This window comes from Dyella caseinilytica, from assembly GCF_016865235.1.
In the GTDB taxonomy this organism is placed as follows: domain Bacteria; phylum Pseudomonadota; class Gammaproteobacteria; order Xanthomonadales; family Rhodanobacteraceae; genus Dyella_B; species Dyella_B caseinilytica.
Window position 1 is genome coordinate 3,893,514 of the sequence record NZ_CP064030.1, and the last position, 115,343, is coordinate 4,008,856.

Genomic DNA, 115,343 nt, shown 5'->3' on the forward strand with positions numbered 1-115,343 from the left:
CCCAGTTCGCGCGATGTCATCGGTGATTTCGAATCGCGCGCGCAGGCGGTGATCGTCGCGTCCGGCGGCATCGGCGGCAATCACGAACTGGTACGCAAGAATTGGCCCGAACGGCTTGGCGCGCCACCGGCACACATGTTGTGCGGCGTACCGGCCCATGTGGATGGACGCATGCTCGGCATTACCGAATCCGCGGGCGCACGCCTGATCAATCGCGACCGCATGTGGCATTACGTTGAAGGGATCGAGAACTGGAATCCGATCTGGCCGATGCACGCGATCCGCATTCTGCCTGGGCCTTCATCGCTATGGCTGGATGCGCGTGGACAACGCCTGCCCGGACCGCTATGGCCCGGCTTCGATACCATGGGCACATTGGAATACCTGCGTCGCACGGGCTTCGATTACAGCTGGTTCGTATTGGATCAGCAGATTATCCGACGCGAATTTGCGCTGTCCGGGTCCGAGCAGAATCCTGATCTCACCGGCAAAAGCTGGCGGCAAGTCGCCAAGCGCGCGGTTGGCAAACAAGCGCCTGCACCGGTGGAAGCGTTCAAGCAATATGGCCGCGATTTCATCGTGCGCGACAATCTCGATGATCTGGTGCAAGGCATGAATGCACTCGCCGGCAACCAAGTGATCGATGTGACACGATTGCGCGAGGACATCGAGGCGCGTGATCGACAGTTCGACAATCCGTATGCGAAGGACAGCCAGATCATGGCCATCCACAACGCGCGCCGTTACCGTGGCGATCGATTAGTGCGCGTCGCCAAGCCGCACCGCATGCTCGATCCGGCCAACGGTCCACTCATTGCGGTGCGCTTGAATATCCTCACGCGCAAGACGCTGGGCGGACTGGAAACGGATCTACAAGCACGCGTGCTCGGACACGACGGTCATCCCATGCCAGGTTTGTATGCCGTGGGCGAAGCGGCGGGTTTTGGTGGTGGTGGATTGCACGGTTACCGTGCATTGGAAGGCAGTTTTCTGGGCGGGTGCCTGTTTTCCGGACGCACCGCAGGACGCGCTGCCGCGGCAGCTGTTGCATGACACCACCACGTATCGCCATTTACGGCGCCGGCATGATCGGCAATTACCTGGGGGGACGCCTGCACAAGCAGGCACGCATCCGCTTCATCGCTCGTCCGCATGTCGCCACGATGCTTCGCACGCATGGGCTGGGCGTCAGCGATCTGCATGGTTATAAGCAACACATCACGCCGGATATGCTCGACCTGCGCATCCATCCCGATGCCGTGCGCGATGCTGATCTGGTGTTGGTCACGGTGAAATCCGCGGCGACCATGGACGTGGCGCACGAATTGGCCGAAGTGCTGCCGACGGAAACGCCAGTCATCAGCTTCCAGAACGGCGTGCGCAATACCGCGGAGTTGCGTGCGGCCTTGCCGAAACACTGCGTGCTGGCGGGCATGGTTCCGTTCAACGTGTCCCAGCCCGACACGGCGCATTTTCACCAGGGTTCGTCTGGCGAACTGATCGTTGAGCGCTCGGAGGCGTTGAAACCGTTCGCGGATATCTTCGCCGCCAGCGGCATGCCGTTGCAGCAGCAGGAAGACATGCAAGCGGTGCTGTGGGCAAAGTTACTGATCAATCTCAACAACCCGCTGAATGCGTTGAGCGGCTTGCCGCTGCGCGAACAACTGGCGCAGCGACCGTGGCGGCAATGCCTGGCGCTTCTGCAGCGCGAAGGATTGCGCGTGCTCGATGTCGCAGGCATTCGTCCTGCCCAGATCACCACCTTGCCTGCGCGTTGGCTGCCGAAAGTGCTGTCGCTGCCAGATGCGTTGTTCCAGCGCATCGCTGCACGCATGTTGGCCATCGATCCCTTGGCAAGATCATCCACCTGGGACGATCTGCAGGCAGCACGAAGGACGGAAGTCGATTACATCAATGGCGAGATCGTGGCGCTCGCCGCTTCAAAGAAAATGCAGGCACCTGCGAATGCACGCATCGTGGCTTTGATACGTGAGGCCGAACAGTCCTATGCACCGTGGCATGGACAGGCTTTGCTCAGGGAATTGATGGACGCGCGCTGATCGTACCCTCACCCCAACCCCTCTCCCGAAGGGAGAGGGGCTTAAGTCGATGCGATTCAGCCCTGACTCGTTATTGTCAACGCGCCGAATCCTCGATGTGCGCGATCTTGCCATTGGCAATCGTAAAGATCGTCGTGTGACCGTCACGGCGGTACTGCCACTTCTCGCCTTTTTCCTTCGCGGTGGCGCGCTTGCTCTTGCCTACGGATTTTGACGCATTCTTGCGCGCACTCTTGTCCGAACCAGCTTTGGTGCGCACGGCAGGATTGCCCATCAGCGCCTTGACACGCGCAGCACTGTCACCGACCGACAGCACCTGACTACCGACGCGCAAACTCTCCAGCGCATGCGCGCCAGCACTGCAAACCAGTAGAACCATGAAAAGTATATAGCGATGCATGACATGCTCCCTGTCGTACTGCGGCCTGCGTCCATGGCCGATTCGTTGATGCGATCAGAATCCCGCGCCGGGCTCGGCGAGATACCTCTGCTCTTCTGACGTGCTGACACGACCGAGCACGCCATTGCGATGCGGGAAGCGGCCAAAGCGCGCGATCACCGCCTCGTGCCGCCGAGCATAGTCCAGAAAACCGTCATAACGATCGCGCTCATCCGGCGGAACATCGTTGCACAAGGCTTCGAATAACGTGACGGCGCGCCGCTGTAACTCAATATCTTCAGCATGTTCCAGCGGCATGTAGGCAAACACGCGCTGGATAGCCGGAAGCTGGCGGTCAAAACCTTCCTCGATGCCCGACAGTGCGAGTTGTTGCGCACGCAGGTCCTGCGCCCACGCGCGTGAATCGCGACGATAGAGATTGCGTGGAAACTGATCCAACACGATCAGCAAAGCCAGCCAGCCTTCCAGCGTGGCTGCCCAATCCATCAGTTTGCCCGCCGCAGCCAGTTCGACCTGATGTGCGAATCGCTCACGGATCAAGGCATCGAATGCCGGGTGGCTGGCATACCACTCGTCGTGATGGGCAGGGTCGAACCAGAACGCCAGTACTGCCGAAGCATCACGCGGCGTATTTGCCATCAACTTCCCACAGCCTTGGCCAGGCTGTGCATATCCAGATCGATCGATTGCAGGCGCGGAAGCTGGCGATGCAGAGCGGTATTCATCTCACCGGCGGCCAGCCTTGCCAGCGCACGTTCGAAGGCTTTCAGCAGGCGCTGTTCTTTGCGGGCCAGCAGACGTATCCAGGCGTCGTCGCTACGCGGAATCCCGCGCACCAGCAGTTCATCGAGCCGTTGGCGCGCGGCGCCGAGTACGCGGCTACGGGTTGCCGGCGACACCTCATGCCGGCGCATCTGCGCTTGCAACTCGGCAATCACCTGGTCCAGCGACTCGGCCTCTTCGCTCAGCACCGTGCGCAAGCCCGGTTCGCTGACCTGCACGGAGGCATGGCGATACAACGCCCGCAGCTCAATGCTGTGGCGAATCAGCCTGTTGCACAGGTACTGGGGTGCGAGCGACACGGTGGCCGTCCTGACTCATCTCTTCATGAAGATGGGACCATGTTGCGGCATCGGGACTTAGCGGCGCATTAACCTGCGACACGCCGCGAGAGCTCACTCAGCCGCCATTTCACTGACCGATCTGCACCAGGTGCAAGGGTCGCCCATTGCTGGCCTGAATGCCCTCCTGCAGCTCCGCGAGGCGCTGGATATCCGGGCAAAGTGCCTGAATCTCCGGCCGCAGCACCTGCAAACGGCGTTGCAGGCGAGGTTGAAAACCCGCAGCAAGATTGCTGGCGCGGTCGCGCAGCGCCGCGGCCTGCTGCAGATCGCCGCTTATCGCGGCGCTTACCGCCTGCTGGCCCAGCGCGGAGGCCAGCAGCGGGCCGATATCGCTGATCACCTGGTTGGCGTACTGATTAGCGACATCGCCGTGCCAGTCATGCGTGCTCTGGCTGGCGGCGATGCGCTGGTGCAGCTCCGTGGCATGGGTGGCCAGACGGTTCTGCAGCTCCGCCCGGGTATCGGCGTCCAGATTCAGGCTACCTGACTCCTGCTGCACAGCCTGCATGGTCACATCCACGCCATGCTGTGCAACGGCTTTGACGCGCGGCACCAGCGCGAGCAGATCGCGCTGAAACACGGCCAGGCGATCCTGATCTTCGTCGCTCAAGGCCACGGCGTGGCCGTCGGTGGTCAAGCTGCCATCGCTCAGCACCACCTGTGTTGGCGCGGGTGCGGGACGATCGAAGATCAGCTGGCCAGGTCGGATGGTGAGGTCGTAGCTGCTGGTGGCACGGCAGACGGTGGCCAGGTCCTGCGCATGCAGGCCAACGCTGACAGCAGCAAGCAGCGCGGCGGCAAACAGTCGATGGATGCGCATGAAATATCCGGTGGGTTCGATCAGCACAGGTCGACAGCGATAAGGCCCATCAGGCGAACAGGCGCTGAATCGCGCGGATCAAGCCCGCCGTGCGCGGAACTGCAAACGGACTGCCGGATGCCCCAGTTGCCAGGCAAGCCACAGCAGCACCGGCACTGCCAGCACGCGCAGCCCCAGGCCAGCGAGCAGAATTCGGCGCAGATCCGCCAATTGACTTGGCACGGGCTGCCCGCCCGCCAGTATCGACGCATTGGCGGCATCGAAAACCTGCCATTGCTGCCACAGCAACACGCCGCGATACGCGCTCCACACGCACAGCACCAGGGCGGCCACGCGCAACACCGGCCGCGCCCACTCCTGCCGCAGGATGCAGCCGGCACACGCCACGATCATCACGAACGCGGCGACCAGATAACCGATATCCCAGGCCAGCATGTTGTGCAGTTCACCGGCATGCTGCTCGCCGCCGGCGGGTAGCGCCTGCAGGGCACCCCATACCTGCTGCGCATGCTGGATGTATTGCACGCCACCGAACGCTGCCAGCAACAACAACACCCACACAAGCATGCGCCACCACGCAAACCCGGGTCTGCGCCGGCCAAAGTTGGATCGCGAAATCAGCATCAGTGGAAAGCCTTCTTCAACGTGTCGAGATCGCTCAGTACCTGAGCGGAATTTTTCTCCGGATCCACGTCACGGTAGATCTTGGCGATCTTGCCGTTCGGATCGATCAGGAAGGTGGTGCGCTTGGCGAAATGTATGCCCACGGCCGACGTCAACACGCCGTAGTTGATGGCGACCTGGCGGTTGGCATCGGACAGCAAGGGGAACGGCACATGGTATTTCGCCGCAAATTCGGTGTGCGATTTCACATCGTCCAGACTGATGCCCACCACGTCGGCGCCGGCCTGGCGCAGCTTGACGATGGAATCCCTGAAGGCACATACCTCGGTCGTGCATCCCGGAGTGAAATCTTTCGGATAGAAGTACAGCACCAGCCAGCGTCCATGGTAATCGACCGGCGTACGCCAATGCCCGTTCTGATCTTGCAGGTGGAAGCCCGGGGCTGCCTGGCCGACTTGCGGATTGCCCAGTTTCACCCCGGCAAGCGCGGGGACCGACGCGAACACCACCAGGCTGATCATCGCAAGCACGGTCAAAAAACGACGCATGAACGTAACTCCCCAAAGAAAAGAAGCCGATCTGAAACAGCGTTTGTGTAACGAGTATACGGGCGATCTGCACAAGCAGTGCGCCGAAACACCCAGGCTTTGCGCTTCAGGAAAACGAAAGGCGCCACCAGGGCGCCTTCCGTCATGACTCCACCAGCGTGAGCTCAGTGAGCGCGTTCGATATCGAACTTGTCGACCGCCACACCAAGGTTGACGCCTTGGCCCGTACCCGTCAGCGCGATCGAAACCGTGCCTTTGCTCAACACCTGGGCCGTACCGCTCTGCACCACGCCCGCCGAGGCGCCCGCTTGAGCATAGCTGCCGAACACCTGGTCGATGCCATAGACATTGCTGATCTCGCCGTGGCCGCTGACGCGGAACTTGCCGGCCGTCAGGCCGCCACCATGCACGCTGATCGTCACGGCAGCACTGCGCCCGTCATCGCACCTCACATGGCCGCTGCCGGTGGCATGTTGATAAATCGCCGACCAACCCGCCAGTTCGTAAGTCAAATGGCACTTGATGGGCGCCGTGGCCGCGAATGCCGAACTTGCCGGCATAGCAGCCAGTCCACTGGCAGCAAGCACCAACGCTGCAGTCAGTCCAAGAGTACGGTTCTTCATCGTGGTCTCCTTACATTGCGTTTACGGTCATCAATGCCGTGACGGGAAGTGTCACGTTTAGAAACTGAACGGCTTAACAAGCATGCTCCCTGGCATTCAGGATCGGCAAGCTCCCGTGACGGCTGTGTGCATAGGCGCCTATTGTTTCCCTCTGCTTGATGCTTAACTAACAGCGCCCCGCGCACACTGGAAGGCGCGTGGCGCCCGCATTTGCCACGGAGGAAACATGGTCAAGTATTCGCTGGTTGGCTACGACAGTTCCGATACCTCGCAGCGAGCCTTCCGCTTTGCCATGGGGTTGGCGCGCTGCAGTGGTGGCCGTGTGCGCGTGGTGTATGTGCTTCAGGTGGTCCAGGGCGGCGCGGACGCCTGCTCCCTGATGATGACTGACGAATCCCGCAACCGCTCTGACGAGTTGCTCGAAGAATTGCGCACCATCGACCCCGATACCAGCCAGCGTGTGGATCTGGAGATCACCCACGGCAGCCCGGGCGACGTGCTGGTCAACCAGGTCCGGCAACATCCGGAAATCGACCATATCGTCATCGGCCATACCTCGCGGGGTACCTTGGGCCGCTGGCTGCTCGGCTCGGTTTCGGAGGATGTACTGGCCGGCGCCCACGTACCGGTGACCGTCGTCCGCTAAAATGGCTGCCAAGGCAGCTTTCAGGTCGGCTGGCATTAATCCGTCCCAGCGTTCACCCTTTATGCTGTTGTCCCCGATCTGTCATGGATCGGATGGCCTTTTCTGCACAGGAAACACCACGTGGACTACAGCTCCGCCTTGCCTTGGACCCTGGAAAGTCTGAATTTCGCCGATATCGACCTCGCGCGCGTGCGACATAACCAGGATCTTTTCTTGCTGCTTTGCAGCGCTTCGTTCGTCGAAAGCGGCTCGGACCTGTATACGCATAACCTGATCGAACACTTCGATGGTGACCTGGAACTGCAGGCCTGGCTGCGCGAGCACTGGGAGCAAGAAGAACTGCAGCATGGCCGCGCCCTGGCAACCTATGTCCGCCATGTGTGGCCCGAGTTCGACTGGGAGGCCGGCTTCCAGGCGTTCTGGAAGGATTACGGCGCGCTGTGTACGAACGACCAGTTGGAACCCTCGCGCGGCCTGGAACTGGCTGCGCGCTGCGTAGTGGAAACCGGCACGGCAAGTCTGTATCGCGCGTTGAACGACATCGTCGACGAGCCGGTACTCAAGCAGTTGACCAACAACATCAAGAGCGACGAAGTTCGCCATTACAAGCACTTCTACCAGGCCTTCCAGCGCTATCGCGAAAGCGAACGACTGGGACGCTACAAGGTGTTCCGCGCGATCCTGCGGCGCGTCAACGAAATCCGCAACGAAGACAGCGACATCGCGCTGCGCCACGTGTTCAACCAGTGCTATCCGCAGCACAAGGACAACCAGGCGGAATTCCTGAAGGTGGCCGGCCCGGCCCAGGCGCTGCTGCGCCGACATATCCCGGCGGAGATGACGGTGAAGATGCTGCTCAAGCCGCTGGACCTGCCACCACGTCTGCAGCAGACGCTGGAAAAGCCGCTGGCGAAGATCAGCGAGAAGCTGTTTTTGCAGAATTGAAAAAGACAGCGCTACGCACTTACTTGCCAAAAGGCTAATCGTTCCTCACCGTCATCCCGGCCTTCGCCGGGATGACGGTGAGGTAAAAACGGCTCTTCTCGTAAAATCGGCGAGCTTCGAAGCGCAACACGCCAGCGAGCAGCGTATAAATTTACTGATTGCCGCTCGTCCCATTCGCCGGTGCTGCCACACCATTGCCGTTATCACGCGCCTGCACATCCACCTCGCGCTGCGCCGCCTGCTCGATCTTCAGCTGTGCCAGATTGATCGGCCGGATCTTCGTGATGGTGCACGGCACATAGTTTCGTCCGGTCAGCACTTTGTCGAAATTCACCGACACTGAGCGGAGCGTGGAAGTCAGACCAATAGCCTGAGTCCAAGGCAGGTTCGGGCAGGTCCATACATCCAGCAAATACGCTGTATTGGGCACGGTGTAGACCACCAATTGCGAGTCCGACAGCGGCTCCCATGACCAGATACGGGTCATGAAACGGAAGCTGCGGATCGGCGCACCCGCCGCGGCGTTATAGGCTTGCTGGCGTTGCTGATCGCGCTGCGCAACAGGCACGTTGGAGCAGGCCGTCATCCATACCGCAAGCAGCGCGGCTCCCACCATTCGTATCGTCGACATGACGCAAACTCCGGGTTCATCTGCCCCGCTAAACGCACCAGCATCCCGGTAGTGGACAACTAGCCGCGTTCTCCTTCAGCGCACGGACGGCTGTTCGGTCTCGCGTCGATGTTCCGATTCATGCGCATCCTGTTCGGGCCAGTGATACCAGTCCTTGTGCGACGCAAATTGCTTGCAGGCATGACAGGCGGTGATCTCCCAGCGATAACTACACCCCGGGCAAATGCCGCCAGTCCAGAACGTATTCCACGACGTCCCACAGCCGGCCATCTGCGGTGCGCAAATCCACCGGCTCGTGCCCAAGGGACGCCAGGCACAGTTGGGGCAATAGATCTCCGGCTCGCTCATGGCTTCACGGGTTGCTGGTATCTGCGGGTTGTTTTGACGAGGTGTCAGCTTCGCGCTGCAGGCTGTCGATGTGGCGCTGCGATTCTTTCTCGAGCTTGAATTGCGCCAGATCCACTGGCCGGATCTGCTTGATCCTGCAGGGTATATAGCCACGGCCGGTAAACACTTTATCGAACCCTACCTGTACTTGGTTGGCAAAGGAGGTCAGCCCGATGCCGTTGGTGAAGGTGAGGTTGCTGCAAGGCCACAGGTCCAGCAGATAAGCACGCGTCGGCTGCGTGTAGACCACCAATTCGGTATCACTCAGCGGTTCCCACGAATAGATGTCGTTGAGAACCAGCCGAAAGCTCTGCACCGGTGCACCAGCCGCGGCTGTATAGGCCTGCTGGCGCTGCTGCAAGCGTTGTGCGTACGGCACGCTGGCACAGGCCGCCAGCGCGCCCACCCACATCATTGTCGTCAGAACGCGCATCGTCGACATAAGGCTTTCCTCCATGCATCGAATACGTCATCGCTCATGTTTGGACAGCATCGTCATGCGACTTGTTTCACTTTTTGCCTAATTCGGTCCATTTGGAAGGATCGTAGCCGCCGGTTTCGAATACCAACTCTTGCTTGCCACCATCCTGCAATTCGGCATCGATGACGATGCGCTTGGTCTTTTCCATCGCATCAAGAAAGGGCTTGTCGTCGCGAATGAAAATAGCCGGCTCGCCGGTCGTGGGCAGGAAGGCGCGCAACGGATGCGCCTTGCCGTCGAACTGCGCTTGCAGCACGCAATTGCCCTTGCATACAAAACCGTGCCCATTACCGAACAGGAAGATGCTCTCACCCCATTTGGTGTGGCGGCGCAGCACCAGCCGCACGGCGCGGTCGCCCGAAGGCCGCGTGCTGTAGAGACTGGCCGTGGATTGCGTACCGCCTTCCATCGGGGCGACCTGATACGTCCACAGCGCAGCCAGCCGGCGCTTTTCACTGGTTTCCTTCCAGCGCTGCTCGATCTGCGGCAAGGTCTGCTGCACTTCCTTGGCGGCATCGGAGCTGGGGAAATGCTGGACGATGTCCTCACCCAGTTGGGCCGCTGCCTCGTCGTTCTTCGTCTGCAGCGCCTGACGATAGGTCTGCAGCTCATTGTTGGCCTGTTCGACTTCCGCCTGCGCCTGGGCTTTGGCGGCATCGGCCTGGGATTGCGCGTTCTGGTCCTGCCCCTGCTGCGAGCAGGCGGCCAGAGCAAGAAAACCACATGCAGCGGCTACGGTGATGGAGCGGCGGAAAATCAAGCGCGTCATTGGCAATGCACCGGCGGTGGACATATCACTAGCTTGAAACGAGCCCCGTTTCGACGCAACCTTTCAGCCGCCGCTAGGCGGCAGTGGATTGCCCGAAACGATCACGCAAGGCCGCACGATAGCGCCGGCTGCAGGGAATCTTCACGCCATCGCGCATCAATAGCCGCGCGTCGCCGGTCTCCAGCGGCTCGATCTCGACCAGGAAATCCAGGTTGATCACGTAACTGCGATGCACCCGCACGAAGTACTGCGCATCGAGCCGCGCCTCAATGCCGGCCATGGTGGCGCGCAGCGGATAATCGCGGCTACGCACATGCAGATTGACGTAATTGCCCGAAGCCTGCAGCCATTCGATTTCGCGTGCGGCGAGCAGGAATTCCTTGCCGAGCTTGCGCACGAGGAAGCGTTCGGGTTGTTCGACTGGTTCCACCGGAGGCCCCACCTCCGGTTCATCCAGCAATCGCGCCTCGCCCTGAAAACGCATCACCCATAGCCGATACAGGCCAATGCCGGCCATGATCCAGAAATAGCTGCGGATGTCCTTGAGGTATTCGTAGTCGAAATCCTTCCACCACCTGTCGAAATCGTAGTGAGACCCGGCGATGGCATAGGCAACGTAGCGCAGCGCCATCATGCCGACGACATGAATCAAGCTATACGGCAGGGTAAAAAACAGATGTAGCGGCAGGTTCTGTTGCCAGGTCTCGAAACGTATGGGCCAGCGCCGCGAAACATAGATCAAGGCAGGCATGAGGGCCAAACTCACGATGGCACTGCTCGATTCCCATACCCAGGGTTCCCACCGTGGAACGTCCGGATGGTCCATGACGGAGACCATCCCGTTGAAAACGGTGTTGATGGCAAAGAACGCCGGCCATGCACCCAGCTCAAACGAGCGGCGCCAGCGTTGAAAGCTTTCGAAGGTGAAGCCTTGATATTTCCCCATGGAGAGATTCTAGAAGGAAGTTCTGCGCGTCGCTTGTCTGTTGAATGTCCAACGAGTCACTCGTGCTTCATTTATGCCGTGAGTTGTTCGTCGTCCCGGCGAAGGCCGGGACCTAGTGACGTTGATGCCGTGCAGGTCGCTGGATGATTCCGCTTTGCTCACCCCTTCGGGGCCGTCCTCCGGATACTAATGCCCACGACGGCACAGATCACTTTGCGCAACACCCTTGCGCATTGATAATGTCCCCACAAATCAGGACCCCTCATGCCCCCATCCTCCGCGCCCTGCCCGCCGGATTCGCTACTTCAACATCGCGCTTACGTTGCCTTCTGGTGCGCCCGCACCGCTTCCAGCTTCGGCTTCCAGATGCTGGCCGTGGCGGTCGGCTGGCAGATCTATGCGATCACTGGCCGCGCCTTCGACCTGGGCCTGATCGGCCTGGTGCAGTTTCTTCCATCCGTGCTACTGCTTTTGCCGGCTGGCCACATGGCCGATCAGTTCGACCGGCGGCGGATCGTGCTGTTCGGGCAAATCGTGGAGTGGGTCGCGATCGTGCTGCTGGCGACGCTCACGCTGCTGCACGCTGTCAATGAAGTCGGCATTCTGCTGCTGATTTTCACGATCGCGGTCGCCAAGGCATTCGAATCACCATCGATGCAATCGATGGTACCGGCGCTGGTTCCGCCGTCGCTGCTGCCACGCGCGATGGCGGTGAACGGATCGGCCATGCAGGCCGCGTCGATTGTCGGACCGGCGCTGGGTGGCTTGCTTTATGTGGCAGGCCCGGGCGTGGTGTATGCCGTATCGGCCGTGTTGTATCTGATTGCGGCGACGCTGGTGTCACGGTTGCGTTACGAGCAGACGCCGCCGAAGCGCGAGCCCGCGACGCTGAAGACGCTATTCGCTGGCGTGCATTTCATCCGCGAGCGCAAGGACGTGCTGGGCGTGATCTCGCTGGATCTATTTGCCGTTTTGCTCGGCGGCGCCACGGCCCTGCTGCCGATCTTCGCCAAAGATGTGCTGCACACCGGCCCATGGGGACTGGGCCTGTTGCGTGCAGCACCTGCGGTGGGCGCTTTGTTGATGTCTGTCTGGCTTGCACGGCACAGCATGGAGCGGAACGTCGGCAAGATCATGTTCGCCGCGGTTGCCGGCTTTGGTGTTGCGACGCTGATTTTCGCGTTGTCAAAGGTGATCTGGTTGTCGCTGCTTGCGCTGTTCGCGCTCGGTGCGTTCGACATGGTCAGCATGGTGATCCGCGGTTCGCTGGTGCAGTTGGATACACCTGATGCCATGCGCGGCCGGGTCAGCGCCGTGAATGCCATCTTCATCAACACCTCCAACCAGCTTGGCGAATTCGAATCCGGCATGGTCGCCGCCTGGCTGGGCGCTGTCGGTTCCGCCGTGCTTGGTGGCATCGGCACGTTGGCCGTGGTTGGCTTGTGGATGTGGATGTTCCCTACTCTGCGCCGCCGCCAACGTTTGCATGTGGCACCGTCGACGCAGGAAGGCGAAGCACAGGCACAGACAGTCTGAGGTTCTCATGATTACGGTGCATCACCTCAACAACTCGCGCTCGCAGCGCATCCTGTGGCTGCTGGAGGAACTTGGACTTCCCTACGAGATCAAGCGCTACCAGCGCGATCCAAAGACCATGCTTGCACCGCCGGAACTGCGTGCGGTGCATCCGCTGGGCAAGGCGCCGATCGTCACCGACGGCGATCTCACGCTGGCCGAATCGGGTGCGATCATCGAATATCTGGTCGACCGCTATGGCACCGGCAACCTGATACCACCGCATGGCACGACAGAACGCTTGCGCTGCAATTATTGGTTGCACTACGCCGAAGGCTCGGCCATGCCGCCGTTGCTGTTGAAGCTGGTATTTCGTCGTGTTGAAACGGCTCCAGCACCGTTCTTCGTGCGCCCCATTGCCAAAGCCATCGCGGGCAAAGTGCAGCAGGGTTTTGTGGATCCACAGATCGCCCTGCACCTTGCCTACCTGGAGGGCGAATTGGGCAAGAAGGCATGGTTCGGCGGGGCCGATTTCAGCGTCGCCGACATCATGCTGAGCTTTCCGCTGGAAGCGGCCGCTGCACGCGGCGGATTGGCCGAAAGCTATCCGCGGCTGCAGACTTTCCTGCAGCGTATTCACGCCCGGCCGGCTTATCAGCGCGCCCTGGAGCGCGGTGGTGAATACAGCCTGTTGAGCGGCTGAATGCGCGTATCATCGGTTAACGCCACGCTCACGTCAGCGCTGGCAATTTGAACCATCCAGATAGTGTGGAGAATCCCATGAGCAGGCAAGCCGATATCGAACGTCGCCTCGACAACCTCAGCAACCGGGTACGGCAGTACACCGATGGCGCCTCTGAAACGGCCGATGGCCTGCTGACACGCGGACGCCGTGCCGTGGGTCGCCTTAATCGTCGCGATACCGGCAAGCGCATTGCGCAGGCAGCTGAGGATTTCGCGGATGAAGCCAATTACCAGTATCGGCGCCTGCGCCGGCAAGTGAATCGCCATCCGGTGGCGACGGCGGCCATCGTGGCTGGCACCATCGGCGCATTCCTGCTGCTGCGTCGCGCGTTCCGCAGTGACGATGAGGATTGATCGATTCATCTGGCGAGCGAACCTATCGATCAAAAAGAACCCGCCTTTCGGCGGGTTCTTTTTTGGTAACACGTATTACACCGTCAGCGGATTCGGCTTGTCCGGATCAAGCTTGTACTCGCGAATGGCACGCGCCACGTCCTTGGCGTTGACCTTGCCGTCCTTAGCCAATGCCGCCAGTGCAGCATGTGCAATCCAGTAACGATCCACTTCGAAGAAGTTGCGCAGGTGTTCGCGCGTATCCGAGCGGCCGAAGCCGTCGGTGCCGAGCACGGTGTAGCGCATGCCATCCGGGATGAAGGCGCGGATCTGGTCGGCGTATTCGCGCACGTAGTCGGTGGCAGCAATCACAGGTCCCTGGCGACCTTGCAGCAGACCGGTGACATATGGCACGCGCTGTTCGGCTTCCGGATGCAGGCGGTTCCAGCGTTCGGCATCAAAACCATCGCGGCGCACTTCAATGAAGCTGGGTACGGACCAGATGTCGGCGCTGACACCGAAATCCTTCTCCAGCAATTCAGCCGCGGCGATCACTTCGCGCAGGATGGTGCCCGAGCCGAGCAATTGCACACGCGTCTCGCTCTTCTTCGCTTTGCCACCATCCTTGAACAGGTACATGCCCTTGACGATGCCTTCCTCGACGCCTTGCGGCAGATCGGGATGGGCATAGTTTTCGTTCATGACTGTAAGGTAGTAGTAGACGTCTTCCTGATCTTCCAGCATGCGGCGCGTGCCGTCCTGCAGGATCACAGCGACTTCATACGAGAAGGTCGGATCGTACGCACGCACGTTCGGGATCGAACCGGCGAGCAGATGCGAATGCCCGTCTTCATGCTGCAGGCCTTCGCCATTGAGCGTGGTGCGGCCGGAGGTGCCACCGATCAGGAAGCCGCGCGAGCGCATGTCGCCGGCAGCCCAAGCCAGGTCGCCAATGCGCTGGAAACCGAACATCGAGTAGTAGATGAAGAACGGCAGCATCGGCTGGTTGCTGATGCTGTAGCTGCTTGCCGCGGCCATCCAGGCGGCCATGCCGCCGGCCTCGGAAATGCCTTCCTGCAGCACCTGACCCTTCTGGTCTTCGCGGTAATAGAGCAGCTGATCAGCGTCCTGCGGACGGTATTTCTGGCCTTCCGGCGCGTAGATGCCGATCTGGCGGAACATGCCTTCCATACCGAAGGTGCGCGCTTCGTCGGCGACGATCGGCACCACACGCGGACCGATGGCCTTGTCGCGCAGCAGCAGGTTCATGCCGCGCACCAGCGCCATGGTGGTGGAGATTTCGCGGTCGCCGGTGCCCTTGGTGATCTGCTCGAACGCTGCCAATTCCGGTGCTTTGATCTTCACATCGGTGTGGCGACGACGCTGCGGCAGGAAACCGCCGAGCGCCTTGCGGCGTTCCAGCATGTACTGCACTTCCGGAGAATCTTTGCCGGGGTGGTAGTACGGCACGTCTTTGAGCTTGTCGTCCGGCACCGGAATGTTGAAGCGGTCGCGGAAGTGGCGCACGGCTTCGTCATCCAGCTTCTTCTGCTGGTGGGTCGGGTTCTGCGACTCACCTGCGGCGCCCATGCCGTAGCCCTTCACCGTCTTGGCGAGGATCACGGTCGGCATGCCCTTGGTGTTCACCGCAGAGTGATAGGCGGCGTACACCTTGTGCGGATCATGACCGCCACGGTTCAAACGCCAGATATCGTCGTCGCTGAGGTTGGCGACCATTTCGCGCGTCTCCGGATACTTGCCGAAGAAATGCTCGCGCGTGTACGCGCCGCCGAAGGCCTTGCATGCCTGGTATTCGCCGTCGATGGTTTCCATCATCAGCTTGCGCAGCACGCCATTCTTGTCGCGGGCCAGGAGCGGATCCCAGTAACTGCCCCACACCACCTTGATAGCATTCCAGCCAGCGCCGCGGAACACACCTTCCAGTTCCTGGATGATCTTGCCGTTGCCGCGCACCGGACCGTCGAGACGCTGCAGGTTGCAGTTAATCACGAAGATCAGGTTGTCCAGACCTTCACGGCCAGCCAGCGAGATGGCACCGAGCGATTCGGGCTCGTCGCACTCGCCGTCGCCCATGAAGCACCAGATCTTCCGGTCGGTCTTGGGCATCAGGCCGCGATGCTCCAGATACTTCCAGAACTGCGCCTGATAGATCGCCTGGATCGGACCCAGACCCATCGACACCGTCGGCACCTGCCAGTAATCAGGCATCAGCCACGGATGCGGATACGAGGAAAGGCCACGGCCATGGCCGGCGACTTCCATGCGGAACAGATCGAGCTGGTCCTCGCTGATGCGGCCTTCGAGGAAGGAACGTGCATAAACGCCCGGGCTGGAATGGCCCTGGTGGAACACCAGGTCGCCCGGATGGTCTTCGCTCGGCGCGCGCCAGAAGTGATTGAAGCCCACGTCATAAAGCGTGGCGGACGAAGCGAAGCTGGCGATATGGCCGCCCAGTTCGCCCGGCTTGCGGTTGGCGCGCACCACGGTCGCCATGGCGTTCCAGCGGATCAGGGTGCGGATACGCCATTCCATCGCACCGTCGCCGGGCATCTTGGCTTCCAGATGCGGCGGAATGGTGTTGACGTACTCGGTGGTGGGATCGAACGGCAAATAGCCGCCGGAGCGGCGTGTGGAGTCAACGAGGCGCTCCAGCAGGAAATGTGCACGCTCTGTGCCTTCGCGATTGATGACGGCACTGAGCGATTCGACCCACTCCTGGGTTTCGGTAGGGTCGAGGTCCTGGTGGAGGATATCGTCGAGCTGATCCATGAAACGTCTCCGCGGCGCCGTGCGCCGCCATGCGGTGGATGCGCGTCGCTGGGGAAGCGACGAAACCGGGGCATCGATCCGGCGACCTTGGCCGGCACGGGACAGGACCGCGTGGCGTGTTCGCCGCAGGACGAGCGTAAGTCTTCTGATTCTAGCCCCCAAGCGGCGATCTCGCCAATTGCAGTGCTGTTACATACGTATGCGCATGGGTTTACGGCCCATGGCCCTCATGGACAAGCGGTTGTCCCTGTTGCGACAGCCTTGATTCGCGGCACCGCAACACCCGCCGGGTCATACCGCGTCAGAACACGTACATGTAGCGCATCACAGCCTGCGTGCCTGCGGCACGGTTCTCGGCAAGCCCTTCAAAATAGAGATTGCCTATCAGTCGATGCTGAGCTTTGCGCCATTGCACGCCGGGTCCAAGTCCGAATATCCGCTCGTGCGTTCTGGCTTGTGCCTGACCATTGATGCGGTCGGCGCTGATCTGCTGCAGCTGATACATACCCAGCCCGAGCCGCCAATGTGGCGTCAGCGCATACGAAGCGCTGAGGTTGTAATGGAAAGCCTGGCCGGGCCGAATGCTGTGAACCGGCGCACCGAACTGGGCGGTGACGCGCATTTCCGGATCGCGACTCGGGCCGTTCCACAGATACATCAGGCGGCCACTGATTTCCCAGCGCTGATCCGGACGTAGGGTAAAGGCGTAGTACGGATTGAAGCTGGTGTAATGCGTGCCGAGATTGAGCGTGGCATCCGGCCGGTAGTTCCCCCATGGCAAGGCAAGGATCAGCGAAAGACGCGATTCGAATCGATACCCGAACAGACGCTTGTCCAACCATTGCACATACAGTCCTACATTCGGGTTGGCGATGCCCTCGGAATGTCCATGCGCCGGACCACTCTGGAGGTTGATATCCATCAGCGGCACGATCACTTCAGCGCCCGCGTAACCTCTCGCCACCGGAATATTCGCGGTATAGGCGTAATGGAGTCGGTGAATCCAGACGGATTTGTCATAGCGGGTGGTGATGCGGTCGCCGTCGGCGTTGTAATTGCGGGTCGCATCGAAGCGACTGGTACTCCACTGCAACAGGGTGCCTAGGCCGCCGCCGCCATCCTCGAAACTCGTCGCGCCGAGATTCACGCCGGGGAGCGCAAGGTTAGTCGCCTTCGTTTCAACGGCCACGCCCAGGGCCAGAACGAGACCGATTGCCACTCGCCTCAAAACACGACCCGATCGTGAAACCTGGCTTGCCGCCCTGACCATTTGCCAGCCATCCATCAGGCCACGCCCTCGGCGAGCGCTGTGCTGCCCAACTCATGCGCGCGGCGGCGCTCGCGCGCCCAAAGCAGCGCACCACACACCAGCACAACGACCTGCGTCCCGACCAACAATCCGAAGCCCGCCTGGAAGCCGGCTTGATGTCCCGCCGGGAACAATCCGATCACCCAACCCATCAGCAAGGGCATGAAAGCCGAGGTCAACGCGCCAGTACCATTGGTGAAGCCAATGGCTGCCGCCACATGCTCAGGCTTAGAGTAATACTGCACAGTGCTGGGAATCGGCGGCGTCTGCAGCCCCCAGAAAAAACCGGCGGCAATAAGGCTGTATACCGCGACGTATTTATTGCTCGCGTAGATCGCGAGCAATACCGATGCTGCGATACCGATGCTGCCCACCACGAAGATCAGCGGCACATGCCGGCGTTTGATGCGATCGATGATGACTCCTCCCACGAGCACACCCAACACGATGGCGTACTGTGGCAGGGAGCCGAGCCACCCCATTTCGCTGACCGAGAAACCACGCGCTATTTTCAGATAGCTCGGCAACCAGCTCGCACTACCCCACAAATAAGCCAAGCATGCTGACGTGAGCAACGCGAGTGTGACCAGGTAACGCGTGTGCAGCGCGTTGCGGAAATTCTGACTTACCACAGCCATCGCACGCGCCATCGACACCGGTGCGCGGCGATAATCCGGGCGCTCCGGCATGCGCACGTAAAGCAGCACGAGAGGTAAGCCAATCGCGATATTGATCAAGCCCAGTACGTAAAACGAAGCGTGCCAATTAAGCATCGCAACCAACGTACTGACCAACGGGAAGCCAATGGCGAGACCCAAACCCGTGCCCATGTTGACCAGCGAGTTGGGTTTGCCATTTTCGTCACCGCGAAAATGCGCCTTGATATACGACGATGCCAATCCGAACAGCGGACCTTCCGAAATGCCCAGCAATACGCGCGAAAGCAACAACATGCCCATGCCAGAAAAGGAGGGCGATGTCGCCGTCACCACACCCCAGAATACCAGCCCATAGAACAGGCTTCTGCGTACACCGAGCACCGTGGCGCAAAATGGCGTCAGGATGAAATTGGACAAGGCATAGCCAACCATGAAAGCGGTGCCAAGCATGCCCTGGCTCGCATGGTCTTCCAGCGAAAGTCCGAAGTGATCCAGGAAACCGGCGTCGGTCACCAAAACAGCGATGTTGATGCGATCGATATAAGAGATAGCCATGATCACAAACAGCGTGATCACACCAACCCAGCGTGCATCCTTGCCCTGCATTTGCATTCCCTGCCCTCCACCACGTTTCATCCGCATGAACTCGCCAGCCACCCAGGTTCATAGCTGGGCGACCACTCAGGTCATCAGTACAATTTCTTCTGCGGCGGTCCGGCAAAATTCAGCGGGCCGATAGCTGCCATATCCACCTCGACCAGCGCAGGACCAGCGTGCTGCACGGCTTCGTCCAATACGGAGCGGAAGTTCTCGATCGCATCAAGCTTACATGCGCGCATACCCATGGACTCACCCAGCTTGACGAAATCCGGGGCGTGCAATTGGTTGTAGTACTGCCGATCGCCAAAATATTTTTTCTGGATGCCGCGCATCACGCCATAGCCGGCGTCATTCATTACCAGGAAGACGATGTCGAGGTTTTCCTGCACTGCTGTGGCAAATTCACCCAGATTAAGCATCAAGCCACCATCACCGATCACGGCAAGCACTTTGCGCCCAGGGTTTGCGATAGCGCAGCCGATGGCATGCGGCAAACCAAGACCGATCGCACCCGCAAGCGAGTGGACATTGCGCAGCGGGCGTTCAAAGCCAAGCAGGCGACTGCCCCAGGTGCTGCCCGACATGGTGATGTCGCGTACGAAGATGCCATCCTCGGGAAGCGCCGCGCGCACGGCGTCGGAAAGGGCTGCGTACGGGCCAAGCTGTTCGCGCAGTGCTTTCTCCGCATCGGCAACCACCGCTGCCAGCGCCTGGTCACGCGCGGTGATACCGGGACGCTGCCCCTTCTCCAGCCTGTCGGCCAGGCAAGTGAGCACCTGTGAGCAATCGCCGAGGACAAAGGTATCCATCGGATAATTGCGGTTGCACGCCGCGGGATCGATATCGATCTGCACGCACGATGCAGGTAATGCCAGCGAATAGGTTGAGGTTTCATTGCTGCGCAAGCGCGAACCGGCAACGATCAACAGATCGCTTTGCGACAGCAAGCCGGCAACACCGGCATCGTTATGGAAAGCGCGCAGACTGCGCGGATGACTGTCGGGCAGGATGCCACGGCCATGCGTACTGGACACCACGGCGACACCAAGATCCGCCAGACGCCGCACCGCGTCGGCCGCCGCCAGAGCGCCGCCGCCAACCCACAACACGGGACGCTTCGCGCTGCGCAACCGCCGTGCGAGCGCCTCCACCGCAGCCTCGTCCATGGCCTGTCGTGCTGCTGGCAATGGCTCAAGCAGGCAAGGCAACTCGATCTGCCTGGCCTGCACGTCAATCGGAATTTCGATGCTCACCGGGCCGCATGGCTGCCTTGCCGCTTCCTGGATGGCACGCTGCACAATCGCCACCGCCTGTTCCGGATACAAAATGCGATAGGCCGCCTTGGAGCAACCACGCAACAGGCTCATCTGGTCGCGTGTTTCATGGATGAAGCTTGCATCACGATCCAGGTATTCGCGTTCTACCTGGCCGGTAATGTGCAACAGCGGCGCGCCTGCATTCATGGCCTCCATCAGTGCGCCGGCTGCGTTGCCTGCCCCAGCACCCGTGCTGGTGAGCGCGACACCCAGACCGCTGAAGCGACCATGCGTATCGGCCATGGCCGCCGCGCCGGCCTCGCCGCGTGCGGGCACGAAGCGGATCTTGCCACGGCGACCGATGGCGTCCGCTATCGGCAAGTTGTGGATCGAGATCACGCCATATACGGCGTTCACGCCGTAAGCCTCGAGCACGCGCACGATCGCCTCGCCGACGGTGACCTTCTCTTTCATCGCTGTTTCGATACTCATCGGCTCCATCTCATCGGCGCGGTTTCCATTCCCAGGTAAATGCTCTTCTGCTGCATATAGGCCAGCACACCTTGCCTACCCTTCTCGCGGCCCAACCCGCTCTCCTTGAAACCGCCGAACGGCGTGGAGATGGAGAATTTTTTGTAGGTATTGATCCAGATCGTGCCGGCCTCCAGGCGCGCGGCCAGATTCAGGGCGCGGCGGTAATCCCCGGTCCAGATGCCCGCCGCCAGACCATAGACACTGTCGTTGGCCTCGGCGATCAGCGATGCTTCATCGTCGAACGGCATCGCCACCAGCACGGGGCCAAAGATCTCCTCACGGCACGCACGCGCCTGCGGCGACAGACCTTCAATAACCGTCGGCAGGTAATAATTGCCAAGCTCCAGGGCCGGATCGGCGGGAACAGCGCCACCGCAGCGAATGCGTCCGCCTTCTTCCAGTGCGGATGCCACATAATTTGCGACGCTTTCGCGATGCGCGCGACTGATCAGCGGCCCCATGTGCACACCGTCCTGCTCCGGATGGCCGATGCGCAGTCCTCGCACCACGTCCTGCAGACGATTCATGAAGGCGTCGTATAGCGACCGGTGCACCAGCAGGCGCGAACCGGCGACGCAAGCCTGCCCGGCCGAGCTGAAAATGCCATACGCCACGCCGCGCACGGCGTGCTCAAGGTCAGCATCATCCAGCACGATCGTTGGCGATTTGCCGCCCAGTTCCAGCGACGTGGGAATGAGCTTGTCGGCGGCGATATGTGCGAGATGCCGGCCGGTGTTGGTGCCACCGGTGAACGATATCTTGCGCACCAGCGGATGCCGCACCATCGCTTCGCCAACCACGGATCCTCGACCCGGCAATACGCTGAGCAATCCAGCTGGCAATCCGGCTTCCTCATACAAGCGAGCAAGCGCAAGCGCCGCCATCGGCGTGGCGTCGGCAGGCTTGACTACGACTGCATTGCCTGCGGCCAGCGCTGGCGCAATCTTCTGCATCTCGCTGGCGATAGGTGAGTTCCAGGGCGTAATGGCGGCAATTACACCGATCGGCTCATAGGTGCTAAAGGCCGTGAAGTCACGACTGCGCGGCGTCGGCAATTCGCCCTCCAGGGTTTCGCATACGGCGGCGAAATAGCGCGCGGTGCCGGCAGCGCTATCGACCAGCGCACGTGTCTCAGCCAACGGCTTACCGTTGTCGCGCGTTTGCAATCGGGCCAGATCTTCACGCCGCGCTTCAATCAACGCCGCGACGCGATAAAGCACGGTGGCCCGCTGATGCGGTAGGCTTTCGCGCCACGCGGGATTACGCCAGGCGCGTTCGCCAGCTTGCACGGCATCGTCGACATCCGAGAGATCGGCCACGTGAAGTTGCACGTTGATACTTTGGTCTGCCGGAAACAGCGATGCAGTCTGCGCCCCGCGTCCCTGCCGCCACTGGCCGCCTACGAATATGCGGTCTTCGATCATGTCATTCCTTTTCACGCCACGGGTTCCAGCAGTTGGCGGCATGCACGTACTGCACTAAGTGCAGCGAGCATGGATGTTTTTGGGTTACTGGGCAGCGGATGGCCGGCCAGTTCAATCGACATTTCACCGAAGGCACCGCGCGCGTGGATGCGATGCGTATTGCGATGCGTATGGGGATCCACCACCAATTGCACACGCGTTGCATCCATACCGACACCGTTCAAAGCAATCGTGGCCGCTACGTTGGCATTGGCTGGGAAAAGTCTGGCCGCCTCGCCGGCACTGCCTTCAAAGAACACCGTTGCCTTATCGACTGTATTCAGATCGACCAGCGTCTCCGCCGGAGAACCGTGCCAGCTTTGTGGACTCTTGCGTGATACGTAGAGCACTTCTTCCAGGCCGGCTTCGCGAGCGGCAGCGAGTCCATCCATGCCCGCCACTGCGCCGGAAAGAATTTTCAGCGACGAATGTCCTTTGGATGCCGCGCAGCGCAACTTCGCATAGAGCAGCGCATCGGATAACGCACCGACCGACACCACCGCCAACGGCCAACCTTTTCGCAACACGGTTTCACCATGCTCCGCCAGGGCAGCATGCCCCGCACACTCGAGTACCAGGTCCGGCGCGGTATAGGCTTGCGTGACGCTGTCCAGTACGGCGATATCGGTATCTGCCAATTCGCCAGCAAGCTTTTCGCGAAACTCCGGTGGCACTACGACCCACGCCACCTGAACCCCTTTAGGAAGTCGCGAGACGACTTCGCGTGCCATCGCTCCGTAGCCGATCAACATGATTTTCTTCATGGTGTTGAATCCCTTCGTTATGGCGATGTATCAGATCTGACGGCTGAATCCGCCGGAAACATCGATGCAACTTCCGGTGGTGTAGGACGACAAAGGCGAGGCCAGGAAGACAAGCGCCTGTGCTGGCTCCTGCGGGCGCCCCAACCGCTTCATGGGAATACCGCGGCGCTCGGCGATCCGCGCTGTCCATGCTTTCCAATCCAGATCACGCTCCGAACGCAGCTCATAGCGCCGCCGCCATTGACCCGACTCGACCATGCCAAGCAGGATGGAATTGACACGGATGCCTTTTTCCACCAATTCGTGCGCCAGCGAATGCGTGAGGTTGAGCAAGGCCGCACGCGCCGCCGAGGTAGCGATCATGTGTGGTTCGGGCTGCAGTGCGATTAGCGAGTTGACGCAGGTCATCGAAGCGATGTCGCTCTTTTCGAGCAGCGGCTGGAACGCTTTCAGCGGGTGCAGTACGCCAAAAAGCTTCAGGCGCGTCTCGATCAGCCACTCCTCGTCGGCGGTGTCTTCCAGATTCGCAACGCGCCCTTGACCGGCGTTATTGATCAACATATCGACACTGCCAAATTGTTGTCGTACGGCGTCGGCGAAATGTTGCACGGATTCTTTGTCGAGCACGTCGCAGGCGTGGGCGAGCAGATCGGCATCGGGAAACAATTGGCGCAGCATGGCAACAGCCCTTGCCAGGCGTGTTTCGTCACGTCCGCAGAAGGCCACCCGTGCACCTTGCGACAACAGCAGACGAACGGTTTCGAAGCCAATGCCGGACGAGCCGCCCGTAACGACGGCAACACGGTCCTTGATCTGAAAAGTCATGCTCGTTCCTGCTTGTATGGGACGCTGTTATCGGATGTTTGGATGAGATCCAGTACTAGCCGTGCAAATGCTTCCGGCGCATCGATATAGCTGACGTGTCCCGCGCGCGGCAGCGGTGTGCAAGGTGCATTCATTCGCTGCGCCAGCGTCATGGCATCGGTTAGCGGAGTAATCGAATCGGCCTCGCCACAGGCGATGTGCAAAGGACCATGCCAGGCTGGCAGATAACGCCAGATGTCATCGTTCGCGAGCATCCAGTTCGCTTGGGAAAAACCTTTCAGGCGCAAGCGGCGCATCGATGTGCGCACGATCTCCAGCGCCTCTGGCTCAGGCTCGCTACGCAACAAGGCGCCTGCACGCTGTCGCGCATAAGAGGATGCGCCCAACTCGGCCAGCCGAGTCACACGTTCGCACCGTATACGCTCGCGCTCAGCCGGCTCGGCCCAGCCATAGCCCTGGGCCGGATCTGCCAGCAATACACCACGTACACGCTCCGGATAGTGGGCGGCGTACGCCGCCGCCATCATCGCGCCCAGAGAGTGGCCCACCAGATAGAACGGCTCCAGCTTCAGCGCTTCCAGCAAATCGTGCAGCGCTGCCGCGTAATGTGCAGCAGTGGGCTCAGGCGTGGCCAGCTCTTCGCTGTCGCCGTAACCGGGCGCATCCCAAGCCACCAGTCGCCCATGTCCCGCCAGTAGAGCGGTGAGACTTGCCCAGGAACCTGCCCCGGAACCGATGCCGTGCAACAGCACAATCGTCGGTCCATTGCCCACTTGGCGATAACCGATGCGCAAGCTGCGCGTATGCTGCCAGCGCTCTTCCTTGAAGCCGGAGTCGTGCATCGGAATCAAGCCTTCTCGCGCTTGATCTTCGACAGCGGATGATCCGGCGGATAGGTTGGAATCTGTGGCTTCGACGCACCGAGCATCACGCACATCAGGGCTTCTTCCTGACCATGATTGAACAGCCCGCGATAGATGCCCGGTGGCACCGAGATCAAATCGCGCTCCTTCAACTCGGTCTCGAAGCGCTGGCCATCCTGTTCCAGCGTCAGCTGGATCTTGCCGCGTAACATGAAAAACACCTCCTCGACGTCGCTGTGCACATGCAACGGGCCTTCGCACTGCGGTGGAAGCACCATGGTAGAGAAGGTGAAGCTGTCCGCTGGTACGGTGTTGTTATCGACGCCGATGCCAGTGCCGCCTGTTCCCATGTAACGCATTTGCGCGCGACGATACTTGGGATCGAAATCGGCCTGGAACTTCAGTGCGTCCCAGTCGTAGCTGCGCGTTTCGTAGCGTGCAACGCGCGCATTCATGCGTTCACCAAAACTCTTCTGTTCACTCATCGTTGCTCTCCGGTTATTACCTCAGACACGAAGTCCGTCCGGCGGGACGAATTCCGGCTCTTTCCATGCAACAGCACTGTCAAGTGCTGCGCCGCTTCATTTATTGCTCAGCGCAAGCTCATCAAATCGAAGGAAGGATCCGCAAGATTCATGGGATCGAGTTGACGGTCTGTAGCCATCCAGCGACGTCCAAGCTTGATGGCGCGCGGATCGCCAAACGACACCATGTGCTGGAGGCGCTGCTGCGGATCGAGATAGAAATAGACGTCCATACCAACGCCACCAAGACGGTGAATACATGAGCTTCCGCTGGTGTAGACACCCAATATCTGGATATTCACGCCATACTGGTCTGACCAGAGCCATGGCTCGTCGTCGTAATTCACGTCCAGGCCAAGCATGCCGCGCGCCGCGGCTGCACCCTGGTTCTGGGCATTGGCCCACGATTGCACGCAAATGCCATGTACAGGGTGCGTCGCCACATCACCAGCTGCGAAGATATGCGGATCGCTGCTGCGCCCCGTACCATCCACAACGATGCCCCCGCCACCGATGGTCAGACCAGCATCTTGCGCAAGCTCCACGTTGAGTTGCGCTCCAGCACCGACCAGCACCGTGTCATACGTTTCCTCACCGGCAGATGAGGCGATCCTTGCGCCGCCTTGCGGATTCGAGGACAGCGCAAGATCGCCACATGCAAGACGCAATCCTGCGCCGTGCGCGCGATGCAGAGTGGCAAGTTGATCGGCCACTTCTGGACCTACGCTACGCCCACACAACCGGGGCGCCCGCTCATAGACCGTAGCGGAAATGCCCATCGAAAGGGCCGACGCCGTCACTTCGAGGCCAATCCAGCCGCCACCGATCACCGCCAACTGGCGGCAACTGGCAAGACGCTCGCGCAGACTCAACGCATCATCGATATTGCGCAACAGGACAACACCGCCGATTTGCGCCCACGCTGGATCCGGCAAGCGTGGACGGCTTCCGGTCGCCATCAGTAAGCGGTCATACGACAGCAAATCACCGTTATCCAGATGGACCTGGCGTGTTGTGCGATCGATTTTTGTGGCGCGCTGCGGGCGATGCCAATCGATATTCAAAATACTCGTGACATCGGCGCTGAACAGACGCAAGCTTTCCGGTTCCTGCTTGCCGGCCAACACATCTTTGGAGAGCGCTGGACGCTCATAAAAATCATGCGGTTCATCGGCGACCACGCTCAGGTGGTTGGCATAACCGAGATCGCGCAGGGTCTTGGCCGCCCAGCCGGCCGCCTGTCCCCCGCCAATAATCACGATGCGCTCGGGTGCATTCATGCGCGCACCTGCCGCCGCGTGGCCGCATCGATACCACCCTCAACGGCCCATTCGGTAAACGATTCGACCGAGTGCTGCAATTCGCGCGGAGCCCACGCTTCGGTGAGATGGTCCTCGTTGGTATAGAACTCGAACGCGCCACCCGCTGGGCTCTTGACGTACCAGAAATACGCCGAGGAAATCGGGTGACGCCCCGGACCAAGGAAGGTTGCCCAACCGGCGCGGCTCATGGCGAGACCACCACCGAAGACCTCGTGGATATCGCGTACGGTAAATGCCACATGGTTGAGTCCACGCGGCTTACCCGGCACGTGTAGCAGGAACAGGTTGTGATGACCTGCTCGCGCAGCTGTGCGCAGGAACACGCCTTTGCCCACGTAGCGGTCTGAAACATGGAATCCGAGCTTCTCGCGATAGAACTGTTCGACCTTGTCCAGCTCTTCAACAAAAAACACCGCATGTCCGATGCCGATCGGCGTCGCTTTGTCGTAAACCGGACTGGGCTGATCGACGCGGCGAGCATCTCCCCATTGGTTGATTGGCACGACATCGAGCGTTACGTCGCGCAATGCGCTCACACGAAAACGCAAGGTCATACCGTTAGGGTCGCGGCAGGTGAGCGAGGTTTCATCGCGTACAAATCCGGGAACATCTGCCAGCTCTTCAGCCAGACGATTCAGTGCATCCGCCGAAGCAAGGCCCCAGGTGACCCGGCGCATGGTGGAACCATTTTCAAAAGCGGGTGGAAGGCGTGCGTCATCGATCGGATAGAGCGATACGCGGCTGCCATTGAGCGCTTCGAAGCAAATCGCACCTTCGCTGCCCGGTGCACACGGAACCGGGGTCAGACCAAAGTCGCATATAAATTGTTCGCATTTCGCGAGGTTCTCGACGCCGAATTCGTATTCTTCGATTCCCAGGATGTCCATATCGTGCACGTCCTTTAAAAACTTGTTGATTCATGGCGTACGCGCTTCAGCGCGTAACTTGCAGGTAGCTCTCGATTTCGTCGGCCGCCTGCGCCACCTCTTGCCGTAGCGATGCTTTCAACTTGTCCGGCAAGTTATGCCGGGGAGCCATTACGTTGACGGAGGCAACGACATCACCGCTGCGGTTACGCAGGGGATAAGCCACCGCCGAGATGCCCGGCTGGTAAAAAGATTCGCTGATCGCGTAGCCCTGCTCGCGGTCGCCATCCAGCAAGTCAAACAATTGTTGCGGTGTTTTCGGCCCAGCCTCGGAGGTCTCAGCGAACACTGCCTCCGTATAGAGCCGCTCCAGCTCTGAACGCGGCAAATCCATGAGCAATACCCTGCCGATTGCCGTGCAATGCGCTGGCAATCGTGAACCGATGCTGACACCCGCACCGATTTCGCCGGAAGCGGCAACCCTGGCCACATACACCACGTCGCGTCCATCCCGCACGCACAAGTGCGAGGAGCAGTCCGTGTTGTCGCGCAGCCGATGAATCACGGGCTGGCCGATCTGCACGATGTCCATCGACGACAAATAGTCGAAGCCCAGCCGGAGCACGCTGATGCCAAGCGCATAGCCACCCGAGGTGCCACGCGCCAGGAAACCCATCTCCTCCAGCGTCTGCACGGCGCGATAAACCGACGCCTTTGGCATCGTTGTGCGCTGGCAGATATCGCTGAAGCTCAGCTCGCCACGATGTTCGCCGAGCATGCGCAGTAAGCCGAGCCCCTTTTCCAGCGCGGGCACGGCGTAGCGTCTTTCGTGTTTCACGCGGATTACATCGTCGACGGACATCAAGCGGCTCCTTTAATTGAAGACGAAGCCGCCGTTGACCGGCAGAGTTTGACCTGTCACGAAATCGGACAGCGACGACAACAGATAGAGCACGGTGCCATCGATGTCCGTGGGAACCTGCGCACGTGCGATGGCACGCCCGTCTTCGTAGAGACGGTGGCGTTCTTCGGGCACATATTCGGTCGCCTCGCACTGCGTGAGTCCTGGCGCAATGGCGTTGACGCAAATACCGTCCTTACCGACCTCGCGAGCCATCGCGCGCGTCATGGCGAGCACTGCGCCCTTGCTAGCGACGTAGGCCATCAAACGCGGCGCGCCCCATAGGGCTGTGTCGGAGGCCACCATCACGATCTTGCCGTGGTTGGCTTGGCGTAAGTACGGCAATGCTGCTCGGCTGACCAACCAGGTGCCACGAACGTTGACTTGCATGACACGGTCCCAGGTTTCCAGGCTCAGCATCTCCATGGTCGGCCCACCGATGCCGGTCGCAATCGCCGCATTGTTGACCAGGCCATCCAGGCCGCCCATCTTGCGTGCCGCTTCATCGACAGCCTGATCGATCGCGCCGGGATCGTTAAGATCGATCGTCACTGCATCGGCGTGCAATCCTTCGTCACGCAGATGTACCAGTGTCTCCTGTGTATCGAGTATGTCGGCGACAACAACCTTCGCCCCGGCTCTCGCTGCAGCCAACGCGAAGCTTTGCCCCAATCCACGCGCAGCGCCGGTAATTAGCACCTTACGCCCGGCCAGTACGCGGGTTCGCGAGCTCATGCCGGCGTGCCCTCCTTTTCAGCCAGGGCCTTTGCCCGCTGTTCGAGCTGAGCCTGAGCCATCTTCTGCATGATTCGGCGCACGCGCGTAAGACCAGCATCGTGTGCATAGAGGAATTCATGATCGCGCGCATCGGCTGCCATGCCTTCGAGGATCAAGCGATCCTGCTCAAGCACCTCCCAGTGCAGCTTTTCCAAGCGATTGCGGTACATGAAGCGCCACGTATCACGCTGCCATCCCTGCACTTTGCGGATGCGCCAGAAGAACACGCGGCAATGATGCTCATCGACTGGTACGACCAAGCCTACGATCCAGAACGGACCACCCGGCCCGAACTGCTGGCGGTAGGGAATGGACAAGCGCAACCAGAACGTACCGCTGTGGCCAAACTCCACCCAATCGAAGTTGACGCCGCGCTGCCCGGTCTTTTCGAACAGGAAGCCATGATTGGTTGGCACAATCTGCATTTCCGCGCTGCGATCGCCATCGGCCATCGAGTGCGACGCCGCATGCAGGTACGCGCCGTGCATGGGGTCCATGACGTTGTCGATGGCGTATTCGTAACCACATTTCCAGGCTGCTGTGCAAAGGAAGTGGCTGTATTGCTCGGTATCCTCGAGTTCGGCCGGCAGGGTCAGTTCCGTCGCCTCCGATTGCTCGCTGGCCGCGAAATAGAGAAACACCGCTCCGTGACGCTCCTGTACTGGATACGAGCGTATACATTTGGCACCCACCAATGGGCAGGTGTTGACGGCCGGTACATCCTTGACCACGCCATCGGTGCCGACTTCCACACCGTGATACCAGCAGGCCACGCGATCACCGAGATTCCATCCCATCGAAAGACGCGCGCCGCGATGCGGGCAGCGATCCTCCAGTGCATGCACCTGACCTTGAGCGTCACGCCAAAGCACGATGTTTTCACCCAGCCGGGTGATGCCAAGCGGCGCGCTTGAAACTTCCCAGCTCGCCACGACCGGGTACCAAAGATCGCGCAACCCCTGGCGCAGATAAGCACCGACTTCCGCCTTGCTAGCCATGCCTGTATTCCTCCAGATTCCCTTCGCGATCAGTAGCCAAGGCTTGCCATGGCCGAGCAGAACGAGCTTTCCGTCCATGCGTGGCCACTGTGATCGTGCATGCCGAGTGCATTGAGTCGTGCGACTACGTCGCTCAGTTCCAACGCACCTTGTCCGAATACTTGCTCCAGCGCCTCGACAAGCTGCTGCTCGTATTCGCTGGGTTCGCGTGCACGGGTCTGCCAGACCATGTTTTCCCATTGACCGACGGCTTCGATCGAACCGGCACCTGGCGTCGACACTGGCGTCTGGCGCTGCCAAGTTTTGAGATACGTATTGAATGCTTGCTGCGTCATGCGGCTGCCTCTTCCTTGGCTTGCAATGCGGCGGTATCGATCTGCACATCATCGCCGTGCAAACGCAATGGATAGGTCAGCAGATCCCGTCCACCTGGTTCGCGTAGACAGCGACCGCTGCGGATGTCGAATACGGCCTCGTGCAACGGGCACTCGACCTTGCCATCTTCCACGAAGCCTTGGCTCAACAGGGCGTAGGCATGCGGGCAAACGTTTTCGATAGCGAAATAATCACCATCGACCAGGAAAACACCGATTTCTTTACCAGCGACTTTCACGCCAAATGGGTATTCCTCACGCACTTGCGATCTGCTGCAAATCGTCTCCCAACTCATGTACGCCCCTTCAATGTTCGATGCACATATTTCACTGGTGAAACTTCGTTATCACGACAGAAACTTGAGCTGACGTTATGCCGCCCATGGATAAATGTGCAAGCGAATAAGTGGACAAAAATGGTCGCGAAAGCAGAACATCGTGATGAACACAAACATGGCAAGAACGAAATGTTCACAATGTTTCGTTGCAACACACGTGCGAAGAAAGATGACGAATGACCTCCGTGAATGCACCGTACAGAGCCGCTACAACGCATTACCGCTACGCAACAGCATGTCGAAAAAACATGCAAGACTGCCGGCAGATATCACAAGAACTGCAAGTGTTAGATTACGACCTCTGAGAATACGACCTAATCATTTAGCATCAAATGACTTACATATCGCTCAACATTCACTGAGGAATGAATTAAGTTTTCCCTGCAAAAGAACAGGGAAGTTCGGGACGAAGCGGCGCAAAGCACCCGATTTCGGCAAAACTTAGCCAAGACGAATCTACAATGTGGTGGCAGTTGTCGAAAGACGCGCAAAAGAAAAGCCGGCGAAGTACCGCCGGCTTGCGTCTTCAACATTAGCCGCACCAAATGCGGTGCAGTGCCTTAATCCTTTTCGAGCTGTCCGCGGATTTGCGCATCAACGGCTGCAATGGCGGTCATATTCACTACGCGCCGCACCGTGGACGACGGCGTGAGAATGTGTGCAGGCTTGTCCACGCCCATCAGGATTGGCCCAATCGCCACACCATCGGTCATCACGCGCACGAGGTTGTAGGCAATGTTGGCGGCGTCGAGATTGGGCATCACGTACAGATTGGCGCGGCCACTCAGTGTGGTGTTCGGGAAGATGCGCTGACGCAACGCTTCGTCCCACGCTGTATCGGCCTGCATTTCACCATCAACCTCTAGCTTTGGCGCACGTGCCTTGAGGATCTTGTAGACCTCACGCATCTTGGCTGCGCTGGCATTCTCGTGGCTGCCATAGTTGGAATGCGACAACAAAGCCACCTTGGGCTCGATACCGAACAGCTTGAGGCGATACGTCGCCTGCAGCGTGGCCTCGGCAATCTGCTCGGCGCTGGGGTCGCACTGCACATGAGTATCCAGGAAGAACCAGGTGCCCTTGTCGTTGATCACGCCGCTCATCGCCGATGTGCACGACACACCCGGATCCAGGCCGAACACGCTACGGATGTAACCCAGTTTCTTGTGGTAACGACCGACCAGACCGGAAATCATTGCATCGGCCTCGCCGCGCTCCACCATGATCGCCGCGATCAGGGTGGGACGTGAACGCAGCAGATTTTTCGCCGCCGCCGGCGAGACCCCGCGGCGCTCGGTCAGCGCGTGATAATGCTGCCAATATTCGTTAAAGCGCGGATCGTCGTTGATGTTGGTCAGTTCGAAATCGACACCTGCGCGCATGCGCAGGCCCATACGCTGGATTCGCGTCTCGATCACGTCCGGACGGCCGATCAGGATCGGGTAAGCGAGCTTTTCATCGATCACCGTTTGCACGGCGCGCAGTACGGTTTCTTCCTCGCCTTCGGCGTACACCACGCGCTTGCGGTCGGTGCGTGCACGCTCGTAGATCGGCTTCATGATGTAGCCGGTGCGGTAAATGAACTGCGCCAGCTTCTCGATGTACGCGTTCATGTCCGTGATCGGACGCGTAGCCACGCCCGACTCCATCGCGGCCACGGCAACGGCCGGAGCCAGCATCACCAGCAGGCGCGGATCAAATGGACGCGGAATCAGGTACTCCGCACCGAAGGTCGGCGGGTCGCCGGCGTATGCGCTGGCAAGATCGCCGGACTCCATCTGGGCCAGCGCGGCGATGGCGTGCACGCAAGCCAGCTTCATGGCTTCATTGATGCCGGTAGCGCCTACATCCAGCGCACCGCGGAAGATGTAGGGGAAGCACAGCGCGTTATTGACCTGGTTCGGGTAATCCGAGCGGCCGGTGGCGATGATGCAATCCGGGCGAACCTTCTTGGCGTCTTCCGGCAGGATTTCGGGGTTGGGATTGGCCAGGGCGAGGATGATCGGCTTGTCCGCCATGCTCGCAACCATCTCTGGCTTGAGCACGCCTCCGGCCGACAGACCCAGGAAGATGTCCGCACCTTCAACGATTTCAGCCAGCGTGCGCGCCTTGGTGTCGCGCGCATAGCGCTGCTTGTCCGGATCCATCTGATCGCGACCGGTGTAGAGCACACCTTCGCGATCGAACGCCAGGATGTGCTCAGGCTTCAAGCCCAGCGCGACCAACATGTCCAGACAGGCAATGCCTGCTGCACCGGCACCGGCTGTGGCCAGCTTCACGTCTTCGATGTTCTTGCCGACCACTTTGAGCGCATTGACGATGGCGGCGCCAACGATGATCGCGGTGCCGTGCTGATCATCGTGGAAAACCGGGATCTTCATCCGCTCGCGCAGCTTGCGCTCGACGATGAAGCACTCCGGCGCCTTGATGTCTTCCAGGTTGATACCGCCGAAGGTGGGCTCCATCGCGGCGATGATGTCCACCAGCTTGTCCGGATCGCGCTCGGCCAGTTCGATATCGAACACGTCGATACCGGCGAACTTCTGGAACAACACGCCCTTGCCTTCCATCACCGGCTTGCCGGCCAGCGGACCGATGTCACCCAGGCCCAGCACCGCGGTGCCGTTGGTGATCACCGCCACCAGATTGGAGCGCGCGGTGTATTCGCTGGCGCTCTGCGGATCTTCCACGATCGCCTCGCAGGCATAGGCCACACCCGGCGAGTACGCCAGCGACAGATCACGCTGGGTGATCAGCGAGGTGGTCGGCGAGACCTTGATCTTGCCGGGGCGCGGCAGGCGGTGGTAGTCGAGTGCGGCTTTGCGGAAGTCGTCAGAATGGGCCATCGGATGCGATGCAACGGTTCGGAAGTGGGAAAAATGGGCTGCCATGAGGCAATGGCAGGCATGGTAGCACCCGGGTGCCCGCCCTTTACCGCCCGCGTATGTAGGCGACTGGCTTCGTATAGCGTCGATTTAGCGCTCGCGATCTCGGATTGAGAATGGCTACACGCCGATGGACAGCGACTCCGCTTCCACCTTCGACATGCGGATGCGGTTGATAAACAACGAAAACGCCAACTTCCCAGCCAGCCCGTGAACGTGCTGCATCCACGGCGGCAGCCAGCGGGGCGCAGCCAGCACGCCGGAGATGAAATGCGGCTCCAGGCTCATGACATCGTGCAAGGTCAGCTTGCCGGCGAACAGATAGCGCAATAGATCCAGGCGCCGCTCCTTCAGTGCCCAGCGGAAGAAGGTATGCACATCCAGCAGGCCGGACAGGTAAACGTTGTCCTTGGCGAAGGCTGCACCACCGGTCAGCGGTACACCACGAAACACGCGTTGCGCGGAATGGAAGCTGTCCCCGACCGACTGCCCACACCGATTGAAGAAGCGATAGACCTCGACGAAGTCCGCACCATTGAGTGCCATGTCGATGGCAAGAATACGCAAGCTGATGCGCTTGAGCCGGGCGATATCGATCGCACCCGACATCAGCTCGGCAAACACCGCCAGGCCCTCCTGCGTGGCGGTGACGCGCGGCGAGGTCCGTGCCAGCGAGGCCAGCAGCGGCTGTTCGCGTCCATTCAGGGCTGTGAGCGAATGCACGTAGGCTTCGTGATTGAGCAACTGGTGTCGGTCGTACTGGCTGAAGCGCGTGCCACCGCGCAGCCGGATACGCGTCGCGCCTGCCGCTGCCTTGGCGGTGAGATCGTTATCGATTTCAACCGCGATCTTGCCCGTACCGAAGAAGTCATCCAACACCTTGGCCAGATCGGCGCGCAACACTTCGGAAGAGATGTTGGCGGTGATGTCATCGTCGTGCAGGTCTGCACCAAGCTCGTCGGACAGCTCCACGAAGTAACGCGCCGCGTCCAGGTTGCTGCGATCGCTGCCGGGTATCGCATCGCCAGGCTTGCCATACAACTGGATGGAGGGCGCGGTGACGCCTTCGGTGCCGACGGCTTCCAGCATCTCCGCGGCAATCCGCCAGGACTCCGCGGTACGGCGCAGGTAGTCACCCAGTGGATCGTCGTTGCCCGCCTCGCTTTCGATGGCGGCTAGTTCCTTGCGCACCTCTGAAAGATCAGGCGTTTTGTAGCTGACTTCGGGCAAGGCGTATTGACCCTTGCCGTACTCCTCGATCATCCGGTCTTCCAGCGATGCCGGCCAGCTCACGGTGGCGAGGATGTTGATGCCGCGCACCGCCGCCAGCAGGCGTTTGTCGAGTACGGCGTAGGGTTCCAGGCCGGCAGGAATCGCTTCGACTGGTGTGCTCATAATGGGTAGAACCTGTTCAGGGTCTTACTCCCGTTCGCGCGAACCGCGCGGTCCGTGCGACTTCACCACTGGCCGGGCGCCACGCTGACGACGCAGCCTGGATTCCAGCATGGTGGCCTGCTCTTCGCGTTCGTCGCGCAGCTTCAAGTAATTGCGCCAGCGTTCGGCGGAAAGCTCGCCATCGTGCAAGGCTTCCTGCACCGCGCAGCCGGGTTCGCTGCCGTGACCGCAATCGGCAAAGCGGCAGTTTTCCGCCAGCGTTTCGATGTCGGCGAACAGGTCCAGGTTTTCCTCGCCGGTGAGCTTCAGCTCGCGCATGCCGGGGGTATCGATCAGACAACCGCCGCTAGGCAACTGCAGCAGCGCACGGTAGGTGGTGGTGTGACGGCCGCGGCTGTCATGGCTGCGGACGGCCCCGGTCGCCATGCGCTCGCTGCCCAATAGCGTGTTGGTCAGGGTCGATTTGCCCGCGCCGGACGAACCCACCAGCACGGCGCTGTCGCCCAGCTTGAGGTAAGCCAGTAGCGCCGCCACGCTGGCCGGATCCTTGCCATTGATGGGATGGATCGGCGTAGCCGTGGGCAGGCGCGAACGCAGCTCCGCCACACGGGCTTCGGCGTCGTCGCGTTGGTCAAGCTTGCTCAGGATGACCACCGGCTGTGCACCGGAGCCTTCGGTCAGGGACAAGTAGCGTTCGATGCGGGCAGGATTGAAGTCGCCATCCAGTCCCGTCAGCACCAGCACATAGTCAATGTTGGTGGCGATCACCTGGCGCTCGTAGCGCTCGCCTGCCGCGGCGCGCGACAGCACCGTACGGCGCGGCTGCACGGTAAGGATGTGCGGTGGCTTGCCGGGCTCGACCTCCACGAAATCGCCCACCGCCGGCCGCTCGGCCGGATCCAGGCTGCGCTTAAGGAAATGGCCGGCAGGCTGAGCACCGAAGGTCTGGCTGCCGTCGTGCAACTCATAGCCAGCACGGTGCTGTGCCACCACCCGTGCCAATCGCCGTCCGTCACCTGGAAGGGCGTCGCCCCGCCAGCCGATATGGCGGAGCTGTTCGATGGTCTGGGCGTCGCTCATGGGGTTCGATTATGCCGGTAGGAATGGGGAACGGGGAATGGATAGTCGTTCCTGACGCTCGCGCCTTGCCGGAGTGAACCGGTAACCGCGGACATTCCTGCACGGCCGCCACTTGCAATCCGTCCCTCTTTTTCGCCCGATTTGGCCCCCACAGCGCCCGCACACGCTGCTAGCATCCTTCCAGAACCGGCGCTAAGCCGGGTTTTCCCCGAAGAAAAAGAGGACTCCACCGTTGGCCCCGATCAAACCCAGCGCGCATCTGAACGAGGTGCGTTACGAAATCCGCGGTGCACTTACCCGTCGTGCACGCGAACTGGAAGCGGCTGGCCTGCCGATCATCAAGCTCAATATCGGCAATCCCGCCCGCTATGGCTTCACCGTGCCGGATCATTTGCGCGAAACCATCGCCGCACACCTGCACGAAAGCGAAGCCTATGGTCACGAGCAGGGCCTGGAAGAAGCGCGCGAAGCCATCGCCACGCAGCAGCGTGGACGTGGCGCGCAGCACGTGGAAGTGGAGCGCATTTTCATCGGCAACGGTGTCAGCGAGCTGATCGACCTGAGCTTGCGCGCACTGTTGCAGCCCGGTGATGAGGTGCTGCTGCCCAGCCCGGATTATCCGCTGTGGAGCGCCGCCACCATTCTCAATGGCGGCGTACCGCGCTACTACCGCTGTCTGGCCGAAAACCGGCACATGCCGGAGCCGGAAGAAATCGAATCGCTGATCACTCCGCGCACGCGTGCGCTGGTGCTGGTCAATCCGAACAATCCGACCGGCGCAGTCTATCCGCGCGCTTTGCTGGAACAGATCGTCGCCATCGCCGCACGTCATCGTCTGTTGCTGTTGTGCGACGAAATCTATGACGAGATTCTCTACGACGGCACTCTCTTCCAGCCGATCGCGGAAGTTGCCGGGAATACGCCGTGCATCAGTTTTGGCGGCCTGAGCAAGGTGCATCGCGCCTGCGGTTATCGCGTGGGCTGGCTGAGCCTTTCGGGTGATCCGGCGCGCACACGCGACTACCGCGACGCGCTGCAATTGCTGGCTGCACTGCGCCTGTGTGCGAATGTCACCGCGCAATGGGCGGTGATTCCTGCCTTGCAGGATGCGCCAACCATCGGCGCACTCACCTCGCCTGGCGGACGCCTGTACGAAGCACGCAAGGCCGTGATGGAAGGTGTCGCCGCCAGCGATTACCTGGATCTGGTCACGCCGGGTGGTGCGCTGTACGCGTTCCCACGCGTGCGCAGCGACCGCATCGCCAATTTCAGCGACGACGCGTTTGCCTTGCGTCTACTGGAAGAAGAATCGGTGCTCGTGGTGCCGGGCTCCAGCTTCAACGTTCCCACCAGCCGTCATGTACGACTGACTCTGCTGCCGCAACCTTCGCAACTGCACGAGGTGTTCCAGCGCATGGAGCGTGTACTGGAGCGCATGGCCAGCGAACAGACCTCACGCACCGCTGCGATCGCTTAGATCCATGTCGCCACGCTACCTGGCCCTGGGTGACTCTTACACGATTGGCGAGGATGTGCCGGCGCATGCGCGCTGGCCGATGCAACTGGCGGACAAGCTGCGCGCACAAGGCATCGCGATCGGCGATCCGAAAATCGTGGCGGTCACGGGTTGGACCACTGACGAATTGTCGGCGGGTATGGATCAGGCCAGCCTGGTGCCGGGTCACGACCTCGTCACTTTGCTGATCGGGGTCAACAACCAGTATCGCGGGCGCCCGGCAAAACAATACCGGGACGAGTTCCGGGCGCTGTTGCTGCGCGCCATCACACTGGCCGGCCACCGCCCTGCCAACGTGGTGGTGGTTTCCATTCCGGACTGGGGCGTGACGCCATTCGGCCATGCCAGTGGGCGCGATCTGCTGCAGATCGCGCACGAACTGGACGTATTTAACCTGATCGCACGCGAGGAAGCCGCCCACGCCGGCGCCCGTTTCGTGAACATCACCAGCATTTCCCGCGAGCATCCATGGCTGGTGGCCAACGACGGGCTGCATCCGTCTGCCGCCCAATATGCGCTGTGGACCGAAGCCATCGAACCGATCGTCCGCACCGCGCTGCGGGAAAGCCGCGAAGCGGAATGTGCCAGTCCGGACGCCTGATTCGAGCGGTTCACACCCAAATTTCACCACTTCCGGCGTTTTGGCAACCTCCCTGCAACCTTTTCGCCATCACCCGGTGACGTTGCAGCATGAGACTGGGGACCCGGCAACCTACCGGGGACAGACGCCATGGCCATCCTTCGCTGCCGAAGCGTTTTCATATCCGATGTTCACCTGGGCACGCCTGATTGCAAGGCGGCCTACCTGCTGGATTTCCTGCGCAACCTGCAGTGCCAGAAACTGTATCTGGTGGGCGACATCATCGACCTCGAATCCCTGAGCCGCCGCCGATGGTGGCACCAGGACCACGGAACCGTGATCGCCGAAGTGCTGGACATGGCGCGTCGCGGGATCGAAGTGACCTACATTCCCGGCAACCACGACGCGGCACTACGCGGACTGGTCGGGCAATCCATCTGCGGCGTGCGCATCGAATTGGACGCGATCCACGTCGGCGCCGACGGACGCCGCTACCGCGTCAGCCACGGTGACGAATACGATCCCGAGCAGATCGGCCGCAGCTGGATGCTGCATATCGGCGAGGCCATGCACCGCTTCATCTGCTGGGGCAATCGCCGCGTCAATGCCTGGCGCCGCCGCATGGCGCTGCCCTACCTCCCGCTGTCGATCATCGTGAAATCGCACATCGGCAAGGCGCTCGCCTATATCCGCGCCTACGAAGAACGCGTCGCCGCCGATGCCCGCGAACGCGGCATGGACGGTCACATCTGCGGCCATATCCATTACGGTCAGGTGCGCACCATCGATGGCGTGCTCTACCTCAACGACGGCGACTGGGTGGAACACTGCACGGCCCTGGTCGAGGACGAGATCGGCGCCATGGAGCTGATCCACTGGAGCGAACAACCCACCGCGCTGGGACGTGCCAGCCGCGAACTGGTACTTCCCTCTCCCACCGCCGCCCTCGCCCTGGCTCCGCTGGCCCGTCGCAAGCGCGACCTGGACGAACTGCGCCCGGCCGCCTGAGGCCTTGCTCCTCCCCCGCAAGCGGGGAAGGAGCAAGGACCAGCCTTGAACCCACCCAACCCGCCTGCATATGTAGGGCGATACAATGCCGTTCTTTATCGGAGCCCCTACATGTCCCTCGACAGCGCCACCCGCGAACGAATCGAAAGCCTGCTCAAAGACCACCGCGTGGTGTTGTTCATGAAGGGCACCCGCCAGCAGCCGATGTGCGGTTTCTCTGCCGCCGCCACCAATACCCTGAACGAGCTGCTGCCTGACTACCACACGGTCAACGTGCTGGAAGATCCGGATATCCGCGAAGGCATCAAGGCGTTCGGTAACTGGCCGACGATTCCGCAGCTGTATGTCGACGGCGAACTGGTCGGCGGTGCCGACATCATTCGCCAGATGTACGGCAGCGGCGAGCTGCATCAGCTGTTCGGCGCTGCCGCGCCTGACCGCACGCCGCCGGAAATCACCATCACCGACAAGGCTGCCGAAGCGATCCGCCAGGGCACGGCCAGTGCGCAGGGCATGGCGCTGCATCTGGAAATCGGCCCGGATCACAGCGCGGGCTTCCAGCTTGCTCCAGGCAGCGAACATGACATCGTGGTGGTCGCCAACGGCATTGAAGTGCATTTTGATCCGGCCAGCGCGCAGCGCGCCAAAGGCATCGTGATCGACTGGGTGTCCACGATGCAGGGCGAAGGTCTGAGCCTGAAGTTTCCCGGCGCTACCGAACTGAAATCGATGAGCGTGCAGGAGCTCAAGCAGCGCTTGGCCAAGGGCGACATCACCCTGATCGACGTGCGTCCGGCGCAAGGCCGCATGATGGCCTCGCCACTGCCGCAGGCCCGCGTACTGGAAGAAGAAGGCTATGCCGCCCTCGCCGCCCTGCCCAAGGACACCGCGCTGGCTTTCATCTGCCATCACGGCATTTCCAGTCGCAGTGCCGCCGAGCGCTTCATCGCGCATGGCTTCAGCAACGTCTACAGCGTCGACGGTGGCATGGATGCGTGGGCTGCCGAGATAGATTCGAGCGTTCCGCGCTACTGAGCCAAATCTCATGGCGGTTTGCCGCAAAAAGCCCGGGGTTAACGCCCCGGGCTTTTTTATGTCCGACGGGTCGGTCTGCCCGAGTGCCTCCGGACCTTGGCGCTTGCCGCCCACCTGGCACAGCAAGAAATCACGAAAAAATGACGTATCCGTTTAAGCTCCATTAAGCAAAAACTTGCGGATTGTCTCCTCGTTTTTCTCCTTCTGCTGCTCCATCAGACCCTCGCCACTCATCTCCGCGAGCTAAATTCTTCAATTATTTTAGCTAGATAAAATAACAATCCCCTCGCCGCCCGTCTCGCAAGCGAGCAACGTGCCAATCACCCTTTCGCAAAAATTTGCAGCAATTCCGTAAGGATTGCGTAAGGAATGATCATTCCGTAAGTTCGTACGTGTCCAGTCACCTTGGCTTTGCCGCGTGATCGGTCACTCGGGTGTGGGGATACCCGCTCGAATCGGGGGAGTAGGTCATCCATGAAGGGATCGCAGGACGGGGCTGAGGCCCCGCGCCAGGCTTTGCCGTGGGCGACAAACCGATTCGATGAAAGTCCCTGACGCAACAACTCGTGCACGTCGTTGTTTTGGCCCATCAGGCCCTCTGGGGAGACTTTGAATAATGAACAAGCGTGACCAGATCGGCGCCGGTTACTACCGTCGCCATTCTCTTGCCGTAGCCCTTGCATTGAGCTTGGGTTTCACCGGGGTGGCCTTCGCGCAGTCCACGACCAGTACGTTCTTCGGCGAAGCGCCGGTCGGTGATTCGGTGACGGTAACCAGCCAGACCGGCCTTACCCGTGAAGCGCCGGTCGACAGCACCGGTCGCTATCGCATCGCCAACATGCCCGTCGGCAGCTACACCGTCCAGCTCAAGAAAGACGGCACCGTGGTGGAAACCCGCGACAACGTGACGCTGAACGTGGGCGTCAACACGGAAGTGTCTTTCCTGACCAAGACATTGAACACCGTGACGGTCAACGCCAACGCGACACCTCAGATCGATGTGGCCTCCGTGGATTCACGCTCAGTGATCACGTCCCAGGATCTGCAGCGTCTGCCGCTCGCTCGCACCGCCGAAGGCATTGCGCTGCTGGCGCCGGGCGTCGTGCAAGCGAGTGGTTACTTCAACAACGCACTCTCATTCGGTGGTGGCAGCGCTACCGAGAACGCGTATTACATCAACGGTTTCAGCAGCTCCGATCCGCTGTCCAACATGGGCGGCGTGGGTCTGCCTTACGGATCCATCGACCAGCAGGAAACCTACATCGGCGGTTACAGCGCGAAGTACGGCCGCTCCGATGGTGGCGTGATCAACCAGATCGGTAAGCGTGGCACGAATGAGTGGCACTTCGGCGGGCAGATGATCTGGGAGCCGCGTTTCATGGAGTCCTCTCCGGTGAATCGCTACTACCCCAACATGGCGCTGCCTTCGGGCTATAGCTATGCCGACGCTTCGCTGCCAGGCTCGCTCTATCAGTATCGCAAGCAAGACAAGCAGTGGCGCACGGTTTACGACGCCTACGTGGGCGGGCCGTTGATCAAGGACAAGCTGTTCTTCTTCCTGTCGGCCGAAGCAGAAAAGGTCGAAGGACGCAGCACCAATAATATCGATGCGGCGCAAGAGGCTTACCTCAAGTACACCAACAAGCTGCAGAAGTTTTACGGCAAGGTGGATTGGAATATCACCGACAACCACGTGTTGGAACTGACGCACATCGTCAACAAGCAACCGGCGTCCGCGGGAGCCACCAATCCGACCCAGCCGAGCTCGGGCCAGTATTACGCCTTCGATTACAGCAATCTCGGTTCCGGCGGCCCATTGGGCTTGTATCCGACCAATTCGAAGGACTCGACCACCCTCGATATCGTCAAGTACACCGGCTATATCACGCAGGACCTGACCGTCAGCGCCACCTACGGCCACAGCAAGGTGGAGAACTTCACCCAATTGCCCGGCCTGGACCCCAACGATCCGTACATCTACAACCCCAACTTCGAGAATCCTGCGTACACCGGTGGCACGCCGGTTACCAACAGCACCACCACCAACCAGATCGGATCGCCGAACGCCCAGAGCAGAACGCATGGCCTGCGCGTGGACGTCGACTATCACCTGGGCAGCCACGATCTATCCGTGGGTATCGACAACATGTATTTCGCCGGCAAGGATCAGGGCGTCATCACCCCTGGCCCAGGCTATTACTGGCGTTATTTCCAGACCCCGTATCCGAATAATCCCATCGTCCCCGGCGTCGTTCCTGCACCCGGCGAGGAATACTATGCGCGCAAGCGCACCTTCACCACGGCCACCAGCATGTCGGTGGCGCAGAAGGCTTATTACCTGGAAGACAAGTGGCAGGTGACCGATCGCTGGCTGCTCGACATCGGCCTTCGCAACGACAAATTCACCAACTACAACAGTGACAACCAGCCGTACGTTCGCAGTGGCAATCAGTGGGCGCCACGCCTGGGGGCGAGCTGGGATGTGTTCGGTGATTCCAGTCTGAAGCTGTATGCCAATCTGGGCCGCTATTACTTGGCGCTGCCGGACAGCGTAGCCATCCGCGGTGCCTCAGCCTCCACATACACGGATCAGTACTTCACCTACACCGGCATCAATCCGACCACCGCAGAGCCCACCGGACTGACATCGCTCGCGCCTCCGTATTCTTCCAATCACGAATACGGCCAGGCACCCGATCCAAGAACGGTCACCGCAACCGACCTGCGCTCGGAATATCAGGACGAGTTGATCCTTGGTTTCGACAAAGCCCTGGGTGACAGCTGGACCACCGGCGCCAAATTCATGCTGCGCAGACTGGAAAGCGCTATCGACGATGTCTGCGACATGGATGCCCTGGCAACCAAGATGCAGTCCATGGGTCTGAACCCGGACTTGTACAACGTCTACCAGCCAGGCTGCCGTCTGTTCAACCCGGGCAGCAGCAACAACTTCCTGGTGTCGCGCCTTGATGGCTCTGGTTATACCAATGTCACCATGAGCACATCCGACTGGGGTTTCACCGACGGTGCCAAACGCAAGTACTACGCTCTGAATGCCTACCTGGAGCATCCGTTCAATGGCAAATGGCAGGCACGCGTTGACTACACGTTCTCGCGCAGCTACGGCAATACCGAGGGTCAGGTGCGCTCGGACATCGGCCAAACCGACGTCAGCAAGACCGAGGACTGGGACTTCGCTTCACTCATGGTGAACAGCAACGGTGTGCTGTTCAATGATCGCACGCATACCGTGAAGGCCTATGGCGCCTATGCCATTACGCCAGAATGGATGATTTCCGGACGCATTCTGCTGCAATCGGGTGCGCCGAAGAGCTGCGTTGGTTACTACGGCCCGCAGATGGATGACCCTTCGGGTTACGGTTCTTCTTACCACTTCTGCTTTGGCGAGCCATCGGCTCCGGGAGCGATGGGCCGTATGCCGTGGACCCAGCGCTTGGATTTGGGTGTGACCTACCGTCCGATGTTCGCCGAGCAAAAACTGGCCTTCGGTCTGGATGTATTCAACGTGCTCAATCGCCAGGCTCCGACCCAGTGGAGCTCCACCAGCGAAAACTCGCCAGGTGCGGTGTCCAACACCTACGGCCTGGGCATGTACTACAGCCAGCCGCGTTATGTCAGGTTGTCGGTGTCTTACGACTACTAAGTCCGCGCCAAGGGGGCCATCTTTCCGGTGGCTCTCTTTTCGTTCCCACCCAGATCATCAAGCGGGGATGGCGCGAAGCCGACGAAGGCGGCAATCGCACTTTTGCATCCGTTACAGCCATAGCCAGTCTTCTTGACGCAACAAGGAGACCTGATTGGCGTCAAATTACGCCCTCCAGCGCAGGCCACTTTCGGGTGGCCTTTTTTTCCCCGTAGAGCCACAGCGGAACAGTGCGGTAGTCTCTCCCATTGAATGTCATTGGTAACACGGGGATTCGCAACATGACGGCAAACCAGGCTCAACCGCCGGTGGATCGCGCGGCCGGCTTGTCGCCATCGGCACGCCGTTTTCTGGAAGAAGCCGGCAGGGCTTTGAGTCGTGGCCAGCCGGATGTGGCCGAACGCTCCCTGGTCAGCGTGCTCGCGCTGGCACCCAAGAGTGCCGAAGCCCACATGCTCCTGGGTGTCGCATCTCAGATGCAGGGTGATCACGCAAAAGCTGCCGATGCACTCAATCACGCGTTGAGCCTTCGCCCTGACGACGCTGTCACCTTGATGTATCTGGGCATCTCGCTTTTTGAAAGAGGCGCTGTAGAACAGGCTTTGTTTTCGTTCGAGCGTGCGTGCGAACTGGCTCCGGAGATGGCGCCCGCCTGGTACAACCTTGGCAAGGCACTCAAGGTGCAACTTCGCAGGGTGGAAGCATGTAGCGCGATGGAGCATGTCTTGAAGCTTGATCCGGGACATATCCTGGCGCGCACGAGTCTGGCAGATACCCAGATAGGTCTGGGTGATATTCCAGCTGCCGTGGCGAACTATCGCGAAGTATTGCGCCGCCAACCCGAACATCCGGAAGCATGGTACGCGCTGGCAAATCTGAAGACCGTGCCGCTGAGCGACAAAGACGTCACGCAATTGCAGCGAGCGTTTCGCAAACCGGGACTGCCTGCAGATGCGCGGATCTCGCTGGGTTTTGCATTGGCGAAAGCGCTGGAAGACCAGGCCTCTTATGCAGCATCTTTTGACGTCTTGCGCGAAGCCAATGCGTTGAAGCGGCGACATGTTCAGTGGAATGCGACGGAAGAGCATTCGCGCGTCGATGCCATCATGACCGCCTTTGCGCAGCCGATGCCCGAACCCATCGATCCCACGCTGGGCAGCGAGGTCATCTTCATTGCGAGCCTTCCGCGTTCCGGATCGACACTCATCGAGCAGATCCTTGCATCGCATCCGCTTGTCGAAGGCGCTGACGAAATCACCGATCTGCCACAAGTCATCGAAGACGAATCAAAGCGACGTGGGCAGCCCTTCCCGCAATGGGTTGCATCCACTACGGCGGAAGACTGGGCGCGCCTTGGTCGCGAATACCTCGCACGCACTGCCCGCTGGCGCACACAGCGCCCGCGTTTCACCGACAAGAACATGTTGAATTGGGAATATGCCGGTGCCGCGCTGGCGATGTTGCCCGGCGCACGCGTGGTGAACTGCCATCGCGATCCGGTCGAAACGTGTTTTGCATGCTATCGCCAGCTCTTCAGTAATGGCTCGCATTTCAGCTACAACCTGGATGATATGGCGAGCTATTACCTGGATTTCGTACGACTCTGCCGCTACTGGCAACATCGCTATCCGCAAAAAGTGCTCGACTATTCCTACGAGGGATTGCTTGCCGATACGGAACCACAGATTCGCCGCTTGCTGGATTTCTGTGGCTTGAGCTTCGATCCGGCCTGTCTCGATTTCCACAAGACTTCGCGCGTTGTGCTGAGCACTGCCAGCGCCGCACAAGTGCGCCAGCCACTGCGCAAAGACACCGCACGCGGCATGCACTACGAAGCACAGCTCGCACCGCTACGCGCCCGTCTCGAGGATGGACTGCGGTTGCCAGGCACACTGCGCGACTAATCTTCGATAGGCAGTGCTCCAACAAAAAGGCCGCCGGAAACCGGCGGCCTTTTGCGTTGCTTGATACGAAGTGGCTGAGGCCAGCCACTTCGCCTTGCTTTGCTGCTTACCAGTCGTAGGTGACGCCCAACTGGATGGTACGAGGAGCCTCCACCGCAGCACCGCCATCGGCCAGGATGTAAGCGGCCTTGTACTGAGAAGCCGGGACTGACGTCTGGCCGTAGTACGGGTTGATCTGGGTGAGCTTCTGTTCGTTGGTGATGTTGCGGATCTGAAGCTGGAAGGCCAACTTCTTGTCCGCCCATTCCGGACGATACTGCAGCGCCACGTCCAGCGTGTGCAGCCATGGCGTGTAACCCGTGCTGCCCGAGGGAGCCGGCACACCGCCGCACCAGTGGTAAGCACCCGGCGCCGCCGCGGTATAACCGAGCGGGTCGGTCTGGGCCACACCGAAGTAACCCATGCACTGTTCCGGGGTACCCGAAGCCAGCGTCAACACGCCGCTGACCGACCATTCCGGCAGGAACTGATAGGTACCATAGCCCTTCAACACGTGCTTGCGGCTGTTGGCCTGGATGCCATTGGAATACTGCATCAGCTGGCTGAAGTCCCACTGCGTGGTAGCCGACACCGATGTGGAGCCCTGACCGATGTTCGACTGCACCGGACCTTCGGTGGTGCCGTAGCTCTTGGAGTACACGTAGTCCAGCTTGGCCGTCCACTTACCATCCCACGGATGTTCCAGGAACATTTCCAGCGAGTAGTAGTTGCGGTAGGCCGGCGGGAAGCCCATCTGCGTCGGGGTCAACGAGCCAGAGACATAACCACCGTTGAGGTTCTTGACCAGATAGTTATTGGTCGAACCCGGGTTGATCAGGATACTGCCGTTGATGAACAGCGGACCGCAGTTGGCCAGCGGGCTGACAGGCTGGTTGAGCAAACCCGGGTTCGCTGCCAGAAGTGCATTACACAGCGTGTAAGGACCTTCGGCGGTATCGTCCACGATGCGGCCCAGCTTGGTCCAGGTGCCCGTTACGCCGTAATCCCAAGCAGGATTGATCTGCTGCTGGAAACCCAGCACGTACGAATCCTGATACTCGGCGCCGAGATTGCGCGAAGCAATCGTCGAAGCATCGAGCGGCTGGCCGTACTCGTAGTTCGCCGACACCGGAACGCTCGGACCCGCCGTCTGGCCAAGCGAAGGAATCGGGGTCAGGCCAGTCGGGATACCGGTCGATGTAATACCACTATAGGTGTAGTACTGCGCGGTGTAGGTGGAGGCGGCAGCCTCACGCAAGGCCACGCCCGCCGGCAGCGCAAGATAGTAGCGACCGGCATTGCCGAACAGCTTCATGCTGGAGTCGCCGAGGATGTCCCAGCTGAAGCCCAAGCGCGGTGCCCACTGCGGCTTGGTCAAGCGCACATAGGCTTCGCCGTCGGGGTTGTAGTTGGTGAACTCTTCGTCACGCACACCCAGGTTCAGCAACAGGTTCGGCGTGACCTGCCAGGTATCCTTCAAGTACTGCGCACGCTGCGCCACTTGCACCGTGGAGTTGGTCGTGTAGACATACTTCTCGACCTGGTACGGCGTGTTGACCGGAGCAACGTAGGGGCTCACGTTTGGCGACGTGCCAACGACGGGTTCGCCCACCGTGGTCGTCACATAACCCCATGCATAGCCCGGACCGGTCATCAGCTGACCGTCTTGGATATCGCGCGTCGTCTGATTGTCGATACCCGCCTGCAGCGTGTGATCGCCCAGCTTGTAGGTCAAGTCGAAGCGGACGTTGATGTTTTCCGACTTGTGCAGCGGGTTGTTGATGTTCGCGTAGTTGTTGTTGCTGATACACGCCTGGGACGGGCACAGCGAGGGATCTTCATTCTGTTGATTGAAGATATTCGGCGCCGACGGCGCATCGGGCTGCACCGTGTAGTACGTGCCATCCATCTTGCCGACCAATGCATTCAAGGTCAGGTCGTCGGTGATGTACGAGGTGAACTTGGCGACATAGATGTTGAAGCTGTTCTTGGTCGACTGGTTGTAGCCGGCGAAGTCGCCTTCGGAGCGGTTCGCGTAGTCGTAGTTGTAGAACGTACCGTCGTACTGGTGCGACGAACGAATGTCGGTCAGCGACAGAATGTTCGAATCGGTGATGTTCCAGTCGACTTTCGCGTAGTACTTCGGATTGGTGAAGTGGTTGTTGTACTCGTACGGCTGAGTGGTCGGTCCCACCTGCTGCTGATCGACGCGATCGGCTTCGGCCGCCAGGAAGAAGAACAACTTGTCCTTGATCAGCGGACCACCGACATAGGCGTCATAGGTCTGCTCCCACTGACTATTGGAATTGCGATAGTCGAGGATCTTGCCGTCATAAGCGGGCGTGTTCGGATTGGCGTAGAACAGATTGCTCTGCGTACCCTGTACACCCGACGGCTGCCAGAAAATAGCGCCGCCGAAATGCCACGTATTGGTACCGCTCGCGCCCACCTGGCTGATCACGCCACCGGTGGAACGACCGTATTCCGGACCGTAACCATTGGTCAGCGTTTCCTGCTGAGCAATCGCACCGTAGGGCAGCGTCACGCCGCCTGAGTTGCCGAGCGGGTCGGAGGTGTTGAAGCCGTTGATGTAGTACGCATTCTCAGCGACCGACGAACCGCCGAACGAAACCAGCGGCTCACCCGTCTTGCCGCCGCCGAGCGCGCTGGCGCCTTGCACCGTGCCCGGAGCCAACAAGGCGATCGCCGCACCGGTACGCGCCAACGGCAGATTCTTCAGCTGCTCGGAGGTGATGACGGTGCTTTCCTGCGTCGAGCTCACGTCGATCGGCGGAATCGCATTCGCGGTCACCATCACCGAAGACAAGCTTTGGGCATTGGCGGCGCCCGAGGCAGCGGCGAAGTCGACCGTCACAGCACCGGCAGCAGGGGCAGTGACGCCCGTCTTCGTCTGCACGGCCTTACCGTCCTGGATCAGGGTCACGTCATACGTGCCGACCGGCAGCGTGACGCTATAGCGGCCGGACTTGTCGACCGGCACGACACGGTTGAAACCCGAACCACCCACGATCTGCACCGTTTCACCGGCAGCCACCGGCGCCTGGCCGAAAATCGTGCCATTGGTGGACTGTGCGAGAACGCTCCCTGAAAAACCGAATCCCATGGCAACAGCCACAGCCAACGCGGTATGACGTACCGGCATCCTGGATGCAGGCGCAAGTTTCTTGGTATTCATTTGGTAAAACCCCCAGCGGCAAGAATTTTTAAACAAACCAAAGCCGACGATGGAAAGCCGACAGTGGCTTTCCTTTGCCGGGCCGGGTCTCCTGACCTGACCAAAAGAAGCGATGCTTTGATTTCCCCGTCCCCTACAGACTGCTTTTCCGGTAAGCCCCACTTAACCAGGACTTAGCAAATTGTTGCGCCGAACATAATTTCCTGCGGGATCGAAAGTCAACAGTAATTATTTACGATTTATTCGTGAAATGCTTCGCAAAACGAAAATCCTTTTTAAATCTTGACACTACCGTGGCAGTAAGCCGCAAAAACAAAGTTGCTTCGAAAGAAATTACGAGTAAAATTTGTGCAACTTTCTCCCGCCTGGCGCTGTCTGCGCCCAGGATCACAGATCCTTGCCTGTCTGAGATTGGGGATCGGCCTTTGTGCAGGCCCAGCGCGGGCTAAAAATAATTCCCCGCGGGTTCCCTAAAGTCACAAACGCTTAACACCGCGTCCGTAGTAACGGGCCGATTTAAGAGCCTCAATACGGATATAGGCTGCCGCCAGCTTGGCGATAAACGCCTTGGAACCATCGACGGGCCGGACACCCGTCGTGCCTGCGTACCACTGATAAAGACATGCCGAACTGAGAATGCGTCCAAACAAAAAGCCACCGATGATTCGGCGGCTTTTTGTTTGTTCGAGGTAACTGTGCCGAAGCCGTTGGCGAACCAACGGCTTCGGCATGCCTTGAGGCTTACCAGTCGTAAGTGACGCCGAACTGGACAGAACGCGGCTGTTCCATCGCCTCGTAACCAATGTACCCAAGCCCAGACTGGGTCGTCGCAGCCGCCGACTTGTAAACCGGGGTCCCATAGGTCGGCACGATCTGGACGACTTTCTGCTCGTTGGTGATGTTCTGAACCAGAATCTGGAAAGCCAGTTTCTTGTCCGCCCATTCCGGACGATATTGCAACGCCAGACCCAAGGTGTGAATCCAGGGCGTGAAGCCTGTCGTACCCGCCGGCGTCGGCACACCATTACACCAGTGATAGTTACCATTGCCGTAACCCAGACCTGGGTTGCTCTGGTTCGGACCGTACAGACCCAGGCAGGATTCCGGCGTACCGGAAGCCAGCTGCAGCACCGCACTGATCGACCATTCCGGCGTAAAGGCATAGGTACCGTAGCCCTTCAGCACGTGCTTGCGGTTGTTGGCCTGCAAGCCGTTGGAAGCGGACATGATCTGGCTGTAGTCCCACTGCTCCGTAGCAGACTGCGAGGCGCCGCCCTGGCCGATGTTCGACTGCACAGGACCTTCGGAGGTGCCGTAACTCTTGGAGTACACATAGTCGAGCTTCATGGACCACTTGCCGTCCCATACGTGCTCGAGGAACATCTCCAGCGAGTAGTAGTTACGGTAGGCCGGCGGGAAGCCCAACTCCGTCGGTGACACCGTCGCGTAGCTATAACCACCGTTCAGGTTCTTGATCTTGTATGTCTCGGTGGCACCCGGATTGATCAGGATGCTGGCGTTGGCATACATGCTGGGGCCGCAATCGGCGCCCGACGCAGCCGGCTGATTGAGCAAGCTGGGGTTCTGGGCCAGCAGCTCGTTACAGATGGTGAGCGGACCTTCACCCGTATCGTCGATGATGTTATTCAACTTGGTCCGGGTTGCCGTGATGCCGTAGTCCCAGTTCGGGGCGAACTGGTGCTGGAAGCCCAATACGAACGAATCTTGGTACGAAGCCTTGAGGTTTGTCGCAGCAATCGTGCTCGGATCAAGCGCCTGACCGTATTCGTTGTTCAACGACACCGGCACGCCTAAGCCGCAGGTCTGGCCGCACGAATAAATCGGGGTCAGGCCGGTAGGAATGCCCGTGGAAGTCACACCTGTATAGGTGTAGTACTGCGAGGTGAAGGTAGAAGCCGAGGCTTCACGCAAGGCCACACCGGTCGGCAAGGCCATGTAATAGCGGCCTGCATTGGCAAACAGCTTCATGCTGGAATCGCCAAGGATGTCCCAGCTGGCGCCCAGGCGTGGTGCCCACTGCGGCTTGGTCAAGCGCACATAGGCTTCGCCGTCGGGGTTGTAGTTGGTGAACTCATCATTACGCACGCCGAGGTTCAGCAGGATATCCGGCGTAACCTGCCAGGTATCCTTGATGTACTGCGCATGCTGAGTCACTTTCACCGAGGTATCGGTGTTGTAATACACCTTCTCTACGTAGTTTGCGCCAGAAATGGGAGCCACGTAGGGGGCAAAGCCCGCCGTCGTGCCCGCAATCGGTACCCCCGCCAGAGCGCTGTTTTCATATTCCCACTGATAACCCGGACCGGTGGTGAACTGACCGGCATCGTGAAGGCGCGTGGTCTGGTTGTCGATACCCGCCACAATCGTGTGGTCGCCCAGCTTGTAGGTGAGGTCAAAACGGAGGTTCAGCTCTTCCGACTTGGTAAACGCATTGTTCGCCAGGTTATTGACCTGGTTGCTGCTGTAACCGGCACCGCCGTTAGGCGTTACACCACCGACAGACTGGTAATTCGCATTGCCGATGTTAGGAAGATCGGACGTCTCCACCGGCGTATTCGCGTAATCGGTGTAGTACGTGCCATCCATCTTGCCGATCAGGGCATTCAGGGTCAGGTCGTCAGTGATGTACGACGTGAATTTGAGGGTATTGAGCGTGAAACTGTTCTTGGTCGACGGCTCGTAGCCGGCAAGATCACCCTCGCTCCTGTTGTTGTAGTCGTAGTTATAGTACGAACCGTTGTACTGATAGTTGTTCTTGACCGTGGTCCACGACAGGATGTTCGAGTCAGTGATGTTCCAATCCAGCTTGCCGTACAGCTTGGGATTGGAGTAGTGGTTCTGATACTCGTACGGCGTACCGATATTCTGGCCAACGTTGTTGTCGTCACTGTGATCGGCCTCGGCCGCCAGGAAGAAGAACAATTTGTCCTTGATCAGCGGACCACCGACATAAGCGTCGTAAACCTGCGACCACTGGGAGTTGCTGTTGCGATAGTCGAGCGTGGTGCCCGGCGACTGACCGGCGACACCCGTGTACGCCGGGTTGACGTAGTACACGTTGCCCTGCGTGCCCTGCGCGCCGGACGGCGTGAAGAACATCGCGCCACCGAAGTGCCAGGTATTGGTGCCGCTGGAACCCACCTGACTGATCACGCCGCCGGTGGAACGGCCGTATTCCGGACCGTAACCGTTGGTCAGCGTTTCCTGCTGGGCGATCGCGCCGTACGGCAGCGTAATGCCTCCGGAGTCGGAGATCGGATCGGTGGTATTGAAGCCGTTGATGTAGTACGCGTTTTCAACCACTGACGAACCACCGAACGAAACCAGCGGCTCACCGGTCGGACCATTGCCGAGCAAGGAGGCGCCCTGCACCGTGCCCGGCGCCAGCAACGCAATCGCCGCGCCAGTGCGCGCGAGCGGCAGGTTCTTCAACTGCTCGGAGGTAATGACCGTGCTTTCCTGCGTCGAGCTCACGTCGATCGGCGGAATCGAATTCGCGGTCACCGTTACCGAAGACAGGTTCTTGGCATTGGTATTGGCGCTGCCCGCGGCCGCAACGAAGTCTACGGCGACGGAGCCGGCTGCCTTCGCGGTCACACCCTTCGTGGTCTGAATGGTCTGTCCGTTCTGAATCAGGCTGACGTCATAGATACCCACCGGCAGCGTGATGCTGTAGCGGCCTGACTTGTCGACCGGCACGACGCGGTTGAAGCCCGAACCACCCACGATCTGCACGGTTTCACCGGCAGCTACCGGCGCCTGGCCGAAAATCGTGCCTGTGGTGGACTGTGCGAGAACACTTCCCGAAAAACCGAATCCCATGGCAACAGCCACAGCCAACGCGGTATGGCGCACCGGCATCCTGGATGCAGGTGCAAGCTTTTTAATACTCATGCGGTAAAACCCCCAGCGGCAAGAATTTTTTTTAAACAAACCAAAGCAGTCGATGGCCTTCCCTTGCCAGGCCAGGTCAAGTGACCTGGCGAATAGAAGCGGTGCTTTGATTTTCCCCATCCCCTAAAACAGACTGCTTCGCCAGTAGTCCCTTAACCACGACTTAGCAATCCAATGCCTCGACCATAAGGTTCCACCGAACATAAAGTCAACGACGAATACTTACGATTTCCTTACAAAATATTACGATAAACGAAAATCGTTTTATTTCTTGATGTTACCTTCACGGTATTTCAAAAAAAGGGGCTCAATCGAAATAACTTGCGCTGTGAAATAGCGCAATCTTGTCGCCTGGCTGACGAAGTCGCTGTCCAATGACCGTCCTTTGTCAGCCATAGGACAGGGGTTTCACGCTCCTAGACGGGTACTGGACGAGGGAAAATCACTCCTCGGGATCTTCCTCAAATCGCAAATGTTTAACACTTCGCCCACTGCGACGAACCAGCTTCAGGGCCTCGATGCCGATACGGATATGGGCTTCGACAAACTGGGAGGTGACGCTCCGATCGCTCAATTCGGTCTTCACCCCTTCTGGGATCATCGGCTGATCGGACACCAGCAGCAGCGCGCCACACGGAATGTGGTTGGCAAAGCCCGCGGCGAAGATGGTGGCCGTTTCCATATCCACCGCCATGCATCGGGTGCGACGCAGGTACTCCTTGAAGGTATCGTCGTGCTCCCACACGCGTCGGTTGGTGGTGTAGACCGTACCGGTCCAGTAGTCGTGGCCGAGGTCGCGGATCATGGTGGAGACGCCGCGCTGCAGTTGGAAGGCAGGCAGTGCCGGCACCTCCGGCGGAAGATAGTCGTTGCTGGTGCCCTCGCCGCGGATCGCGGCGATCGGCAGGATCAGATCGCCGAGCTTGTTCTTTTTCTTCACACCACCGCACTTGCCCAGGAACAGCGCAGCGCGGGGCTGGATCGCGCCCAGCAGATCCATCATGGTGGCGGCATTGGGGCTGCCCATGCCGAAGTTGATCATGGTGATGCCATCTGCCGTGGCGCTGGGCATCGGACGATCGCGCCCTTGCACCTCCACTCCATGCCATTCGGCGAACAGGTCGACATAGTGACCGAAGTTGGTCAGCAAAATATGCGGGCCGAACTCCTCCAGCGGCACACCGGTGTAACGCGGCAACCAATTGGTGACGATCTCATGTTTGGTCTTCATAAAAACTCTTGAGCAAAGCGCAGCGAGCCTTCGCAACGCATAACCGGCGACGCCACGCCGGCGGAATGCCAGATAGAAGTGTCCTTATCTTAGTGGCTATCGGTACCCTGGTGCGGCAGCCGCTGCCAAGCGCGACGCGGCAAGGCCACGTATGCGTGATCTATGCAAAGGCTACACGTCGCGCTCCCGCCGCTGCGGATACCTTTGTGTATGCGTGCGGAACTGAAGCACTGTGCTCTGTGGAACCTTGGCGCACTGCGGCAATCACATGTCAATCACGCGTGTTATGTTCGGCACGCCATTTAAGGTGAGGGAGTGGCAACATGCGAATGGGTTTGGCTATCGATGCGTCCTGCGATCTGCCGCAGGATTTTCTGCAACAACACAACATCGCTGTCATGCCTATCGCTGTGCGGGTCGACGATGCGACCTTCAAGGACAACCGCGATCCGGCCGAAATCGAGCGCTTCCTCAACTTGAAGCTGGGCAGCCGCAGCCATTCCGCGGAAACCGAGCCTTGCTCGGTGGAGGATGTGCAGAAGCTATTCCTGGAAAAGCTGGTGCTGGAAAACGACTGTGTGTTCTGTCTCACCATCACCGCCACACGCAGTCCCATTTACGATCATGTGGTGAAAGCCAGCTTCGCCGTGCTCAAGAACTACCGGCAGGTGCGCGAACCGGCCGGCATCACCGGACCCTTCCTGATGCGTGTACTCGATACGCGCTCCTTGTTTGTCGGCTCCGCTCCTTGCGTGGTGGAAGCCGTGCGCCTCATGCAGGCCAACGAAACACCCGCCGCAATCCGCGAGCGCCTGGCCTACATCGCCGAGAACTCCTACGGCTACATGCTGCCGCGCGACCTCTATTACCTGCGTGCACGCGCCAAGAAGAAGGGCGACCGCAGCGTCGGCCTGTTCAGCGCCGTACTCGGCTCAACACTCGATATCAAACCGCTGCTGCGCGGTTACCGTGGCGACACCAGTCCGGTCGGTAAAGTGCGCGGTTGGGAACACGGCTGCGAAACCCTGTTCCAGTACGCAGCCGATCGTGTACGCGCAGGCCTGCTGGTGCCTGTGATGTGCACGTCCTACGGCGGCGATCTGGACGAGCTACCCAAACTGCCCGGCTACGCCAAGCTTGCGCAGGCCTGCGAAGAGTGCGGCGTAACGCTGATGCAGGCGCCGATGAGCATTACCGGGATGGTCAATGTCGGAGAAGGGGCTGTCACGATCGGCTTTGCAGCGGAAGAGCATTCCGTCGAGTTTTGATCTTACGTGGCTACGTCGACGTGACGCGAGCCATGATGAAAGGCACTTGCCACATTGCCGTCATTCCCACTTCCGCGGGAATGACGGCAATGTGGCGGGACGACATTAATCGCAACCTATCTAACCAGCCTGATTGCCGCGGATCTCGATATGGATCGCCTTGGTGCGCTTGTCTTGTTCCTTGTCGTGTTGCTGTTGCTGGGGCTGCGCCTGTCGGCATCGGCCGAGGCTGATACCACGATGGTCTACAAATGCAGTTCGGCGCAGGGGCAGGTGATCTTCCAAGGCACACCCTGCGCGCGCGGTCAGCAACAACAGACCATGCAGCTTGAGAATGGCGGACCGGCCACTTCGCCACTACCGGCCCCGGACAACGCGCCCTCCCCGACGGTCGCGACAACGCCCCCGCCACCCGCCCTGCCGCGTACACCACCCTCGTTGATGTATCGCTGCATCAACGCGGTCAATGGGAACAGTTACTTCAGCAACAACGGCAATCCTCCGCCTTACTACGCGCCGCTTGCAGTGACCGGCATCATCCCCACCCCGCTCGGGCAAACCTACGCGCCGCCTGGCCACGGTGCGCCGACTGCCGCGACGATCGCCAGCCATTACGTGCAGGTGCAGGACAGCTGCCAAGCCATGACACCGGAAGACACCTGCTCGCAGTTGCGCAGCGACTACGACGAAAACGAACGCAAACTGTCGCGCGCCTTCAAGAGCGACCAACCGCCGCTGCTCCAACGCGAAAGTGAATTGCTCGCCCAGCTAAGCCATTGCTGAGCAAAACTTGCGCAGGATGTGCGCCATGACATGCAAAAGCTCGCTGCGTAATGCGTGCGAGAAATTATCCACAGGGTTGTCACCAGGGTTTCCCCAATGTCTGTGGAAAACAGCAACGGGAAACCTCTTTCTCAAAACCCGTAATTCAGAAAGCCGCCGTCCACCGCCAACAACTGACCCGTGATGTAGCTGGCTGCAGGCAGACACAAGAAGGCAATGGCAGCGGCGACTTCTTCCGGCTCGCCGATGCGCCGCAGCGGCGTGCGATCGAGCACTTCATCCAGATAATCCGTATCGGCCAACGCCGGTTCGGAGCGTTGCGTGCGGATGTACCACGGCGCCACCGCATTGACACGGATGCCGTCGACTGCCCACTCCGCCGCCAAGTTGCGGGTGAGCTGATGCAGCGCTGCCTTGGTCATGCCATACGGCGAACCGGTGCGCACGTGTGTCACGCCCGATACCGAACCCACATTGACGATGGCCGCATTCGCATGCTGCGCCAGATACGGATGCGCCAGACGACACATTTCATAGGCGGAAAAAAGATTCAGCTCGAAAATTTCGCGATATTCGTCAGGCTCGTAATCCAGCGTCGCTTTCGGCGTATTGCCGCCAGCATTGTTGACCAGGATCGACAACGGCACTCCCAAATCAGCGATCCAATCGAAGACCGCCATGCGATCCTCAGGCTCGCTCACATCCGCCGCAAAGGACAGCACGTCGATGCCCGGAAAATCGTCGGCAAGTTCCACGCAGACCTGCTCGAGATAATCGTCGTCACGCGCTACCAGCAACAGGTGGGCGCCCAACCCCGCCAGCTCGCGCGCTGCGGCATACCCGATGCCCTTGCTGGCACCGGTGATCAAAGCGGTATGTTCCTGCAATTGCCAGGCGTCGATGCGGCTGTTCATGCATAAAGCTTACAGGAACAGCTTGTCCCAGGCGCCTTGCCGCGGGACACTTGCCCATGGGTACATGCAAGGTCATCGCCATGAAAGCCGTTCTCAGCCTGTTGTGCCTGATCAGCCTTGCCGCCTGCACGGGCAAGCCACCGACACCCCAGTCCGATCCTTCGGCCGCCGCCAGCGTGTCTGTACCCTGGAGTGGCATGAAGCAGGACGAACAGCGCGCCAAGGATGTGCAAAAAATCGTGAACAAGCAGGCCGCTGACCAGGACAAGCAGATCGAGCAGCAGACGCAGTAAAAATCGCTAACGGACGCATGGACGTCCAGACTTGCCACGCAAGCACCTTGCAGGCATGGTTCAGGCATGAGTCCCGATAGCACCCATATCACCGACACCTCCACTCCCCTGCTGGAGATCCACGAAGCCAGCGTCCTGCGTGGAGAGCGGCTGATTCTCGATCAACTCAGCCTCCGCCTTGCGATCGGCCAACATACCGCGATCCTTGGCGCGAATGGCTCAGGCAAATCGACCTTGATCCGGCTTATTTCGCGCCAGCTCTATCCCCTGGCGCGTGGCGACAGCACGCCGGTGATCCGTGTGTTTGGCCGTGATCGCTGGAGCGTCAGCGAATTGCGCAGCCTGATTGGCATCGTTTCGCCCGCAATGCAACTGGATTACACCAGCGACACGCCACTGGAAGTGTTCGATGCCGTTGTCTCCGGTTTCTTTGCAGCGCGCGGCCTTGGTCTCAATCACCAAGTCACACCGGATATGCGCGAACGTGCGCTTGAAGCGCTCGCGCACATGGAGGCCACGCCACTGATCGGCCGCGAGATGGCCAGCCTTTCCACCGGCGAAGCACGGCGTGTGCTCATTGCGCGTGCACTGGTTTATCGCCCACGCGCCTTGCTGCTGGACGAGCCTTGTGCCGGACTCGATCCGGCCAGCCGCCGACGCTTCCTGGAAAGCCTGCGCCAGCTTGCCCGACACGGCACCACGCTATTGCTCGTGACACATCACGTGGAAGAGATCCTGCCGGAGATCGATCACGTGTTGCTGCTGCGTGAGGGCAAGCTGTTACACGAAGGCAGCAAGGCGGATGTGCTGACCGATGCCGGTCTCAGCGATGCGTTCGGCATGCGCATACGAGTGGGACGGCAAGGCGAGTACTACAGCGCTGATGTGGTGTGATACTGACGACCACCGATTTCTGATTCCCTCCCCCTCCGGGGAGAGGGTTAGGGTGAGGGGAACATTCTTGCCAAACACCTCAATCGAAGCGTCGCTCTTATAAAGCTGATCGCAAGCCTTGGCCCCTCACCCCAGCCCTCTCCCCAAAGGAGAGAGGGGGCAAAGCAACATCAGTGCGCTGAGCAGAAACAATACGAATACACATTCGGCTGCCCCGCCTGTGACGTGCGCAGCATCTGCAGCTCCGGCGCGAGCATGGGCAATTGCGCCACCCAGCTCGGCAGTTTCACGCCATAGCTCTGCAGCGACGACACCATCGCGCTCTGATTGAGGCTGACGACAAAGCGCTCGAAAGCACCCAGCGGCTTTTCCTGATAACGCACGGCGTAATCCTTGCCCAGATGCGCAAGATCCGCGGCTTCGGAAACGGCCGCATCAAAGCCGCCGAGCTGATCCACCAGGCCTCGCTGCATAGCCTGATCGCCGGTCCACACCCGTCCCTGCGCAATGGCATCGATCGCGGCGTAATCCTTGCCGCGCGCCTGCGCTACGCCGCCCACGAAATCGTGATAGCCCTTGTTGATCACCGACTGAATCACCCCGGCGATCTTCGGATCAAGCGGACGGCTGATATCGAACGCTCCCGCCAGCGGTGACGTACCCACGCCATCGCTGTTGATGCCTAGCTTGGCCAGCGTGTTGGGAATGGTGTAATACATGCCGAAGATGCCGATCGAGCCGGTAATGGTGTTGGGCTCGGCATAGATCTTGTCGGCATTCATCGAGATCCAGTAACCGCCGCTGGCTGCCACATCTCCCATCGACACAATCACCGGAATGCCAGCCTTGCGCGTCTGTTCCACTTCGCGGCGGATTTCTTCGGCGGCATACACTTCGCCACCTGGCGAGTTCACGCGCAGCACCAGTGCCTTGGTACGCTTGTCTTCACGCGCGCTGCGAATCAATGCCGCAGTGGATTCGCCGCCGATCGAACCGGCTGGCTGTTCGCCCGAGGTAATCTCGCCTTCCGCCACCACCACGGTGACACCCGAACCTGTGAGCTTGTTGCGGCTGGGTATATTGGCGGCGTAGCGATCCAGATTCACGCCGCGGATGCCGTGGCCATCCTTGCCAGCGGGTACGCCTTGCGAACGCAAGGTTTCGATCAATTCATCGCGCGTAGCAAGACCGTCGATCAGATGCTCATCAAGCGCGAGCTTGGCCAGATCACCCTGAGTGGAAGCAATGCGGTCCGGCAGTTCGTTGATATCCGCGCGCACCACATTCGGATCCAACTTGCGCAGTTTGGCGATGGTATTGATGTAGCCATCCCACAAGCCACCCATCCAGTAGCTGTCCGCTTCCTTGGATTCCGGCGAAGCGTGATCCAGGATGAAAGGCTCCGCCGCACTCTTGAACTGGCCGACGCGGAACAGGTGAACATCCACACCCAACTTGTCGAGCAGATCCTTGTAGAACAGGCGATAGTTCGCCAAGCCAGTGATAAGCAAGCCACCCTGCGGATCGAGCAGGATGCGATCTGCATGCGCGGCAAGCAGGTATTGGTACTGATCCAGGCTGGATGCCCATGCCACCACCGGCTTGCCCGAGGCACGGAACCGGTCCAGCGCCGCGCCCACTTCGGTCAGTGCGGCAAAGCCACTGCTCTGCAGTTGGTCTGGATTGAGCACGATGCGCGTGATGCGTGGGTCTTTCGCCGCCGCATCGATGGCGCCGGTCAAATCACGCAGCTGCACTTCCTTCGGCTCGTCGCCGGAAAGTTTGGATATCGCGCGCTGCATCGGATTGATGCTGTACTGCTCGACCAGCCGCCCTTCCGGCTTGAGCACCAGCACACTGCTGTCCTGAATATCACTGCTGCGCTTGGCGGCACCGATACCCAGAATCAACAGCATAAACAGGAAGAGGAACCCGAAGAACACCAGGTTGATCAGGACCAGTCTGACGATGTTGAGCCCGCGCCCGAACACGCGCAGAAAGGTCCAGAATCCGTTCGGTTGCGGTGACTGGCGCATGGGCGGTGGTGTCGTCATAAATCAATCGGTTCCTTTGGGTTGACTTAGAGCCTGTCTACGGTTTCAGCGTAGCGGTTTGCGCGGCTCAGGTCATGAGGGAATCGTGGCATCCGCGGTGGCCGATGCAACAGGGCCAAACGTCCCGGCCAGGTGACGGCGCGAACTGATCCAGAAGCGTGCGAACAGCAACACCGCGGCCACGCTCAGACCTGCAATCAGGCCCATCCAGATGCCGCGCGCCCCCAGGTCCAGATGGAAGGCCAGCCACCAGCCCACCGGCATGCCCACCATCCAGTAGGCAAACAGCGTGATCGCCATCGGCACACGGGTATCCTTCAGACCGCGCAGGGCACCGTTGGAAGCCACCTGGATGCCGTCGGAAAACTGGAACAGCCCGGCCAGCAACAGCAGTTGCGAAGCCAGGGCAATCACCGTCTTGTCGTGGGTGTAAAGCGACGCGATCGCGTGTGGGAAGCCCAGCATCAGCCCCGCTGAAAACAACTGGGTCACCAGGGTCAGGCCAATGCCGCAGAACCCGGCGTAACGCACCCCGGAAGGGTCGCCCCGCCCCACTGCATTGCCGACCCGCACCGTAATGGCCATCGCCAGGCCCAGCGGAATCATAAAGAACAACGCTGCCACATTGAGCGCCACCTGATGGCTGGCCACCATATCTTCGCCCATCGTGCCGATCAGAAGTGCGGCAGCCACAAACAGGCCGCCCTCTGCCAGCAGGGTGATCGCCATTGGCAAGCCGATATGCATCAGCGCGCCGATGCGCTGCAAATTCGGCCATTCAAAATGCTGGAACAATCCAAGCCCGCGATAATTGCGATGGCACAGGATGTAAAGGGTAAACGCCAGCATCTCGAGCCACAGCACCGTGGCCGTCGCGATACCGCAGCCACGCGCACCTTGCGGTGGCAGGCCCAGCTTGCCGAACATGAAGATGTAACCCAGCGGCACCAGCAGCACCAGGCCACCAAAGCTGAAGTACATCGACGGCCGGGTCATCGACAGACCTTCCGACAATCCACGCAAGGCGAAATAACAGGTGAGCGCGGGCGCACCCCAACTGATCGCGCGAAGGAACTCACCCACATCCGTATAAAGCCCGGGCGATACGCCGATCAGCTTGATCAGCGGTTCGGCATGGCGCACCGCAAACCACAGCACCACACCCATTCCCAGCGCCAGCCAGATCGCCTGATGGAACACCAGCCCGGCTTCGTGCCGGCGACCGGCGCCATCAAGCTGCGAAATGGATGGCGGCACCGACATCATCATGCCGATGCCCAGCACAATCGCCAGCGACCAGATGCTGGCGCCTACCGCCACCGCGCCGAGTACGTGCGCACTTACGTGACCGGCCAAAACAGCATCGATCACATTGCTGCCGACGGCAGCAAGCTGGGCGAAGATCAGTGGCAGGGCAAGGCGCACGGTAGCGCCAATCTCTCGCGACACTCTCGCACGGTCGAGATGAAACGGGGGCATGGGATGGATTCTCCGTAGCCCGATATGGTACACCCGCCACCCCACGTTCTTGCGAGGAACAGCGGTAAACGCAAGACACATATGCCAAGATCCCAAGCCTAACCATGGGGATGGGATATGAAGGAATTGACCTCGTTCGAGGGCATCAAGTGCACCAATTGCACGACGCCGTTGGAAGGCGAGTTTTGCCACCATTGCGGCCAATCGGTGCACAGCGTGCTGCGCCCGGTGCACGGCCTGGTCGAAGAGTTTTTCGAGATGTTCCTGCACATCGACGGGCGCATCCTGCATACCGTGCCACCGCTGTTCCTCAAGCCCGGCTTCCTGACGCTGGAATATTTCAGCGGCCGGCGCGTGCGTTACATCGCGCCGTTCCGGCTGATGTTCGTGCTGTGCCTGTTGTCGTTCTTCACCTTGCACTTGGCGGCGGACGTGATCTCCGCACGCGTCGACCAGCGCCACCAGCACGCACTGATTACCGGTTCTCCCAGCGACTTTGAAGATGACGACAGCGCCGATGAGGTGCAGAAGGACCTGGCCCGCAAGCTGGCCAGCCTGGAGGCCGCACGCGCCGCCAATGCACAAGCCGGTAACAATGCCGCCATCGCCACCCAGATCGACAGCAACGAACAGCAAAGCCGCGACAACGCCAGGCAGCGTCTGACCGAGCTGGGCATGCCCGCTTCTGCTGCGTCGACAGCGGCAACGCAAGCGACGGCATCAACACCCAAGAAGGACGAAGACCGTAACACGGTCGATCCGGTCAACATCCCATGGCTGCCAGCCTCAGCCAACCAACGGCTTACCCAGCTGGGCCAGCACATGCACGATAATGTGGAAGCCGTATTCAAGGGCAATCCGGCTGAGCGCCAGGAAGCCCGCGAGCGCCTGATCACCAACGTATTCGGCGCCTTGCCCGGCACCATGCTGGTGCTGATCCCGACCTTCGCGCTGCTGCTGACACTGGTCTACATCTTCAAGCGCCGGCTCTACATGGAGCATCTGATCGTCGCCCTGCATAGCCATGCCTTCATCTTCCTGAGTCTGTTGCTGATCATCGTGGCCGGGATGCTTTCCACCTGGCTCAAGCCACACGCGGCGTGGACCGGCTGGGTGCTGGGTTTTGGCCAAGGGGCGCTGATGGTCTGGGTGCCGGCTTACCTGCTGGTCATGCAAAAGCGGATCTACCGCCAGGGCTGGGTCATGACGATCGTAAAATTCCTACTGATCGGCTGGGCTTACATATGGTTGTTGTCGCTGGCCCTGGCCATGGCCGCGGTACTTGGCCTGGCCCATTGATTGTCATTTTTCAGGTGGCAAAAGGCCGGTTTTACACAGCGTCAAGGTATTGACATATCTGCGTGTCAAGTCCGGGCGCGGAACAAGGATAAAATCGACGGCATCCTTCAAGGCATTGATATACATAACTATTTTTAACTGATCAAAACTTGAACAGCCTGTCACAACGTCCGTTCTAATGCGCGTTAACGCACACTCTCAACGTCACATCCACAGACTTATCCACAGCTCTTGTGGATAAGGGAAAAACCACGTTTGGTTGAGCCACTTAGCCGCCGTTCCTAGATGACAAGGAAGCATTCGCAGGCAAGCGCCCAGCGCAACATCCTTCGCGGGTTTTAGTAAGGCTCGCGATACACTCGAACCGGTACCGCGCGCACCCGACATCCATGCCATCCGTCCTTCGTATCGCTCTGCCGGTACCTCTGCCCACCCTGTTCGACTACCTGCCGCCGGCAAGCGGCCAGGCCGTCGCGGGCAGTCGTGTGCTCGTGCCGTTCGGACGCGGCAAAGCGGTTGGCGTTGTGGTGGAAACCGACGTCGACTCAAACGTAGGCAGCGCGCGGCTCAAACGTGTGTCGCGCGTACTCGATGATGCTCCGCTGCTCGATGCCGAATTGATGCAGACACTGGCCTGGGCTGCCGACTACTGGCTTGGCGCGCCCGGCGAAGCCTACGCCAACGCGCTGCCGCTGCTGTTGCGCGAAGACAAACCTTTACCGGAAACCCGCGAACCGGCGTGGCAACTCACCATCGCGGGCTTAAGCGCACTGGATGCCGGCAGCCGGCGCGGCGGAAGCCGTGCGCTGCTGCAAGTACTAGCCGAAGGTCCGCAATCAGCCACCGAGCTGGATCTGGCATTGCCCGACTGGCGTGCGGCGGCGCGGCGACTGGCTGATGCAGGTCTGATTGAGCGCGGCGAACTGGCCATGTCGCCAATGCCCCAGCCATCGCTGCGGCCCCCCGTCTTGCACCCCGAACAAGAAGCGGCCGTGAGCGCGGTCGCCGCCGCCTTCGATCGGTTCCAGCCGTTCCTGCTCGACGGCATCACGGGCAGCGGCAAGACCGAGGTCTACCTCGCCTTGATCGAACAAGCACTGGCGCAGGACAAGCAAACGCTGCTGCTGGTGCCGGAAATAGGCCTCGCCCCACAAACCGTGCGCCGATTGCGCGAACGCCTCGGCGTACCGGTCGAGGTCCTGCATTCCAATCTGGCCGAAGGCGAACGCGCACGCGCCTGGCTGCGAATGCGCTCGGGCGAATCGAAAGTCGTTCTTGGTACACGTTCCGCCGTATTCACCCCGCTGCCGCAAGCGGGACTGATCATCGTAGACGAAGAACACGATGGTGCTTACAAGCAGCAGGAAGGCTTCCGCTATCACGCCCGTGACCTCGCGCTGGTCCGCGGACGCGCGCTCAACGTGCCGGTGATGCTGGGTTCTGCCACGCCATCGCTGGAAAGCCTGGCCAATGTCGAAGCAGGCCGCTATCAGGCGCTGCATCTGCGCTCGCGGCCAAGTGCGGTGCGACCGCCGCAGGTGCAGATCATCGATATGCGTGCGCAACGGCTGGAACATGGTCTTTCGCCTGCGCTGCTGCATACCGTCGGCGAAACCGTGGCGCGCGGCGAACAGGTATTGGTGTTTCGCAACCGTCGCGGTTACGCACCCGTGTTGCTGTGCCATAGCTGCGGCTGGCATGCGGAATGTCCGCGCTGCGAACATCCGATGACCTTGCACGCTGCGTGGCGGCGGCTGATCTGCCACCACTGCGATCATCAATCCGCCATACCCACCACCTGCCCGGCTTGCGGCAGCAACGAACTGAAACCCCAGGGCCAAGGCACCGAACGGTTGGAAGAAGCGCTCACCGCGCATTTTCCGCAAACACCGGTGTTGCGCATCGACCGCGAAACCACACGCCGCCGCGATGCCTTCGAACAGCTGCTCGCCAACCTGCAAGCCGATGCGCCCGTCATTCTGGTTGGCACACAAATGCTGGCCAAAGGCCACGATCTGCCCAATCTGACGCTCGTCGCTATTGTGGGCGTGGATGAAGGTTTGCTCAGCGTAGATTTCCGCGCCGGCGAACGACTGGCACAGCTGGTGGTGCAAGTGGCCGGACGTGCCGGACGCGCCAGCAAACCCGGCCGCGTGCTGCTGCAGACACACCACCCGGATCATCCCCTGCTACGCAGCTTGCTGTCGCAAGGCTACGCAGCGGCCGCCAAAGACTTGCTGGTCGAACGCCATCAAACCGGCTTACCGCCGTTTGGTCATCAGGTGTTGCTGCGCGCTGAAGCGCATGAGCGTATGACCGTTGACGCCTTCCTGGGCGAAGCACGTGCCGCGTTACCCGATACGGATACCTTGCAAATTGCGGGCCCCATGCCAGCGCCGATGCCATTGCGCGCAGGGCGCCAGCGCGGGCAGTTGCTGATCGAATCGACCACACGCCGTCATCTGCATGCGGCAGTGCGGCCGTGGTCATTGCAACTTGCGCAGCTGCCGAGCGCACGCAAGGTGCGCTGGTCGCTGGATGTGGATCCGGTCGATTTGTATTGACACGCGATTAGGCGTTTCCAGAGATATCTGGATCATCACGAACGCCGACGATCATTGCGTCGACGTTTTTTCAGCCGCCTGCGCAACCGTCCTGCCATCAAAACCAGCCGCATCGCGCGTCCATCCACCACCCAGCGCGCGAATCAGGTTCACGCTCGCTTGCAGGCGCCGCGTACGAATCGCCTCTGCATCGCGTTGTGCTGATAAAGCTGCGGTCTGTGCTGTCACCACTTCCAGATAGTTGACGATGCCTTCGCGATAACGATTGGTAGCAATGGTCAAAGTCTTTTGCGCCGCGACCTCCGCCTCGTCTTCCTGATTGGCCTCGGTACCCAGATCGCGCAGCAGCACAAGGTTATCTTCCACCTGACGAAATGCCGTCAGCACGGTCTGCCGGTAATCCGCCGATGCCTCGGCAAATTCCGCATGCGCCTGGCGCAACTGAGCACGACGCAAGCCGGCATCAAACAGATTCAGCGTAGCCAGTGGCCCCAGCGCCCAAAAGCGGTTGCCCATGGAAAGAAGATTGCCGAAGCCAGTGTTCTGAAAACCATAACCACCCGACAGGCTCAGATCGGGAAAGAACGCCGCGCGCGCGACGCCGATACCCGCATTGGCCGCAAACACGCGCCGTTCCGCCGAGGCAATATCGGGCCGACGTTCAAGCAACGTAGAGGGCAGCCCCGGCGGTGTGACAGGCAACTGCAACTGCTGCGGATCCGACTCCAGCGAGAAACTCGAAGCGGGCTCGCCAACGAGTGCAGCAATAGCATGCTCAGTCAGCGCGCGCTGAGCTTGCACTTCCGTCACCTGTGCTTGCGCGTCATGCAATTGCGCCTGCGCGCGCGACACATCCATGCCCGATGCGATACCGCCTTCGTGTCGGTTTTCGGTCAGTTCCAGCGCGCGCTCGTACGCCTTCAACGTGCTATTGAGAATGCCGTCCTGAATGTCGTATCCACGCAAGCGCACGTAGTCATCGGCCAGTTGTGCTTCCAGACTGAGCTTGGCTGAAGCAAGATCGGCTTGCGCTGCTTGCGACAACGCATGTCCCTGACTGACTTCGTTGCGAATGCGACCCCACAGATCGAGGTCATAATTGACGCCGACACCTACCGTGTCGCTGTCGTACTCATTGGGCTGATCGCTGCCACGCAGGGGACGGTTATCCGACTGGCGCGCGCGCTCCGGATTGGCGGCGAAATCCAAACTGGGGAACATGCCCGAACGCAACTGGCTTTCGAAAGCACGCGCCGTGTCGTAGCGCGCCAGTGCTGCGGCAAGGCTCGGATTGTCCGCATCAAGTTTCGACTCCAGTTGACCCAGCTGGCGATCGTCATACAACGCCCACCAGCTGCCGCGCGGTAGTTCATCCGAAGGCTGCGCGACTTTCCATGCCGTGCCCGCTTCCTTGAAGGAAGCGGGCATCGGTGGCAACGAAGGCGTGTGATAAGTCGGCGCCAGCGAGCAGCCGCCCAGCATCGCGACGGCGGCGGCAACGGCTAACAGACGATCAACGTGCAGTTTCATGACCCTTCTCCGTAGCTGCCTCGACGGCAGCCCCGTTGTCGCTGGTATCGAGTTGCACCCGATCGCCATTCATCAGCGAATCGGGTGGATTCTCAATGACACGGTCGCTTTGCGTCAGACCTTGATCGATCAACAAGGTCTGCCCAAGGTCCATTCCGATATGCACATCGCGCAAATGCGCACGGCTATCAGGCCCGAACACCGCTACCTGCGCTCCATGCGCGCGGAAGATAAGTGCGCTGGCTGGCACGCTGATCAGGTTGGGATTGGTTTCCAGTGCGAGCTTCACATCAGCGTAATCACCCGGCTTCAAGGCACCGTCGGTGTTATCGGCCTCGAACTGCGCCAGCATGCTGCCGGAAGTCTGGTTGATGGCACCGGAGTTACCGAGCAAGGTGGCCTCGAACGTGCGGCCCGGGTGTTCGGGCACGCTCAAGTTCACCTTCATACCAGGCTTGATACCGCCGGCATCCACTTCCGGAATCGGCACATACAAGCGCATGTGGCTGGTATCGGAAACCGTAAACAATTCCTGGTTGCTGCTGTCGTTGTTGGCGGTGATCAAATCGCCCACGTCGGTATGGCGCGCCGTCACCAGGCCATTGAAGGGTGCAACGATTTTCTTGAAGGTTTCCAGCGCGTCCAGGCGATCCACATCGGCCTTGGCTGCCAGCACTGTCGCTTGCGCCGCCTGAGCTTCGCCGATTTTCTCGTCGACCTCCTGCTTGGACACCGAATCGGAAGTCAGCAGGTGCTGCCAACGCCGCGAAGTGATGTTGGCGAGATTGGCATCGGCCTGTGCCTTGACCAGTACGGCCTTGGCCTGCTCCAACTGCTGATCCAGCTCGGGCGTGTCGACCGTGGCCAGCACTTCGCCGGCTTTCACTTTGTCACCGATATCCTTGTACCAATTCTTCAGGTAACCGCTGACGCGTGCATGGATGGGTGAGCTGTACCACGCTTCCAGGTGACCAGGCAGCGTAATCACATGCGTCTTGTCGGGATCCGATGGCGGCGCCAGGCGCACGGTGGGAATCAGCTGCGCATCGGTCCATTGCACGAGTTCATGATGATCGTGATAGCGGATCGCCAGGCCACCGCCGACAATCAGCACGGCCGCAATGGCGCCAAAGATACTGAGCTTTTTCAAGCGCGGCGGGCGCGCCGCGACTTGCACGGGTGCAGGGTTATGCGACATGGGGAATTCCTGCGGCAGGTTCGGATTCGGAAGAAGTTTGTTCGCGGCCATGCACGATGCTGAAAATCACCGGCACGAACAGCAAGGTGGCGGCGGTGGCAAACAGCAGACCGCCAATCACCGCGCGGCCGAGCGGCGAGTTCTGCTCTTGCGTCAGCGCCATCGGCAGCATGCCGATGATCATCGCCAGCGCGGTCATGCAAACCGGGCGGAAACGGGTGAAGCCGGCTTCCAGCGCCGCTTTCATCGCATCGCCATGTTCGGCCAGGCGTTCGCGGGCAAAGCTCACCACCAGAATGGAGTTGGCGGTGGCCACGCCCATGCACATGATGGCGCCGGTCAGGGCAGGTACCGATAGCGTGGTGTGCGTGGCAAACAGCATCCACACGATGCCAGCCAACGCAGCAGGCAACGCCGTGATAATCACGAACGGATCGAGCCACGACTGGAAGTTCACCACGATCAGCATGTAGATCAGCACGATCGCTGCCAACAGGCCGAATAGCAGGCCGGAGAAAGCCGTATTCATGGCGGTGACCTGACCATAAAGGCCGACCGTCGTGCCTTTCGGGCGATCCTTGGCGAAATCGTTGAGCACCTTCTGGATGCCGGAAGACACCGCACCAAGATCGCGTCCTTGCACGGCAGCGTAGATATCGAAAGACGGTGCGATGTTGTAGTGCGTCACGATCGCCGGCGTATCCGTACGCGTGATCGAGGCCAACGCACCAAGCGTCTGCTGCGCACCGGTGCTTGCCGATGTCACCGGCAAGCTCTGCAATTGCGCCATGCTATCCATGTTGTACTGCGGCGTTTGCGCCACCACTGCGTAGGACACACCGGTCCGCGGGTTGAGCCAGAAGGTCGGTGCAACCTGCGAACTGCCGGCCAGCGAAGCCACCATGCTGTCGGTGACGTCCTTCTCGGTAATGCCGAGCTGGTCGGCGCGCACGCGGTCGACATTGACGTTCAGTTGCGGCTGACCGGTCGACTGCTGCAAACGCACGTCGGCAATGCCAGGAATGCTCTGCATGCGGCGCATGATCTGGATCGCATAGGCCTGGTTGGCTTGCAGATTGCGTCCCGCGATCTTTACATCCAGCGGCGCGGGCGCACCGAAGTTAAGGATCTGACTGGCCATGTCCGCGGGCAAGAACGCAAAGTCCGTACCAGGAAACTGGTGGGGTAGCACGCTGCGCAGCTTCTTGACGAATTCGTCGGTGGGAGCGTGACCTTCCTTGAGCAAGATCTGGATATCGCCATCCTGCGGACCGATCGTGCCGGTGTTGCTGTACACCATGTTGATGCCGCTGATCGGCAAGCCGATGTTGTCGATGATGTTGTCCAGCTGCGACGGCGGAATCACCTTGCGTATGGCGTTCTCGATGCGATCGAATTCTGCCGCTGTATCCTCGATGCGCGTACCAACCGGCGCGCGCACGTGCAAAGCAATCGCGCCTGCGTCCGTACTGGGGAAAAAGTCGCGTCCCAGGAACGGCACCAGCGCGAACGAAGCCACCACAAATCCAAGGAACCCGAGCACGAACTTCTTGCGCGTAGATAGTGCGAGGGCCAGCGTGCCGTAGTAAGCATCGCGGATGCTGGAGAAGCGGCGCTCGAATCCTTGCTGGAAATTCACCAGCGCGCGGCGCAGGGAGCTGCGGCGTATCGGCGGATGCTGATCACCTTCGTGCTTGTTGATAAACGGGTCTTCCGGATGATGACCTTCACCGCTTTCCATGACATGCGGCTTGAGAAGATACATCGCCATGGTCGGCACCAGGGTGCGCGACAGCACGAACGAGGAGATCATCGCAAAGATCACCGCCAATGCCATCGGGCGGAACAGGAAGCCTGCGATGCCTTCGAGCATGAACATCGGCACGAACACGATACAGATGCAAAGCAGCGAAACAAAAGCTGGCGTCACAATCTGTTTGGCGCCATCCATGATCGCCGTTTCGACATCCTTGCCTTGTTCCAGATGCCAGTTGATGTTCTCGATGGTCACCGTAGCGTCGTCCACGAGAATACCCACTGCCAGCGCGAGGCCACCGAGGGTCATCACGTTAAGCGTTTGCCCGAAAGTGGCCAGCAATGCGATGGCCGACAGCACCGCAAGCGGAATCGAAACCGCGATGATCACCGTCGAACGCCAGCTGCCCAGGAAGATCAGGATCATCAGCGAGGTCAGGCAGGCGGCAATGATGCCTTCGCGTGCCACCGACGTCACCGCTGCTTTCACAAACACCGATTGATCGCCGAGTGCCTTGATTTTCAGCGACGACGGCGTGGTTTCCTCGATCAGCGGCAGCATGTTCTTGATGCCAGCCACGACCGCCAGCGTTGAGGCGTTGCCGTTCTTGAGTGCAGACATCAGCACGGCGCGATGGCCATCTACGCGCACGATGTTCTGCTGCGGTGGCGAACCATCACGTACGTGCGCAACCTGACCGATGGTGATGGTGGCGCCATTGACCGTCTTGATTGGCAGGTTGTTCAGCTCTTCAATCGCCTCCGGGCTATCGTTGAGCTGCACCATGTAATCGTCCTGGCCGATCTTGATGTCACCCACCGGCACGATCTGGTTCTGCGCGGCCAGTGCATCGCCGACGTCCTGGGCGGACAGGCCCTTGGCGGCCAGCGCCTGCGGATCGAGATCGAGCATCACTTCGCGATTCTTGCCACCGTAAGGCGTCGGAATCGCCACGCCGGCCACATTGGTCAGCGCTGGACGGATGAAGTTCTGGGCGGTGTCGAGAATCTGCTGCTCGGAAAGCTTGTTGCTGGAAAGCGCCAACTGCAGGATCGGCACGGTAGAAGCGTTGTAATTGATGATCTGCGGCGGCGTGATGCCGGGCGGCATCTGCTTGAGCACCGTCTGCGAGATCGACGTGACCTGCGCCGTGGCCGTGCGAATATCCACGCTCGGCTGGAAGAAGATCTTCACCACGCCAATGCCCGGCAGCGATTCTGATTCGATGTGTTCGATGTCGTTGACCGAGGAGCTGAGCGAGCGCTCGTAGTAGTAGATCACGCGGCCCGACATGTCGCTGGGCGAAAGACCGTTGTAGGTCCACACCACACTGATCACCGGGATGCCGATGTTCGGGAAGATATCCGTGGGCGTGCGCAAGGCGGCCAATGGCCCGACCAGCAGGATAAACAGCGCGAGGACGATGAAAGTAAGGGGACGCGAGAGTGCGATCCGGACGAGGGCCAACATAGGGCAGGTTCCAGCAGCTTGCGTTAGCGCTGGCGCCTATTATCAGCACCGTCTGATAGACATGCCTTTCATAGGCATGAAGATTGTTTAATGAAAGTCGGCTAAATGCGGCTGCTAAGCGGTTTCGGGCGTTTCCCGATGGGGCTGTAACGGACAATTCATGCCCATACGGGTGCCGGGACCGTGTCCGTCGATGCTCAGTTCAAAGTCATGCAGCTTGGCGATAGCTGCCACGATACTCAGCCCCAAGCCATGCCCGGATGCGTCACGATTGCCTTCGCCGCGGTAAAAACGCTGCCATACCGCGTGGCGTTGTTCTTCCGGAATGCCCGGGCCGCTGTCCGCCACCTCGATATGCGCCAGATCAGGAGCGATACGCTGCACCATCAGGCCGACCCGTCCGCCCACCGGGGTGAACTTGATCGCATTACCGACCAAGTTACCGACGGCCTCGAACAGCAAATCCGGATCGGCCTGCACGATCAAGCCAGGCTCGGACTCAAGCTCAAATTGCAGTTGCTGATCCTCGGCCAGTGGGGCATAGAGTTCGTACACCCGCTCCAGCGTTTCACCGAGATCGACGTCGACAAAGCCTTCGCGGCGGCGGCGGTCTTCCAGTTCGGAGATGCGCAGCAATGCGCGAAACCTGGCGAGTACCTCGTCGACATCGGACGCGCAGCGCTCAATAAGCGAGGCATGCGGATCCTGCTCGTTCAGTTCCTGCTGCACGCGGTACAGTTGTGAACGCAGACGCGTCAGTGGTGTGCGCAAATCGTGCGCGATATTGTCGCAAACACCTTTTACCTCGCCCATCAGCCGCTCGATCTGGTCGAGCATATCGTTGACGATGGCGGCAAGCCGATCCAGTTCATCGCCACGATTGCTTACCGGCAAGCGCTGTCGCAGATCGCCGCGCATGATCGGGTGCGTAGCCGATTCGATCTGCCGGATGCGCCGCCGCGGTCCTCGATTGAGAATCAGGCCGCCGATGAGGCCCGGCACGAGGGTGAACGAAACGCCCCACCACACCGCGTGCGAAATGATGTTGCCAACGCGCGCCGCGATGCGCGTGGTGTGCGCGAGCACTAGGATCTGCCCACCGGGAAGATGCGCGGCAATCACAGAAAGTTTCGACGTCGCCGGCGCAAACGGTCCGCTGATCACCTGCTCGGTTGGCATGCGCACCGAATCCGAATCGATCTTCAAGCCGGCAGGGAATTGCAGCACGTCGCCGTATTGCCATTTCTTGTTCGCGTCGAACAAGCCCCACGCGTTGTAATTAGTGCGTTCCAGAATGACGTAATCATTCAACGCCACCAGCATGTGCTCCTGATCGAGGCCGCGCAGATAAGTGACCTGCTGCTTGAGCTGCATGTCCGTGCGCGTTTCGAGGTAATGCAGGGTTTCCCAATAAATGTAACCCAGCAGCATCGTGCCCCAGATGACGAAGAACACACCATAGGCGAGCAGCAGCCGCGACGTGGTTGCCCGCCAGTGGATCGACAGGTTCCTGGCGGTTGCACTAGCCAAGGCGATACCCCGAGCCGCGCATGGTACGGATTAGCGACGGCTCGCCATCGTTGTCCACCTTGCGGCGCAGGCGCGCGATATGTACATCGATCAGATTGGTGCCAGGATCGAAGCGCAGCCCCCACACACTTTCGAAAATCATCGCACGCGTCAGCACTTGTCCCGGATAGCGCATCAGGAATTCCAGCAAGCGGTATTCCGTGGGCAGCAAGGTCAACTCGCGGCTGCCGCGGCGTGCGGTGCGGCTGATCATGTCCAATTCCAGATCGGCCACGCGTAGCCGGGTTTGCGCCGGGTGATCTTGCCGGTGTCGGCGCAGCAGCACCTCGATGCGCGCCGCCATTTCATCCGGCGCAAACGGCTTGGTGAGGTAATCGTCGCCACCTGCGCGCAGGCCGCGCACGCGTTCGTCCACATCGCCCATGGCGCTGATCATCAGCACCGGCGTGGTAATGCCGCGTTCGCGCAGTTGTTTCACCAAGGTCAGGCCATCCATGCTGGGCAGCATCAAGTCCAGGGTGATCGCATCGAAATGCGGCTCCTGCGCGCGCAGGAAACCTTGCTGGCCATCGTGCACGCGATCGGCGGTAATGCCGTGCGAGGCCAACTCCAGCACGATTTCGCGTGCCGTGATTTCGTCGTCTTCGATGACCAGGATGTGGGGCATGCAGGTTACCGGCCGTTCCATCGTTGACCGTAAGGGTAGGCCATGGATGGGCTCAGGTGAATCGCGGATGGTTTTGCCTGATTCATCCAGAGACTCTCATCCTGTAATCGCCCACAACAAAAACGGCCTCCACAAGGGAGGCCGTCATAACTCACGCTTTGAAGCGATGCCAGATCAGGCCGCAAACAACCCGCGCATCTTCTTCATCGCATTCGCTTCAACCTGGCGAATACGCTCAGCGGAAACGCCATACTCATCCGCCAGATCCTGCAGCGTGGCCTTTTCCTCATTGAGCCAGCGGCGCTGGATGATGTCGCGCGAACGCTGGTCCAGCTTGCGCAGCGCATTCGACAGGGTTTCCAGCTGGTTGTCAGTCTGGTCGGCGTCGGCCACGTTCTGATACGGATCAGCGCCTTCGTCGACCAGGAACGCTTCCGGTGCCGGCTTGGCATCGTCCTCGGCATCCGCCGGGGCTTCGAAACCGATGTCACGGCCGGACAGACGCGATTCCATCTCGCGCACCGTGGCCTCCGGCACGCCAAGGTCCTTGGCGACCATGCGCACTTCCTCGGCATTCATCCAGCCCAAGCGCTTTTTGCTCTTGCGCAGGTTGAAGAACAACTTGCGCTGCGCCTTGGTGGTGGCCACCTTCACGATGCGCCAGTTGCGCAGGATGAACTCGTGCATTTCTGCACGGATCCAGTGCACGGCAAAACTGACCAGGCGCACGCCCTGATCGGGGTCAAAACGCTTGACCGCCTTCATCAGGCCGATGTTGCCTTCCTGAATAAGATCGGACAGCTGCAGACCGTAGCCGCTATAGCCACGGGCCACGTGAACAACAAAGCGCAGGTGCGACATCACCAGCTTGCGGGCGGAGGCAAGATCCTCCTCCGACTGATAGCGGCGCGACAGGTCCTGCTCTTCTTCCTGGCTGAGCACCGGGATGCGGTGAACCGCCGAGATGTAGGCATCCAGACTGCCAACGACGCTGGGAACCGGCAAAGTGGCCGCTGCCAAGGCTTGGGACATGTTGGAACCTCCTGAATATGGGGTCAGCTTAGCACTCTGGTACTTGGAGTGCTAAAGGCGTCCGGAGTTCCGGCGCCTTTTATGTACCGAATAGTACACGAATGCCCCGGCCTTGTCCAATCCGATGGTTGCCGGGAGGGGTGGTTTCAAGCATGACTTTTGGGGGCTGAAGGGCCGGTAAGCGGAGGTGCGGCAAAGAAAGGGGTTGCCTCGCCTTGGCAGAACAGCCCCGGCCTATCTGACGCTTAAGTCGGCGTCTCATTTCCCGCGCCATGGCGGGGTGGCGATCAGGTGGCTTCGAGTTGGGCGCGAGGCGGTAGTGACCAGTCGATGGGTGGCTGCCCAATGTTTTCCAGGTAACGGTTGGCGGCAGAGAAATGCCCGCAACCGATAAAACCGCGATGCGCGGACAGCGGCGAGGGATGCACTGATTTCAGTACAGCGTGGCGGCGCGTATCGATCAGCTGGCCTTTGCGTTGCGCATAGGAGCCCCACAACATGAAAACGATGCCTTCGCGCTCGCGGTTAAGCGCGTCGATAGCTGCATCGGTAAAACCTTCCCAGCCCTTGCCTTGATGCGAAGCAGCCAGACTGCGCTCCACGGTAAGCACCGCATTGAGCAGTAGCACGCCGCGATCGGCCCACGGCGTGAGGCAGCCGTGATCGGGCGGCGCGATATTCAGGTCACGCTGGATTTCCTTGAAGATGTTGACCAGCGACGGGGGTGCCGGCACGCCCGGCCGCACGGAAAAACACAAACCATGTGCCTGCCCCGGCCCGTGATACGGATCCTGTCCCAGGATCACCACACGCACCGCATCGAACGACGTGTGCGAGAAGGCATTGAAGATTTCCGGGCCAGGCGGATAGATCACCTTGCCGTTGCGCTTCTCCGCACGCAGAAACTCGGACAGCGCCCGCATGTCCGGCCGCTGCAGATAATCGCCAATGCGCTCCTTCCACGAGGGCTCGAACTTGATGCGTTCTTCATCACTCATTGCGGCTAGCCTGTTTCTTCGCGTGCGCGCAGATGTTGCGCCACACGCAATTGAAACAGAAGCTTGGTGATCAGCAAACGTTCTTCGACCGGCTTTTCCACCAGGTCATTGGCGCCGGCACGGATCAGCATGGCCTGATTGTCGGGATTTTCATCACCGGTCATCACCAGCACCGGCAATTTGCCCTTGCCATAGCCGAAATCGGTGCGGATAAACTTGAGCAGGTCGCCGCCGGTCAGCTCGCCCTTGAGGCTGACGTCGGTCAGCACGACATCGACGCCGACCAAACCCTGCGCACGCTCGGTTTCCAGCATGGCCAGCGCATCTTCCACGCTGACCACATGGCGTACGGTAAGACCAATCTTCTCCAGCATGCGGCGTGTGGCCAGCGCGACGACGCGGCTGTCCTCCACGTACAGCACTACGCCTTCGGCGCTGCTTTCCGGCCGCACATAGCCGCGGATGAATTCGGCCAGCGCCTGGAAGCCGAGTGATTTGTCGAAATAATCCGTGACGTGTTCGCCCAGCGCGCGGCGATGCAGGCGATCATCGACGTCGCCTGACACCACCACGATCGGCACATACACCTGCGGCGCGGATTCGCGCACATAGCGCGCCAGCTCCAGCCCATCCATGTCGGGCAGCCGCAACGCGACGGTAATGAAATCGAACACGCCGTCGCCGAGCAGCTGCTGCGCTTCCGCGCCGCTGCCACAACCTACGACCTCAGCCTGCGGCAGCTCGGTTTTCAGTACGCGCGTGATCAGCTGGCGCACGACTTTGGAGCCGTCCACCACCAGCACACGCGGTGCAGCGCTGAGGTCGCGGCTGCTGATACTTGCAGTCATTAAAAGTCCCCACCATCCCCTAAGCTTCCATGCTCGTGCGTCGGCAGACGCCCCTGCGCCCGTTTGGCCGGTCAATCATGCCTCAGACTCGCAGGAGGCAGTGCGAACGATTTCACCGCCTGCCTCATTCGTTCATGCAGCGCGCCGCAACTGCCAGGCGCTGACCAAGCGGGCGCCGAGCCAGCCGAGGACGGCGGCGGCCACCGGTACAGCCAACAGCAGCCACGGCGGCAAGCCGCCCACGCGCAGCTTTCCACCGTAGGCTTGACTGAGCCGGGCCACGGGTTCGGCCAACGCAAACTCAATGGCGACCGCCAGACCCACTGCCAGAATGCCGCTGAACAGGCCGTACCAGATGCCGGCGTAGAGATACGGGCGGCGCACGAATGCGCGACTGGCGCCGATCAGTTTCAGTACGCCGATTTCCTCGGCGCGGCTGGTGATGTCCACGCGTACCGTGTTGCCGACCACCAGCAACACCGCCAGCGCAAACAAGGCTGCCAGGATCAGCACAGCGCGATTTCCCACATTCAGCAGGGCGTCCAGGCGTTCACGCCAGGTGCCGCTGTCTTGCACGATGTCTACGCCCTGCATGCCGCGCAGATCATCGACCAGATGATTGGCGGCATCGGCAGAAATGCCGTCCTGCGGCTGCACTTCGAGCACGTACGGTAGTGGGTTGTCGTCCAGCGCATGCAGCGAATCGGAGAAGCCCTGCATCTTGCTCAGTTCGTCCATGCCCTGCTGCGGCGTCTTCACCGTGACGCTGGCGACGCCGTCATGCTGCTCGACCTGCTTGGCGAGCAGTTGTGCGTTACTGGCGACCTGATCCGTTTTCAGGAATACGTTGATGACCTGGTTGCGGCCCAGCGCATCGCCCAATGACTGTGCGTTGGAGAGCAGCAGATAGAAGGCCAGTGGCAACGCCAACGCCAGCCCCATCACCGCAACGGTCAGCAAGGTGCCCACCGGCTTGGACGACAGGCGGCGCAAGCTGGCACTCGCGCTCCAACCGTGATGCTCACGCCAGCTTGCTACCGGACGGCGATGACTGCGTTCGGTGCGCACGGGTGCCTGCGTCTGCGGGGCCTGAACCTCATTGGGCGTGCTCATAGCACTTCCTCCGCCGCCACATCCGCGACCAGGCGACCGTGATCAAGCACGATGACGCGTTTCTTCATGCGCTTGATCAACGGCAGATCATGGCTGGCGATCAGCACGGTGGTGCCGACCTGCTGGAATTCCGCAAACAGTCCCATGATTTCGACGGCAAGCTGGGGGTCGAGATTGCCAGTCGGTTCGTCGGCAATCAGCACGGTCGGCTTTGCCACGATGGCGCGCGCGATGCCCACGCGCTGCTGCTCACCGGTGGAGAGCGAGGCAGGAAGCTGGCGCTCATAATCGAGCAGACTGACTTTCTCCAACGCTGCACGTACACGTCGGCCGCGCTCCTGCGGCGCGATGCCGCCGATCACCAACGGCAGTTCGACATTGGCGAACACGGTGCGATCCATCAGCAAGCGATGATCCTGGAACACCATGCCGAGACTGCGGCGCAATTTGGGAATGCCGCCCTGCCCGACCTTGGCCAGACTTTGCCCATCGAGGCTGATGTGGCCATGCGAAGGGCGTTCGATGAGCGCCAGCAACTTGAGCAAGGTGCTCTTGCCTGCACCGGAATGACCGGTGACGAATGCCATCTCGCCCTTGGCGACTTCGAATGTGAGCTGAGAGAGGGCTTCATGCCCCCCTTCATAGCGCTTGCTGACCTGGTCGAAGCGGATCACCGCGTTCCCCACCTTTAACCGCATGTGTCGATGGCGGCAAGGATAAGGGATGCGGTAGTGCCTGTCCTCCTATGCGCCACGCTTCGACGCGAGGTCATCGTGATGAAGGCATCACAGGGACGCGGAATCTGCGCGACCACCGGAACAGCGCCTTCCCCGGCTTGCGGGGGAAGGCGTTGGATACTGCGCTCAGCGGCCTTTGAACAGATTCACCAGGCGACGGAAGAAACCCTGCTTCCTCGGCGCCGGTTGCTCGCCGGACGGCGATTGCGCCACCACCTGACGTGAGGGACGACTGTTGTTGCCACCCGAAGCAGTCACCTGATTGGCGGCGACCTCTGCACCCGGCGCGGCACCCGCACGACGACGGCCGCGGCCACCACGGCGACGGCGACGCTTGCCCTCGCCACTGGTTTCGCCTTGCGGCTTGTCGGAAGGTACCGGCGCGGACACGACATCCGTATGGGCGGCAGCGGCTTCCTCGACACGCGGCTTGCGCGGACGATCTTCGCGACGCCGTTCCGGCGCGCCAGAGCGCTCGCCGGTACGACCACTGCGGTGGCGCGGGCCACCTGAGGGTTTGTCACGCGACACAACCTTGTCGCCAAACGCCGCGCTATCGGAAGCAGCATCCGCTACGAACTGAGCGTCGATCTGCTTCGGCTCCGGCATCACCAGCAATTCGGGAGCGATCGCCGCGGTGGGAATCTTCTGCCCGATGTATTCCTCGATATCCGGCAGCGACATGGCGTACAAGTCGCAAGCGAAGCTGATCGCATCGCCTTCAGCACCCAGACGCGCGGTGCGGCCGATGCGGTGCACGTAGTCTTCGGCATCCTGCGGCAGGTCGTAGTTGAAGACGTGGCTGACGGCGGGAATATGCAGACCGCGTGCGGCCACGTCAGTGCAAACGAGGATGTCGAGCTGCCCATCCTGGAAGCGCTGCAGCAACTTCTGGCGCTTCAACTGCGGCACATCGCCGGACAGTGCGCCAACGCGATAGCCCTGACGCTTGACGCGATCAGTGATGCGCTCGGCAGCCGCCTTGGTGTTGACGAAGATGATGCTGCGCTCGGCCTTGGTCTGCTCGAGCAAGTTGAGCAGCAGCGGCATCTTCTCTTCCTTGGCGGGGAAGTAGACCAGCTGGCGCACCCGATCGGCGGTGACGTTATCGGTCTCCACCACCAGCTTCTCGGCGTTGTGCATGTGCTCGTAGGCCAACTCCAGCACGCGGTGCGACAGTGTGGCCGAGAACAGCAGCACCTGGCGCTGCTCGCGCGTCGGCAGGCGGCGGAAGATGAAGCGCACGTCCTTGATGAAGCCAAGGTCGAACATGCGGTCAGCTTCGTCGACCACCATCACTTCGACGCCGTTGAAGCCGAACACGTTCTGCTTGTGGTAGTCGAGCAGGCGGCCGGGCGTGGCGATGATGATGTCGCAGCCGTCCTTCAGCAGTTGCCGCTGCTTGTCGTAGTCGACGCCGCCGTAGATCAGCGCAGTGCGCAGGCCGGTGTAGCGGCCGATGCTCTTGGCGTCCTTTTCGATCTGGATCGCCAGTTCGCGGGTCGGTGCGATCACCAGTGCACGCGGATCGGAATCCTTGCGCTCGGCCACTGCCGGCTGGGTCAGCAGGCGATTCATCATCGCAACCAGGAAGGCGCAGGTCTTGCCGGTGCCGGTCTGGGCCTGGCCGGCCACGTCGCGGCCGGTGAGCGCTATCGGCAGGGTCAGCGCCTGGATCGGCGTGCAACGTGCGAAGCCGGCCTCGTCGAGGCCTTGCTGCAGCAGCGGGTGCAAATCGAATTGGGTGAAAAAGGTTTCAGTGAGTACAGTCTGGGACATGAATGGGGATTCTGGTACGAGCCGGCGCAGGGCGACCGGCCCGGTCCCGCAGTCAGTCAGGCAACTTTGGGACAGGTGGATGGGTGCGGCGCGCTTCAGGCAGCGGCGCCGAAAGGGCGGCACGTCCCGCCGGCATAGGTGAAACGACTTATAAAGCCACCTCACCTATACCAGCTGGACCTGCCGCAAGTGCCCTTGAATCGCTTGAATCGCGTCCCGACTTAGGCTGGAATGGAACCCTGCCGCAACGGCACCGCTTCCATTCCCGGATCGACCCGCGCCTCATGGGCATTCCTATAGTGTAGCTGATGATCGGCGCGCGATCGTAAACCCCACCCGCCTTACCCTCGGAGACCCACGGTGAGCGAACTTATCAGTCATGTGAGCGACGACGCCTTCGACCAGGAAGTGCTGAAGTCTGAAACCCCCGTCCTGCTGGACTTCTGGGCCGAATGGTGTGGCCCGTGCAAGGCCATCGCCCCCGCCCTGGAAGATCTCGCCAAGCAGTACGAAGGCAAGCTGCGGGTGGTCAAGCTGAACATCGACCATAACCAGAAAACCCCCCGCACCTACGGCGTGCGCGGCATTCCGACCCTGATGGTGTTCAAGAACGGCAAAGTCGAGGCCACCCAGATCGGCGCGGTCAGCAAGGGCCAGCTGGCTCAGATGATCGACAAGGCCATCTAAGGGGCGCCTAACCGCCTCTCTCGCTGCGCATGCCCTTTACGACGCTGCGCAGCGAGTGCTAGATTCATTCAGTCGGGGCTCTCTTGCCCCCTCGCGCATTCCGCGCAACGCTCGTCCTCCCTCCTGTCATCAACGGCGCCCCGTGAGGTTTGCCCGTGTCCGATATCGAAAGCAAAGATTCTTCCGACGCCATTAGCGCCGAACCCAAAACTGTGACTGATACCCCTACTCGAACCCGTTCACCACGACGATCCGCTGCCGCAGCGGCCGATGCCAACGCGCAAGGCAACAAAGCCGCGGAAGCTCCGGCGCCCGCTGTCGAGCGCCCGGCCCCTGCCGCCGAATCGCCCGCCCCTTCCTCCCCGGCGCAAGAACAGCTGCGCTACGGCGGCAACGGCCAGGCAAGCGAAGGCCAGCAGCAGGAAGCGCCTCGCGAGAACAACCAGGGCGGCCAGAACAACGGCGGTCAGAACGGCCCCTACCAGGGCAACAACGACCGCCGCAACGACCGTAACGATCGCAACCGTCGCCGTCGCCATGAGCGCAACCAGCGCCCGCCAGGCCAGGGTGGCGGCGCGCCGCGCAACCCGCACGGCTTGCCGGTGGATGATGAGAACGCGGATATCGGCAGCAACGATCGCGTCATCAACCTCACCGAACTCAAGCGCAAGAACCCGGTTCAGCTGCTGGAGTTCGCCGAATCGCTGGGCATCCAGGAAGGCGTCGCCCGCCAACGTCGCCAGGATGTGATCTTCAACATCCTCAAAGCCCACGCTCGCTCTGGCGGCGGTATCTGGGCCGAGGGTGTGCTGGAAATCCTGCAGGATGGCTTCGGCTTCCTCCGCTCCGCCGACGAGTCGTACCTGGCCGGCCCCGACGACATCTACGTATCGCCCAGCCAGATCCGCCGCTTCAACCTGCGCACCGGCGACTACATCACCGGACGCGTGCGTCATCCGAAGGAAGGCGAGCGCTACTTCGCGCTGCTGAAGGTCGACGACATCAACGGCGATCCGCCGGAAGCATCGAAAAACAAGATGCTGTTCGAGAACCTGACGCCGCTGTTCCCACGCAAGGCGTTCAAGCTCGAGCGCGGCAACGGGTCGAGCGAAGACATCACCGGACGCATCCTGGATCTGGTCGCACCGATCGGTCGCGGTCAGCGCGGCTTGATTGTCTCGCAGCCGAAATCCGGTAAAACGATGATGCTGCAGAACATCGCGCAGGCCATCACGTACAACCATCCCGATGCGCATCTGATCATGCTGTTGATCGATGAGCGTCCGGAAGAAGTGACGGAAATCGCCCGCACCGTTCGCGCCGAAGTGATCAGCTCCACCTTCGACGAACCCGCTGTGCGTCACGTGCAGGTCGCCGAAATGGTGATCGAACGTGCGAAGCGCCTGGTCGAACACAAGAAAGACGTGGTGATCCTGCTCGACTCCATCACGCGTCTGGCGCGCGCCTACAACACCGTGGTGCCCAGCTCCGGCAAGGTGCTCACCGGTGGTGTGGATGCCAACGCACTACAACGTCCGAAGCGCTTCTTCGGCGCGGCACGTAACGTGGAAGAAGGCGGCTCGCTCACCATCATCGCCACCGCGCTGATCGAAACCGGCAGCAAGATGGACGAGGTGATCTACGAAGAGTTCAAGGGCACCGGCAACATGGAAGTGCACTTGTCTCGCCGCATCTCCGAAAAGCGCGTGTATCCAGCTATCGACATCAACCGTTCCGGCACACGTCGCGAAGATCTACTGATCGAGCCGGATCTGCTGGCCAAGATCTGGATTCTGCGCAAGCTGCTGCATCCGATGGACGAGCTGGCAGCCATGGAATTCATGCTCGACAAGATGAAGAACACCAAGTCCAACGACGAGTTCTTCAATTCGATGAAGCGCTGATTTTCGCTGCAATCAAAAGCAAAAACGCCCGGCAAATGCCGGGCGTTTTTGTTTGAGACACTTTTCGCATCAGAACCGCCAAAAACATCCTGCACCTCAGTCATTCCGGCGAAGGCCGGAATCCATGACCAGTACGAAGCATGGATTCCGGCCTTCGCCGGAATGATGGTGAGGTACGGTGATGCAATGCGGAGACATAAAAACAACCATTGCCGGAGCGAATTCACAACGCAGCCAGATAAGGACCAGGATCCACCCGCTGCCCGCTGCGATGAATCTCAAAATGCAGATGTGGCCCGGTGGAATGACCGGTGGATCCGACCTTGGCAATCTGTTGCCCGGCTTTCACCTTCTCGCCCGCCTTCACCAGCAATTTAGAGGCGTGTGCGTACAAGGTTTTGTAACCATTGTGATGATCGATCACTACGACATTGCCGTAACTGCGATCATAAACAGCCCTGATCACCGTGCCCGCAGCCACGGCATACACCGGTGATCCCGTTCGCGCCGCAAGATCGATACCACCGTGAAACGCATGCCCTCTTCCGAACGGATTGGGACGGCTGCCGAATTCCGATGTGATGCGCGCCAGCGCTACCGGCATGTGCGTTTCCATCTGGTGGAACCTCGCCACTTCATCCAGCGGCATCGGCTCTTCCGCCTCAACAACCTGCTCCGGTGCGAGGTGCCCGGTGGACGCGCCATAGATGCGCGTCAAAACACGAAAATACGATCCCGGCTCTGCCGTCAGATCGTCGGAGACATCCGCAATGGCCGCCTGCGCGCGACGGGAGACGTTTGCGTGCGAGAGCCACGCTTTCTCCGAGACCTGAAGAAAATCAGGTGCGTGATCCGTGGCAGATGCGTGCCTGTCCAGATAGTCCGGCGCGCGCTGCTGCGCGGCCATCACGGCGGAGGCCGCGAGCCATGCGGCAAGCATGCCGCCAGCCACGGCGGGCCATTTCAACTGCAAAAGCTGCTTTTTGACGGCGGAGAAACCCACGACGAACATCATTTTTTCCGGCACGCAGTGGCCCCCGCAGCCAACTCAGGCGGCGTAGGACTGCCATGGAGGGAATGGCGAGAGCGTCCGTCATCTCGCAGGCTTGCTGAGCCACACACCCGATAGGGCCGCGGCCAGCGATTGCCATTGGGCCAAAATTTCCCGGTGACGAGTATCGGATCAAGCTCAAATATGGCAGGAAAAACGTCTCAAGATGCTGATTTTTATGAACAAACAGTCAGCTTAACGCGTATTCGATAACAGCATAACGATGCCCTCACCTGTCCAGCCTCCCCCAACAAGCGGTGAACACCATTTCCCGCGTAGGTCTTACGCCACTCTGTGTCGTCAGCGTTACAGCTGCTAGGATTTTGCGACTCCCCTTCGCCTAAGCCGTAATGCGCATTCTGCTCGTTGAAGACGATCCCCTTGTATCCGACGCCATCGTGCGCGGCCTGGCCACCGCCGGCTATGTGGTAGACGCAGTGACCGATGCCGAATCCGTCCAGGGTCGCCTGGACACCACCCACTACGATCTTGCGATCGTGGACCTTGGCCTGCCCGGTGAAGATGGCTTCACCCTGGTTCGCCGCCTGCGCCGCGATGGCAGTCCCTTGCCGCTACTGATCGTGACCGCACGCGATGGCCTGGATGACCGCGTCAACGCGCTGGACCTGGGCGCCGACGATTACCTGGTCAAACCTTTCGCACTGCCCGAACTGGCGGCGCGCTGCCGTGCCCTGATCCGCCGTGCCACGGCTGCCGCCGCCAATGAAATGGTCGTGGGTCGCCTGCGTATCGACTTGGCCGGACGCCGTGCCATCGATGATGCCGGACGCGTGCTCGAGCTGACCCGCCGCGAATGGTCGATCCTGGAATGCCTGGCACATCACAGCGGTCGCGTGGTGAGCAAGGAGCGTCTGATCCAGGCGATCGTCAGCTGGGACGAGGAAATTTCCGGCAACGCGATCGAAGTGCACGTTTCGCGCCTGCGTGCGAAGCTGGGAGACGCCGCCACGGTACGCGGCATCCGCGGACTCGGTTATCGCCTCGATGACGCCTGAGTTGTACTGATCGGTTCATGGCAGGCGGCACGATGTCCAGTTCCAGGCCCTCACGCGTCCCCAGCATTCGTAGCCGCCTGTTCGGCTATTTGCTGCTGCCGCTGGTGTTGCTGCTCATCGCCAGTATCTGGGCCGATCACCGCACTTACGTGTCGCCCATGTACGACATGTTCGACCGCGCGCTGTCACATTCCGCGGTGGCGATCGCATCGCACGTGCACAAGGGACCTGATGGACACCTCTACGTCGAAAAGCAGGATCCCGGTCCGCCGCTGATTCACGGACCGGGCGAAGGTCCGATGCCACTGCCACCTCCGCCCGGCGACGAGCCATTCGAACGTGGCCGACCACCGGGGCGGTTTGATCCCGAATACCGCCCGATGTCGTGGATGCGGCTGTATTCGGGCGCGCATGAAAACTTCGTCTACCGGGTCAGCCAAGCCGACGGCACGACGCTGGCCGGCGATGAAACACTGCCGATGACCACAGGCGAGATCATCGACAATCTCACCTACGGCGAAACGCGCCATAAAGGGCTCTACTATCGCCTGGCCAGCTATCACACCGTGGTCGATGGCGAGCCCATCGTCGTCACTGTGGGTGAAACGGTGCACCGGCGCGACACGATCGTGCGCCGGCTGGATACGCTGGTTGGCGTGAGCGATGGCATCCAGCTGCTGCTGGTGCTTGGACTGTGTCTGTTTGGCATTCGCATCGCACTGCGCCCGATCAACCGCTTGCGCGACCAGATCATGCAGCGTGAACCTCAATCGCTGCAGCCGTTGCCGTTGGATCCCATACCCAGCGAAGTGCGTCCGCTGGTGCAATCGATGAACACCTTGTTCGTCACCGTGCGCGATTCCACCTTGGCGCAACAGCATTTCCTGACCAATGCCGCGCATCAGCTACGCACACCACTGACGGGCTTGAAAGCGCAGCTGGAAGTACTGGCGAACGAAACACAGGACCGTGCCCAACAGGAACGCATCAGTCGCCTGCAAGGCAGCGTGGATCGTCTTGCCCATACCGCAAACCAGTTGTTGGCGTTGGCGCGCGCAGAGCCGTCCGCACATGGCCCCAGCGACTTCGTCGCCATCCAACTCGACGCGCTGATCAGCGCCGTGGTCGGATCGATGCTGGACCGCGCGCTGACACACGACATCGACCTGGGCGCCGAATGCGAACCGGTGCAGGTCCATGGTGTGTACTGGCTGCTGCACGAACTGCTGATCAACCTGGTGGATAACGCCATTCGCCACACGCCCAAGCAAGGCAACATCACGCTTCGCTGCGGACGGCACAACGGCGCGCCCTATCTGGAAGTGGAAGACAGCGGCCCAGGCATTCCGGCCGCCGAGCGCGAACGCGTACGGGAGCGGTTCTACCGTGCAGCGGGCAGCGACGGCCAAAGCAGCGGCCTGGGCCTGGCGATCGTCGAGGAGATCGCACGCAGCCATCGGGCGCGTTTCCAGATTCTGGATGCGCATGAGGGAACCGGTGCGCGCATGCGGATCGAGTTTCCGCCGTAAATCCCGTCCCGGTTCCTAAGCCACAACGGCGCGTTTCGGAATAAGCCCACGCTGCTGATTTGGGTTCGCCCTGCCCTCGCCCCCTGTAGCTGTACTGTCACGTACAATTTTTTTCATTCGCCCCCTTTTCACAAAGGTACGGCGCCTCCATAGTCGGAAGCTCTCCCCGTGAGGCAAGCCACGTGTCCATACCCAGTGCCGTCAAGAGCACCCCGATCCACGGCCGCCAGCAGTTGATCGATTACCTGGCCGCCGGCGAGAAGCCGCGCGAGGCCTGGCGCATTGGCACGGAGCACGAAAAGTTCGGTTTCCGCACCGATGATCTACGTCCGCCGACGTTCGAAGGCGATCGTGGCATTCGCGCCCTGCTGGAAGGCATCGCCGCGCGCTATGGCTGGGAAATCGCCCGCGAAGGCGAAACCCCGGTGGCGCTGATTCGCGACAAAGCCAACATCACGCTGGAACCGGCGGGTCAGTTGGAGTTGTCCGGCGCGCCGCTGGAAACCATCCACCAGACCTGTTGCGAAGTGAACAAGCACCTGGACGAAGTTCGCTCGATCGCGGACGGCCTGGGCCTGGGCTTCCTCGGCATGGGTTTCCAGCCCAAGTGGCGGCGCGACGAAATGCCGTGGATGCCGAAGGGCCGCTACAAGATCATGCGCGAGTACATGCCCAAAGTCGGTTCGCTCGGCCTGGACATGATGACGCGTACCTGCACCGTGCAGGTGAACCTGGATTTTGAGAGCGAAGGCGACATGGTGCGCAAGTTCCGCACCAGCCTTGCGCTGCAACCGATCGCCACCGCGCTGTTCGCCGATTCCCCGTTCACCGAAGGCAAACCGAACGGTTATCAGTCATTCCGCTCGCATGTTTGGACCGACACCGATGCGGATCGCACCGGCATGCTCGACTTCGTGTTCGAAGACAGCTTCGGCTACGAACGCTACGTCGACTACATCCTCGATGTGCCGATGTACTTCAGCTATCAGGATGGCCGCTACATCGATCTGGCGGGACAGGACTTCAAGCGCTTCATGACCGGCACGCTCGAGGCGCTGCCTGGCGGGCGCGCCACCATGAAGGATTGGGCCGATCACCTCACCACGGCTTTTCCGGAAGTGCGCCTGAAGCAATATCTGGAAATGCGCGGCGCCGATGGTGGTCCATGGAATCGTCTATGCGCACTACCCGCGTTGTGGGTGGGCCTGCTCTATGACGACGAAGCACTGCGTGCCGCGTGGGATCTGGTCAAAGACTTCACTCGCGAAGAACGCCATGCTCTGCGCGATGGCGTGCCCAAGCACGCGCTGAAATTGCCGTTCCGCAACGGCACCGTGCGCGATCTGGCGCGCGAAACCCTGCAGATCGCCGCGCACGGCTTGAAGCGTCGCCATCGGCTCAACCGCAACGGCGCTGACGAAAGCATTTTCCTGGAACCGCTGATGGAGATCGTCGAAGCGAACCAAACGCCTGCGGAGCGCAAGCTCGAGTTGTTCCACGGCGAATGGAACGGCAGCGTCGATCCGGTATTCAAGGAATTCGCATATTGATCGCGGCAGGATCGGCCCACGCGCCGTTCCTTGCCGGGCTGCTGCTCGGCGCTTCGCTGATCGTGGCGATCGGCGCTCAGAATGCGTTTGTTCTTCGCCAGGGTCTGCTACAGGCGCATCGCTTTCCCGTTGCTCTGTTTTGTGCAGCGTCTGATGCCTTGCTGATCGCTGCAGGCGTAGGTGGCCTCGGCATGGCCGTGGGCCAGCATCCGCGCCTGCTTGCATCCATCGCCTGTATCGGTACATTGGTACTGGTGTGGTACGGCATACAGGCACTGCGCCGCGCTTTTCATCCACACGTATTAACACCGGATACGCACGCTGATACCGGCAGCATGTGGCGCGTGATCGCCACCTGTGCCGGATTCACCTGGCTCAATCCGCATGTCTATCTCGATACCGTGCTGCTGATTGGCAGCCTTGCCTCGGCGTGGCCCGTGCCGTGGCCGCGTGCGCTGTTTGCGATCGGCGCGGTGACGGCGTCGTTTATCTGGTTCTTTTCGCTCGCCTATGGCGCTCGTTTACTTGCGCCGCTGTTTCGCAAGCCGATGGCGTGGCGTGTACTGGATGGGCTGATTGCGATCGTCATGTGGAGTATCGCAACCAAGCTGCTGCTTTCGTTTATCGCGCGCTAGAACAATGCCTGTTCGATGCTTGCGCTCTTCGACGTCATTCCCGCGAAAGCGGGAATCCACCTTGCACTGTGGTGAAGGCAAAGATGGATTCCCGCTTTCGCGGGAATGACGTTCTTGAAAAGATCCCGCGCAGGAATAGAGCGCAAAGAGCCGCTCTATTCCTGCGTGCGAATACCCAGCCATCGTGCCACCAGCGTATCCAGGCTGATCTTGCCCGGCCCTGCCATCAGCAGCCAGAAAAAGATCAGCGAATAGACCACCTCGTCGGCTTCGACGTAGTCATCCAATCCCATGAGATTGCTCGACACCACCAGGGTCACCGCAACGATCATGTTGATGATCATCGGGATGGTCACCAGGCGGGTGAACAGTCCAAGCATTATCAGCAGACCGCCCAGTAATTCCGTCCAAGCCGACAGCGCAGCACTGAAGGCCGGGAATGGAATGCCCCAGCCGATGAAGCGCTGGGTGAAACTGTCCAGGTTATGCACTTTGGCAATGCCTGTCTCCAGCCAGAAGTAACCGAAGACCATACGCACCGCCAACGGCCCCAGCCAGCGCCCGTTGTACAGGATCCTGAGCAGACGCGAGCACGTTTCAGCAACAAATTGACGCATTGCACATGTTCCTTTGCATGAAGTGAGCGCATCATGCGCGGGCCCACACCATCCCCGCCATGCCCGTACGTCCAGGCTTTCTTGCCAGGGATCCGGCGACGGCGATATCGCAGGCACACCGGACGATCGGGCATAAAAGTGGGATGCACGGGCGCAGTGGTCCGCAGTGCGAAGCCGCAAAATCACCCTGTCGAGACCGGCAGGCGAAACTTCGCAACCCGGACAAGACATTCCCCAGGCCGCATGGCGGCGAACGAAATCTTTTAGGAGCCATAGACATGAAGATCAAGACAGTCAACGCAACTGCCATGGCCGTGATGGTGGCCGGTCTGTTCGCCGCTGCCACGGCATCGGCCGCACCGGCTGGCGCACCCGCTGGCGACCAGGCCATGGTCAAGTGTGTGAATTCTTCCTCGTGTAAGGGCCAGGGCGCGTGCAAGCAGGCCACCAACTCGTGCAAAGGCCAGAATTCATGCAAGGGCCAGGGCTTCACCATGCAGAAGACCCAGGCTGACTGCACTGCAGCACAGGCCGCCGTGAAGAAATAAGGTTGGCTGCGGGGTGCCCGCGCGGCACCCCGCACTCTCTGCGGACAAATGGGTTATTTCACGACCATGAACACCATTGAGCGTGCCGGTACATTGCCTTATCTCGGCTACGGGCTGGGTTTGCGCACAGAGCATTACGAAGCGCTGCTGGCGGATCCGGGCAAGGTCGAATGGCTGGAAATTGTTTCAGAAAACTTCATGGTGAACGGCGGACTGCCATTGCGCTGGCTGGAACGCTTCCGCGAACGCTTTCCGCTGGTGATGCACGGCGTGTCGATGTCCATCGGCAGCACGGATCCACTGGATGAGGATTATCTCAACCGGCTGGCTACCTTGGCGCAGCGGGTTGAGCCGGCATGGGTATCGGACCATCTTTGCTGGACAGGTGTGCAAGGCGTGAATCTGCATGATCTGATGCCGCTGCCTTATACCGAGGAAGCACTCGAGCACGTCGCAAGCCGGGTTCGGCAAGTGCAGGACAAACTCAAACGGCGCATCGTGCTGGAGAACGTCTCCAGCTACGTGAGCTTCGCCGATTCGCAGCTCACTGAATGGGAATTCCTGGCTGCCTTGGCCGAACGCGCGGACTGCATGATCCTGCTGGACATCAACAACGTGCACGTGAGTGCCATGAATCACGGTTTCCCGCCACTGGAATATCTGCGCGGCATTCCGGTATCGCGCGTGCAGCAGTTTCACCTTGCCGGCTACGAACAAGGTGAACAGCTAATCATTGATACACACGACGCACCGGTTTCCAACGCCGTATGGGAACTGTATGCCGAAGCGGTGCGTCGTTTCGGTCGCGTGTCGACGATGATTGAACGCGACGATCATTTTCCACCACTCGCTGAGCTGAAAGCGGAACTGGAACATGCGCGCGCGCTGGCCGAGCCGCTACTGCGGGATGCTGCATGAATTCCCTGCAAACCCTGCAACAACAGATGCTGCAAGCGGTGCTTGCGGAGAAAGCGCCGCCGCTGTCCATCGTTCGTCACGATGACATTGCCGACGTCGGCAGCCGACTTGCCGTCTATCGGCACGGCTATCGCATTCGCTTGCGCGATGCCTTGAAGAACGAGTTCATCGGCCTGCGCGATATGGCCGGGAAGCGATTTGACACCTTGCTGGACAAGTATATCGCCGCACACCCTTCGGAGCACTACAACATTCGCTGGTACGGCGCCGGTCTTGCCGCCTTCCTCGACTATGCGCATCCGTGGCGCGAGAAACCCCAACTGGCCGAGATGGCACGACTGGATTGGGCCATTTCGATGGCATTCGATGCCGCCAATGAGTCGAGCGCAAGCGTCGCCGACCTGTCCGCCATCTCACCTGATGCGTGGCCGGGCCTGCGCCTGTCGCTGCAACGAAACCTGCATGTTCTGACTTGCCGCTACAACACCGCTGCATTTCGGCGTGCCGCTGACCGCAGTGACAAGCGGCCGCACCTGCGCCGCTTCAGGGATCCGCGCCAGCTGTTGGTATGGCGCAAGGATACGACGGTCCACTACCGCCCATTGGAAGAGGACGAATGGCAGGTCCTGAGCGCGACGATCCAGGGAGAACCCTTTGCGGCGCTGTGCGAACGCCTGACCCACCTTCATGGGGCCGCCACCGCCCTGCCGCGCATGGTGACCCTGGTTCAGGGCTGGCTGGAAGCTGGGCTGATTCGCGCCGTTGAGCCTGGCTGACAGGCCCTGTGTAACCGGTGCCCGGCTCCAGCGAAGGATGGGTATAGCGCCCCGTCACGGAAGCCGTACCCATGTACACCGAGCATCACGCCGTCCAAGCGAAGCCCAGACATCCGGGGCTGATCGCACCAGCACTGGAAGCACTGCTCAATCAGTCAATGCTGCGGGTCGAGGTCGTTGCCGAAGAGCAGTACTGTGGCGCCTGGTTTGTGGACGAACCCCGTTACGAATGTGGCGTTTTCCATCTGGTTGGCGCTGGCGATTGCCTGATCGAATGCGATGCACTGAGTGAAACGTGGGTTCTGCAAGCCGGCGATCTGGTCGTGTTCCCGCATGGCGATCCGCATCGCCTGAGCGCATGTAACGGTCACGATGACATCCCTACCAGCATGATTTGTGGGGAGCTGCACTTTTCCCATACCCGGCACCCGCTTAGCCACGCCCTTCCGATTTGCTTTGTTGTCCGCGCCGCCCAAGCCGATGCCGTATTCCAAGACCTCTCGGCCATGATGGTGGAAGTGGCCAACTCCCATCTTCCCGGGCGACAGGTCTTGTTGAACAAGCTCGCCGATACGCTTTTCACCCTCGCGGTGTGCGATTACGCCCACCGCAATAGCGATCATCAGGGGCTATTCGCAGCACTCGCCGACGGCCGTATCTGCAAGGTGCTTCGCGCTGTGCATGAAACACCAGGCTGCGCATGGACCATGCAATCCATGGCATCCCTCGCCTGCATGTCGCGCTCTGCATTCGCCGAGCGCTTCGCGCAGCTGATGAAAATGCCGCCGATGCAGTACGTGACGCAGTGGCGTGTAAGCGTTGCCGAACGCATGCTGCGCGATCAGCGGCTGTCTGTGGCGATGATTGCCGAACAACTGGGCTATAGCAGCGAAGCTGCATTCAGGCGGCTTTTCAAGCGTATCAGTGGCATTGGCCCTGGACGAATTCGCCACGAAAGCATAGAGCACACCTTGAATTGAACCATGCGGCAAACGCAAGGTGATTCGTGGCCGAAATAAAACTTGATGGGTGTCGAACCCTAACGGAGCCTCAAAGCCACATGCGTCATTCTCGCGAAAGCGAGAGTCCAGTGCATTTGTACATCAAGTCGCTGGATCCCTGCCTTCGCCGGGATGACGATGAGGTATGACTGAAGTTCGACGCTGACCAGGCAACAAAAAAAGGGGCCGGCAAGCCGACCCCTTTTCCATAGCTACAAGCGATATTACTTCGCCGGCGCCTGCTTCAGACCGCGATCGATCAGCATCGGCTCGATGCTCGGATCCTGACCGCGCCAGTTCTTGTAGAGCTTGGAGAGCTCAACCGTGTTACCGCGCGAGAGAATCAAGTCGCGGAAGTGGTCGCCGTTTTCACGGGTCAGGCCACCATGTTCCTTGAAGTTCTCAAACGCATCGTCGGCGAGCATCTGTGTCCACAGATAGGCGTAATAGCCGGCCGAGTAGCCATTGCTCCAGATGTGCAGGAAGTAGCTGGAACGATAGCGCGGCGGCACGTAGGAAAGGTCTACGCCATCCTTCTTCAGCGCGGCAGTTTCAAAGGCATCGGCATCCTGCTTGGGCTCGTCCGCACTGATCATGTGCCAGTTCATGTCGAGCATCGCGGCAGCGACCAGCTCGGTCATGTCGTAGCCCTTATTGAACAAGCCGGCCTTCTTGACCTTGTCGACCAGCTCCTGCGGCATCGGTTCGCCGGTCTTGTAGTTCTTCGCGTAGTTGGCGAAGACCTTCGGATCGGTCGCCCAATGTTCGTTGAACTGCGACGGGAACTCGACGAAATCGCGCGCGGTGGCCGTACCGGACAGGGTCGGATACTGCACGTCAGAGAACAGACCGTGCAAGCCATGGCCGAATTCGTGGAACATGGTGATCACGTCATCCATCGACAGCAGCGCAGGCTGGCCGTCGGCGGGCTTGGTGAAGTTGGCGACGTTGTAAATCACCGGCTTGGTACCGATCAGCTTGGACTGGCCAACAAAGTTGTCCATCCAGGCGCCGCCGTTCTTGTTGTCGCGCTTGAAGTAGTCGAAGTAGAACAGGGCCAGCGACTTGCCGTCCTTGTCGAACACTTCGAACACGCGCACATCCGGGTTGTAAACCGGAATGTCCTTGCGTTCCTTGAAGGTCAGGCCGTAGAGCTGGTTGGCCGCGTAGAACACGCCGTTCTGCAGCACGTTATTGAGTTCGAAATACGGCTTGATCTGCGAGTCGTCGAGATCGTATTTCGCCTTGCGCACTTCTTCGGCGTAATGCTCCCAATCCCACGGTTCAAGCTTGAAAGTGGGCTGGTGCAGCGCGGCCTGATCTTTGTCGATCTGCTTCTGGATGTCAGCCGCTTCGACCTTGGCGCGCGCCACGGCAGCCGGTGCGAGCTTGTCCATGAAGCTCATCACCGTCTCCGGCTTCTCCGCCATCTGGTCTTCCAGCGTCCAGGCGGCGAAGTTCGGGAAACCAATCAGCTTGGCTTCTTGCGCACGCAACTGGGCGAGGCGCGTAATGATGTCGCGCGTGTCGTTTGCATCACCCTTTTCGGCGCGCGTCCACGACGCTTCGAACAGCGCCTGGCGCGTGGGGCGATCGGTCAGATCCTGCAGCAGCGGTTGCTGCGTGGTGTTCTGCAAGGTGAGCACCCACTTGCCATCCAGATGACGATCCTTGGCGGCTTGCGCAGCGGCGGCGACGTCTTCATCGGAAAGACCGGCAAGCTTGCTCTTGTCGTCAACGACCAACGCGCCGTCCTTGCCGGCAGCGAGCAGCTTGTTGTTGAACTGCGCTTCGAGGCTGGCTTCTTCCTTGTTGAAATCCTTCAGCTTGGCCTTGTCCGCATCGGACAGCTTGGCACCGGCCATCACGAATTGACGGTAGACCACTTCGATAAGACGCTGCGATTCGGGATCGAGCTTGAGCGAGTCACGCTGGTCGTACACGGCCTGGACGCGCTGGAACAACTTGTCATTGAGATGGATCGCATCGGCGTGCGCGGCGAGCTTGGGAGCTTCTTCTTCCTGTACCTTCTGCAGCGCGTCGTCGGTGTTGGCGGCAGTGACGCCGTTGAACACCATCATCACGCGATTGAGCAGAACGCCGGTTTTCTCCAGCGCCACATAGGTGTTCTCGAACGTCGCCGGCTCCGGGTTATTGGCAATCTTGTCGACTTCGGCGAGCTGCTGCTTCATGCCCTCTTCGATCGCCGGCTGGTAGTCGCTGTCCTTGATCTTGTCGAACGGCGGCGCCTGATAGGGCAGCGTGCTGGCGGTGAAGAACGGATTGGCGGCCGGCGCTTCTGCGGCAGCCGTCGTCGATGCCTTGGCGGGCGCACTGCCGGAGGCGGCGGGAGCTGAGCTGCCGGCGTTATTGGGCGACTGGGAACAGGCAGCGAGTGCGACCGACATAGCAATCGCAAGGATACGAAGACGAGGCATGAAAGCTCCCCAAAAGGTAGGCCCATCTAGTGGACGGAATCAGGTAGCTGTCGACTGTAGCCAGACGCCCCGTATCTTCCAAGCCTTACTTCCCTCCCATGACTGTTTTGGGACGTCAGCGGCCGACTTGGCAGCTCGAATTCACCCGACATGCCCCACGTAACCTGCCTGCCTGGTACATCGTCATCTCCTTACCTACTCCAGGCTTGCGTGACCACTGCCCACTCCATGGCCGGAATGCCAGCATTGCCGATCTGACCATGCCCCTCAGCGGGGGCCTTACTCGCTCTACTACTCGCCTTGGCCCAGAGATGGCATACACGAAGAAAGCGATCGTCATATCGGGATCCCCCAGGATGGGCGGCATCACGGCCACCGTTCCGAAACCATTCGGTCAAAGCTCGAAGCCAAGGGATATCCGACGCAGGTCATTCATTTGGCTAGCAAGCGCATTTCATCTTGTGATGGTTGCGAGCGACCAGGCGAGGGTTGCAACTACAGAACGATCCCATGCACCAAACAAGATGACATGACAGCCATCATTCCCGCGATGATCGAAGCGGATATCCTGATTTACGCCTGCCCGGTCCATGCATTTGGCACGTCGAACCTTATGCAACTTTTCCTGGAGCGGGCAGGCGTTGGCTACCTTCGATTCAACAGGCCACTTGCCAACAAGATCGGCGGCATTGTAATCGTTGGCCGGAAATACAATCTGGGAAACGTACACGACCAGATCCTTAACAACATGCTTCTCAATCGAATGATCGTTCCTGGATCGGGCTTTCCCGTCCTGGTACATGGCGACGAGTCCACCAGATCCATTCCCGACGCCGAAGAGATCGTCGCGCTCGACCAGCTTCTTGATCGGCTAGTGGAAGTAAGTGCATCGATCAATACACAGATGCTCCGAACTGAGTGGGAAAACGAACGCCAATTGATCTCGAGGGCCAGGCAAGAACCATGAATAACCAAATCGAAGTACGATCCGTCGTTCGCCAGCTTCCTCATTTTCTTGACAGTTTCAAAGTCCATCGTGTATTTCGAGATTTCTTTAACGATGAAGACCTTTTCCTCCTCGAATCTCTATCTGGTCCAGCCAAGGATTGCACGCAATCCGTGATCGGTTACAACAGGATCATTTCCATCAAATGGAATGATGGAATGCTTGCTCTCTCGGGGAAGCAGCAGGTCATCGACTTGATCGCTAAGCATCCTGCATGGCAAAACCTCCCAAGGCAAGGTAGAGCCATCGATTTTGGACGCGGAGCGAGCCTCTTCGACGCCCTTCGTAGCATCGAGACAATGTTCATCGCCAGCTCAAACAAAGCTCGTCCCTCCTCGCCCGGACTCGGCTTTTTTGGCTATATCGGGTATGACGCCATTTTCTCGATCGAGAAAATACCAAAATGCATAGATCGAAGAGGCTGCGAGGACGAAGCGCAACTGGCCATCTACGAAGGCATCATCCACACCCAACTGGACAGGTCATCATCATCGCTGACTGTCAATACGTGCCCATTATGGGAGGCCACGCCCATTGACCACATCCTGGCGTCCATGGACAGCAACCCGGCCATCGAAAGCGATTCATACAACTACACATTCGAAAGCCTGCCAACTGTCAGTCGAAACACTTACCTTTCGTGGGTTAACAAAGCCAAACGCCACATCAGTATCGGCGACATCTACCAGATACAGCTTGGCCATGAAATTAGGATCGACGCCACTATTCCACCCATCGAAACGTATCGCCGGCTTAGAAAGTTCAATCCATCGCCTTACATGTACTACTTCGGCACAGAGGACGGAATGACCGTTGCTGGCGCAAGCCCCGAATTATTCGTCTCGCTTGATCACTCACGAAAAGTTCAAATGCGCCCCATTGCAGGAACTGCCAGAAAAGGCACTTCCGAGGCTGAAAATAAATCGATCACCGCGACTCTTCTTTCCGATGAAAAGGAATGCGCTGAACATCTTATGCTCGTGGATCTGTGCAGGAATGATGTATCCCGTGTCTGCGATGCCAGCACCCTGAATGTCGACGAACTAATGGTGACCGAAGCCTACTCTCACGTTATTCATATTGTCTCCAACGTCTCTGGATACCTCAGGACAAGCAAGGACAAATACGACCTTGTTGCCGCGACATTCCCCGCCGGCACCATGACCGGAACACCAAAGATAAGAGCCGTCGAAATCATTGAAGATACAGAAATATCTTCCCGCGGCATCTATGCTGGCTGTATCGGCTTTTTCGGCTTCGACAACACGATGGTCACAGCACTTTGCATTCGCACAACAACATGGCGCAATGGGCGTTACAGCATTCGCGCATCCGGCGGCGTGGTCGAAGACTCCACTCCGGAAGGTGAGTGGAACGAGACCATCAGCAAGCTCAGCTCGCCGTACTTTGCCATTACCAACAAGGACCTAAGAAGTGAAGACTTTACTTGTTGATGCTTACGACAGCTTCGTTCACATCATTGCGAACTACCTCGAAGTTCTTGGTCTTCAACCCGATGTCGTCCGGTGCAATGAAATCGATGTAGCTGCTATCGGGGCAAACTACCAAAGTATCGTGCTCGGTCCGGGACCAGGACACCCTAGAGAAAGCGGCTATCTGAACATTCTCTCCGCGCATGAAGGAAAGCTCCCCATTTTTGGCGTATGTCTTGGCATGCAGGCTATCGCTGAGTACTACGGTGTACCTGTCGTCCAAGCCGCACACCGGCGACACGGCAAAGTCAGCACGGTCGAACATACGTCACAGGGCTGCTTCATGGGACTCCCATCACCGATGGAGGTTACACGCTATCATTCGCTGGTCGCCGATAGGGCGCAGCTCCCGAGCAGCATGCTCGATGTCACGGCCGAATCGCTTGACGACCATTACGTCATGGGACTTAAGCATCGCACGCATCCCATTGAGGGTGTGCAATTTCATCCCGAAAGCGTTACGACACCGCATGGCCTTGATCTGATCAGAAATGCTTTGCTCAGCCATTAAGGCGAAGTTGCCGCAACACAGACCCCAGAGTTATTGCACTACATGCGAGTAGCATCTCTCCGTCACCATAGCTACATTAATCGAGCCTCAGTGAGTGCTATAGGTGCGATCTTTCCAGCGCGAACGCACGCCACGCCAGTAACGGATGGCCGAGCTCCAGGTCATGCCCAGATAGAGCACGGCACCGAACGGCAGCAGCAGCGCCCACGTCAACCGCATATGGTAATAGCGCAGCATGGGTAGGTAGCTCAGCATCATGGCCACCAGGGCGATCAACCCCAGACGCCAGGCCGATGCAGAGGCCAGGAGCAGGAAAGGCAGGCCGTAGGCCAGCGCAAAAAGCACCGTCACCACCAGCAGCAGTGCGGTGGAATAGCCCAATTGGGTGAACGCGGAGCGCGCCACCATGTCGTGGATCGAACGCAGCGTGCCATACGGGCGCAGACTCACTACGTCACGGCTGAGGCCCAGCCAGGTGCGATAGCCAGCATTCTTGACCTGCCGCGCAAGCGTGCAGTCGTCGATCAGCGCATTGCGCAGGCTGGCAAAGGCGCCGGCACGCTGCAGTGCCTCGGTGTCGACCAGGATGCAACCACCCGCCGCCGCCGCCACCAGGCGGGACGATGAGTTCGAAATCGAAAAGGGATACAGCAGCTTGAAGTAGTACACGAACGCCGGCAGCAGCAGGCGATCCCAGAAGCTGGTGCGGCGCAGATCAGCCATCAGTGAGACGAACTGGCGATTGTCACGACGCTTGTGCGCCAACAGCGCGCCCAGCAAACCGGGCTGAAGCTGGATATCGGCATCCAGCAGCAGGGTGATTGGCGTCTTGACCTGCGACTTGCCCTGCTCCAGCGCCCACAGCTTGCCCGCCCAACCTTCGGGCAGAGGCTGGCCGCGAATGACGCGAGTGTTTGGGAAGGAAGCGGCGATTTCCGCCGTCTCGTCGCTGGACTGGTCGTCCACCACGATCACCTGCAAACCACTGCCCTGCGATTGCAGGCCAGCGAGCGTAAGGCCGATCACGTCGGCCTCGTTGCGTGCAGGAATGAGCACGGTGATCTCGCTGAGATCAGCCGATCCGGCATTCGGATCGGCTTCAATGCGCTCGCGGGTACTCCAGGGCCGCCACGGTACCAGCAGCAGGCCCACCCACATCAACACCGGCAGCGACGCGGCCACCCACTCGACCATGCTCATTGGTGACCGCGTTCGGCGTCAGTGGTTGGCGTCGGCGCCGGTCGACGAATCGCGACGCTGGATCGAGCTGATCGGAATGTGGATCGCGGTGGCATCGGCACGATTGCCGTATTTCACCGGCAGATCCGGTGCCATCGGGCCATCGGTGCGGGGACCGAACATCGACACCTTCAGCGCCTTCAGCGGATGGGCGAACATGTCGTCCACGGCCGTGCCTTCAAAGCCGCAGTGCGCCATGCAGTTGTCGCACTTCGGGTTGATGCCCACGCCGTACTTTTCCCACTCGGTGTCTTCCATCAACTCCTTGTAGGTCTTGGCGTAGCCTTCATCCACCAGCAGGTAGCAGGGTTTCTGCCAGCCGAAGATGTTGTAGGTCGGGTTGGACCACGGCGTGCACTGGTAAGACTGGTTGCCGGCGATGAAGTCCACGAACATCGCCGACTGGTTGAACGCCCACTTGCGCTTGCGTTCCTTGCCGATCTTGAAAATGTTGCGGAACAGCTGCTTGCTTTCGCTGCGGCCGAGGAACACGTCCTGGCGCGGCGCATGCTGGTAGCTATAGCCCGGCGACACCGTGATGCCTTCCACGCCCAGTTCCATCGCGTAGTCGAAGAAGTCGGCGACTTCTTCCGGCGGCTCGCTGTTGAACAGCGTGCAGTTCACCGTGACGCGGAAACCCTTGGACAGCGCCAGCTTGATCGCGGCGACGGCCTTGTCGAACACGCCGTCCATGCAAACGGATTTGTCGTGCTGCTTTTCCAGGCCGTCCAGATGCACCGACCAGGTGAAGTACGGCGACGGCTTGTATTCGTCGATGTGCTTGGGCATCAAGATGGCGTTGGTGCACAGGTACACGAACTTCTTGCGTGCCACGATGCCTTCAACGATCTTCGGCAGATCCTTGTGGATGAGCGGCTCGCCACCCGGGATGGACACCACCGGTGCATCGCACTCATCGACGGCAGCCAGCGCCTGCTCGACGCTCATGCGCTTCTGCAGGATTTCTTTGGGCTGATCGATCTTGCCGCAGCCGGCGCAGGCCAGATTGCACTGGAACAGCGGCTCCAACATCATCGCCAACGGGTAACGCTTCTGACCGCTCAGCTTTTTGCCGAGGATGTAACGCGCGATCGTGGTTTGCTGAATAAGAGGAATACCCAAAGGATTCTCCAGTACGTCAATGCCGCGGATGCTTGCCGATCGCCATCTGGCGCGGGTTGCACATCGTTGAGCTATAAGTTTTTACAGGGATTCAGTATAAGCCACCTGGGTGGCCGCTGTTATTCCTGCCCTGCCTAACCCTTGGACAAGGGGGCGAACACGTGAGCGTGCTCACGCCGGATTCGCTCCCATTCGATCTTGAACCAAGGGGTAAAGGCCTCAGGTTTGGCTGCCATTTCCGCGTCGAGCGCGTCGGGCGAGATATAGCGCAAACCTGAAATCTCGTTCACATTCACGGTCGGCGCGTCGTCACTGCGACCCGCATAGACCCAGCACAACTCGTGCTCAGCACCGTCCGCATCGAACTGCGCGTGGTACTCGAACTTGAATAGATACTGCAGCTCGCAGGCCAGACCCAATTCTTCCTTCAGGCGGCGATGAATGGCGGTGTCCACCGTCTCGCCGCGACGCGGATGACTGCAGCAGGTGTTGGACCAGAAGCCTGGCCACAAGCGCTTGCCCGGCGCGCGCTGCTGCAACAGCAGCTCGCCCTTCGCGTTGAACACGAACAGCGAGAAGGCACGGTGCAACGTGCCCTCGCCTTCATGCGCCGAGGCCTTGTCGAGGAAGCCGACTTCACGGTCCTCGTGATCGACCAGCACCAGGGGTTCGTCGTCGAAGGACACGATTTCGTTCGAGTCGCGCCACTCCTGACGCTCGAGCTCTTGGTTATCCAATGTCCACCTCCATCGCCTGGTAACCGGCATCGCGCATGGCGGCCGCTACCTTTTCACGGTTCTGCGGGCACAGTGCGACGATCGATCCGCCACCACCACCGCCCGTGAGCTTAGCGCCGAGTGCGCCGTGTTCACGTGCAATCTGCACCAGTTCTTCCACTTCCCAGCTCGATACGCGCAAGGCATTGAGCAGACCGTGGCAGATGTTCATCAAGTCGCCAAGACGTTCCAGATCGTATTGCTGCATGGCTTCCATACCTTGCAGCGTGAGGCCATCGATCTGTTGGAAGATGCCGTCATACAGCACTGGATTGCGCTGCCATGCCGTGCGCACCTTGCCAACCGTTACCGCGGTGAGGCTTTCCTTGCCGCTGATACCAATCACGATCGGAATGCGCTTGGGCAGGTGCAATTCACGCACCATCGGCGCGTCACCCTTCTTGCTGGCGCGCTTGTACAGCAGCGGCTTGCCGTAGGTGGCCACCGTGTTGTCGATACCCGAGGCCGAACCGTGTGCAACTTCTTCGCAACGGAACGCCAACGCGTTGATTTCTTCGTCGCCCAGGCCCAGCTTGTAGTGCTGGTCGAGCGCGCGGATCACCGCCACTGCCATCGCCGCCGAACCACCCAGTCCCATCGCACGCGGCACGTTCGGGAACACTTCGATGCGCATGGAGCGCTCGGTGAGTTCCAGCGTGTCGAAGATGATGCCGAGCGAGCGCTGGAAGGAGTCGCGATGCGCCGGATCACGGTGCAGGCGATATTCCACACCCCAGCGCGGAATGAACATATCCACGCCACCGGACTTGGTGTCCTGCGCCACCGCACGCACAGCCAGCGGCACCGGAGCGGCAATCGCATGGCTGCCGTAAACGACGGCATGCTCACCCAGAAGGATGATCTTGCCGTGACCGCAGGCGCGATGATCGACGGCCGACTGCTCCGTGACATCCGGCACACCGCGCGACTCCTTGCGGACCTGATCGACGATTTCCTGGGCCTTCCAGATCTTGATCTCGCCGCTTTCCACCAGTCGCTCCACTACGGTGTCGAAGATTTCCGCAGTTGCGCCTGCGGCGACGGCGACACTGCGAGCGTGCAGTGTCATGTGACCTTGCTGGATGCCTTCGGTGACCAGCGCACGCAGCGCAGAGAAGTTCTGCGCCAGACCGACCGCGCCCATGATTTCCGCCAGCTCACGCGCCGTCTTGACGCCGAGCAGGCGCAGGTTGAGCGCCACCGTGGCGTTGGATTGCAGCGGACCACCGACGGTACCGACCTTCATCGGGATATCGAGCTCGCCGATCAGTTCACCCTTCTCACCTTTGTACCAACGTGTGAGCGAGGTGTAACGGCCGCCGCGCGCAGCGTAAGCGTGCGCAGCCGCTTCGATCGCGCGCCAGTCATTGCCGGTCGCCAGCGCAACGGCATCGACACCATTCATGATGCCTTTGTTGTGTGTCGCTGCACGGTAAGGATCGATGCTGGCAAATTCGTTCGCGAGCACGATGCCATCGCGCACTTCTTCGCCGGTGAAGCCCTTGCCGGTGAGATTCTCAACGGGAATCACGCAGCGCGCGCGCACCATCGAGCGATCGGTCAAGTTGGAAAGAATGCGCAGGAAGACGCGGCCGCCAGTCATGGTTTCCACCAGCGAGGCGACGCCTTCGCACATGGTGTTAACCAGGTTGGCGCCCATCGCGTCGCGCGTATCGACCAACAGGTGCACCACCAGCATGTCGCCGCCTTCGGGGCGCGGATGCACGTGCACTTCCAGATCCTGTGCGCCACCACCACGCGCCACCATCTGCGGATGCAGACTGTTGGCGAGATTGAGCAGCTCATCTTTACGTTGCAACAGCGCGGCCTTGGCGTGCGCAAGATGCGGCACGTCCACCACCTGCACCTGGCCGATCAGCACCGGCTCGGTGCTCTCGACGGTAAAGCCGCCGGTGCCACGCACGACTTTGGCAGCCGAGGACAACGCGGCAACGATCGACGGTTCTTCCACCACCAACGGCACGATGTAGTCGCGATGGTTGACCAGGAAGTTGAGCCCAAGGCCGACCGGCAGACCCATCACGCCGACGACGTTCTCGATCATCTTGTCGGCTTTGTGGATCTTCAGCGTGTGCTCGCCGGAGACCAGCGACTGATAATCCTCGGCCGATAGCCAGCCGCGCTCATGCATAACGCGAACACGGTCAGAGACCGAAAGCTTGTAGAAAGCGGGAAATCGGGACCGTTCGGCACTCGATGATTCGGCGCTCATACCGTAAGCACTCCGTATAGGTCGTAGGTCATGCACCCCAACGTCAGGTCGTTGTGTGCAGCACGAACGTTAGCGATCACGTCAAAATCCTGGTGGGGGGAAGATTTGGCGTCTGACGCATATGGCTGCTGATCCCATGAGAATCAAGTCCCAGGGGCACGACATGCATGCCGGCCGAAACAATGGCGCGTTCAAATGTCGCCAACCTTTCTGCATTGTCGGCAAAAACGACGCCGAAGTCGCCACCTGCGCCGCAGGGCTTATAGCTGACACCAGCCTGAGATGCCATATCCGCCAGCTTTTTCTGCTCGGGCGAATAGATCTCCAGACCGCATGCATGGCCAAAGGCTTGCAGGGCTGATGCGTAGTCATCCGTAAGCCGGATGAAAGACTCAGCATCCTTGCGGTCCAGCGCCTTCAGCGCTGCGTCGGAAAGATGCCCCAACTCACTCATATGCGATGTGTAATCAGCAGCACGATGCTCCCGCCATTGGGCAAGTCGCTGCAGAAAATCATGGGTCGAGACCGATTGCCCCGACCACACGAACAAGCAATGCACGCCAGCCATCGGCCACTGTAGCGAGGTGAAGGTGGGTTCACGCGCCTGTCCCACTAACTGGTAGCGGATCAATCCGCCGGCCACGCTGGCAGCAACATCCACGCCACTGCCACGACCACCTTGCCAGCCGCCGTGCATATGAAAAAGACGGCGCAGCCACTGCGTGCGATCACTCAACACGTCGGCATGACCAGCCAGTGCTGCCAATGCAGAGGCGAGCGCAACAGTCAGTGCAGCACTGGAACCCAGTCCCAGTTTGGCGCGCGGCTCGCTGTCTGCATGGAAGAAACCGGATGTATCCAGATGCAGGCTGAAGCCCCCAGCGTTAACCGGAGCCAGGCCTTCGCGCACCAGCCCCTGCCACACGTGTTCGACCAGCGAAAGCTTGCCTGCCGTGGTCGCATCACACTGCCAGCGCCACGTGCTGCCATCGATCACCGCGTGTGCATCGCTGATGCCAAGATCCGGTGCATGCACATGGCATACACGATCTTCGTGCGTCTCGATGCGCACATTCGCGCGACGATCCACCGCCAACACCAGCGCCGGCGCACCTTCCAGTACGGCGTACTCGCCCAGCAAAACCAGCTTGCCGGGGGCGCTTGCGGTGAGTTCCATCATGTCGCCAGCTCGCTCGCCGGTATCGCGCGCGCGCCGGCCCCGAGGCCGGTATCGAGCACATCGAGCACACCGGGCACATCGGCCAGCGCCGCCTTCACTTGCTCGATCGCCGACGGCGCACAGACCGCTTTCAATTGCGGACCCGCATCCACGGTGAAGAACACCGGCACCCCTTGCTGACGCAACGCACGCACACGATGCATGCACTCCACTGTGGTGCCGTTCCAATAGAGCAAGCCAGGCTGTGACGCCATGGCCAGCGCGTGCATCTTGAGGCAGCTGTATTCGGAAATCGCCGCAAGCGCGTCGAAATCTCGCGCAAGAATGGCATTGCGCGCGACATCCAGATCGGCTTCCTGCGTATCGATCCAAGCCGATTGATAAGGCGACGTCTGCGCCGTACGGCACATGCCTTCAGTGGAACCAATCTGCTTGGCAGCCCTGGACGTAATCGCCACCGCCACGCGCAGTGGCCATGCGTCGGCATCAAGCAACGGACGCGCCACCGAATCGGTGCCATCGGCAAGCTGGCCGTGCGCCCATTCCACATAACCGCCGAAGATGGAGCGTGCAGCCGAACCGGAGCAACGGCGCGCCAGCACCGATTGCTCTGCCAGACTCAGCTCAAGACCCAGTGCACGCGCGCCGGCATGCACCAACGCGGCAAAACCCGAGGCCGAAGAGGCCAGGCCAGCGGCGGTGGGAAAGTTGTTTTGGCTTGCTACTTCGGCGCCGTAGTCCACACCGGCGCGCTGCCGCAGGAGATCCATGCAGGCAGTGACACGCTTGGCCTCAGCTTCATCGCTGCGGCCGTTGAGGCTGACCACATCGTGCTTTTGCCCCGGCACGAAACGCACGTCGGTGCGCGTCCACAGGCTGTCGAGCGTAATGGAGATGGAACCGACCACCGGCAGGTTGAGCGCGGTATCCCGCTTGCCCCAGTACTTGACCAGCGCGATGTTCGGCTGGGCTTGCGAGGCAGCATGCAGGGCTCCGGATGCATCGGCGCGTGGTTCGAAATTCATACGTCTCGCAGGGGAAGAGGAGTCAATAAAAATACAAGCCGGACAAAGGGTTACTTGTCTGGCGCAGCCATCACAAAGGGTAAGCCACCACTAACGGGGGTTCGCATGGTGACCCGGCTCCATACGGTATTTCCGCCAATCAGGCTGATGCCGATGTAGCCACGCAGTTGCAGCCGGCTAGGGCCGAGCAACCGGACCAGACAATTATACGTCCGTCCGTTATCGGAATTATAAACGCGGCCGCCGACCCACTTTCCGTTACTGGCGTCATAGCTCAGCCCTTTGAGCAGCCGCAGGCCGGTCAGGGGCTGGGAGCGCAAGGCCGGATCAGGGTTGTGGCGATCCGTGACGATCTTGCCGTTGAGCTCGGGACCATCCTCCGGACCGTACGTATCATGCAGCTGCCAGAGGATGTAGCCCTGGTATTCGTCGCCGACCTGTTCAATCCGAATCACGGCGTCGCGGCTTTCCACCAGCCAGTCACCGACGATCGCCGAGGGCCCGGACGGGACATAGCCGTCATGAGCCAGTACTTGTCCGACTCCTGACCAAAGCAACAAAAACCCAAGCAAGGACAGGCAAAAGCGCTGAAACATACGTCTGCGTAGCGCTATCTTCATCACGCACCCTTGCATGGATGAGGGTTGAACCCAATGTCTGCGCCCCTCGGGGCTTTGCGTGCCGGTAGCATAAACATCCATGTCGTTGAGCTGGATTATCACTGCCATTATCCATGGACTGGGCATCGCATTGGCCTTTGCCGCGGCCGGCTATGCCTGCGTCGCCTTGTGGGCGGTGCTCAAAGCGGCCCGCGCACCGAGGGCCGATGGCGGCAGGAAGCCCCAACCCGCCACCGTACTCAAGCCGCTGCACGGCGCCGAACCGCGTCTTTATGAAAATCTGCGCAGCTTCTGCCTGCAGGTGCACCCGGATTACCAACTGGTTTTCGGTGTACGCGAAGCGAATGACCCCGCCATCGCAGTCGTGCAGCGGCTCCGCGCCGAATTTCCGCAACGATCGATCGCATTGGTCGTGGATTCGCGCGTGTACGGCGCAAACTTCAAAGTCAGCAACCTGATAAACATGATGCCCCAGGCTCAGCATGATTGGTTGGTGCTGGCCGACGCAGATATCAGCGTTCCTCCCGACTATCTGACGCGCGTCACGGCACCGCTGGCCGATCCTGGCGTCGGCATTGTGACCTGCCTCTATCACGGCATCCCCGGCCCTTCGTTCTGGTCGCGGCTTGGCCGCCTGTTCATCGATGACTGGTTCGCACCCTCCGTACGCTTATCGCATGCGTTCGGATCCACGCGTTTCGCCTTCGGCTCGACCATTGCCCTGCGCCGCAATGCCCTGCAGACCATCGGCGGCTTCGAAGCCCTGCGCGATACCCTGGCCGATGATTTCTGGCTGGGTGAGCTCACCCGCCGCGCCGGTTTACGAACCGTTCTGTCGGACGTCGTAGTGGGCACGGATGTTGGCGAAAGCAAACTGAAAGACTTGTGGACGCATGAATTGCGCTGGCTGCGCACTATCCGATCCATCGCCCCGGCCGGTTTTGCCATGACGTTCGTCTGTTTCACCTCGCCTTTATTGCTGCTGGGACTATGCCTGGCTCCAGGCGCCATCACTGCCGGCCTTGCCGTACTCGGTGGCGGAGCGCGGGTTTTGCTACACTTTTTACAGCGGCGCACCAGTGATCAAGCCTTTGCCTGGCATGAGGTCCTGTTGATCCCCCTCCGCGACACCTTATTGCTGATGGAATGGGCAGCAGCCCTCGCCGGTTGGCAGGTAAGATGGCGCGGTCAGGTTATGCATGCTCGAAGCGGCGGTTCAGCGCCGTAGACCTAAGATTTTTGAACTATCTGCTGTCCCTGGGCACGGTATGTGCCTCCGCAGGAGTCCTCCGTAATGAAAACGCTTTTTCTGCAAGCTCCCTCCTTCGACGGCTTTGATGGTGGCGCCGGTTCGCGCTATCAGGCCAAACGCGAAATCAAGAGCTTCTGGTATCCGACCTGGCTGGCACAGCCGGCTGCGATGGTGCCCGACTCACGCGTGCTTGACGCTCCCGCCGATGAAATCTCGGTGGAAGACAGCCTGCGTATCGCCGAGGGCTACGATCTGGTGATCATCCACACCAGTACGCCGTCATTCCCGACCGATGCCAAGTTCGCTGAGCTGCTGAAAGAGCGCAAACCGAACGTGCTGGTCGGCCTGGTTGGCGCAAAGGTCGCGGTGGATCCGACCGGCTCGCTCACCGCTTCGGCGGCGATCGATTTTGTCGCGCGCGAAGAGTTCGACTACACCTGCAAGGAAGTGGCCGAAGGCCGTCCGTTCGAAAGCATCACCGGCATCAGCTACAAGCTGGCCGACGGCAGCGTGCAGCACAATCCGCCGCGCGCGATGATCGAGAACATGGACGACCTGCCCTTCGTGGCGCCGATCTACAAGCGCGACCTGAAGATCAGCAACTACTTCATCGGCTATCTCAACTACCCGTACGTGTCGATCTACACGGGCCGTGGCTGCCGCTCCAAGTGCACCTTCTGCCTGTGGCCGCAGACCGTTGGTGGTCATCGCTACCGCACGCGTTCGGCCGCGAACGTGCTGGCTGAAGCGAAGTGGATCAAGGAGAACATGCCCGAAGTGAAGGAGCTGATGTTCGACGACGACACCTTCACCGACAGCTCCAACATGGAGCGCGTGCACGACATCGCACGCGGCCTCGGCGCGATGGGCTGGACGTGGTCGTGCAATGCCAAGGCGAACGTGCCGTACGAATCGCTGAAGATCATGAAGGAAAACGGTCTGCGCCTGCTGCTCGTGGGTTACGAGTCGGGCGACGATCAGATCCTGCACAACATCAAGAAGGGTCTGCGCACCGATATCGCGCGCCGCTTCACCGAAGACTGCCGCAAGCTGGGCATCATGATCCACGGCACCTTCATTCTCGGCCTGCCGGGCGAGACCAAGGAAACGATCGACAAGACGATCCAGTTCGCCAAAGAGATCAATCCGCACACCATCCAGGTGTCGCTGGCCGCGCCGTATCCGGGCACCTCGCTGTACAAGCAGGCGGTCGAAAGCGGCTGGCTGAAGGAAAACGAAGCGGTCAACCTGGTCAACGACAAGGGCGTGCAGCTGGCGTTGATCGAATACCCGCACCTGTCCAAGCAGGACATCTTCCACGGCGTCGAAAAGTTCTATCGGGCGTTCTATTTCCGCCCGTCCAAGATCTGGGAAATCGTCAAGGAAATGCTGACCAGTTGGGACATGATGAAGCGTCGTCTGCGTGAGGGTGTGGAGTTCTTCCGCTTCCTGCGCGCACACGAGGCGTGAGCGGGTCAGCGTATGTATTCGCTGCACGGTCGGCTACAGCTTCTTGAGGTTTAACGACCGTGCAGACCTCGCTCAACACGGCGATCCGCCCACGGCTGATCGTCACTGCGGACGACTTCGGTCTGCACGAAGCCGTCAATGAAGCCGTCGAACGCGGCTATCGTGATGGCGTGCTGCGTGCGGCCAGCCTGATGGTGGCCGCACCGGCCGCGGCCGACGCCGTTGTCCGCGCCAAGGAAAATCCAGGTCTCGCAGTGGGGTTGCACCTGGTGCTCGCAGACGGTCGCGCCATGCTGCCGCCGTCGCGCATTCCGGATCTGGTCGATGCGCAAGGCATGTTCAACTCGGACATGGTGCGCAACGGCTTTCGCTTCTTCTTCCTGCCGCATGTTCGGCGCCAGCTGGCCGATGAGATCCGCGCGCAGTTCGAAGCGTTCGCTGCGACAGGCCTGCCGCTCGACCACGTCAATGCGCACAAGCATTTTCATCTGCATCCGACGATTCTTACGATGATGCTGACGATCGGCCGGGAGCACGGTCTGCGTGCGATCCGCCTGCCATCGGAGCCCGGCATGGGTCCTTGGTTGCGGCCGTGGTTGGCGCTGATGCGCTGGCGCATGGACAAGGCCGGCATGACCTACAACGATCACGTTTATGGGTTGCGCCACAGTGGCGGCATGGATGAAGCGGTCATGCTGGATATCTTGCGCGAGCTACCCGATGGCCTTTCCGAGGTTTATCTGCATCCCGCATCACACGGCCACCTGACTGAAAGCATGGTCGACTACCGACATACCGACGAACTTGCCGCTTTGCTGTCTGTACGCGTACGCGACGTGATCGCCGAGCGCTATCAGTTGTGCAACGGCTTCTCTGATCCGGCGGCCGCATGAGCATGAAGCTTTTCAGCTATATCGCCGGCCTGCTCGGCCTTGCCGTCGCGATTGCGTTGGTGGCGCATCAAGGCTGGTCGGAAATCGCCACCGCCATCGACCATGCCGGCTGGCCACTGTTGTGGCTGCTGCCGTTCCATGTGCTGCCACTGCTGCTCGACGTGATCGGCTGGCGCGTCCTGATCGCGCCGCGTGATCCGCATCGGCGGGCCACACTGCCCTTCCTGTTCTGGGTCGCCTCGGTGCGCGAAGCCAGCAACCGCTTGCTACCGGTGGCAAATATCGGTGGCGAGATCATCGGCATTCGCCTGGTGAAATGGCGTGGCATCGGCGGCGCAGCGGCTGCGGCCAGCATCATCATGGAAGTGCTGCTGACATTGGTGAACCAATATCTGTTCACCGCGCTGGGCATCATTTTATTGATCGAGCTGACCCGCAACATCAGCGCCTTCAGCACCGTGATTTCCGCGCTGGCCGCCAGCTTGCCGCTGCCGATCTTCCTGATCATCCTGCTGCGTCACGGCAAGGTGTTCTCGCGCCTGGAGACGTTTGCCGAAAAGCTGCTGGGTGGCCGATCCAAGCTCACCGAGCTGATCGACGGCGCCAATCTGGATCTGGAGATCCGCGCGCAATATTCGCGTCCGCTGCGCCTGATCGTCGCCTGTGGCTGGCAGTTCCTCGGCTACGTGGTGGGCAGCTTCGAAACCTGGTTGGCGCTGCATCTGCTCGGTTATCCGATCAGCATTTGGGACGCCATCGCCATCGAGGCAGTGACCCAGGCACTACGCCATATCATTTTCGTAGTACCGGCCGGTATCGGCGTGCAGGAAGGCGGTTTGGTCATGTTTGGCAGCATCATCGGGCTGCCGCCTGAAGCCAGCATCGCGCTCTCCCTGGTCAAGCGCATGCGCGAGATCGGCTTCGGCGTACCTGCCCTGATTTCCTGGCAATGGGCCGAAGCTCGCCGGCTGTATGCGAACAATGCGATTCGCGCCGGTTCCGGCCAGTCGCCTACTTCAAGAGAGTCTTAAGTCATGACGCTTCAACACGAGGCCTTCGATACCGAATCCCTGGTGCCCGGTTACCACGAGCCGGTGCTGCCGACCGGTGAGCCGGATGAAGCCACCATCGCTGCGTCCGAAGCACGCACGCGTCATTGGTCGCGCAAGGATCAGGGCAAGCGCATCAAATATGGCTCCGACGAACACAAGCAGATGATGTGCCGGATGTTCGAGGAGACGTTCAATCCTTATCGTCCGTCGGTGTTGAAGTGGCCGACGCTGGATGAAGCTGCTCTGCATCGCATCACCTCGCTGCCGATCTGGGACATCGCCGTGCAGACCGAAGGCAAGGCGCGCCTGCGCATGGCTGCCTATGCACGCACGATCACCGATCCGGAGATGCGTAACGCCCTGGCGCAAAACGCCTGGGAAGAAAACCGCCACAAAGAAGTGCTGTCCAAGATGGTGCAGCACTACAACATTCCACTGGTGCCGGAGCCGGCTTACGAATACCCGAAAGATCCGGAATGGGCCTATTTGGTAACGGGCTATAGCGAATGCATCGACAGCTTCTTCGCCTTTGGACTATTCAAGGTAGCGCATGACTCGGGTCTGTTTCCGGCCGAGCTGATCGATACCTTCGAGCCAGTGATGCAGGAGGAATGCCGGCACATTCTGCTGTTCGCCAACTGGGTCGCCTGGCATCGCGCCAATCTCAACATCTTCCAGCGCATCGCGTTCGAGTGGAAGGTGTTCCGCGTGTGGTGCTTCCTCGGCATGGAGCGCATGGACCTGGCCAAGAGCCTGGACGCCGAAGGCAACGAGCACCAGCAGGACAACAACTTCACCGTCAACGGTGCACAGTCGGTGACGGAGCAGGATCTGAGCGTGGCCGAGCTGATGGCATGCTGCCTGCGCGAAAACGATCGCCGTTTCGCTGGCTACGATCAGCGCCTGCTGCGGCCAACCACCATGCCCTTCATGGTGAAGTGCGCGCTGCCGGTGTTGAAGTTCTTTGAGCGGCGCAAGAAGGCCAAGTAAGGCAACGCCGAAGGCCGTCATTCCCGCTTTCGCAGGGATGACGGCGCGAAGTTATAGACGCCGCTGCGCCTGAAACCACTTCACGGCATCTTCCAGCGCCACACGTGCAGGCCGCGCCGTGTAGCCCAGCTCGCGCTGCGCTTTCGCGCTGGTGAAAAACATGCGCTTCTTCGACATGCGCACTTCTTCCACCGTGGCGATCGGATTCATCCCGGTAAGACGCGCCCAGGCTTCCGACACGTAAGCAATCGGCATCACCACCCCGTGCGGCAAACGCACCTTGGGTGGTGAACGCCCCACGATGCCGGCGATTTCGGTGAGCACCTCACGCAGGCTCATGTCGAAGCCGCCAAGAATGTAACGCTCGCCGATCACGCCCCGCTCGAATGCGAGCCAGTGTCCATGCGCCACGTCATCCACGTGCACGATGTTCAGACCCGTATCCACATACGCAGGCACCTTTCCCATCATCGCATCACGCACCACACGGCCGGTCGGCGTGGGCTTGATATCGTGTGGACCGATGGGCGTGGAAGGGTTCACGATGACAATCGGCACACCCTCCGCCGCGAACTGCCGGGCCACTTCCTCAGCGAGGAACTTGGAGCGCTTGTAGTGGCCGATCATGTCATCGACCGACACCGGGGTGCTCTCACTCCCTGGCGTGCCATCTTTGGGAATGCCCAGCGTAGCGACGCTGCTGGTGTAGATAATGCGAGGCACGCCAACCTTTCGTGCAGCTTCCAGGATCGAGCGTGTGCCCTCGACATTGGCGCGATACAATTCCGCCGGATCCGGCGCCCACAGGCGATAATCGGCGGCCACGTGGAACAGTGCGTCGCAGCCGTCACAAGCGGGCAACAGGGACGCGGCCTTGGTCAAATCCCCTTCGGCGACCTCCACATCGAGCCCCTGCAAATTGCGCCGGTCGGAGCCAGGACGAGCCAGCACACGCACCTTGTGGCCATTGCGCAACAGATGACGGGCCACGGCCGAACCCACGAAGCCGGTGGCACCGGTAACCAGCGCCCTCACGGCTTAGCTACCGGGCGTGTGACAGACGACAAAGATAGGGAAATAACCGGCAACTTCAGGAAAGTTCGGAGTGTCATCATTCAATTATGGACGAAAACCGCCTGCTCATTCAGCATATTGGCCATGCCCACCTCACCCAGCCAGCCCCCAGCCAGCCAGCGTGTGCAACCATCCTCGACGTCCATGGGGACCACGGGAACGTCAATCAGTGCCGGCATTCCGGATTCGTATCCGTATCGGTGTGTCATAATTGCACGGATTGAGGCGTGCCAATGATCGAATTCAACAATGCCACCGCCACTGCTGGAAGCGACAAGGCCAACACCTATCAGGATGCCATCCTGCCGAAGGTGTCCCGGACTTTTGCGCTGACCATTCCGCAGCTCCCGCCGGAGCTGCGCCGCGCGGTGGCGAACGCTTACCTGCTTTGTCGCATCGCCGACACCATCGAGGATGAGCCGGCGCTGTCGGCCGAGCAGAAACGCTCCTTCGAGAACGCCTTCGTCGACGCCGTGACCGGCGACGCCGATGCGCAAGAAGTCGCCGACGAAGTCGCGCCCCTGCTCTCGAACGAAACGCTCGAAGCCGAGCGCGACCTGATGCAGCAACTGCCGCTGGTGCTGGAAGTCACACGCAGCCTGCAACCGGCGCAGCAGACATCGATCGTGAAGTGTCTGAAGATCATGTCGCACGGCATGCATGAGTTCCAGCGCAAGGCCGGCCTGCATGGCCTGCCCACGCTGCACGATCTGGACCGCTATTGCTATTGCGTCGCCGGCGTAGTCGGCGAAATGCTGACCGAGCTGTTCGTCGATTTCGAACCCGCGCTGACGCCGCATCGCAACACCATGCTGCGCCTGGCCGTGTCCTTCGGACAGGGTTTGCAGATGACGAATATCCTCAAAGACCAATGGGAAGACCGCACCCGCGGTGCCTGCTGGCTGCCGCAGGACATGTTCGCGCGTCACGGCATCAAGCTGATCGACTTGAAGTCCGGCAAACAGAACGCCGGCTATGCCGCCACCATGTCCGAGCTGGTTGGCATTGCGCATGCGCATCTGCGCCAGGCGTTGGATTACACCTTGCTGATTCCGGCGCGGCACGCTGGCGTCCGTCGCTTTTGCCTCTGGGCGATCGGCATGGCCCTGCTGACCCTGCGCAATCTCAAGAACAATCTCGATTTCTCTGCGGGCACGCAGATCAAGATTTCGCGCAATGCCGTCGCGCGCACCATTCTGTTCACCCGGTTGTTCGGCAAGTCCAACCTCGCATTGCGCTGGCTGTTTGCGACCACCGCGCGTGGGTTGCCGTACACCCCGTTGACCGCCGAATGGAGCGAACCGTCCACGCCCGCACGCACATGGCCGAAACGATCGATCCCGCATATCGCCGATGCTGCCACATGGCGTGAAACAGCCGATGTGCAGGAAGTGCAACACCGATGAGTTCATCGACCCGCTTCTCCACCAGGGCAACCGCCAACGACGCATTTCAGTCCGCTGAAACCAACGGTCTGGACCAAGCGATCGAACGCGGTCGCGCTGCCCTGCTGTCACGTCAGCATCAGGACGGTCATTGGTGCTTCGAGCTGGAGTCGGACTGCACCATCACCGCCGAATACATCCTGATGATGCACTTCATGGATGACATCGACGATGTGCTGCAGGAGAAGATGGCGCGCTACCTGCGCGACACGCAGGTAAAGAATACACACGGCGGCTGGTCACAGTACTACGAAGGCGACATCGACCTTTCGTGTACGGTCAAGGCGTATTTCGCACTCAAGGCTGCCGGTGACGATCCCGAAGCCGAGCACATGCGCATGGCGCGCAAGGCCATTCTTGCGCTCGGTGGCGCGGCCCACGCCAATGTGTTCACGCGCATTCTGCTGGCGCTGTTCGAACAGGTGCCGTGGCGCGCAACGCCATACGTGCCGGTCGAAATCATGCTGCTGCCGCGCTGGTTCCCGTTCCACATCGAGAAGATGTCGTACTGGGCGCGTACCACGACGGTGCCGTTGACCATCCTGTGCTCGCTCAAGGCCAAGGCGGCCAATCCGCGCAAGATCAACGTCCGCGAATTGTTCGTGACGCCACCCGAACAGGAACACAACTACTTCATTCGCGGTGGCCTGCTCAATCGCACCTTCCTGATGCTGGACAAGATCGGTCGCTTTATCGATCCGTTTATTCCGAAGAAGCTGCGCCAGCGCGCGATCGACAAGGCAGTTGCCTGGTTCCTTCCGCGCATGAATGGCGAAGACGGCATCGGTGCGATTTTCCCGCCGATGGTCAACTGCCTGGAAGTGATGAAGGCGCTGGGTTATCCCAAAGATCATCCGGTCCGCCAAACTTGCCTGCGCT

General features: G+C 60.2%; 99 protein-coding genes (2 of these 99 cut by a window edge). 39 read left to right on the forward strand and 60 right to left on the reverse strand.

Annotated features, from left to right (window positions below):
- Positions 1-1,053 carry the 3' portion of an FAD-binding dehydrogenase gene (locus ISN74_RS17170; RefSeq protein WP_188800376.1) on the forward strand. 603 nt of this gene lie to the left of the window's left edge, so 1,053 of the gene's 1,656 nt are visible here — the last part of the coding sequence; its start codon lies beyond the left edge, outside the window; it ends in the stop codon at positions 1,051-1,053.
- Entirely contained in the window at positions 1,050-2,060 is a 1,011-nt protein-coding gene (locus tag ISN74_RS17175) for a 2-dehydropantoate 2-reductase (RefSeq protein ID WP_188800377.1), read from the forward strand. Before ISN74_RS17170 ends, ISN74_RS17175 begins: the two co-directional genes overlap by 4 nt.
- A gap of 76 nt (positions 2,061-2,136) precedes the next feature.
- Here ISN74_RS17175 and ISN74_RS17180 read toward each other — a convergent pair whose 3' ends face one another.
- From ISN74_RS17180 to ISN74_RS17210, 7 genes are all read right to left on the reverse strand, one after another.
- Positions 2,137-2,460, reverse strand: a complete 324-nt coding sequence (locus ISN74_RS17180) for a DUF2845 domain-containing protein (protein WP_188800378.1) — start codon at positions 2,458-2,460, stop codon at positions 2,137-2,139.
- Between the two features lie 54 nt (positions 2,461-2,514).
- Entirely contained in the window at positions 2,515-3,099 is a 585-nt protein-coding gene (locus tag ISN74_RS17185; RefSeq protein ID WP_188800379.1) for a DUF924 family protein, read from the reverse strand.
- On the reverse strand, positions 3,099-3,542 hold the full coding sequence (locus ISN74_RS17190) for a PA2169 family four-helix-bundle protein (RefSeq protein ID WP_188800380.1): 444 nt from the start codon (positions 3,540-3,542) through the stop codon (positions 3,099-3,101). The genes ISN74_RS17185 and ISN74_RS17190 overlap by 1 nt, the downstream gene beginning before the upstream one ends.
- A 109-nt stretch (positions 3,543-3,651) precedes the next feature.
- Positions 3,652-4,404 carry a DUF2884 family protein gene (locus ISN74_RS17195; RefSeq protein ID WP_188800381.1) on the reverse strand — a complete coding sequence of 251 codons (753 nt, stop codon included), beginning with the start codon at positions 4,402-4,404 and terminating at the stop codon, positions 3,652-3,654.
- Between the two features lie 78 nt (positions 4,405-4,482).
- On the reverse strand, positions 4,483-5,028 hold the full coding sequence (locus ISN74_RS17200) for a hypothetical protein (RefSeq protein WP_188800382.1): 546 nt from the start codon (positions 5,026-5,028) through the stop codon (positions 4,483-4,485).
- Positions 5,028-5,576, reverse strand: coding sequence for a peroxiredoxin (locus tag ISN74_RS17205; protein ID WP_188800383.1), 549 nt, complete (start codon positions 5,574-5,576; stop codon positions 5,028-5,030). The genes ISN74_RS17200 and ISN74_RS17205 overlap by 1 nt, the downstream gene beginning before the upstream one ends.
- Before the next feature lie 164 nt (positions 5,577-5,740).
- Positions 5,741-6,199, reverse strand: a complete 459-nt coding sequence (locus ISN74_RS17210) for a hypothetical protein (protein WP_188800384.1) — start codon at positions 6,197-6,199, stop codon at positions 5,741-5,743.
- Between the two features lie 226 nt (positions 6,200-6,425).
- On the opposite strand from ISN74_RS17210, the gene ISN74_RS17215 reads away from it, so the two are divergent.
- Together ISN74_RS17215 and ISN74_RS17220 are read left to right on the forward strand one after the other, a co-directional pair.
- Complete coding sequence (locus ISN74_RS17215; RefSeq protein WP_188800385.1) at positions 6,426-6,845, forward strand: universal stress protein; 420 nt, start codon at positions 6,426-6,428, stop codon at positions 6,843-6,845.
- A gap of 120 nt (positions 6,846-6,965) precedes the next feature.
- A complete protein-coding gene (locus ISN74_RS17220; RefSeq protein WP_188800386.1) occupies positions 6,966-7,790 on the forward strand; it encodes a ferritin-like domain-containing protein in 825 nt (274 codons plus the stop codon).
- A 151-nt stretch (positions 7,791-7,941) separates the two neighbouring features.
- On the opposite strand, the gene ISN74_RS17225 is transcribed toward ISN74_RS17220, so the two are convergent.
- The 4 genes from ISN74_RS17225 to ISN74_RS17240 all read right to left on the reverse strand — a co-directional run bounded on the left by ISN74_RS17225 (position 7,942) and on the right by ISN74_RS17240 (position 11,004).
- Positions 7,942-8,421, reverse strand: a complete 480-nt coding sequence (locus ISN74_RS17225; protein ID WP_188800387.1) for a DUF6491 family protein — start codon at positions 8,419-8,421, stop codon at positions 7,942-7,944.
- A gap of 352 nt (positions 8,422-8,773) precedes the next feature.
- Positions 8,774-9,250 (reverse strand): DUF6491 family protein, encoded by a 477-nt coding sequence (locus ISN74_RS17230; RefSeq protein WP_188800388.1) that lies wholly within the window; start codon positions 9,248-9,250, stop codon positions 8,774-8,776.
- 67 nt (positions 9,251-9,317) lie between these two features.
- Positions 9,318-10,058, reverse strand: coding sequence for a hypothetical protein (locus tag ISN74_RS17235; protein ID WP_188800389.1), 741 nt, complete (start codon positions 10,056-10,058; stop codon positions 9,318-9,320).
- A 73-nt stretch (positions 10,059-10,131) separates the two neighbouring features.
- On the reverse strand, positions 10,132-11,004 hold the full coding sequence (locus ISN74_RS17240; protein WP_188800390.1) for a LytTR family DNA-binding domain-containing protein: 873 nt from the start codon (positions 11,002-11,004) through the stop codon (positions 10,132-10,134).
- A 264-nt stretch (positions 11,005-11,268) separates the two neighbouring features.
- On the opposite strand from ISN74_RS17240, the gene ISN74_RS17245 reads away from it, so the two are divergent.
- The 3 genes from ISN74_RS17245 (at position 11,269) to ISN74_RS17255 (ending at position 13,617) form a co-directional block, all read left to right on the forward strand.
- Positions 11,269-12,540: an MFS transporter gene (locus ISN74_RS17245; RefSeq protein ID WP_188800391.1), complete on the forward strand. Its 1,272-nt coding sequence runs from the start codon at positions 11,269-11,271 to the stop codon at positions 12,538-12,540.
- A gap of 7 nt (positions 12,541-12,547) precedes the next feature.
- Positions 12,548-13,222 carry a glutathione S-transferase family protein gene (locus ISN74_RS17250; protein ID WP_188800392.1) on the forward strand — a complete coding sequence of 225 codons (675 nt, stop codon included), beginning with the start codon at positions 12,548-12,550 and terminating at the stop codon, positions 13,220-13,222.
- 77 nt (positions 13,223-13,299) lie between these two features.
- Positions 13,300-13,617 (forward strand): hypothetical protein, encoded by a 318-nt coding sequence (locus ISN74_RS17255; RefSeq protein WP_188800393.1) that lies wholly within the window; start codon positions 13,300-13,302, stop codon positions 13,615-13,617.
- Positions 13,618-13,692: 75 nt separating this feature from the next.
- Here the strand turns inward: ISN74_RS17255 and aceE are convergent, their stop codons facing one another.
- The 19 genes from aceE to rsgA form a co-directional block, all read right to left on the reverse strand.
- Positions 13,693-16,386: a pyruvate dehydrogenase (acetyl-transferring), homodimeric type gene (gene aceE / locus ISN74_RS17260; protein WP_188800394.1), complete on the reverse strand. Its 2,694-nt coding sequence runs from the start codon at positions 16,384-16,386 to the stop codon at positions 13,693-13,695.
- A 301-nt stretch (positions 16,387-16,687) separates the two neighbouring features.
- Positions 16,688-17,605: a SphA family protein gene (locus ISN74_RS17265; RefSeq protein WP_188800395.1), complete on the reverse strand. Its 918-nt coding sequence runs from the start codon at positions 17,603-17,605 to the stop codon at positions 16,688-16,690.
- A 65-nt stretch (positions 17,606-17,670) separates the two neighbouring features.
- The gene (locus ISN74_RS17270) at positions 17,671-18,966 is read right to left on the reverse strand and encodes an MFS transporter (RefSeq protein WP_203546637.1); all 1,296 of its coding nucleotides are present in this window, start codon (positions 18,964-18,966) and stop codon (positions 17,671-17,673) included.
- Between the two features lie 77 nt (positions 18,967-19,043).
- Positions 19,044-20,702 carry a thiamine pyrophosphate-binding protein gene (locus ISN74_RS17275; protein WP_338032597.1) on the reverse strand — a complete coding sequence of 553 codons (1,659 nt, stop codon included), beginning with the start codon at positions 20,700-20,702 and terminating at the stop codon, positions 19,044-19,046.
- A complete protein-coding gene (locus ISN74_RS17280; protein WP_188800396.1) occupies positions 20,699-22,168 on the reverse strand; it encodes an aldehyde dehydrogenase in 1,470 nt (489 codons plus the stop codon). Before ISN74_RS17280 ends, ISN74_RS17275 begins: the two co-directional genes overlap by 4 nt.
- A gap of 11 nt (positions 22,169-22,179) precedes the next feature.
- Positions 22,180-22,971: an aspartate dehydrogenase gene (locus ISN74_RS17285; protein WP_188800397.1), complete on the reverse strand. Its 792-nt coding sequence runs from the start codon at positions 22,969-22,971 to the stop codon at positions 22,180-22,182.
- Between the two features lie 30 nt (positions 22,972-23,001).
- Complete coding sequence (locus tag ISN74_RS17290; protein WP_188800398.1) at positions 23,002-23,796, reverse strand: SDR family oxidoreductase; 795 nt, start codon at positions 23,794-23,796, stop codon at positions 23,002-23,004.
- The gene (locus ISN74_RS17295) at positions 23,793-24,638 is read right to left on the reverse strand and encodes an alpha/beta fold hydrolase (protein ID WP_188800399.1); all 846 of its coding nucleotides are present in this window, start codon (positions 24,636-24,638) and stop codon (positions 23,793-23,795) included. The genes ISN74_RS17290 and ISN74_RS17295 overlap by 4 nt, the downstream gene beginning before the upstream one ends.
- Positions 24,639-24,643: 5 nt before the next feature.
- Entirely contained in the window at positions 24,644-25,144 is a 501-nt protein-coding gene (locus ISN74_RS17300) for a cupin domain-containing protein (protein ID WP_203546638.1), read from the reverse strand.
- Between the two features lie 107 nt (positions 25,145-25,251).
- The gene (locus tag ISN74_RS17305) at positions 25,252-26,463 is read right to left on the reverse strand and encodes an NAD(P)/FAD-dependent oxidoreductase (protein ID WP_188800400.1); all 1,212 of its coding nucleotides are present in this window, start codon (positions 26,461-26,463) and stop codon (positions 25,252-25,254) included.
- Positions 26,460-27,392 carry a VOC family protein gene (locus ISN74_RS17310; RefSeq protein ID WP_188800401.1) on the reverse strand — a complete coding sequence of 311 codons (933 nt, stop codon included), beginning with the start codon at positions 27,390-27,392 and terminating at the stop codon, positions 26,460-26,462. The genes ISN74_RS17305 and ISN74_RS17310 overlap by 4 nt, the downstream gene beginning before the upstream one ends.
- A 46-nt stretch (positions 27,393-27,438) precedes the next feature.
- Entirely contained in the window at positions 27,439-28,233 is a 795-nt protein-coding gene (locus tag ISN74_RS17315; RefSeq protein WP_188800402.1) for an IclR family transcriptional regulator, read from the reverse strand.
- Between the two features lie 12 nt (positions 28,234-28,245).
- The gene (locus tag ISN74_RS17320) at positions 28,246-29,007 is read right to left on the reverse strand and encodes an SDR family oxidoreductase (RefSeq protein WP_188800403.1); all 762 of its coding nucleotides are present in this window, start codon (positions 29,005-29,007) and stop codon (positions 28,246-28,248) included.
- The gene (locus tag ISN74_RS17325) at positions 29,004-30,047 is read right to left on the reverse strand and encodes an aromatic ring-hydroxylating oxygenase subunit alpha (RefSeq protein ID WP_188800404.1); all 1,044 of its coding nucleotides are present in this window, start codon (positions 30,045-30,047) and stop codon (positions 29,004-29,006) included. The genes ISN74_RS17320 and ISN74_RS17325 overlap by 4 nt, the downstream gene beginning before the upstream one ends.
- A 29-nt stretch (positions 30,048-30,076) precedes the next feature.
- Positions 30,077-30,382 (reverse strand): recombinase-like helix-turn-helix domain-containing protein, encoded by a 306-nt coding sequence (locus tag ISN74_RS17330; protein ID WP_188800405.1) that lies wholly within the window; start codon positions 30,380-30,382, stop codon positions 30,077-30,079.
- The gene (locus tag ISN74_RS17335) at positions 30,379-30,717 is read right to left on the reverse strand and encodes a Rieske (2Fe-2S) protein (protein ID WP_188800406.1); all 339 of its coding nucleotides are present in this window, start codon (positions 30,715-30,717) and stop codon (positions 30,379-30,381) included. Before ISN74_RS17335 ends, ISN74_RS17330 begins: the two co-directional genes overlap by 4 nt.
- A 602-nt stretch (positions 30,718-31,319) precedes the next feature.
- Positions 31,320-33,605 (reverse strand): NADP-dependent malic enzyme, encoded by a 2,286-nt coding sequence (locus ISN74_RS17340; RefSeq protein ID WP_188800407.1) that lies wholly within the window; start codon positions 33,603-33,605, stop codon positions 31,320-31,322.
- A gap of 159 nt (positions 33,606-33,764) precedes the next feature.
- Entirely contained in the window at positions 33,765-35,039 is a 1,275-nt protein-coding gene (locus tag ISN74_RS17345) for a peptidase MATCAP family protein (RefSeq protein WP_188800408.1), read from the reverse strand.
- Positions 35,040-35,063: 24 nt separating this feature from the next.
- A complete protein-coding gene (rsgA, locus tag ISN74_RS17350; protein WP_188800409.1) occupies positions 35,064-36,119 on the reverse strand; it encodes a ribosome small subunit-dependent GTPase A in 1,056 nt (351 codons plus the stop codon).
- 232 nt (positions 36,120-36,351) lie between these two features.
- Between rsgA and ISN74_RS17355 the strand changes: the two genes are divergently transcribed.
- From ISN74_RS17355 to ISN74_RS17380, 6 genes are all read left to right on the forward strand, one after another.
- Complete coding sequence (locus ISN74_RS17355; RefSeq protein WP_188800410.1) at positions 36,352-37,596, forward strand: aminotransferase class I/II-fold pyridoxal phosphate-dependent enzyme; 1,245 nt, start codon at positions 36,352-36,354, stop codon at positions 37,594-37,596.
- Between the two features lie 4 nt (positions 37,597-37,600).
- Positions 37,601-38,236: an SGNH/GDSL hydrolase family protein gene (locus ISN74_RS17360; RefSeq protein WP_188800411.1), complete on the forward strand. Its 636-nt coding sequence runs from the start codon at positions 37,601-37,603 to the stop codon at positions 38,234-38,236.
- Positions 38,237-38,365: 129 nt separating this feature from the next.
- Positions 38,366-39,223, forward strand: coding sequence for a UDP-2,3-diacylglucosamine diphosphatase (locus ISN74_RS17365; protein ID WP_188800412.1), 858 nt, complete (start codon positions 38,366-38,368; stop codon positions 39,221-39,223).
- A gap of 111 nt (positions 39,224-39,334) precedes the next feature.
- The gene (gene grxD / locus ISN74_RS17370; RefSeq protein WP_188800413.1) at positions 39,335-40,258 is read left to right on the forward strand and encodes a Grx4 family monothiol glutaredoxin; all 924 of its coding nucleotides are present in this window, start codon (positions 39,335-39,337) and stop codon (positions 40,256-40,258) included.
- A 616-nt stretch (positions 40,259-40,874) separates the two neighbouring features.
- A complete protein-coding gene (locus tag ISN74_RS17375; RefSeq protein WP_188800414.1) occupies positions 40,875-43,922 on the forward strand; it encodes a TonB-dependent receptor domain-containing protein in 3,048 nt (1,015 codons plus the stop codon).
- 281 nt (positions 43,923-44,203) lie between these two features.
- Positions 44,204-45,826 (forward strand): tetratricopeptide repeat-containing sulfotransferase family protein, encoded by a 1,623-nt coding sequence (locus ISN74_RS17380; protein WP_188800415.1) that lies wholly within the window; start codon positions 44,204-44,206, stop codon positions 45,824-45,826.
- Positions 45,827-45,932: 106 nt separating this feature from the next.
- Here ISN74_RS17380 and ISN74_RS17385 read toward each other — a convergent pair whose 3' ends face one another.
- From ISN74_RS17385 to ISN74_RS17400, 4 genes are all read right to left on the reverse strand, one after another.
- The gene (locus tag ISN74_RS17385; protein WP_188800416.1) at positions 45,933-49,061 is read right to left on the reverse strand and encodes a TonB-dependent receptor; all 3,129 of its coding nucleotides are present in this window, start codon (positions 49,059-49,061) and stop codon (positions 45,933-45,935) included.
- 476 nt (positions 49,062-49,537) lie between these two features.
- Positions 49,538-49,792 (reverse strand): hypothetical protein, encoded by a 255-nt coding sequence (locus tag ISN74_RS17390; RefSeq protein ID WP_188800417.1) that lies wholly within the window; start codon positions 49,790-49,792, stop codon positions 49,538-49,540.
- A 10-nt stretch (positions 49,793-49,802) separates the two neighbouring features.
- Positions 49,803-52,976, reverse strand: a complete 3,174-nt coding sequence (locus ISN74_RS17395) for a TonB-dependent receptor (protein ID WP_188800418.1) — start codon at positions 52,974-52,976, stop codon at positions 49,803-49,805.
- A 442-nt stretch (positions 52,977-53,418) separates the two neighbouring features.
- Complete coding sequence (locus ISN74_RS17400) at positions 53,419-54,207, reverse strand: AMP nucleosidase (RefSeq protein WP_188800419.1); 789 nt, start codon at positions 54,205-54,207, stop codon at positions 53,419-53,421.
- A gap of 323 nt (positions 54,208-54,530) precedes the next feature.
- Here ISN74_RS17400 and ISN74_RS17405 point away from each other — a divergent pair, with 323 nt between their 5' ends.
- Positions 54,531-55,475 (forward strand): DegV family protein, encoded by a 945-nt coding sequence (locus ISN74_RS17405; RefSeq protein ID WP_188800420.1) that lies wholly within the window; start codon positions 54,531-54,533, stop codon positions 55,473-55,475.
- 150 nt (positions 55,476-55,625) lie between these two features.
- Positions 55,626-56,258, forward strand: a complete 633-nt coding sequence (locus ISN74_RS17410) for a DUF4124 domain-containing protein (RefSeq protein ID WP_188800421.1) — start codon at positions 55,626-55,628, stop codon at positions 56,256-56,258.
- Positions 56,259-56,389: 131 nt separating this feature from the next.
- On the opposite strand, the gene ISN74_RS17415 is transcribed toward ISN74_RS17410, so the two are convergent.
- Positions 56,390-57,172 carry an SDR family oxidoreductase gene (locus ISN74_RS17415; RefSeq protein ID WP_188800422.1) on the reverse strand — a complete coding sequence of 261 codons (783 nt, stop codon included), beginning with the start codon at positions 57,170-57,172 and terminating at the stop codon, positions 56,390-56,392.
- Positions 57,173-57,252: 80 nt separating this feature from the next.
- Here ISN74_RS17415 and ISN74_RS17420 point away from each other — a divergent pair, with 80 nt between their 5' ends.
- Positions 57,253-57,465, forward strand: a complete 213-nt coding sequence (locus ISN74_RS17420; protein ID WP_188800423.1) for a hypothetical protein — start codon at positions 57,253-57,255, stop codon at positions 57,463-57,465.
- 66 nt (positions 57,466-57,531) lie between these two features.
- Positions 57,532-58,359, forward strand: a complete 828-nt coding sequence (locus ISN74_RS17425; protein WP_188800424.1) for an ABC transporter ATP-binding protein — start codon at positions 57,532-57,534, stop codon at positions 58,357-58,359.
- A 170-nt stretch (positions 58,360-58,529) separates the two neighbouring features.
- On the opposite strand, the gene sppA is transcribed toward ISN74_RS17425, so the two are convergent.
- Positions 58,530-60,413 (reverse strand): signal peptide peptidase SppA, encoded by a 1,884-nt coding sequence (gene sppA, locus ISN74_RS17430; protein ID WP_188800425.1) that lies wholly within the window; start codon positions 60,411-60,413, stop codon positions 58,530-58,532.
- Positions 60,414-60,485: 72 nt separating this feature from the next.
- Entirely contained in the window at positions 60,486-61,892 is a 1,407-nt protein-coding gene (locus ISN74_RS17435; protein WP_188800426.1) for an MATE family efflux transporter, read from the reverse strand.
- Positions 61,893-62,009: 117 nt separating this feature from the next.
- Here ISN74_RS17435 and ISN74_RS17440 point away from each other — a divergent pair, with 117 nt between their 5' ends.
- On the forward strand, positions 62,010-63,191 hold the full coding sequence (locus tag ISN74_RS17440) for a DUF3667 domain-containing protein (protein WP_188800427.1): 1,182 nt from the start codon (positions 62,010-62,012) through the stop codon (positions 63,189-63,191).
- A 389-nt stretch (positions 63,192-63,580) separates the two neighbouring features.
- Positions 63,581-65,755, forward strand: coding sequence for a primosomal protein N' (locus ISN74_RS17445; protein ID WP_188800428.1), 2,175 nt, complete (start codon positions 63,581-63,583; stop codon positions 65,753-65,755).
- Between the two features lie 51 nt (positions 65,756-65,806).
- On the opposite strand, the gene ISN74_RS17450 is transcribed toward ISN74_RS17445, so the two are convergent.
- The 11 genes from ISN74_RS17450 to ISN74_RS17500 all read right to left on the reverse strand — a co-directional run bounded on the left by ISN74_RS17450 (position 65,807) and on the right by ISN74_RS17500 (position 80,413).
- The gene (locus ISN74_RS17450) at positions 65,807-67,285 is read right to left on the reverse strand and encodes an efflux transporter outer membrane subunit (RefSeq protein WP_188800429.1); all 1,479 of its coding nucleotides are present in this window, start codon (positions 67,283-67,285) and stop codon (positions 65,807-65,809) included.
- Positions 67,269-68,483, reverse strand: a complete 1,215-nt coding sequence (locus tag ISN74_RS17455; protein ID WP_188800430.1) for an efflux RND transporter periplasmic adaptor subunit — start codon at positions 68,481-68,483, stop codon at positions 67,269-67,271. Before ISN74_RS17455 ends, ISN74_RS17450 begins: the two co-directional genes overlap by 17 nt.
- Positions 68,473-71,709: an efflux RND transporter permease subunit gene (locus ISN74_RS17460; RefSeq protein ID WP_188800431.1), complete on the reverse strand. Its 3,237-nt coding sequence runs from the start codon at positions 71,707-71,709 to the stop codon at positions 68,473-68,475. Before ISN74_RS17460 ends, ISN74_RS17455 begins: the two co-directional genes overlap by 11 nt.
- 114 nt (positions 71,710-71,823) lie before the next feature.
- Positions 71,824-73,239, reverse strand: a complete 1,416-nt coding sequence (locus ISN74_RS17465) for a sensor histidine kinase (RefSeq protein WP_229679339.1) — start codon at positions 73,237-73,239, stop codon at positions 71,824-71,826.
- The gene (locus tag ISN74_RS17470; protein WP_188800432.1) at positions 73,232-73,906 is read right to left on the reverse strand and encodes a response regulator transcription factor; all 675 of its coding nucleotides are present in this window, start codon (positions 73,904-73,906) and stop codon (positions 73,232-73,234) included. The genes ISN74_RS17465 and ISN74_RS17470 overlap by 8 nt, the downstream gene beginning before the upstream one ends.
- Before the next feature lie 174 nt (positions 73,907-74,080).
- Positions 74,081-74,938 carry an RNA polymerase sigma factor RpoH gene (gene rpoH, locus ISN74_RS17475; protein ID WP_188800433.1) on the reverse strand — a complete coding sequence of 286 codons (858 nt, stop codon included), beginning with the start codon at positions 74,936-74,938 and terminating at the stop codon, positions 74,081-74,083.
- A gap of 287 nt (positions 74,939-75,225) precedes the next feature.
- Positions 75,226-75,936, reverse strand: coding sequence for a uracil-DNA glycosylase (ung, locus tag ISN74_RS17480; protein ID WP_188800434.1), 711 nt, complete (start codon positions 75,934-75,936; stop codon positions 75,226-75,228).
- A gap of 5 nt (positions 75,937-75,941) precedes the next feature.
- Complete coding sequence (locus tag ISN74_RS17485; protein ID WP_188800435.1) at positions 75,942-76,784, reverse strand: response regulator; 843 nt, start codon at positions 76,782-76,784, stop codon at positions 75,942-75,944.
- Between the two features lie 132 nt (positions 76,785-76,916).
- Positions 76,917-77,897, reverse strand: coding sequence for a permease-like cell division protein FtsX (gene ftsX, locus ISN74_RS17490; RefSeq protein ID WP_188800436.1), 981 nt, complete (start codon positions 77,895-77,897; stop codon positions 76,917-76,919).
- Entirely contained in the window at positions 77,894-78,571 is a 678-nt protein-coding gene (gene ftsE, locus ISN74_RS17495) for a cell division ATP-binding protein FtsE (RefSeq protein ID WP_188800437.1), read from the reverse strand. The genes ftsX and ftsE overlap by 4 nt, the downstream gene beginning before the upstream one ends.
- Positions 78,572-78,760: 189 nt before the next feature.
- Entirely contained in the window at positions 78,761-80,413 is a 1,653-nt protein-coding gene (locus ISN74_RS17500; RefSeq protein WP_188800438.1) for a DEAD/DEAH box helicase, read from the reverse strand.
- Positions 80,414-80,773: 360 nt separating this feature from the next.
- Here ISN74_RS17500 and trxA point away from each other — a divergent pair, with 360 nt between their 5' ends.
- Positions 80,774-81,100, forward strand: coding sequence for a thioredoxin TrxA (trxA, locus tag ISN74_RS17505; protein WP_188800439.1), 327 nt, complete (start codon positions 80,774-80,776; stop codon positions 81,098-81,100).
- Between the two features lie 155 nt (positions 81,101-81,255).
- Entirely contained in the window at positions 81,256-83,004 is a 1,749-nt protein-coding gene (rho, locus tag ISN74_RS17510; RefSeq protein ID WP_188800440.1) for a transcription termination factor Rho, read from the forward strand.
- Between the two features lie 223 nt (positions 83,005-83,227).
- Here the strand turns inward: rho and ISN74_RS17515 are convergent, their stop codons facing one another.
- On the reverse strand, positions 83,228-84,031 hold the full coding sequence (locus ISN74_RS17515; RefSeq protein WP_203546640.1) for a M23 family metallopeptidase: 804 nt from the start codon (positions 84,029-84,031) through the stop codon (positions 83,228-83,230).
- 374 nt (positions 84,032-84,405) lie between these two features.
- On the opposite strand from ISN74_RS17515, the gene ISN74_RS17520 reads away from it, so the two are divergent.
- The 4 genes from ISN74_RS17520 (at position 84,406) to ISN74_RS17535 (ending at position 88,785) form a co-directional block, all read left to right on the forward strand.
- Positions 84,406-85,071, forward strand: coding sequence for a response regulator (locus tag ISN74_RS17520; protein WP_188800442.1), 666 nt, complete (start codon positions 84,406-84,408; stop codon positions 85,069-85,071).
- A gap of 32 nt (positions 85,072-85,103) precedes the next feature.
- Positions 85,104-86,600: a sensor histidine kinase gene (locus tag ISN74_RS17525; protein WP_188800443.1), complete on the forward strand. Its 1,497-nt coding sequence runs from the start codon at positions 85,104-85,106 to the stop codon at positions 86,598-86,600.
- Positions 86,601-86,782: 182 nt separating this feature from the next.
- Positions 86,783-88,150, forward strand: coding sequence for a glutamate--cysteine ligase (locus ISN74_RS17530; protein WP_188800444.1), 1,368 nt, complete (start codon positions 86,783-86,785; stop codon positions 88,148-88,150).
- Complete coding sequence (locus ISN74_RS17535) at positions 88,147-88,785, forward strand: LysE/ArgO family amino acid transporter (RefSeq protein WP_229679341.1); 639 nt, start codon at positions 88,147-88,149, stop codon at positions 88,783-88,785. The genes ISN74_RS17530 and ISN74_RS17535 overlap by 4 nt, the downstream gene beginning before the upstream one ends.
- A gap of 155 nt (positions 88,786-88,940) precedes the next feature.
- On the opposite strand, the gene ISN74_RS17540 is transcribed toward ISN74_RS17535, so the two are convergent.
- Positions 88,941-89,402 (reverse strand): DoxX family protein, encoded by a 462-nt coding sequence (locus ISN74_RS17540; RefSeq protein WP_188800446.1) that lies wholly within the window; start codon positions 89,400-89,402, stop codon positions 88,941-88,943.
- Between the two features lie 278 nt (positions 89,403-89,680).
- Here ISN74_RS17540 and bufA2 point away from each other — a divergent pair, with 278 nt between their 5' ends.
- The 4 genes from bufA2 (at position 89,681) to ISN74_RS17560 (ending at position 92,624) form a co-directional block, all read left to right on the forward strand.
- A complete protein-coding gene (gene bufA2 / locus ISN74_RS17545) occupies positions 89,681-89,950 on the forward strand; it encodes a BufA2 family periplasmic bufferin-type metallophore (RefSeq protein ID WP_188800447.1) in 270 nt (89 codons plus the stop codon).
- Between the two features lie 66 nt (positions 89,951-90,016).
- Complete coding sequence (gene bufB, locus ISN74_RS17550) at positions 90,017-90,868, forward strand: MNIO family bufferin maturase (RefSeq protein ID WP_188800448.1); 852 nt, start codon at positions 90,017-90,019, stop codon at positions 90,866-90,868.
- Positions 90,865-91,644, forward strand: coding sequence for an HvfC/BufC N-terminal domain-containing protein (locus ISN74_RS17555; RefSeq protein WP_188800449.1), 780 nt, complete (start codon positions 90,865-90,867; stop codon positions 91,642-91,644). The genes bufB and ISN74_RS17555 overlap by 4 nt, the downstream gene beginning before the upstream one ends.
- Positions 91,645-91,715: 71 nt before the next feature.
- Positions 91,716-92,624 carry an AraC family transcriptional regulator gene (locus tag ISN74_RS17560; protein ID WP_188800450.1) on the forward strand — a complete coding sequence of 303 codons (909 nt, stop codon included), beginning with the start codon at positions 91,716-91,718 and terminating at the stop codon, positions 92,622-92,624.
- Positions 92,625-92,869: 245 nt separating this feature from the next.
- On the opposite strand, the gene dcp is transcribed toward ISN74_RS17560, so the two are convergent.
- The gene (gene dcp, locus ISN74_RS17565; RefSeq protein WP_188800451.1) at positions 92,870-95,083 is read right to left on the reverse strand and encodes a peptidyl-dipeptidase Dcp; all 2,214 of its coding nucleotides are present in this window, start codon (positions 95,081-95,083) and stop codon (positions 92,870-92,872) included.
- A gap of 346 nt (positions 95,084-95,429) precedes the next feature.
- On the opposite strand from dcp, the gene ISN74_RS17570 reads away from it, so the two are divergent.
- From ISN74_RS17570 to ISN74_RS17580, 3 genes are read left to right on the forward strand one after another with little or no spacing between them, the layout of a single operon-like run.
- The gene (locus ISN74_RS17570; RefSeq protein WP_338032633.1) at positions 95,430-96,050 is read left to right on the forward strand and encodes a flavodoxin family protein; all 621 of its coding nucleotides are present in this window, start codon (positions 95,430-95,432) and stop codon (positions 96,048-96,050) included.
- Positions 96,047-97,543: an anthranilate synthase component I family protein gene (locus tag ISN74_RS17575; protein WP_188800452.1), complete on the forward strand. Its 1,497-nt coding sequence runs from the start codon at positions 96,047-96,049 to the stop codon at positions 97,541-97,543. Before ISN74_RS17570 ends, ISN74_RS17575 begins: the two co-directional genes overlap by 4 nt.
- Complete coding sequence (locus ISN74_RS17580) at positions 97,524-98,093, forward strand: anthranilate synthase component II (protein ID WP_188800453.1); 570 nt, start codon at positions 97,524-97,526, stop codon at positions 98,091-98,093. The genes ISN74_RS17575 and ISN74_RS17580 overlap by 20 nt, the downstream gene beginning before the upstream one ends.
- Before the next feature lie 87 nt (positions 98,094-98,180).
- On the opposite strand, the gene ISN74_RS17585 is transcribed toward ISN74_RS17580, so the two are convergent.
- The 7 genes from ISN74_RS17585 to ISN74_RS17615 all read right to left on the reverse strand — a co-directional run bounded on the left by ISN74_RS17585 (position 98,181) and on the right by ISN74_RS17615 (position 106,264).
- Positions 98,181-99,293 carry a glycosyltransferase gene (locus ISN74_RS17585; RefSeq protein ID WP_229679345.1) on the reverse strand — a complete coding sequence of 371 codons (1,113 nt, stop codon included), beginning with the start codon at positions 99,291-99,293 and terminating at the stop codon, positions 98,181-98,183.
- Between the two features lie 18 nt (positions 99,294-99,311).
- Positions 99,312-100,454 carry an adenosyl-hopene transferase HpnH gene (hpnH, locus tag ISN74_RS17590; protein ID WP_188800454.1) on the reverse strand — a complete coding sequence of 381 codons (1,143 nt, stop codon included), beginning with the start codon at positions 100,452-100,454 and terminating at the stop codon, positions 99,312-99,314.
- 134 nt (positions 100,455-100,588) lie between these two features.
- Positions 100,589-101,191 carry an isopentenyl-diphosphate Delta-isomerase gene (gene idi, locus ISN74_RS17595; protein ID WP_229679347.1) on the reverse strand — a complete coding sequence of 201 codons (603 nt, stop codon included), beginning with the start codon at positions 101,189-101,191 and terminating at the stop codon, positions 100,589-100,591.
- On the reverse strand, positions 101,184-103,463 hold the full coding sequence (locus ISN74_RS17600) for a hydroxymethylglutaryl-CoA reductase, degradative (RefSeq protein WP_188800456.1): 2,280 nt from the start codon (positions 103,461-103,463) through the stop codon (positions 101,184-101,186). Before ISN74_RS17600 ends, idi begins: the two co-directional genes overlap by 8 nt.
- Before the next feature lie 76 nt (positions 103,464-103,539).
- Positions 103,540-104,643, reverse strand: coding sequence for a mevalonate kinase family protein (locus ISN74_RS17605; protein WP_188800457.1), 1,104 nt, complete (start codon positions 104,641-104,643; stop codon positions 103,540-103,542).
- Entirely contained in the window at positions 104,640-105,668 is a 1,029-nt protein-coding gene (gene mvaD / locus ISN74_RS17610) for a diphosphomevalonate decarboxylase (protein WP_188800458.1), read from the reverse strand. The genes ISN74_RS17605 and mvaD overlap by 4 nt, the downstream gene beginning before the upstream one ends.
- Positions 105,669-105,718: 50 nt before the next feature.
- Positions 105,719-106,264 (reverse strand): DUF2147 domain-containing protein, encoded by a 546-nt coding sequence (locus ISN74_RS17615; protein WP_188800459.1) that lies wholly within the window; start codon positions 106,262-106,264, stop codon positions 105,719-105,721.
- A 103-nt stretch (positions 106,265-106,367) separates the two neighbouring features.
- Here ISN74_RS17615 and hpnI point away from each other — a divergent pair, with 103 nt between their 5' ends.
- From hpnI to ISN74_RS17640, 5 genes are all read left to right on the forward strand, one after another.
- Positions 106,368-107,516: a bacteriohopanetetrol glucosamine biosynthesis glycosyltransferase HpnI gene (hpnI, locus tag ISN74_RS17620; protein ID WP_188800460.1), complete on the forward strand. Its 1,149-nt coding sequence runs from the start codon at positions 106,368-106,370 to the stop codon at positions 107,514-107,516.
- Positions 107,517-107,582: 66 nt separating this feature from the next.
- Positions 107,583-109,010 (forward strand): hopanoid biosynthesis associated radical SAM protein HpnJ, encoded by a 1,428-nt coding sequence (hpnJ, locus tag ISN74_RS17625; RefSeq protein WP_188800461.1) that lies wholly within the window; start codon positions 107,583-107,585, stop codon positions 109,008-109,010.
- Positions 109,011-109,069: 59 nt separating this feature from the next.
- On the forward strand, positions 109,070-109,903 hold the full coding sequence (hpnK, locus tag ISN74_RS17630; RefSeq protein WP_203546641.1) for a hopanoid biosynthesis-associated protein HpnK: 834 nt from the start codon (positions 109,070-109,072) through the stop codon (positions 109,901-109,903).
- Complete coding sequence (locus ISN74_RS17635) at positions 109,900-110,934, forward strand: flippase-like domain-containing protein (RefSeq protein WP_229679349.1); 1,035 nt, start codon at positions 109,900-109,902, stop codon at positions 110,932-110,934. Before hpnK ends, ISN74_RS17635 begins: the two co-directional genes overlap by 4 nt.
- Positions 110,935-110,937: 3 nt before the next feature.
- Positions 110,938-111,945 carry a ferritin-like domain-containing protein gene (locus ISN74_RS17640; protein ID WP_188800462.1) on the forward strand — a complete coding sequence of 336 codons (1,008 nt, stop codon included), beginning with the start codon at positions 110,938-110,940 and terminating at the stop codon, positions 111,943-111,945.
- A gap of 51 nt (positions 111,946-111,996) precedes the next feature.
- Here ISN74_RS17640 and hpnA read toward each other — a convergent pair whose 3' ends face one another.
- Positions 111,997-112,980 (reverse strand): hopanoid-associated sugar epimerase, encoded by a 984-nt coding sequence (hpnA, locus tag ISN74_RS17645; RefSeq protein WP_188800463.1) that lies wholly within the window; start codon positions 112,978-112,980, stop codon positions 111,997-111,999.
- An 80-nt stretch (positions 112,981-113,060) separates the two neighbouring features.
- On the reverse strand, positions 113,061-113,198 hold the full coding sequence (locus ISN74_RS17650) for a hypothetical protein (protein WP_203546642.1): 138 nt from the start codon (positions 113,196-113,198) through the stop codon (positions 113,061-113,063).
- A 54-nt stretch (positions 113,199-113,252) separates the two neighbouring features.
- Here ISN74_RS17650 and ISN74_RS17655 point away from each other — a divergent pair, with 54 nt between their 5' ends.
- Positions 113,253-114,425 carry a phytoene/squalene synthase family protein gene (locus tag ISN74_RS17655; protein ID WP_188800749.1) on the forward strand — a complete coding sequence of 391 codons (1,173 nt, stop codon included), beginning with the start codon at positions 113,253-113,255 and terminating at the stop codon, positions 114,423-114,425.
- A protein-coding gene (gene shc / locus ISN74_RS17660) for a squalene--hopene cyclase (protein ID WP_188800464.1) crosses the window boundary here: on the forward strand, positions 114,422-115,343 show its start. 1,067 nt of this gene lie beyond the right edge of the window; the window shows 922 of its 1,989 coding nt (coding positions 1-922); the start codon lies at positions 114,422-114,424; the stop codon falls past the right edge of the window. The genes ISN74_RS17655 and shc overlap by 4 nt, the downstream gene beginning before the upstream one ends.

Coding starts and splice junctions, on each gene's coding strand:
- ISN74_RS17175 (WP_188800377.1), top strand. CDS start 1,050: ATGACACCACCACGTATCGCCATTTACGGCGCCGGCATGATCGGCAAT.
- ISN74_RS17180 (WP_188800378.1), bottom strand. CDS start 2,460: ATGCATCGCTATATACTTTTCATGGTTCTACTGGTTTGCAGTGCTGGC.
- ISN74_RS17185 (WP_188800379.1), bottom strand. CDS start 3,099: ATGGCAAATACGCCGCGTGATGCTTCGGCAGTACTGGCGTTCTGGTTC.
- ISN74_RS17195 (WP_188800381.1), bottom strand. CDS start 4,404: ATGCGCATCCATCGACTGTTTGCCGCCGCGCTGCTTGCTGCTGTCAGC.
- ISN74_RS17200 (WP_188800382.1), bottom strand. CDS start 5,028: ATGCTGATTTCGCGATCCAACTTTGGCCGGCGCAGACCCGGGTTTGCG.
- ISN74_RS17205 (WP_188800383.1), bottom strand. CDS start 5,576: ATGCGTCGTTTTTTGACCGTGCTTGCGATGATCAGCCTGGTGGTGTTC.
- ISN74_RS17210 (WP_188800384.1), bottom strand. CDS start 6,199: ATGAAGAACCGTACTCTTGGACTGACTGCAGCGTTGGTGCTTGCTGCC.
- ISN74_RS17215 (WP_188800385.1), top strand. CDS start 6,426: ATGGTCAAGTATTCGCTGGTTGGCTACGACAGTTCCGATACCTCGCAG.
- ISN74_RS17225 (WP_188800387.1), bottom strand. CDS start 8,421: ATGTCGACGATACGAATGGTGGGAGCCGCGCTGCTTGCGGTATGGATG.
- ISN74_RS17230 (WP_188800388.1), bottom strand. CDS start 9,250: ATGTCGACGATGCGCGTTCTGACGACAATGATGTGGGTGGGCGCGCTG.
- ISN74_RS17235 (WP_188800389.1), bottom strand. CDS start 10,058: ATGACGCGCTTGATTTTCCGCCGCTCCATCACCGTAGCCGCTGCATGT.
- ISN74_RS17240 (WP_188800390.1), bottom strand. CDS start 11,004: ATGGGGAAATATCAAGGCTTCACCTTCGAAAGCTTTCAACGCTGGCGC.
- ISN74_RS17245 (WP_188800391.1), top strand. CDS start 11,269: ATGCCCCCATCCTCCGCGCCCTGCCCGCCGGATTCGCTACTTCAACAT.
- ISN74_RS17250 (WP_188800392.1), top strand. CDS start 12,548: ATGATTACGGTGCATCACCTCAACAACTCGCGCTCGCAGCGCATCCTG.
- ISN74_RS17255 (WP_188800393.1), top strand. CDS start 13,300: ATGAGCAGGCAAGCCGATATCGAACGTCGCCTCGACAACCTCAGCAAC.
- aceE (WP_188800394.1), bottom strand. CDS start 16,386: ATGGATCAGCTCGACGATATCCTCCACCAGGACCTCGACCCTACCGAA.
- ISN74_RS17270 (WP_203546637.1), bottom strand. CDS start 18,966: ATGCAAATGCAGGGCAAGGATGCACGCTGGGTTGGTGTGATCACGCTG.
- ISN74_RS17275 (WP_338032597.1), bottom strand. CDS start 20,702: ATGAGTATCGAAACAGCGATGAAAGAGAAGGTCACCGTCGGCGAGGCG.
- ISN74_RS17280 (WP_188800396.1), bottom strand. CDS start 22,168: ATGATCGAAGACCGCATATTCGTAGGCGGCCAGTGGCGGCAGGGACGC.
- ISN74_RS17285 (WP_188800397.1), bottom strand. CDS start 22,971: ATGAAGAAAATCATGTTGATCGGCTACGGAGCGATGGCACGCGAAGTC.
- ISN74_RS17290 (WP_188800398.1), bottom strand. CDS start 23,796: ATGACTTTTCAGATCAAGGACCGTGTTGCCGTCGTTACGGGCGGCTCG.
- ISN74_RS17295 (WP_188800399.1), bottom strand. CDS start 24,638: ATGCACGACTCCGGCTTCAAGGAAGAGCGCTGGCAGCATACGCGCAGC.
- ISN74_RS17300 (WP_203546638.1), bottom strand. CDS start 25,144: ATGAGTGAACAGAAGAGTTTTGGTGAACGCATGAATGCGCGCGTTGCA.
- ISN74_RS17305 (WP_188800400.1), bottom strand. CDS start 26,463: ATGAATGCACCCGAGCGCATCGTGATTATTGGCGGGGGACAGGCGGCC.
- ISN74_RS17310 (WP_188800401.1), bottom strand. CDS start 27,392: ATGGACATCCTGGGAATCGAAGAATACGAATTCGGCGTCGAGAACCTC.
- ISN74_RS17315 (WP_188800402.1), bottom strand. CDS start 28,233: ATGTCCGTCGACGATGTAATCCGCGTGAAACACGAAAGACGCTACGCC.
- ISN74_RS17320 (WP_188800403.1), bottom strand. CDS start 29,007: ATGAGCTCGCGAACCCGCGTACTGGCCGGGCGTAAGGTGCTAATTACC.
- ISN74_RS17325 (WP_188800404.1), bottom strand. CDS start 30,047: ATGGCTAGCAAGGCGGAAGTCGGTGCTTATCTGCGCCAGGGGTTGCGC.
- ISN74_RS17330 (WP_188800405.1), bottom strand. CDS start 30,382: ATGACGCAGCAAGCATTCAATACGTATCTCAAAACTTGGCAGCGCCAG.
- ISN74_RS17335 (WP_188800406.1), bottom strand. CDS start 30,717: ATGAGTTGGGAGACGATTTGCAGCAGATCGCAAGTGCGTGAGGAATAC.
- ISN74_RS17340 (WP_188800407.1), bottom strand. CDS start 33,605: ATGGCCCATTCTGACGACTTCCGCAAAGCCGCACTCGACTACCACCGC.
- ISN74_RS17345 (WP_188800408.1), bottom strand. CDS start 35,039: ATGAGCACACCAGTCGAAGCGATTCCTGCCGGCCTGGAACCCTACGCC.
- rsgA (WP_188800409.1), bottom strand. CDS start 36,119: ATGAGCGACGCCCAGACCATCGAACAGCTCCGCCATATCGGCTGGCGG.
- ISN74_RS17360 (WP_188800411.1), top strand. CDS start 37,601: ATGTCGCCACGCTACCTGGCCCTGGGTGACTCTTACACGATTGGCGAG.
- ISN74_RS17365 (WP_188800412.1), top strand. CDS start 38,366: ATGGCCATCCTTCGCTGCCGAAGCGTTTTCATATCCGATGTTCACCTG.
- grxD (WP_188800413.1), top strand. CDS start 39,335: ATGTCCCTCGACAGCGCCACCCGCGAACGAATCGAAAGCCTGCTCAAA.
- ISN74_RS17375 (WP_188800414.1), top strand. CDS start 40,875: ATGAACAAGCGTGACCAGATCGGCGCCGGTTACTACCGTCGCCATTCT.
- ISN74_RS17380 (WP_188800415.1), top strand. CDS start 44,204: ATGACGGCAAACCAGGCTCAACCGCCGGTGGATCGCGCGGCCGGCTTG.
- ISN74_RS17385 (WP_188800416.1), bottom strand. CDS start 49,061: ATGAATACCAAGAAACTTGCGCCTGCATCCAGGATGCCGGTACGTCAT.
- ISN74_RS17390 (WP_188800417.1), bottom strand. CDS start 49,792: ATGCCGAAGCCGTTGGTTCGCCAACGGCTTCGGCACAGTTACCTCGAA.
- ISN74_RS17395 (WP_188800418.1), bottom strand. CDS start 52,976: ATGAGTATTAAAAAGCTTGCACCTGCATCCAGGATGCCGGTGCGCCAT.
- ISN74_RS17400 (WP_188800419.1), bottom strand. CDS start 54,207: ATGAAGACCAAACATGAGATCGTCACCAATTGGTTGCCGCGTTACACC.
- ISN74_RS17405 (WP_188800420.1), top strand. CDS start 54,531: ATGCGAATGGGTTTGGCTATCGATGCGTCCTGCGATCTGCCGCAGGAT.
- ISN74_RS17410 (WP_188800421.1), top strand. CDS start 55,626: ATGGATCGCCTTGGTGCGCTTGTCTTGTTCCTTGTCGTGTTGCTGTTG.
- ISN74_RS17415 (WP_188800422.1), bottom strand. CDS start 57,172: ATGAACAGCCGCATCGACGCCTGGCAATTGCAGGAACATACCGCTTTG.
- ISN74_RS17420 (WP_188800423.1), top strand. CDS start 57,253: ATGAAAGCCGTTCTCAGCCTGTTGTGCCTGATCAGCCTTGCCGCCTGC.
- ISN74_RS17425 (WP_188800424.1), top strand. CDS start 57,532: ATGAGTCCCGATAGCACCCATATCACCGACACCTCCACTCCCCTGCTG.
- sppA (WP_188800425.1), bottom strand. CDS start 60,413: ATGACGACACCACCGCCCATGCGCCAGTCACCGCAACCGAACGGATTC.
- ISN74_RS17435 (WP_188800426.1), bottom strand. CDS start 61,892: ATGCCCCCGTTTCATCTCGACCGTGCGAGAGTGTCGCGAGAGATTGGC.
- ISN74_RS17440 (WP_188800427.1), top strand. CDS start 62,010: ATGAAGGAATTGACCTCGTTCGAGGGCATCAAGTGCACCAATTGCACG.
- ISN74_RS17445 (WP_188800428.1), top strand. CDS start 63,581: ATGCCATCCGTCCTTCGTATCGCTCTGCCGGTACCTCTGCCCACCCTG.
- ISN74_RS17450 (WP_188800429.1), bottom strand. CDS start 67,285: ATGAAACTGCACGTTGATCGTCTGTTAGCCGTTGCCGCCGCCGTCGCG.
- ISN74_RS17455 (WP_188800430.1), bottom strand. CDS start 68,483: ATGTCGCATAACCCTGCACCCGTGCAAGTCGCGGCGCGCCCGCCGCGC.
- ISN74_RS17460 (WP_188800431.1), bottom strand. CDS start 71,709: ATGTTGGCCCTCGTCCGGATCGCACTCTCGCGTCCCCTTACTTTCATC.
- ISN74_RS17470 (WP_188800432.1), bottom strand. CDS start 73,906: ATGCCCCACATCCTGGTCATCGAAGACGACGAAATCACGGCACGCGAA.
- rpoH (WP_188800433.1), bottom strand. CDS start 74,938: ATGTCCCAAGCCTTGGCAGCGGCCACTTTGCCGGTTCCCAGCGTCGTT.
- ung (WP_188800434.1), bottom strand. CDS start 75,936: ATGAGTGATGAAGAACGCATCAAGTTCGAGCCCTCGTGGAAGGAGCGC.
- ISN74_RS17485 (WP_188800435.1), bottom strand. CDS start 76,784: ATGACTGCAAGTATCAGCAGCCGCGACCTCAGCGCTGCACCGCGTGTG.
- ftsX (WP_188800436.1), bottom strand. CDS start 77,897: ATGAGCACGCCCAATGAGGTTCAGGCCCCGCAGACGCAGGCACCCGTG.
- ISN74_RS17500 (WP_188800438.1), bottom strand. CDS start 80,413: ATGTCCCAGACTGTACTCACTGAAACCTTTTTCACCCAATTCGATTTG.
- ISN74_RS17520 (WP_188800442.1), top strand. CDS start 84,406: ATGCGCATTCTGCTCGTTGAAGACGATCCCCTTGTATCCGACGCCATC.
- ISN74_RS17525 (WP_188800443.1), top strand. CDS start 85,104: ATGTCCAGTTCCAGGCCCTCACGCGTCCCCAGCATTCGTAGCCGCCTG.
- ISN74_RS17540 (WP_188800446.1), bottom strand. CDS start 89,402: ATGCGTCAATTTGTTGCTGAAACGTGCTCGCGTCTGCTCAGGATCCTG.
- bufA2 (WP_188800447.1), top strand. CDS start 89,681: ATGAAGATCAAGACAGTCAACGCAACTGCCATGGCCGTGATGGTGGCC.
- bufB (WP_188800448.1), top strand. CDS start 90,017: ATGAACACCATTGAGCGTGCCGGTACATTGCCTTATCTCGGCTACGGG.
- ISN74_RS17555 (WP_188800449.1), top strand. CDS start 90,865: ATGAATTCCCTGCAAACCCTGCAACAACAGATGCTGCAAGCGGTGCTT.
- ISN74_RS17560 (WP_188800450.1), top strand. CDS start 91,716: ATGTACACCGAGCATCACGCCGTCCAAGCGAAGCCCAGACATCCGGGG.
- dcp (WP_188800451.1), bottom strand. CDS start 95,083: ATGCCTCGTCTTCGTATCCTTGCGATTGCTATGTCGGTCGCACTCGCT.
- ISN74_RS17575 (WP_188800452.1), top strand. CDS start 96,047: ATGAATAACCAAATCGAAGTACGATCCGTCGTTCGCCAGCTTCCTCAT.
- ISN74_RS17585 (WP_229679345.1), bottom strand. CDS start 99,293: ATGAGCATGGTCGAGTGGGTGGCCGCGTCGCTGCCGGTGTTGATGTGG.
- ISN74_RS17600 (WP_188800456.1), bottom strand. CDS start 103,463: ATGAGCGCCGAATCATCGAGTGCCGAACGGTCCCGATTTCCCGCTTTC.
- ISN74_RS17605 (WP_188800457.1), bottom strand. CDS start 104,643: ATGATGGAACTCACCGCAAGCGCCCCCGGCAAGCTGGTTTTGCTGGGC.
- mvaD (WP_188800458.1), bottom strand. CDS start 105,668: ATGAATTTCGAACCACGCGCCGATGCATCCGGAGCCCTGCATGCTGCC.
- ISN74_RS17615 (WP_188800459.1), bottom strand. CDS start 106,264: ATGTTTCAGCGCTTTTGCCTGTCCTTGCTTGGGTTTTTGTTGCTTTGG.
- hpnI (WP_188800460.1), top strand. CDS start 106,368: ATGTCGTTGAGCTGGATTATCACTGCCATTATCCATGGACTGGGCATC.
- hpnJ (WP_188800461.1), top strand. CDS start 107,583: ATGAAAACGCTTTTTCTGCAAGCTCCCTCCTTCGACGGCTTTGATGGT.
- ISN74_RS17635 (WP_229679349.1), top strand. CDS start 109,900: ATGAGCATGAAGCTTTTCAGCTATATCGCCGGCCTGCTCGGCCTTGCC.
- ISN74_RS17640 (WP_188800462.1), top strand. CDS start 110,938: ATGACGCTTCAACACGAGGCCTTCGATACCGAATCCCTGGTGCCCGGT.
- ISN74_RS17650 (WP_203546642.1), bottom strand. CDS start 113,198: ATGCCGGCACTGATTGACGTTCCCGTGGTCCCCATGGACGTCGAGGAT.
- ISN74_RS17655 (WP_188800749.1), top strand. CDS start 113,253: ATGATCGAATTCAACAATGCCACCGCCACTGCTGGAAGCGACAAGGCC.